At 34.9% G+C, this 115,343-nt stretch carries 97 protein-coding genes and 2 other RNA genes; 45 read left to right on the forward strand and 54 right to left on the reverse strand.

The window, feature by feature from the left end:
- Positions 1–227: 227 nt before the first annotated feature.
- The 7 genes from K8B81_RS06980 to K8B81_RS07010 all read left to right on the forward strand — a co-directional run bounded on the left by K8B81_RS06980 (position 228) and on the right by K8B81_RS07010 (position 8,423).
- Entirely contained in the window at positions 228–884 is a 657-nt protein-coding gene (locus K8B81_RS06980) for a DUF6766 family protein (protein ID WP_223680287.1), read from the forward strand.
- Between the two features lie 47 nt (positions 885–931).
- Positions 932–3,112, forward strand: coding sequence for a hypothetical protein (locus tag K8B81_RS06985; protein ID WP_223680289.1), 2,181 nt, complete (start codon positions 932–934; stop codon positions 3,110–3,112).
- A gap of 76 nt (positions 3,113–3,188) precedes the next feature.
- On the forward strand, positions 3,189–3,947 hold the full coding sequence (locus tag K8B81_RS06990) for an SDR family oxidoreductase (protein ID WP_223680291.1): 759 nt from the start codon (positions 3,189–3,191) through the stop codon (positions 3,945–3,947).
- A 199-nt stretch (positions 3,948–4,146) separates the two neighbouring features.
- The gene (locus K8B81_RS06995; protein ID WP_223680293.1) at positions 4,147–6,288 is read left to right on the forward strand and encodes a catalase; all 2,142 of its coding nucleotides are present in this window, start codon (positions 4,147–4,149) and stop codon (positions 6,286–6,288) included.
- Between the two features lie 15 nt (positions 6,289–6,303).
- Complete coding sequence (locus tag K8B81_RS07000) at positions 6,304–6,903, forward strand: YciE/YciF ferroxidase family protein (protein ID WP_223680296.1); 600 nt, start codon at positions 6,304–6,306, stop codon at positions 6,901–6,903.
- A 95-nt stretch (positions 6,904–6,998) separates the two neighbouring features.
- On the forward strand, positions 6,999–7,496 hold the full coding sequence (locus tag K8B81_RS07005) for a DNA-deoxyinosine glycosylase (RefSeq protein WP_223680298.1): 498 nt from the start codon (positions 6,999–7,001) through the stop codon (positions 7,494–7,496).
- Positions 7,497–7,619: 123 nt separating this feature from the next.
- A complete protein-coding gene (locus K8B81_RS07010; RefSeq protein ID WP_223680300.1) occupies positions 7,620–8,423 on the forward strand; it encodes a mechanosensitive ion channel family protein in 804 nt (267 codons plus the stop codon).
- Between the two features lie 79 nt (positions 8,424–8,502).
- Here K8B81_RS07010 and K8B81_RS07015 read toward each other — a convergent pair whose 3' ends face one another.
- On the reverse strand, positions 8,503–9,672 hold the full coding sequence (locus K8B81_RS07015) for a zinc-dependent alcohol dehydrogenase (protein WP_223680302.1): 1,170 nt from the start codon (positions 9,670–9,672) through the stop codon (positions 8,503–8,505).
- 219 nt (positions 9,673–9,891) lie between these two features.
- Between K8B81_RS07015 and K8B81_RS07020 the strand changes: the two genes are divergently transcribed.
- From K8B81_RS07020 to K8B81_RS07065, 10 genes are all read left to right on the forward strand, one after another.
- Positions 9,892–11,472: an FAD-dependent oxidoreductase gene (locus K8B81_RS07020; protein WP_223680304.1), complete on the forward strand. Its 1,581-nt coding sequence runs from the start codon at positions 9,892–9,894 to the stop codon at positions 11,470–11,472.
- Between the two features lie 5 nt (positions 11,473–11,477).
- A complete protein-coding gene (locus K8B81_RS07025; RefSeq protein WP_223680306.1) occupies positions 11,478–12,053 on the forward strand; it encodes a flavodoxin family protein in 576 nt (191 codons plus the stop codon).
- Between the two features lie 164 nt (positions 12,054–12,217).
- Positions 12,218–12,658, forward strand: a complete 441-nt coding sequence (locus K8B81_RS07030) for an adenylyltransferase/cytidyltransferase family protein (RefSeq protein ID WP_223680308.1) — start codon at positions 12,218–12,220, stop codon at positions 12,656–12,658.
- A 101-nt stretch (positions 12,659–12,759) separates the two neighbouring features.
- Positions 12,760–13,242 (forward strand): CinA family protein, encoded by a 483-nt coding sequence (locus K8B81_RS07035; RefSeq protein WP_223680310.1) that lies wholly within the window; start codon positions 12,760–12,762, stop codon positions 13,240–13,242.
- 421 nt (positions 13,243–13,663) lie between these two features.
- Entirely contained in the window at positions 13,664–14,071 is a 408-nt protein-coding gene (locus K8B81_RS07040; RefSeq protein ID WP_223680312.1) for a YidH family protein, read from the forward strand.
- Positions 14,072–14,175: 104 nt separating this feature from the next.
- Positions 14,176–14,559, forward strand: coding sequence for a hypothetical protein (locus tag K8B81_RS07045; RefSeq protein ID WP_223680314.1), 384 nt, complete (start codon positions 14,176–14,178; stop codon positions 14,557–14,559).
- A gap of 203 nt (positions 14,560–14,762) precedes the next feature.
- On the forward strand, positions 14,763–15,443 hold the full coding sequence (locus K8B81_RS07050) for an SRPBCC family protein (protein ID WP_223680316.1): 681 nt from the start codon (positions 14,763–14,765) through the stop codon (positions 15,441–15,443).
- 189 nt (positions 15,444–15,632) lie between these two features.
- On the forward strand, positions 15,633–15,788 hold the full coding sequence (locus K8B81_RS07055) for a hypothetical protein (protein ID WP_223680318.1): 156 nt from the start codon (positions 15,633–15,635) through the stop codon (positions 15,786–15,788).
- A gap of 145 nt (positions 15,789–15,933) precedes the next feature.
- A complete protein-coding gene (locus K8B81_RS07060; RefSeq protein ID WP_223680320.1) occupies positions 15,934–16,326 on the forward strand; it encodes a response regulator in 393 nt (130 codons plus the stop codon).
- A gap of 122 nt (positions 16,327–16,448) precedes the next feature.
- A complete protein-coding gene (locus tag K8B81_RS07065; protein WP_223680322.1) occupies positions 16,449–19,718 on the forward strand; it encodes a CheR family methyltransferase in 3,270 nt (1,089 codons plus the stop codon).
- A gap of 39 nt (positions 19,719–19,757) precedes the next feature.
- Here the strand turns inward: K8B81_RS07065 and K8B81_RS07070 are convergent, their stop codons facing one another.
- Positions 19,758–20,204 (reverse strand): response regulator, encoded by a 447-nt coding sequence (locus tag K8B81_RS07070; protein ID WP_223680324.1) that lies wholly within the window; start codon positions 20,202–20,204, stop codon positions 19,758–19,760.
- A 264-nt stretch (positions 20,205–20,468) separates the two neighbouring features.
- Here K8B81_RS07070 and K8B81_RS07075 point away from each other — a divergent pair, with 264 nt between their 5' ends.
- Entirely contained in the window at positions 20,469–20,876 is a 408-nt protein-coding gene (locus tag K8B81_RS07075) for a hypothetical protein (RefSeq protein ID WP_223680325.1), read from the forward strand.
- Between the two features lie 64 nt (positions 20,877–20,940).
- Here K8B81_RS07075 and K8B81_RS07080 read toward each other — a convergent pair whose 3' ends face one another.
- The 4 genes from K8B81_RS07080 to K8B81_RS07095 form a co-directional block, all read right to left on the reverse strand.
- The gene (locus K8B81_RS07080) at positions 20,941–22,164 is read right to left on the reverse strand and encodes a sensor histidine kinase (RefSeq protein WP_223680327.1); all 1,224 of its coding nucleotides are present in this window, start codon (positions 22,162–22,164) and stop codon (positions 20,941–20,943) included.
- Positions 22,165–22,191: 27 nt separating this feature from the next.
- A complete protein-coding gene (locus tag K8B81_RS07085; protein ID WP_223680329.1) occupies positions 22,192–28,548 on the reverse strand; it encodes a HAMP domain-containing protein in 6,357 nt (2,118 codons plus the stop codon).
- Positions 28,549–28,651: 103 nt separating this feature from the next.
- Positions 28,652–29,083 carry a response regulator gene (locus tag K8B81_RS07090; RefSeq protein WP_223680331.1) on the reverse strand — a complete coding sequence of 144 codons (432 nt, stop codon included), beginning with the start codon at positions 29,081–29,083 and terminating at the stop codon, positions 28,652–28,654.
- A 57-nt stretch (positions 29,084–29,140) separates the two neighbouring features.
- The gene (locus tag K8B81_RS07095; RefSeq protein WP_223680333.1) at positions 29,141–30,586 is read right to left on the reverse strand and encodes an ATP-binding protein; all 1,446 of its coding nucleotides are present in this window, start codon (positions 30,584–30,586) and stop codon (positions 29,141–29,143) included.
- Positions 30,587–30,724: 138 nt separating this feature from the next.
- On the opposite strand from K8B81_RS07095, the gene K8B81_RS07100 reads away from it, so the two are divergent.
- From K8B81_RS07100 to K8B81_RS07115, 4 genes are all read left to right on the forward strand, one after another.
- Positions 30,725–31,618 (forward strand): dienelactone hydrolase family protein, encoded by an 894-nt coding sequence (locus K8B81_RS07100; protein WP_223680335.1) that lies wholly within the window; start codon positions 30,725–30,727, stop codon positions 31,616–31,618.
- 232 nt (positions 31,619–31,850) lie between these two features.
- Positions 31,851–32,579, forward strand: coding sequence for an LOG family protein (locus K8B81_RS07105; protein ID WP_223680337.1), 729 nt, complete (start codon positions 31,851–31,853; stop codon positions 32,577–32,579).
- 298 nt (positions 32,580–32,877) lie between these two features.
- On the forward strand, positions 32,878–35,628 hold the full coding sequence (locus K8B81_RS07110) for a gluzincin family metallopeptidase (RefSeq protein WP_223680626.1): 2,751 nt from the start codon (positions 32,878–32,880) through the stop codon (positions 35,626–35,628).
- Positions 35,629–35,816: 188 nt separating this feature from the next.
- Positions 35,817–38,228 (forward strand): alpha-ketoacid dehydrogenase subunit alpha/beta, encoded by a 2,412-nt coding sequence (locus K8B81_RS07115; RefSeq protein WP_223680339.1) that lies wholly within the window; start codon positions 35,817–35,819, stop codon positions 38,226–38,228.
- A 218-nt stretch (positions 38,229–38,446) separates the two neighbouring features.
- On the opposite strand, the gene kdsB is transcribed toward K8B81_RS07115, so the two are convergent.
- The 4 genes from kdsB to K8B81_RS07135 form a co-directional block, all read right to left on the reverse strand.
- Positions 38,447–39,181 carry a 3-deoxy-manno-octulosonate cytidylyltransferase gene (kdsB, locus tag K8B81_RS07120; protein WP_223680341.1) on the reverse strand — a complete coding sequence of 245 codons (735 nt, stop codon included), beginning with the start codon at positions 39,179–39,181 and terminating at the stop codon, positions 38,447–38,449.
- Between the two features lie 153 nt (positions 39,182–39,334).
- Positions 39,335–40,165 carry a 4,5-DOPA-extradiol-dioxygenase gene (ygiD, locus tag K8B81_RS07125; RefSeq protein WP_223680343.1) on the reverse strand — a complete coding sequence of 277 codons (831 nt, stop codon included), beginning with the start codon at positions 40,163–40,165 and terminating at the stop codon, positions 39,335–39,337.
- The gene (locus K8B81_RS07130) at positions 40,162–40,701 is read right to left on the reverse strand and encodes a hypothetical protein (RefSeq protein WP_223680345.1); all 540 of its coding nucleotides are present in this window, start codon (positions 40,699–40,701) and stop codon (positions 40,162–40,164) included. The genes ygiD and K8B81_RS07130 overlap by 4 nt, the downstream gene beginning before the upstream one ends.
- Before the next feature lie 40 nt (positions 40,702–40,741).
- Positions 40,742–42,151, reverse strand: coding sequence for an ATP-dependent DNA helicase (locus K8B81_RS07135; protein ID WP_223680347.1), 1,410 nt, complete (start codon positions 42,149–42,151; stop codon positions 40,742–40,744).
- 363 nt (positions 42,152–42,514) lie between these two features.
- Here K8B81_RS07135 and K8B81_RS07140 point away from each other — a divergent pair, with 363 nt between their 5' ends.
- The 3 genes from K8B81_RS07140 to K8B81_RS07150 all read left to right on the forward strand — a co-directional run bounded on the left by K8B81_RS07140 (position 42,515) and on the right by K8B81_RS07150 (position 44,355).
- Entirely contained in the window at positions 42,515–43,336 is an 822-nt protein-coding gene (locus tag K8B81_RS07140) for a DUF3822 family protein (RefSeq protein ID WP_223680349.1), read from the forward strand.
- Positions 43,333–43,938 (forward strand): RsmD family RNA methyltransferase, encoded by a 606-nt coding sequence (locus tag K8B81_RS07145; protein ID WP_223680350.1) that lies wholly within the window; start codon positions 43,333–43,335, stop codon positions 43,936–43,938. The genes K8B81_RS07140 and K8B81_RS07145 overlap by 4 nt, the downstream gene beginning before the upstream one ends.
- A gap of 222 nt (positions 43,939–44,160) precedes the next feature.
- Positions 44,161–44,355, forward strand: a complete 195-nt coding sequence (locus K8B81_RS07150) for a hypothetical protein (protein ID WP_223680352.1) — start codon at positions 44,161–44,163, stop codon at positions 44,353–44,355.
- A gap of 102 nt (positions 44,356–44,457) precedes the next feature.
- Here the strand turns inward: K8B81_RS07150 and K8B81_RS07155 are convergent, their stop codons facing one another.
- Positions 44,458–45,708, reverse strand: a complete 1,251-nt coding sequence (locus K8B81_RS07155; RefSeq protein WP_223680354.1) for a cation:dicarboxylate symporter family transporter — start codon at positions 45,706–45,708, stop codon at positions 44,458–44,460.
- A gap of 30 nt (positions 45,709–45,738) precedes the next feature.
- An RNA gene (rnpB, locus tag K8B81_RS07160) (RNase P RNA component class A) lies at positions 45,739–46,066 on the reverse strand.
- Positions 46,067–46,190: 124 nt separating this feature from the next.
- On the opposite strand from rnpB, the gene K8B81_RS07165 reads away from it, so the two are divergent.
- The gene (locus tag K8B81_RS07165; protein WP_223680356.1) at positions 46,191–46,484 is read left to right on the forward strand and encodes an SH3 domain-containing protein; all 294 of its coding nucleotides are present in this window, start codon (positions 46,191–46,193) and stop codon (positions 46,482–46,484) included.
- A 105-nt stretch (positions 46,485–46,589) separates the two neighbouring features.
- On the opposite strand, the gene K8B81_RS07170 is transcribed toward K8B81_RS07165, so the two are convergent.
- Positions 46,590–46,961 carry a LysM peptidoglycan-binding domain-containing protein gene (locus K8B81_RS07170; protein ID WP_223680358.1) on the reverse strand — a complete coding sequence of 124 codons (372 nt, stop codon included), beginning with the start codon at positions 46,959–46,961 and terminating at the stop codon, positions 46,590–46,592.
- Positions 46,962–46,967: 6 nt separating this feature from the next.
- Entirely contained in the window at positions 46,968–47,447 is a 480-nt protein-coding gene (locus K8B81_RS07175; RefSeq protein ID WP_223680360.1) for a BON domain-containing protein, read from the reverse strand.
- A gap of 218 nt (positions 47,448–47,665) precedes the next feature.
- On the opposite strand from K8B81_RS07175, the gene K8B81_RS07180 reads away from it, so the two are divergent.
- Positions 47,666–47,896, forward strand: coding sequence for a hypothetical protein (locus K8B81_RS07180; protein WP_223680362.1), 231 nt, complete (start codon positions 47,666–47,668; stop codon positions 47,894–47,896).
- A 203-nt stretch (positions 47,897–48,099) separates the two neighbouring features.
- On the opposite strand, the gene K8B81_RS07185 is transcribed toward K8B81_RS07180, so the two are convergent.
- Complete coding sequence (locus tag K8B81_RS07185) at positions 48,100–48,579, reverse strand: hypothetical protein (protein ID WP_223680364.1); 480 nt, start codon at positions 48,577–48,579, stop codon at positions 48,100–48,102.
- A 112-nt stretch (positions 48,580–48,691) separates the two neighbouring features.
- Between K8B81_RS07185 and K8B81_RS07190 the strand changes: the two genes are divergently transcribed.
- The 3 genes from K8B81_RS07190 (at position 48,692) to K8B81_RS07200 (ending at position 51,174) form a co-directional block, all read left to right on the forward strand.
- Positions 48,692–49,369: a hypothetical protein gene (locus K8B81_RS07190; protein ID WP_223680366.1), complete on the forward strand. Its 678-nt coding sequence runs from the start codon at positions 48,692–48,694 to the stop codon at positions 49,367–49,369.
- Between the two features lie 45 nt (positions 49,370–49,414).
- On the forward strand, positions 49,415–50,500 hold the full coding sequence (gene dnaX / locus K8B81_RS07195) for a DNA polymerase III subunit gamma/tau (protein WP_223680368.1): 1,086 nt from the start codon (positions 49,415–49,417) through the stop codon (positions 50,498–50,500).
- A gap of 332 nt (positions 50,501–50,832) precedes the next feature.
- A complete protein-coding gene (locus K8B81_RS07200) occupies positions 50,833–51,174 on the forward strand; it encodes a DNA polymerase III (RefSeq protein ID WP_223680370.1) in 342 nt (113 codons plus the stop codon).
- 52 nt (positions 51,175–51,226) lie between these two features.
- Here the strand turns inward: K8B81_RS07200 and K8B81_RS07205 are convergent, their stop codons facing one another.
- The 6 genes from K8B81_RS07205 to K8B81_RS07230 all read right to left on the reverse strand — a co-directional run bounded on the left by K8B81_RS07205 (position 51,227) and on the right by K8B81_RS07230 (position 56,742).
- Positions 51,227–51,805, reverse strand: coding sequence for an NAD(P)H-dependent oxidoreductase (locus K8B81_RS07205; protein ID WP_223680372.1), 579 nt, complete (start codon positions 51,803–51,805; stop codon positions 51,227–51,229).
- Positions 51,806–52,080: 275 nt separating this feature from the next.
- Entirely contained in the window at positions 52,081–52,641 is a 561-nt protein-coding gene (locus K8B81_RS07210; protein WP_223680374.1) for a Crp/Fnr family transcriptional regulator, read from the reverse strand.
- 6 nt (positions 52,642–52,647) lie between these two features.
- Entirely contained in the window at positions 52,648–53,229 is a 582-nt protein-coding gene (locus K8B81_RS07215; RefSeq protein ID WP_223680377.1) for a TMEM175 family protein, read from the reverse strand.
- Between the two features lie 14 nt (positions 53,230–53,243).
- The gene (locus K8B81_RS07220) at positions 53,244–54,134 is read right to left on the reverse strand and encodes a Ppx/GppA phosphatase family protein (RefSeq protein ID WP_223680379.1); all 891 of its coding nucleotides are present in this window, start codon (positions 54,132–54,134) and stop codon (positions 53,244–53,246) included.
- Positions 54,135–54,172: 38 nt separating this feature from the next.
- Complete coding sequence (gene ppk1, locus K8B81_RS07225; protein ID WP_223680381.1) at positions 54,173–56,251, reverse strand: polyphosphate kinase 1; 2,079 nt, start codon at positions 56,249–56,251, stop codon at positions 54,173–54,175.
- 5 nt (positions 56,252–56,256) lie between these two features.
- Complete coding sequence (locus K8B81_RS07230) at positions 56,257–56,742, reverse strand: SixA phosphatase family protein (RefSeq protein WP_223680383.1); 486 nt, start codon at positions 56,740–56,742, stop codon at positions 56,257–56,259.
- A 509-nt stretch (positions 56,743–57,251) separates the two neighbouring features.
- Between K8B81_RS07230 and K8B81_RS07235 the strand changes: the two genes are divergently transcribed.
- The 3 genes from K8B81_RS07235 (at position 57,252) to K8B81_RS07245 (ending at position 65,497) form a co-directional block, all read left to right on the forward strand.
- Positions 57,252–62,498, forward strand: a complete 5,247-nt coding sequence (locus K8B81_RS07235) for a gliding motility-associated C-terminal domain-containing protein (protein WP_223680385.1) — start codon at positions 57,252–57,254, stop codon at positions 62,496–62,498.
- 144 nt (positions 62,499–62,642) lie between these two features.
- Positions 62,643–63,560: a PorP/SprF family type IX secretion system membrane protein gene (locus tag K8B81_RS07240; protein ID WP_223680387.1), complete on the forward strand. Its 918-nt coding sequence runs from the start codon at positions 62,643–62,645 to the stop codon at positions 63,558–63,560.
- Between the two features lie 11 nt (positions 63,561–63,571).
- The gene (locus K8B81_RS07245) at positions 63,572–65,497 is read left to right on the forward strand and encodes an OmpA family protein (protein WP_223680389.1); all 1,926 of its coding nucleotides are present in this window, start codon (positions 63,572–63,574) and stop codon (positions 65,495–65,497) included.
- Between the two features lie 123 nt (positions 65,498–65,620).
- On the opposite strand, the gene K8B81_RS07250 is transcribed toward K8B81_RS07245, so the two are convergent.
- The 8 genes from K8B81_RS07250 to K8B81_RS07285 all read right to left on the reverse strand — a co-directional run bounded on the left by K8B81_RS07250 (position 65,621) and on the right by K8B81_RS07285 (position 72,007).
- Positions 65,621–66,118: a CAP domain-containing protein gene (locus K8B81_RS07250; RefSeq protein ID WP_223680391.1), complete on the reverse strand. Its 498-nt coding sequence runs from the start codon at positions 66,116–66,118 to the stop codon at positions 65,621–65,623.
- 162 nt (positions 66,119–66,280) lie between these two features.
- Complete coding sequence (gene pdxH / locus K8B81_RS07255) at positions 66,281–66,925, reverse strand: pyridoxamine 5'-phosphate oxidase (protein WP_223680393.1); 645 nt, start codon at positions 66,923–66,925, stop codon at positions 66,281–66,283.
- A 72-nt stretch (positions 66,926–66,997) separates the two neighbouring features.
- Positions 66,998–67,915 (reverse strand): ribonuclease Z, encoded by a 918-nt coding sequence (locus tag K8B81_RS07260; RefSeq protein WP_223680395.1) that lies wholly within the window; start codon positions 67,913–67,915, stop codon positions 66,998–67,000.
- Between the two features lie 132 nt (positions 67,916–68,047).
- Positions 68,048–68,380: a ribonuclease Z gene (locus K8B81_RS07265; RefSeq protein ID WP_223680397.1), complete on the reverse strand. Its 333-nt coding sequence runs from the start codon at positions 68,378–68,380 to the stop codon at positions 68,048–68,050.
- A gap of 144 nt (positions 68,381–68,524) precedes the next feature.
- Positions 68,525–69,451 (reverse strand): aspartate carbamoyltransferase catalytic subunit, encoded by a 927-nt coding sequence (locus K8B81_RS07270; protein ID WP_065449375.1) that lies wholly within the window; start codon positions 69,449–69,451, stop codon positions 68,525–68,527.
- A gap of 80 nt (positions 69,452–69,531) precedes the next feature.
- Positions 69,532–70,173, reverse strand: coding sequence for a DUF6891 domain-containing protein (locus K8B81_RS07275; protein WP_223680399.1), 642 nt, complete (start codon positions 70,171–70,173; stop codon positions 69,532–69,534).
- Between the two features lie 30 nt (positions 70,174–70,203).
- Positions 70,204–70,743, reverse strand: a complete 540-nt coding sequence (gene pyrR / locus K8B81_RS07280; protein ID WP_223680401.1) for a bifunctional pyr operon transcriptional regulator/uracil phosphoribosyltransferase PyrR — start codon at positions 70,741–70,743, stop codon at positions 70,204–70,206.
- 67 nt (positions 70,744–70,810) lie between these two features.
- Positions 70,811–72,007 (reverse strand): DUF418 domain-containing protein, encoded by a 1,197-nt coding sequence (locus tag K8B81_RS07285; protein WP_223680403.1) that lies wholly within the window; start codon positions 72,005–72,007, stop codon positions 70,811–70,813.
- A gap of 514 nt (positions 72,008–72,521) precedes the next feature.
- Here K8B81_RS07285 and K8B81_RS07290 point away from each other — a divergent pair.
- Positions 72,522–72,920, forward strand: a complete 399-nt coding sequence (locus K8B81_RS07290; protein WP_223680405.1) for a hypothetical protein — start codon at positions 72,522–72,524, stop codon at positions 72,918–72,920.
- A 553-nt stretch (positions 72,921–73,473) separates the two neighbouring features.
- On the opposite strand, the gene K8B81_RS07295 is transcribed toward K8B81_RS07290, so the two are convergent.
- The 8 genes from K8B81_RS07295 to K8B81_RS07330 all read right to left on the reverse strand — a co-directional run bounded on the left by K8B81_RS07295 (position 73,474) and on the right by K8B81_RS07330 (position 87,493).
- A complete protein-coding gene (locus K8B81_RS07295) occupies positions 73,474–75,093 on the reverse strand; it encodes an ABC-F family ATP-binding cassette domain-containing protein (RefSeq protein WP_223680407.1) in 1,620 nt (539 codons plus the stop codon).
- Positions 75,094–75,266: 173 nt separating this feature from the next.
- Positions 75,267–76,037, reverse strand: coding sequence for a TlpA family protein disulfide reductase (locus K8B81_RS07300; protein ID WP_223680409.1), 771 nt, complete (start codon positions 76,035–76,037; stop codon positions 75,267–75,269).
- A 174-nt stretch (positions 76,038–76,211) separates the two neighbouring features.
- Positions 76,212–76,880: a DUF3592 domain-containing protein gene (locus K8B81_RS07305; protein ID WP_223680411.1), complete on the reverse strand. Its 669-nt coding sequence runs from the start codon at positions 76,878–76,880 to the stop codon at positions 76,212–76,214.
- A 373-nt stretch (positions 76,881–77,253) separates the two neighbouring features.
- Positions 77,254–79,317, reverse strand: coding sequence for a beta-N-acetylhexosaminidase (locus K8B81_RS07310; protein WP_223680413.1), 2,064 nt, complete (start codon positions 79,315–79,317; stop codon positions 77,254–77,256).
- Positions 79,318–79,467: 150 nt separating this feature from the next.
- A complete protein-coding gene (nagB, locus tag K8B81_RS07315) occupies positions 79,468–81,405 on the reverse strand; it encodes a glucosamine-6-phosphate deaminase (protein WP_223680415.1) in 1,938 nt (645 codons plus the stop codon).
- A gap of 249 nt (positions 81,406–81,654) precedes the next feature.
- On the reverse strand, positions 81,655–82,680 hold the full coding sequence (locus K8B81_RS07320; RefSeq protein WP_223680417.1) for a glycosyl hydrolase family 18 protein: 1,026 nt from the start codon (positions 82,678–82,680) through the stop codon (positions 81,655–81,657).
- A 76-nt stretch (positions 82,681–82,756) separates the two neighbouring features.
- Positions 82,757–84,289, reverse strand: a complete 1,533-nt coding sequence (locus tag K8B81_RS07325) for a SusD/RagB family nutrient-binding outer membrane lipoprotein (protein ID WP_223680419.1) — start codon at positions 84,287–84,289, stop codon at positions 82,757–82,759.
- Between the two features lie 12 nt (positions 84,290–84,301).
- The gene (locus K8B81_RS07330; RefSeq protein WP_223680421.1) at positions 84,302–87,493 is read right to left on the reverse strand and encodes a SusC/RagA family TonB-linked outer membrane protein; all 3,192 of its coding nucleotides are present in this window, start codon (positions 87,491–87,493) and stop codon (positions 84,302–84,304) included.
- Between the two features lie 262 nt (positions 87,494–87,755).
- On the opposite strand from K8B81_RS07330, the gene K8B81_RS07335 reads away from it, so the two are divergent.
- The 3 genes from K8B81_RS07335 (at position 87,756) to K8B81_RS07345 (ending at position 91,139) form a co-directional block, all read left to right on the forward strand.
- Positions 87,756–88,808, forward strand: coding sequence for a sensor histidine kinase (locus tag K8B81_RS07335; RefSeq protein ID WP_223680423.1), 1,053 nt, complete (start codon positions 87,756–87,758; stop codon positions 88,806–88,808).
- Positions 88,798–89,499 (forward strand): LytR/AlgR family response regulator transcription factor, encoded by a 702-nt coding sequence (locus K8B81_RS07340; protein ID WP_223680425.1) that lies wholly within the window; start codon positions 88,798–88,800, stop codon positions 89,497–89,499. Before K8B81_RS07335 ends, K8B81_RS07340 begins: the two co-directional genes overlap by 11 nt.
- 170 nt (positions 89,500–89,669) lie before the next feature.
- The gene (locus K8B81_RS07345; protein ID WP_223680427.1) at positions 89,670–91,139 is read left to right on the forward strand and encodes an MFS transporter; all 1,470 of its coding nucleotides are present in this window, start codon (positions 89,670–89,672) and stop codon (positions 91,137–91,139) included.
- A gap of 145 nt (positions 91,140–91,284) precedes the next feature.
- On the opposite strand, the gene fsa is transcribed toward K8B81_RS07345, so the two are convergent.
- The 4 genes from fsa to ffs form a co-directional block, all read right to left on the reverse strand.
- Entirely contained in the window at positions 91,285–91,941 is a 657-nt protein-coding gene (gene fsa / locus K8B81_RS07350) for a fructose-6-phosphate aldolase (RefSeq protein ID WP_223680429.1), read from the reverse strand.
- A 190-nt stretch (positions 91,942–92,131) separates the two neighbouring features.
- A complete protein-coding gene (locus K8B81_RS07355; protein ID WP_223680431.1) occupies positions 92,132–92,332 on the reverse strand; it encodes a hypothetical protein in 201 nt (66 codons plus the stop codon).
- Positions 92,333–92,336: 4 nt separating this feature from the next.
- Positions 92,337–93,140, reverse strand: coding sequence for an SDR family oxidoreductase (locus K8B81_RS07360; RefSeq protein ID WP_223680433.1), 804 nt, complete (start codon positions 93,138–93,140; stop codon positions 92,337–92,339).
- Positions 93,141–93,309: 169 nt separating this feature from the next.
- An RNA gene (gene ffs / locus K8B81_RS07365) (signal recognition particle sRNA small type) lies at positions 93,310–93,407 on the reverse strand.
- Between the two features lie 88 nt (positions 93,408–93,495).
- Here ffs and K8B81_RS07370 point away from each other — a divergent pair.
- Together K8B81_RS07370 and hutI are read left to right on the forward strand one after the other, a co-directional pair.
- Positions 93,496–94,548 carry a glutaminyl-peptide cyclotransferase gene (locus tag K8B81_RS07370; RefSeq protein WP_223680435.1) on the forward strand — a complete coding sequence of 351 codons (1,053 nt, stop codon included), beginning with the start codon at positions 93,496–93,498 and terminating at the stop codon, positions 94,546–94,548.
- A 101-nt stretch (positions 94,549–94,649) separates the two neighbouring features.
- A complete protein-coding gene (gene hutI, locus K8B81_RS07375; RefSeq protein WP_223680437.1) occupies positions 94,650–95,888 on the forward strand; it encodes an imidazolonepropionase in 1,239 nt (412 codons plus the stop codon).
- 48 nt (positions 95,889–95,936) lie between these two features.
- Here hutI and K8B81_RS07380 read toward each other — a convergent pair whose 3' ends face one another.
- On the reverse strand, positions 95,937–96,815 hold the full coding sequence (locus tag K8B81_RS07380; RefSeq protein ID WP_223680439.1) for a hypothetical protein: 879 nt from the start codon (positions 96,813–96,815) through the stop codon (positions 95,937–95,939).
- Between the two features lie 96 nt (positions 96,816–96,911).
- Between K8B81_RS07380 and K8B81_RS07385 the strand changes: the two genes are divergently transcribed.
- Both K8B81_RS07385 and K8B81_RS07390 read left to right on the forward strand, forming a co-directional pair.
- Positions 96,912–97,949, forward strand: coding sequence for a formimidoylglutamase (locus tag K8B81_RS07385; RefSeq protein ID WP_223680441.1), 1,038 nt, complete (start codon positions 96,912–96,914; stop codon positions 97,947–97,949).
- Between the two features lie 134 nt (positions 97,950–98,083).
- Complete coding sequence (locus K8B81_RS07390; RefSeq protein WP_223680443.1) at positions 98,084–99,334, forward strand: DEAD/DEAH box helicase; 1,251 nt, start codon at positions 98,084–98,086, stop codon at positions 99,332–99,334.
- A gap of 43 nt (positions 99,335–99,377) precedes the next feature.
- Here the strand turns inward: K8B81_RS07390 and K8B81_RS07395 are convergent, their stop codons facing one another.
- Both K8B81_RS07395 and aroC read right to left on the reverse strand, forming a co-directional pair.
- Complete coding sequence (locus K8B81_RS07395) at positions 99,378–100,658, reverse strand: dicarboxylate/amino acid:cation symporter (RefSeq protein WP_223680445.1); 1,281 nt, start codon at positions 100,656–100,658, stop codon at positions 99,378–99,380.
- Between the two features lie 49 nt (positions 100,659–100,707).
- Positions 100,708–101,766 carry a chorismate synthase gene (aroC, locus tag K8B81_RS07400; RefSeq protein WP_223680447.1) on the reverse strand — a complete coding sequence of 353 codons (1,059 nt, stop codon included), beginning with the start codon at positions 101,764–101,766 and terminating at the stop codon, positions 100,708–100,710.
- Between the two features lie 186 nt (positions 101,767–101,952).
- Here aroC and K8B81_RS07405 point away from each other — a divergent pair, with 186 nt between their 5' ends.
- Both K8B81_RS07405 and K8B81_RS07410 read left to right on the forward strand, forming a co-directional pair.
- Positions 101,953–102,741 carry a UDP-2,3-diacylglucosamine diphosphatase gene (locus tag K8B81_RS07405; RefSeq protein ID WP_223680449.1) on the forward strand — a complete coding sequence of 263 codons (789 nt, stop codon included), beginning with the start codon at positions 101,953–101,955 and terminating at the stop codon, positions 102,739–102,741.
- 186 nt (positions 102,742–102,927) lie between these two features.
- Entirely contained in the window at positions 102,928–103,425 is a 498-nt protein-coding gene (locus K8B81_RS07410) for a hypothetical protein (protein WP_223680451.1), read from the forward strand.
- A 50-nt stretch (positions 103,426–103,475) separates the two neighbouring features.
- Here K8B81_RS07410 and K8B81_RS07415 read toward each other — a convergent pair whose 3' ends face one another.
- From K8B81_RS07415 to K8B81_RS07450, 8 genes are all read right to left on the reverse strand, one after another.
- Positions 103,476–103,901, reverse strand: coding sequence for a protease complex subunit PrcB family protein (locus K8B81_RS07415; protein ID WP_223680453.1), 426 nt, complete (start codon positions 103,899–103,901; stop codon positions 103,476–103,478).
- 21 nt (positions 103,902–103,922) lie between these two features.
- Positions 103,923–105,059 carry an N-acetyl-alpha-D-glucosaminyl L-malate synthase BshA gene (gene bshA / locus K8B81_RS07420; protein WP_223680455.1) on the reverse strand — a complete coding sequence of 379 codons (1,137 nt, stop codon included), beginning with the start codon at positions 105,057–105,059 and terminating at the stop codon, positions 103,923–103,925.
- Positions 105,060–105,431: 372 nt separating this feature from the next.
- Entirely contained in the window at positions 105,432–105,914 is a 483-nt protein-coding gene (locus tag K8B81_RS07425) for an ABC transporter ATPase (RefSeq protein WP_223680457.1), read from the reverse strand.
- A gap of 45 nt (positions 105,915–105,959) precedes the next feature.
- Positions 105,960–106,562 (reverse strand): hypothetical protein, encoded by a 603-nt coding sequence (locus tag K8B81_RS07430; RefSeq protein WP_223680459.1) that lies wholly within the window; start codon positions 106,560–106,562, stop codon positions 105,960–105,962.
- Positions 106,563–106,567: 5 nt separating this feature from the next.
- Complete coding sequence (locus K8B81_RS07435; protein WP_223680461.1) at positions 106,568–107,359, reverse strand: (Fe-S)-binding protein; 792 nt, start codon at positions 107,357–107,359, stop codon at positions 106,568–106,570.
- A 73-nt stretch (positions 107,360–107,432) separates the two neighbouring features.
- Positions 107,433–108,764 carry a (Fe-S)-binding protein gene (locus tag K8B81_RS07440; RefSeq protein WP_223680462.1) on the reverse strand — a complete coding sequence of 444 codons (1,332 nt, stop codon included), beginning with the start codon at positions 108,762–108,764 and terminating at the stop codon, positions 107,433–107,435.
- A gap of 5 nt (positions 108,765–108,769) precedes the next feature.
- Positions 108,770–109,735: an MlaD family protein gene (locus tag K8B81_RS07445; protein WP_223680464.1), complete on the reverse strand. Its 966-nt coding sequence runs from the start codon at positions 109,733–109,735 to the stop codon at positions 108,770–108,772.
- Between the two features lie 51 nt (positions 109,736–109,786).
- The gene (locus tag K8B81_RS07450; RefSeq protein WP_223680466.1) at positions 109,787–110,917 is read right to left on the reverse strand and encodes an N-acetylmuramoyl-L-alanine amidase family protein; all 1,131 of its coding nucleotides are present in this window, start codon (positions 110,915–110,917) and stop codon (positions 109,787–109,789) included.
- An 81-nt stretch (positions 110,918–110,998) separates the two neighbouring features.
- Here K8B81_RS07450 and K8B81_RS07455 point away from each other — a divergent pair, with 81 nt between their 5' ends.
- Entirely contained in the window at positions 110,999–113,713 is a 2,715-nt protein-coding gene (locus K8B81_RS07455; protein WP_223680468.1) for a putative LPS assembly protein LptD, read from the forward strand.
- 29 nt (positions 113,714–113,742) lie between these two features.
- Positions 113,743–114,123, forward strand: coding sequence for a RidA family protein (locus K8B81_RS07460; protein ID WP_223680470.1), 381 nt, complete (start codon positions 113,743–113,745; stop codon positions 114,121–114,123).
- Here the strand turns inward: K8B81_RS07460 and K8B81_RS07465 are convergent.
- Entirely contained in the window at positions 114,104–114,478 is a 375-nt protein-coding gene (locus tag K8B81_RS07465) for a methylglyoxal synthase (RefSeq protein WP_223680472.1), read from the reverse strand. The genes K8B81_RS07460 and K8B81_RS07465 overlap by 20 nt on opposite strands.
- Positions 114,479–114,487: 9 nt before the next feature.
- Positions 114,488–115,339 carry an N-acetylglucosamine kinase gene (locus K8B81_RS07470; RefSeq protein WP_223680474.1) on the reverse strand — a complete coding sequence of 284 codons (852 nt, stop codon included), beginning with the start codon at positions 115,337–115,339 and terminating at the stop codon, positions 114,488–114,490.
- Positions 115,340–115,343 lie beyond the last annotated feature (4 nt).

A 115,343-nucleotide genomic window follows, 5' to 3' on the forward strand; every position in this document is an offset into this window, starting at 1 on the left:
CCTAAAAATCAGTCAAAAAAAGGAAAATCATCTTTAAAGCCGAATTCCGAAAACCGAATTAATTTTTTATAGCTATCTTAATTTTTTATAAACGAAAAGAAGCTGTCCTTTTGAGACAGCCTCTTTTTTATTTCTTGGCATATATTTTATAATTCTGTAAGTCCTGTAAGAAATTATATAAAGAGAAGTCTTTTTTAGTTTGTCAATTTGTAAAAACAAATGACATTATGAAAACTTTTTTACGCAATAATGGTTTAGGTATCTGCTTTTTAGCATTATTTATTGTAGCATTACTTGGGCAGATAATTTTTGGTTTTAAAGAACATAATAAAGAACTTATAGAAGAAGGGAGTACAGCCATTGAATTTTCGGCTTATCTTGTTTCCGGCCACTTTATCCAGTCTACATTTGAAAATTGGGAAAGCGAATTTCTGCAAATGGCCTTATTTGTTGTATTTACCATTTTTCTAATGCAGAAAGGTTCTTCTGAATCTAAAGATTTTGATAAGGAAGAAGAAGTAGACAGAGAACCATCACCTATCCGAAAAAACGCACCATGGCCTGTAAAAAAAGGAGGATTGGTTTTAAGCCTTTACAAACATTCACTTACCATTGTTTTATTTTTATTGTTTATAGCGTCATTTATAGCTCATTTTTACGGAAGTCTTAAAGACGAGAACGAACAGCTATCACTCAAAGGGTTGCCTGTAGAATCTGCATCAGATTATATTGGGGATTCGAGGTTCTGGTTTGAATCTTTTCAGAACTGGCAAAGCGAATTTCTCTCTGTATTTGCAATTGTAATACTTTCCGTTTATCTGCGGCAGATTGGATCATCACAATCTAAGCCAGTAGATGCACCACATATGGAAACAGGCGAATAATACCTTAAATTTTAAAAAGGGATTTTATCAATTAAAAACTTATCATTATGCACACAGTTACACCCTGGAGCGCAACTGCCCAGGCAGATATTGAAAATAGTGACATCCTTTTGGAAAGGAAATTGCTTAATTATACCTGTCAATTTTACAATACAGGCGATTCGCTCTGGATTGTAGTGCTCATGCCTGAAAATGGAAAAATAGCCTTTCGTGCAGCATTTGGTATGAATAGCTGTTTTGAAATTATCAATCTTTTTGATGACAGAGACACGATTGTCATTGTGCTAAATTCAAGACTTGGAGAGTATGAAGTCCGGGTTAATTTTCCGAATCTGACAATACCTTTACTGCATTATACAACTACTTTCAAGGGAAATACGGCCTTGATGATTCCGTTTTCGCCACGAGACATACTTCCGCTTACCCAAAATGGAAATGTCGAAAATACAAGTGGAAGAATTCATATGGAGCAATTTGGATCCAGATCAGGATTATTATTTGCTAGCATTACAAAACCACGGACAGGGTCTTTTTTTTATTTTCAAAATCTTACTTCGTTGTCTGAATATTGTGAAGCAACTAAAACGGAATCAAAAAATACTGTTGGAGGAAACTGGCCTGAAATTGGATTTCAGCTTCCTCCTACTGACGAATTACCACTTCCTTCAGGAAAAGCTTTTACTATTTCAGATGCTTATATAGTGTTTGATACTGAAATATTTGAAGAAACATCTGATATCTGTGAACATTTTTTAAATAATCTTGTTAAGATTTATAAAGTGCTGCAACAGCCTAGAATTGAATATCATAACTGGCCTGAAATTGCTCAAAAGGCAGCAACAGATTTAACTAATAACAAAGGTGCATGGACACAAAAAAACGGAATTCTGTATTTGAGTGCCTACTTATGCGATTATGAAACACCTCCTGAAAGCATGGTTCAGCTTGCTGTACTTACTCCTTTTAAAGAATATGAAGAATGGATCTCTGAAAAACAACCTATTTGTGATGATTTGATTAAAGGTCTGTCCGCTTTTTACGACCCAAAAATAAATTGTATTAATCGCTGGCTTCCTTCAATGGTTGATAAACTGGACCAGTCTGAGGAACACAAGAAGGAAATGGTGATGGATTCGTGGTATCTGCATCATCCTTTAATGAATTTGGCAAGGCTGGCTTTGGCAGGTGACAAAACTTCAGAGAAACTGGTATTGGATTCTATAGAATATGTTATAAAAGTTGCTCATCATTTTGAATATGAATGGCCCGTATTTTATAATATGGAAACCCTTGAAATAATCAAAGAAGAAACGGAACCAGGTGCTGGCGGAGAAAATGATGTTCCGGGGTCTTACGCGCATTTAATGATGCTGGTTTTTAAACTAACCAAAGAAGAACGCTATTTAAAGGAAGCAAAAAAAGCAGCAAAAAAATTAGCAGATTTGGGGCTAAACATTTTATATCAGGCTAATAATACCGCTTTTGCAGCAGGTGCATTATTAGAATTGTACAAAATTACCAATGAAAAAATATACCTGGATTTAAGCTATACCTGCCTTACAGGATTGTTTAAAAATATTCAGCTGTATGATTGCAGATACGGGTTTGGTAAAAATTACAGTAATTTCTTTTCAATTTTCCCTCTAAATAATGCGCCTTATACTGCTGCCTATGAAGAATTAGAAGTATATGCTGCATTATCAGAATATATGATTCAGGCGAAAAATGTTGAAATTTTACCGGCATTAAAAACGCTGCTTCCTGAATTCATTAAATATGCTGTTGGCAGGATTGCTTATTATTACCCTACGATGTTGCCTAAAGAAATGCTCTCTGAAGAAGTTAAAACGGGGGAAATTCAGGCTGATCTGTGGATTCCGCTGGAAGATTTATACAACGGCTGGGAAAAAAGCGGGCAGGTTGGTCAGGAAGTATATGGAGCGGGAATGGCATTTGGCGTTGTTCCTAGACAATACATCAAAATCGAGGAAGATTTTCTTCTTTTTATCGATTATCCTGCTCAATTTCATAAAAGAGGAAAAGCTGTCACCATACAACTTGATGGAGATAAGGACCTGTGCTACAATTTAAAAATTATAAAACTTAATCATCACAAGATTCAGACAAAAGTATTTCAAAATAATGAAATTCTTAAACCATTCAATAAAAGTGCGGAAAGGCATGAATATGAAATTTCGGGTCTGGGTGTAATTAAAGTAAAATGGTGATATAACAAACCTAATAAGCCTCATTTTAAATAACAACAATCAGACAAATTTTAATCAAACTCTTTATAAAACAAATATGGAAAATTTAACGAACTACTTTGGACAAAATATAAAAGATAAAAGAATTGTGATTACTGGCGGTACAACCGGAATTGGAAAAGCAATAGCCGATTTATTGATATCACTCGGCGGACGCGTGCTTATTTTTGGAAGAAACCACGAAGATTTTAAAAGTGCATTTGATGACATCAAACAAAAATTTCCTGACTGTGAGCTTTATGGCACTCCGGCCGATGTAACTAAAAAAGAAGATGTGCAAAAAATAATGGAAATAGCGGAAAACGATCTTGGAGGAATTGACATCCTTATCAACAATGCCGCTTTACCAGCTGACGGCCTTACAGGGAGCGCTTTCGAAGATTATAAATATGTGATTGATACTAATATTACAGGATATTTAGCTTTTGCCGAAGAAGCTGTTTCGAGGATGAAAAACCAAAAATCAGGGTATATTATAAACATTGGATCTATGAGTGCAGAAACAAAGTCGCCTGAAAGTACTATTTATGTTGCCACGAAGCAGGCAATAAGAGGTTTCAGTACTTCTTTGCGTAAGGAAGTCAATGCTTTTGGAATCAAAGTTTCTCTTATTGAGCCCGGAGCGGTAACAAGTGACATGCAGCCCGGTACAAAAGATGAGCACAACGAAAAAATAGATAAAATGGAAATGCTGAAAGCAGAAGACATTGCCATGAGTGTTTTATTTTGTTTGTCCCAGCCTCAAAGATGTGATATTGTAACTATGCAAATACGTCCACATCTGCAGATTATTTAGACAGTTTACGAAGAAATGGTAATTGTGAAATATACTTAAGCAATTGTATAAAATAGCCGTTTTTATATCATTTAAATTTGAAAAAAGAGGAGAACTCTTAAAGTATAACTCCCTGTTAATCTGCATCTATAAATAACAGATTTCTAAAAAAAGATCCTCCACGTTTTAATTTTAACTATGTAAAAATTCATTAATCAGTATGAAAAATTTTCAAGACGACAAACAGCGAGATTTGTCTATAAACAAATCAGACGGAACCAACAAATTCCTCACTACCGATCAGGGTGTCCGAATTAATGATGATAATAATTCTCTTAAAGCGGGCGAAAGAGGCCCTTCCTTATTAGAGGATTTCATTTTAAGGGAAAAAATCACCCATTTTGACCATGAACGTATTCCGGAAAGAGTAGTTCACGCACGTGGTTCAGGAGCACATGGCTTTTTTGAAGTAACCAATCCAATTCCAGAATTGACAAAAGCTGGTTTTTTAAAAGAAGCCGGAATTAAGACTCCCGTTTTTGCAAGATTTTCTACCGTTGCCGGTTCTCGCGGATCTACTGACCTTGCAAGGGATGTTAGAGGATTTGCTGTTAAATTTTACACACAGGAAGGTGTTTATGACCTCGTTGGAAACAATATTCCCGTATTTTTTATTCAGGACGCATCAAAATTCCCTGATCTCGTTCATGCAGTAAAACCTGAGCCTCACAACGAAATGCCTCAAGCTGCCTCTGCACATGACACATTTTGGGATTTTATATCTTTAATGCCCGAATCAATGCATATGATTATGTGGGCGATGTCTGATCGGGCGATTCCAAGAAGCTATCGAATGATGGAAGGTTTTGGAGTCCATACTTTCAGATTAATCAATGAAGCCGGAGAATCTACCTTTGTAAAATTTCATTGGAAACCAAAATTAGGAACCCACGCCGTAGCCTGGGATGAAGCACAAAAAATTTCTGGTAAGAATCCGGATTTTCACAGAGAAGATTTATGGCAGGCTATAGAAATGGGCAATTTTCCTGAATGGGAACTAGGTGTTCAGGTAATTCCATCAGAAGATGAAAACAAATATGAATTTGATTTACTCGACCCAACAAAAATTGTTCCCGAAGAAATAGTTCCGGTTACTATTGTTGGAAGAATGGTACTGAATAAAAATCCGGATAATTTCTTTGCAGAAACAGAACAGATTGCTTTTCACCCCGGACATGTTGTACCCGGAATTGATTTCTCTAATGACCCGTTGTTACAAGGAAGATTATTCTCATATACAGATACACAGCTTACCAGATTAGGCGGGCCGAATTTCCATGAAATTCCAATTAACAGAAGCGTTGCCCCCGTTCACAATAATCAGCGTGATGGGTTTATGCGTCAGGAAGTTAACAAAGGCCGAGTAAGTTATCATCCAAATTCACTAGGCGGCGGATGTCCGTATCAGGCTCAAATTGCCGAAGGTGGGTTCTCTAGTTTTAACGAACGTATTGAAGCACATAAGGTGAGAGAAAGAAGCGAGAGTTTTGCAGATCACTTCGGTCAGGCAAAATTATTCTTTAACAGCCAGACCCCTGAAGAAAAAAGCCATATTGTAAAAGCGCTTCGTTTTGAACTTGGTAAAGTAGAAACTACTGCTATCAGAGTAAGAATGCTAGGACTTCTTTCGCAAGTGGATGCACAATTAGCTGAAAAAGTGGCATTAGGTTTAGGAGCTTCTGTACCTCCAATACCTGAATTTCCTGCTAATAAAGGAGTTTCTCCGGAAAACGAAGGCGGAAATCAGGAACCTAAAACGGTTGAATCCTCTGTTAGTGTATCAGAAGCATTAAGTATGGTTAAAAATCCAACGAACTCACCTACAATCGAATCCCGAAAAGTTGCCATACTTTGCTCGGACGGAGTTTCTGAGGCAGCAGTAATGAATATCAAAAGTGCCCTTAAAAAACAAGGTGCAAAAGGATGTGTAATTGCCCCACATTTAGGATCTGTTCTTACAGATGCTGATGGAGCACTTGCTGCTGAATTTAGTTTTCTTACAGCATCCTCGGTTTTATTTGATGCAGTGTATGTGCCTCACGGAATTGGACTTAATGTTTTAGCAGAAAATGATGATGCCCTGGAATATCTTAATGATGCATACAAACATTGTAAAGTTATAGGAGCTGACGGAGAAGCATCTGAAGTATTGAGCGGAACTGCTTTTGCTTCAAAACTAACAAATGATGATCCTGGAATTATTATTACCAGCGAAGTAGGATCTGAAGCATTTGCGCAGGAATTTATCGACGCAATGGCCATGCACCGTTTCTGGGATCGTGAACCAAACTTATATATTTAATTAAAAAAAATAACCATGAAAAATTCAGAAAAACAAGGTCAGACAAATGCGACCCAAGGAAAAGCAACTGAAACAAAAGCTATAAAAAGTAATGACAAAGCAAATATTGTAGCGCCAGCCGCTGATGCTGCAACCGAATTAAAAGAACTTTTTGTTAACAGTCTGAAAGATATTTACTGGGCAGAGAACGCACTTGTGGGCGAATTGCCAAAAATGGCTGCTAATGCGAGCTCTCCGGGACTTGGAAGCGCAATCTTAGAACATCTTGACATAACTCAGCTTCAGGTAGAAAGGCTGAAACAAGTTTTCGACCTTTTAGGCGAAAAAGCCGAAGGAAAAAAATGCGAAGCTATGGCTGGATTACTCAAAGAAGGCGACAGTATTCTTGAAGAAACAACCCCAGGACCTGTTAGGGATGCTGGTATTATTGCTGCTTCCCAAAAAATTGAACATTATGAAATAGCTACATACGGAACGTTGGTTGCTTTTGCAAAAACACTCGGAGAAAATGATGCTGCAAAACTATTAACACAAACACTTGCAGAAGAAAAAGAGGCAGATTGCATACTTAACGATGTTGCTTTAAATGTCGTAAATATGGTAGCAGCTGAATAATACTATTTTTTTTAAATATATTTTCTTCCATTTTATTAGAAAACATCTGTTATACGACAGATGTTTTTTGTATTATCATATAATTTGATTTTCTTATGTATAAAACTGCTTTAGATCCTCTGATAGATAGTTCCAGCAAAATATTGATTCTCGGAACAATGCCGGGCGATCAGTCTATCGCTAAACAGCAATTTTACGGGAATAAGGGAAATCATTTCTGGAAAATCATATTTACTATTTTTAATGAAGATTATATCCAATCTTATGAGGACCGCAAAATCTTTCTTAAAAAATATAAAATTGCCCTCTGGAATGTCTTAGCCTCCTGTATCAGAGAAGGAAGCAGCGATTCTAAAATAACCAACGAAACAGTAAATGATTTTGTCAATTTTCATAAACAATATCCAAACATTCAGTATGTGTTTTTTGAAAGTAAATCGGCAGCTAAATTTTTCTATAAATATTCAACTCCACAAGCAGGTATATCTTATCACACCCTTCCCTCAACCAGTGGCTTACATGCAGGAATCTCTTTCAATCAAAAAGTCGAAATGTGGAAAATTATAGCAGAAACAGCAAATGATTTAAGCTAAATTAAATTGAAATTTTATCAAAAAGTAGTCATCTAATTATATAAATAAATTGTTTAATAGTGTAAAAATTCTCATTTGTGTCTTTATTATTTTTAATCATAATGAAATAATTTAATGTGAATTATGGAAGAGTTTTTCAGAGATATTGTAAATCATATAAAGGGATATTATAACAATATTGTTGACCTTATGCCAAAATTACTACTGGCTGTTGCTGTCATTTTAATTTCATGGTTTATAGCATCACGTGTCAGGGGATTTGCAGACAGAAGATTAAAAATCAGAATGCATGACCCGTTATTGGCAACTTTTATTGCAAATCTTCTTAAAGCTGTCCTTATAATAATTGGCTTCCTGTTTATGTTTCGTGTTATCGGACTTACGGGAGTAGCACAAAGTATTCTTGCCGGAGCCGGCATATCAGCTTTTATCATTGGATTTGCGCTTAGGGATATTGGTGAAAATTTTTTAGCCGGAATTTTGCTGGCATTCAAAAGACCGTTTTCTGTCGGAGATATTATTGAAACCAATGGTGTAAAGGGAAAAGTAGTAGCCCTTAATTTACGCGACACTCAAATAAAAAGCGCCAGCAAAAACATTTATGTGCCGAATGCCCTTTTAATAAAAAATACTCTCATTAATTTTAATAGCGATGGATATTTACTGCAGGATTTTACCATTGGACTTGAATATGGTTCTGATTATAGAAAAGCACTGGATTTGATTACCGAAGTATTGAAAAAAGACAGTGAAATTGTAGACAAAGATTATTTCAATTCAGCGGTAGTTTCCGGCATTACTGGAAATACCATTCAGATCAACGTAAGATACTGGGTAAAAACAGATCTTTCTATAAGTGAGCATCTTTCTGAAATGATTATAAAAGTCACTGAAATGCTGAAGGAAAACGGATTTACTATCAAATAAATGTACGTTAACATATAAAAATAAAATCCTAATTCTCTAATTCATCTTAGGGAATTAGGATTTTGTTTTTGACTAAAAACTACTGCCATGGATCTAATACAACTTTCACACAGCCATCTTCTCTTTTCTTAAAAATATCATAAGCATGAGAAATTTCAGATAAGGGCAATCGGTGTGTAATGATATCATCTAGTTTCACCTTGCCCTGAACTACATATTCTAAAAGCTTATCAATATGTTTATGAGCCGGAGCCTGACCTCCTTTAAGAACTATTCCTTTATCAAAAAACTGCCCAATAGGAAAATTATCATAATTTACCCCATAAACACCTAATACGGAAACAATGCCACTACGTCTCACAGCACTCATACAGGCTTCAAGAACTTTAGTAGATCCTTTTTCAAAATTTACTGTAGCTTTTACACGATCAGCAAAACTACGATCCGGCTCAAAACCTACTGCATCAATACATACGTCTGCTCCGCGACCTTGTGTAAGAGCCCGAATCTGCTCAATTACATCTTTTGCGCCATCTTCCCAAAGTATTGTTGTAGCTCCTGTTGTTGCTTTTGCTTTGTCCAGTCGAAATTGTAACGTGTCTACAATAATGACCTGATCAGCCCCGCGAAGCCAGGCACTTTTGGCAGCCATTAAACCCACAGGACCAGAACCAAATATCGCCACGGTTTCACCCCCTTTTACTTCTCCCCAATCCACTCCTGTATATCCGGTTGGGAAAATATCCGTCAGGAAAAGCACTTCTTCGTCAGTTAAATTCTCAGGAACAATTCTGGGACCATAGTTCGCATAAGGTACGCGTACATATTGTGCCTGACCTCCATCGTACCCGCCATATAAATCGGTATAGCCAAAAAGTGCACCTCCTTTTTCTGTTAATATCCCTCCTTCTGGTCCATAATTCTCAGGGTTGCTATGCTCACAATTTCCAGGCACATCATGATTACAGAAAAAACAATTTCCGCATGCAATTGGAAAAGGGACAACAACCCGGTCTCCTCTTTTAAGATGGGTAACGGCAGAACCCGTTTCTTCTACTATCCCCATAAATTCATGTCCCAGAACCATTGGTCTTGGCTGCGGAAAACCTCCTGAATAAATATGCAAATCAGATCCGCAAATTGCAGTTGAAGTTACCTTTAAAATAATATCATCTTTTTCTTTTAGCTTAGGATCATCTACTGTATCGTATTTAATCGATCCCGGTCCGTGTATGACTGCTGCTTTCATAGTATATTTTTTTTAAATTAAGAATTGTAAGTAACTACTATTAAGCAGCTTAGTTTTACATTATTTAGCCTAAGTCTTACATAAATACACAACTGGCAATCCTATAAAATTTAAAAATAAAATTGTAAGAATTGAATATTGATCGATAGTAGCTTTGAAACATTTCGCTTACTATACTTTACATCGCTATTAATTGATTTTTTATTTAAAAAATATCTTATGGATTCAGAAAATATATTAAAAAACTCCAGCATAACTTCAGGTGAAAATGTTTCATTTTGGATTGATTCTTCTCCTATCATTTCAGGCGATAAGCCAAATCAGGATATTGACACAGAAGTACTTATTATTGGAGGCGGAATTGCCGGGCTAACCACAGCTTATAAATTGCTCAAAGCAGGTAAAAAAGTTGTAATTGTTGAAGACGGTTTTATTGGAAGCGGCGAAACGGGACGTACTACAGCCCATTTAACCTGCGCCTTAGATGACAGATACTATTTCCTTGAAAATACCTTTGGAGAAGAAGCAGCAAAACTAGCTGCTGAAAGTCATGCAGCAGCAATAGATGAAATTGAAAAAATTGTAGATGATTTAAATATTGAGTGTTCTTTTAAAAGAGCAAATGGATATTTATTTCTTCATCCTACTGACAAAGAAAAAAACTTAGAAAAGGAATTTAACGCTACACAAAGAGCTGGATTAAAAACTGCTTTATTAAAAGGAATTCCTGGATTAGCAAATTGTGAACAACAATCGTGCGTTGCTTTTAGCAATCAGGCGCAGTTTCATGTCTTACATTATTTAAAAGGGCTCGCTGACGCTGTTATTTCGCTTGGCGGAATTATCTATACCGAAGCCCATGCAGAAAATATAACGAAAAAGGGAGCTAAAGTAAATGGTTTTACTTTTTCAGCAAATCATATTGTTGTAGCCACAAATACCCCGATTAATGATGTTGTGACCATGCATACGAAACAGCATGCGTACAGAACGTATGTAATTGCCGGCAAGGTTCGAAAAGGAACACTTCCCTACTCGCTTTGGTGGGACACGGGCGATCAGGAATCAAAATGGGTTTCGCAGCCTTATCACTATGTGCGTTTGGAAAGTTTTGATGATCATTATGACTTGCTGATATCAGGAGGAGAAGATCATAAAACAGGTCAGGCAGATGAAGAAAACATTCCTGAATCTGCTCGCTATGACAGACTAGAAGCATGGACAAGAAATTATTTTCCGATGTTAGAAGATGATCTTACTTACAGATGGTCAGGTCAGGTAATGGAACCGGTGGATTCATTAGGATTTATGGGGAAAAATCCCGGCGACGATAATATCTATATTATTACCGGGGATTCCGGAAATGGCATGACGCATACTACAATTGGTGCTATGATTATTTGCGACAGCATAATGGGCATTAAAAACAAATGGGAAGATTTATATAATCCGTCAAGAATTACTTTGAAAACCACAGGTGATTTTATCAAAGAAGCGGGCAATATGGCTTCACAATACCTGGACTGGATAAGTGGGTCCGATTTGGATAACACAGCCGATTTGCCACCCGGTGAAGGTGCAATAATTAACTCCGGATTAAAGAAAATCGCAGTGTATCGTGATTATGATAATGCTTTAAAAGCATTTTCTGCAGTTTGTCCTCATCTTGGGTGTGTGGTACAATGGAACAATGATGAAAAATCTTTCGACTGCCCGTGCCACGGTTCCCGATTTGATTCGGAAGGAACCGTAATTAATGGTCCGGCACAAGGGGATTTATCCAAAATTCATATTAAATAAAAAACATGAAAGCTATTATACTTTTGGCTACCTTAAAAAATAAAGGACGCTCGAATACCGAAACGCTCGTTGAATTTCTTGGAGAATATCTGAGCAAACAAAGCATTGAGTATGAAGTTATAAAACTAGCCAGCCATACGATTCTCCCAGGAACATTTATACACTTGGATACAGAAGATGACTGGCCTGAAATTTATAATAAAATTCTTGAAGCTGAAATTATACTATTTGCAACTCCAATCTGGTGGAACAATCATTCTTCTGAACTTCAAAAATGCATTGAGCGCCTTGATGAAGTTTACGATATCATTCTGTCAGGAGAGGATTCTCCACTTGACGGAAAAATTGGGGGTGTAATTGTAACTGGAGACTCTGATGGTGTCGAACATATTACAGGAAATATTGCTAATTTTTTCTGCAGCATCGGAGTTACGTTGCCTCCTTATTCCTCACTTGGTGTCATATGGGAAGGCCACGCTAAAAATTCAAAGAAAACAAAAGCACAACTGCTCAAATATTATAAAGATAATTATGCTGAAGATGCAAAAGCAATGGCTCAATCATTAAAAAAGGCAATCTAAACTGAATACATAATTTCTACATCCAAGCCAATTAGAAAAATGTAAATTATATAATTCTTAAAAGTCGTTTTGTAAGAAATAGTTAGCGTTTAGATTTATTTTTGTGGGATTCATGTACAAATAAACCACTTAACGATTTGAAATAAACGTAATAAAAAAGTAAAATGAAATTAAATAAAACAACAACCGGAATTACATTTAGTGCATTTGATTTATTACATGCAGGCCATGTGAGAATGCTTGAAGAAGCAAAACAGCATTGTGACTATTTAATTGTAGGATTACAAACTGATCCAACGCTGGACAGACCAGAAAAAAATAAACCTACGCAATCTGTTGTTGAGCGCTATATACAGCTTAAAGGCTGCAAATTCGTTGATGAAATTATTCCATACGCCACCGAACAGGATCTTCTGGATATATTGCAGGCGCTTCCTGTCGATGTAAGGATTCTGGGAGAAGAATATAGAAATAAAAATTTTACAGGCCGTGAATATTGCGAAAAAATGGAAATAAAACTTGTTTTCAATAAACGTAATCATCGCTTCTCAAGCAGCGGACTCAGAAAAGAAGTATATGAACGTGAATGCTTAAAATTAGTCTGATTATGATACATCCGGATATTGCAATACGCTTTATAAAAAAAGAAAAAGGTAAAAAAATACTCCTTAGCAGCGAGCATTAATAATTTATAAACTAAAATCTTATGCCTTCAGATATTGTGATGAAATGCAGTAAAGCAATTGCAGCAAAAGGATGCAATATTGCTTTTGCAGAAAGCGCTACTGCCGGCAGAATGAGCGCAGAATTTTCAATGACTTCTTATTCAGGAGAAATTTTGCGTGGCGGTATTGTTTGCTATGATGTATTTGTAAAGGAACAGATTTTAAATGTTCCCCACATAACTATTGAAAAATACACTCCGGAGTCAGCAGAAGTCACGCAGTTACTGGCACAGCAGGCAGCCAAAATATTCAATTCAAAAATAACTGTCGGGATTACCGGATTAACAGGTCCCGGAGGCAGTGAGACTGAAGAAAAGCCTGTAGGTACGATTTTCTTTTACATCATAACTCCTACTGAAAAAATAAGCCATAGAGAAGTTTTTCAGGGAACTCCGGAAGAAATAGTATTAAAAACAATTGACAAAACGGCAAAACTTATTTTGGACAGTATCGCTAGTTTATAACTTCAATAAAAAGCTGTAATCCTGATTCAATATAAAAGTTTACAGCTTTTTATTTTAAATTCTGCACCTATAGACGAAGTGACTAAAATGATGATACAACCGTCATTGCACCGGCTATTGAAAAACTGGTACGGTAAATTGATTGGATCAACTTTTTGTTTCTGATTGATACCGGGATTAAAAAATTTACCACTGCTGGGTGCCTTGATTGAAGATGCTATAATTGGCCCTGAAAATTTAGAAAAATAAAATAAAGCTCCAATCGCAACAGATTCTGATAACGCGTCATCTCTTTCACAAATAAGTTCAGTTATATCGCCCCCGGAGAATTTCGCGGCTATAAAAAAGAATTCTTTAATGAAGCATTAAACTGGGTTCAGGGGAACGAAACAAAAAATACAACTAATTAAAATAGTCGATAGTGGACAACAAACAAAATAAAAAAATGATCAATGAACAGATGTCAAATGAGAGAACTTTTTTGTCATGGATTCGCACGGGCATTGGAATCATGGTATTCGGTTTCGTGATTGTAAAATTTTCATTGTTTGTAAACCAGTTGCCAGCCATATTTTTTAAAGACGCCACCATTCCTAAAAACGGATTTACAATATTTATCGGTATTGCATTAGTATTGACAGGAGCTTTGACTATTCTATTATCTTACTGGAAATACAAACAAACGCATAAACTGCTGCAAAAAGGTGAATATTTATATTCAACTATGTTATTGACAACATTAACTGTGATCATTTTTGTAATGAGTATTGTCATTATCGCTTATCTGATCCTGCCGGCTTATCCTCTCATATTACCTATCTACAACTAACAGACTAATAACCTGTAAATTATGTAATTACAACTGCATTGTGATGTAAATTTTTGATTCTTAGTACCTGTACTTTAGCTATATAACCTCAAAATTTAATTATTATGAATATAGATGAAAGAGAAAACTACGATCAAAGTGATCTGTATTTTCAAGATAAGGAACAATACAAAGATGACGATTCAGTATCAAATGTATTAGATAATTCAATTACGAATGACGAAGAACAGAATATTTACAATCAACAAGATCCGGATGAAGATTACAGAGATCCGGATGATATGGATCCGGATGAGCTCGAAGATGAAAATTTCACAGATGCAGATGAACTCGAAGAAGAGGATGATTTGTTTGAAGACAACGATGAAACTGATGACTTAGAAGAAGATGATCTGGAAACCAATAATTTTGATGAAGATGATGATGATTTAGATGAAGATGACAGCATTAGAAACAAAAGGGAATTGTATCGTGACAGAGATCTTTAATCAATTTAAAATAACCGTTCTCTCAGGGCGGTTATTTTATTTAAACATTCATTCTATCAAATCATTTAAAATACAACTTAAAGATAAGCACACAAAATTTTATAATTTATCTGTGAAATAGTATAATCCAATATTTTGCTAATCTGCATATTTTTAATGTTTAAACTAAAAAAATATAATCGAGAAATATTAAAATAAAAATTATGGAAACCAACACATTTACACCGGCACCTACACAAAAAAAATCAAAATTAAAAACCAATGTATCGACACTTGAAAGAATCGCAATGATCACCAGCGGAACATACTTGTTATACAAAGGTCTGTCACAGGAAAAGAAAAGCCCTGTACAAATTGGTACAGGAGGTACCATGCTGCTAAGAGGATTATCCGGATATTGCCCAATTTATGATGCTGTTGATCATTTAAAAAATGATAAAGCTTCAAATGTAAATATCAGGATTAACAGTACAATCAATAAGCCCATAAGTGAAGTTTATGCTTTCTGGCGTGATTTTGAAAATTTACCTAAATTCATGAATCACCTTGATTCAGTTAAGCCATTAAGTTATACCACTTCTAAATGGACTGCTAAAGGTCCGGCAGGAATTGGGAAAATTTCATGGATAGCTGAAATTGTTAAAGACGAAAAAGAAAGACTGATCAGCTGGAATTCACTTCCTGATTCATCAATCAAAAATGCTGGAAAAGTTGTTTTCAGACCTAGTGGTGAAGGCACAGAAATAATCGTAACCATCTCTTATCACGCACCACTTGGAATTGCAGGCGAAGGTGCCGCAAAACTTCTTAATCCCTATTTTGAAAAAATAGTAAAAGATGATCTTTTAAATTTTAAAACTTATTTAGAATCAAATGAGCATTAAATATAATAATGCTAAAATTATCAATCAACCCTGTAAATTATTTGGATTTGCAGGGTTATTTATTTTCAAGGCACAAAAGACTCATACCTATATGGGTATTATATAATATAATAACAGAATTATATAAATTTAATGTTAATGTGCGGAATATTTTTATAAGAATTAATTGACTTGCCAAATTTAAGCCTTATGAAAAAATCGTACCTAACCACTATTTTACTTGTCGCATTTGTGGCCATTATAAGCAGTAATTGCTCTCCTCACTGTGATGATGAAGATTACACAAGAGATCAAAAGGAAGCAGTTCTGCATCAGAAAGATTCGGTTAAAATCCTGGTCGATTAATGTAATTCCAACTATTTAAAGATTTTAAACTGTAAATTCTTATTATGATAAAAATTCTACACTTCTATATAATTTGACGGTTGAATCTGCTTTTTAAAGAATAATTTTTAAAGTAATTATTTGAAATAATTCAATCAAAACAATTATGAGATATAAAAATATTTTACAGATTGATGATGATTATGATGATTGTGATTTCTTTCTGGAAGCGCTGGAAGAAGTATCAGCCACAGCCTCCTACACTGCAATTCATAATCCTGTTCAGGCATTACAAAAGCTTGTTTGTAATGAAATACATCCAGATGTTATTTTTCTTGACATTAACATGCCTGTTATGAATGGTATGGAGCTGTTAGTTGAAATGAATAAAAAAGGACTCATAAAAGACATACCTGTAATTATACTTTCTACCTCAATACCGTTAGATTTTGCAAATAAACTTGAGGATTTGGGAGCGACTGGTTATTACATCAAACCAAGCGATTTTGGGGCTATGAAAACGATTTTACAAAATTGTCTAGGTTTTTATAACAATTAATAAACACCTGTTAATAACAATCTTGCGCTTTTAAGTGTAAATATTACATAATTCCCACTTAATACTAAAAGCGTTGGTTTTATAGTAAAACACTGGTTATATTTGTTGAAAATTTTTTTCTCATGAAAGTAACCGAAGCTGATGAAATCCGATATACAGTCAAAAAATTTCCAATTGTAGGTATTGGTGCATCTGCGGGAGGATTGGATGCTTTTAAAAAAGTAGTTTCTGCAATATTGCCAGACTCAGGAATGGCTTATATTATTGTACAGCATTTGTCACCAGATTATCCCAGCAGTCTTACAGAAATCCTATCCGAATACTCACCTATTCCAGTACATGAAATAATCAATGATATAAATCTTTTACCGAATAACATTTACGTTATTCCTGAGAATAACTTACTTGTAGTAGAAGAAGGGACGTTACGACTTAAACAGAGAACCCGGGGCGAAAGACGAAATAATACTATAGACGTTTTTTTTGAATCACTTGCTGATGTGTACAGAACCTTTGCCATTGGTGTAATACTTTCAGGAACTGGTTTTGACGGTACTGCAGGATTCAAAAAAATTAAGGAACTTGGAGGTGCTACGATAGTTCAGGATCCTGAAACTGCAGCTTACAAAGGAATGCCTCAAAGCCCTATAGATACTGATGCAGCCGATTATATTCTGGCTCCTGAAAAAATTCCGTCACAATTGATGGAAATACGAAACAGTTATATTTCGAATTATGGTTACACAGAAGAAGAACATATCCCGGGAAATGACGAGGAAATCATCTTAAAAATCATCAATCTTATTTTTTCAAGGACAGGTAATGATTTTAGACACTATAAACATCCTACGATAAGACGCCGTATAGCGCGGAGGATGGTTATAGCAGAAAAAAATACCATTGAAGATTACTATAATTTTTTAAGAAACAGTAAAAATGAGCAGGATCTCTTATTTAATGATTTCTTAATTCACGTCACCTATTTTTTCAGAGATGAGGATGCTTTTGAAAATCTTTCCAGAACCGTTTTTCCATCCTTAATCAAAAACATTACAAATAACAACTTACGAATCTGGGTAGCAGGTTGTTCTACAGGAGAAGAAGCGTACTCTTTAGCCATTTTTCTTCATGAATATTTTTTAAAAAATAACATCAACGATATTAAGGTACAGATTTTTGCTTCTGACATATCCGAAAAATGTATTTCAAAAGCCAGATCCGGCATCTATTCTTACCAGGATGTTCAGACCGTTTCAGAAGAAAGACTTCAAAACTATTTTACTAAAAGTGAGGGCAATTACCATATTAACAAAGTCATTCGCGATATGTGTATTTTTGCCGTTCATAATTTTGTAAAAGATCCTGCATTTGCAAGAATCGATTTAATTACCTGCCGCAATACACTTATCTATTTCGATCCTTACCTGCAAAATAAAGTTTTAGGTACTTTTCATTATTCTTTAAAAGAAAAGGGTATGCTATTTCTGGGAAAATCAGAATCAGTAACCCACTCTCCGGATTTATTTGAGAGCATAAAAAAACATGAAAGAATATATGCGCGTAAGTTTGTACCAGGACGATATACGACACAGTCATTTAAACCCGTTCCGGGCAATTTGCAGGTCAAACTGCATACATCTGAAATGAAAGCTTCCCCGGAAGATGATTTCAGGAAAATTACTTCAGAAATCTTACTAACGAAATATACTCCAGCCAGTGTCATTATCAATAAAAACCTTGACATTGTACATTTTCATGGTGACACAAGTCCATTTTTAGCACCTTCACCAGGAAAGCCAAATTTTAATATTTTAAAAATGGCACGTGAAGGTATTTCATTCGAATTACAGAATGCTATTTCAAAAATAAAAGAAGAAAAAGAAAACATCAGGAAAGACGACATTAAGGTCAACGGACAGCCCTATCAGATTTCTTTCGAAATATTTTTACTTCCAAATGACGATGAACACCTTATGGTTCTTTTTTATAAGATGCCACTCCCTGATTCAGATAAAAAACTGCATGATAAATCTGCGCAAAAACGTATTAATGAACTTGAGAAGGAACTGATACAGTTAAGGGAAAACATAAAAAGAATTACGGAAGAGCAACAAACTGCTTTTGAAGAATTACAAACAAGCCATGAAGAATTACTGAGCAGTGGTGAAGAACTGCAGGCGATGAATGAAGAACTTGAAACTACGACTGAAGAACTGCAATCAAATAATGAAGAATTAGTGTGTCTTAATGACGAACTTATAGATCGCCAGAAACAGCTTATATCCATGCGTAATTATTCCGAATTAATTGTTAATACCATTCGTGAGCCGCTATTAGTTACAAGTAAAGACTTTGTTATTAAAAGTGCTAACCCTGCATTTTACGATTATTTTAATACAAGGGATAAAATTACTGAGGGTCACAGTCTTTTTGAAATTGGAAATTGCCAATGGGACATTCCGGAATTTAAGGAACAATTGATTAAAGTTGATGCTGAATTCTCTATAGATAACTTAAAAGTAGATCTTGTATGTCCTGACAACAATAAAAAAACCATTATAGTAAATGCCAGCCTTATAGCTGACTCAACTCCTGAAGGCTTAATTCTTCTGGCACTGGAAGATATTACGGATTTAGTAGCCACAAATGAATTACTGACAAATAAAAACATCGAATTACAAAAGCAAAATGAGGAGCTTGAAGCTTTTACTTCTGCAGCAAGTCACGATTTACAAGAACCACTCCGAAAGATTCACATGTTCTGCAAAAGAATTTTTGAAAATGAAGAAGGTTTAAGCGAAACTGCAAAACATAATCTCGAAAGAGTACTTTTCTCAGTTACAAACATGAGTCAGTTAATTGCCGACCTTATTAATTATTCGAAAATTACCTTTGTAAAGAAAGAATATAAAAAAACAGATCTAAATGTTGTTTTAAAAAAAACAGTTGCAGATATAAGGGATTCTATTGTAGAAAAAGAAGCTATAATTACTATTTCACCCCTTCCACAATTAAACATCATATCCCATCAGATACAACAGCTTTTTACAAATTTAATTCTTAATGCTATAAAGTACACCAAAGAAAATATTATACCGGAAATTAAAATTGAAACAACGCAGCCTTTGACTGAGGAAATACTTGAAATTAACGGAAACAAAGACAGCAATTACGTAAAAATTACAGTAAGTGACAATGGTATTGGCTTTAATCAGGAATATGCAACTAAAATATTTGACCCTTTCTACAGATTACACAACAATGATCAATATCATGGAAGTGGTTTAGGGTTAACGCTTGTAAAGAAAATTGTTGACAACCACGAAGGTTTTATAAAAGTATTTAGTAAAGGAGATCAGGGAACTACTGTGCACATTTACTTACCTGAATAACAAAAGGCACCAAAAATGGTGCCTTCATTTTTAGTAAAATTACGATTTCGTCTTTATTGTTTTTTTAGGATGCTGAATGACTGACTTTGATTTTAACCAGTAGTCAATTATTGTCTTTATCATTTTTTTGAATTCAAGATAATCATAAGGCCTGGTAAAATAACTCTGAATAGGTATTGAGTAAGGATCAATTACGTAAGTCTGATTAAATGATGTTGTAAAAAACAGATAAGGACAATTAAACAATGTCCCTACATTGTCGTGGTTATTTTCTATCACTTTATGATTCATTACATTCAATAAAACAATATCCGAAAAGAAAAGAAATGGCTTGATTTTATGTCTGAGTAAATAATTACAGGCAGTTTCGGGGTTGTTAAAATAAATTATCTGATTTGGATAATTCAATTCGGAAAAAACCTCTATAAATAACTTACGATCTCCCTGTTTATTCTCAATAATTACTATGGGTCCTTTTTTGTTCATAAGTTATACATTAAAATTTGACGAAGAAATGGCTGAGTAACTTTAAAATAAAGATACTTTTCAAATATTTCAAAAAATGATCGTAAAAACTTACAAAATACCCATGTGTATTTATATAATTATCATTATTGATAAAATTCATCCTATTGACTTACAGCACTTATAATTATATAATCGCAATCCTTAATTCTATAAACAAAAAGTCTGATTTACAGTTAATTTTGATTTTATAGTTTGAGAAAGTAATAACTTAAATCATTTCAAATGACAACACAAAACAGGGAAAATTACGGTCGGGATGTTCGTAGTTTTCATCACCCGGAAGATGATATGAAACCAGTTTCAGATATAACGAACCAAGCTAATAAAAGTTATGCGGATGAATACGAAAGAGAAAATGATGATAATGATGAAGAAATTGTAAATCAGGATGATGATATTGTCAATAATGAAGATGAGGGGATAAATAATTTTTATAAAAATGGCTCAGATAATATCGATCTAAATGACATAGACGATGATCTTGAAGAAGATTATGATGAAAATGACAGGGATATAAATGATTTTGCAAAAGAAAACACTAACGAAGACCTTCTCGATCTGGATTATGATGTAGATCAGGATCTTGAAGAACCAGATCCTGTAAACCATCCCCGAAATTTCCAATATTAACCTTTATAAAAAACCATTAGCCAAAACTAATGGTTTTATTTTTGATAAACATTTTCGGAATGTATTAAGAAGGTATATATATATTGAATGTAGCTCCTTTCATGGGTTCTCCCGTCGCATTTATAAAACCATCATGGTTTTCAATTATTTTCTTAACAATGGCCAGTCCAATACCGGTTCCTTCATATATATCGCGGCTATGAAGTTTCTGAAAAACCCCAAATATTTTTTCATTATGCTCCTGCTCAAATCCTATTCCGTTATCTGCAAAGCTAATATGGCAATACTTACTTTCAGGAGAACATTGAAAGTCGAGTTCAGATCCGTTCACAAAACAGCTTTTTACTGTAATTTGCAATGGAACCTCAGCCTGTGCAAACTTAATTGCATTATGAATAAGGTTTTCCATTAGCTGAACAAACTGAAACGGAATAACCTTTACAGTATCATGAAAATCAGTCACAATTACTGCATTTTTTTCCTGTAGATTTTCATGTAATGCCGCTTTTACATCCTCAATAACAACATTAAGATCTACTGTTTCAAGCTTTCTGTCATCAAGAGTTGCGCGTGAAAAAGCAAGAAGGCTGTTTATAAGATCGCGCATTCTGTTGCATGCATAAAGAATCCTATTGAACTTGGCTTTACCGTCTTCTGATAAATTTGGATATTCGTTTGCCAGGATCAGATTCGCAAAAGTCTGTATTTTTCTGAGCGGTTCCTGAAGATCATGGCTTGATATGTATGTAAAGGCATCAAGCTCCATGTTTTTCTTTTTAAGTTCCTCTGCATGCTTTTCTATTGCTTCATATTGCGAAGCAAGCTGAGCGTTGGTCTTTAAAATAATTTCATTCAGGGCATGAGTTTCTTCTTCCTTCTTTTTTAGTTCTTGGTTTTTTCGAAACAATTCGGTAAAAACCATTACTTTGGCCTGCAAAATTTCCGGTGACAGAGGCTTTATCATATAATCAACCGCACCAGACTGATAGCCTTTAAATATATACTCATTCGTATTCATATTAGCGGTCAGAAAAATAATAGGAACATGTTTAAGCTTATCACTCTGACGTATTAATTCAGCTGTTTCAAAACCATCCATCAAGGGCATCTGCACATCCATAAGTATAATGGCGAAATCCTGATCTTTCAACAGAATCCGAAGGGCATCTTTTCCTGATGTTGCTTCAACAAACTGATAACCACGATCAGCCAGGATGACTTGTAAAGAAAGCAGGTTTTCCTTTTTGTCATCCACAGTTAAGATTTTTATTGCGTTGTTTTTTCCCATTCTGTTTTTTATTGAATACAATTCGAATTATTTAAGCCACACACGCATTAGTGTAGAGAGCTGTTCAACATTTACAGGTTTGGTCATATAATCTGAAGCTCCTGATTCTATACAGCGCTGTCTGTCTCCTTTCATCGCTTTTGCCGTTACTGCGATAATAGTAAGGTCCTTATGTTTTGTGTCTTTTCGAATACGTTTCATCGTTTCATAACCATCCATTTCAGGCATCATAATATCCATCAAAACAATATCAATATTTTTATCTTCATTAAGCAAATCAATAGCCTCCTGGCCGCTTTCTGCACTGATAACGTTTAATCCATAGCGCTCCAATGCCGTAGTGAGCGCAAACAGGTTTCGAACATCATCATCAACCAGTAATACTTTTTTGCCTGGCAGGACATCTTCTTTCAAATAAAACGACTCTATGGTTTCACGCATAGCCTCAGGGAGTTCTTTATGAACACGATGCATAAATAAGGCCGTCTGATCTACTAATTCTTCCAAAGAATTTACACTTTTAGTAATGATACTATGCGCAAATCTGTTGAGTTTTGACTTTTGTTTCTTAGTAACATCTCCTGCAGAATGTATGATAATAGCCGTTTCCTGTCCTGCAATATTGTTCTCAAGATCGGTAATTATATCGAGACCATCTGCATCAGGAAGCACTAAATCTAAAATAATACAGTCGAATGACTTTTCCTGTATGAGTTTTACTGCTTCTTTAGCCGTTTTCGCACTAAAAATCGTGATGTCATCACCATCAACTGCTTTGATAATCCTGTCTAATTCTGCCTGATTATCATCGACTACCAAAAGGTTTTTTATCTTTTTATTTTTAAAATCATGAATATCATTAAATAAATAATTCAATGAATCACTCTTAACCGGTTTTACGAAAAAATTTCTCGCACCACGTTTAAGACCTTTATTTCTCTCATCTTCTCCGGAAATAATATACACCGGAATGTGACGCAGGTTAAAATCTGTTTTTAAACGGTCCAGAATCTTCCATCCGCTCGTATCCGGCATGTTTAGGTCCATTGTTATTGCATGGGGATTAAACTGATTGATAAAATCAATAACATCATTTCCTTTTGTAGTAACAATAGCTTTAATGCCATTGCTATGCGCCTGTTCCAGCATAATTTTGGCAAATATTAAATTATCTTCTGCAATCAAAAGTACTTTATCATCGGGTTTGATATCCGTTCTGTCATCTCCTAGCTCATCAACAAAAAACAGTTCTATGTCGGATCTGTTGAATTTTTCTGATGGTAATGATTTAATCTTTCCTTTGTCATCATTGTCTTCATTTACATCAATATCTTGTACTTCGGCAATGTGGACATATTTTATAGGAAGAAATAAAGTGAATTTACTTCCTACATTAATTTCACTTTCCAATTCAATACTTCCCCCCAATAAATCGGAAAGTCCACGGCTGATAGATAATCCTAGACCTGTTCCTCCATATTTACGGCTTGTAGAACCCTCTGCTTGCTGGAAAGCTTCAAATATGATATTTTGTTTTTCTTTGGAAATACCAATTCCGGTATCCGAAATTTCAAAAGCCACTACCGCTTCAGCATTTTCAAGACTTAAATTATTAGTTTTCCAATTGTTATTGGCTTTATAAATTTTAAGTTTTACTTGTCCTTTTTCGGTAAACTTGAATGAATTTGAAAGCAGGTTCTTTAAAATCTGATTCAAACGCTGCGAATCGGTTTCCATCACTTCAGGAAGATCTTCGTCCATAATAATATCAAAACGAACATGTTTGGCTTCAGAAATCGGGTTGAAAGTAGAAGCAACAAATCGGCTGATATCGTTAAAACTGATCGGATTGTAATCGACAGAAATATATCCGGATTCGATTTTCGAAAGATCCAGAATATCATTAATCAGCTGAATAAGGTCATCACCACATGAGTTAATAGTTTTAGCAAACTGAATTTGTTTTTCGGATAAATTACCGTCACGATTCGCAATTAATTCATTGGCCAGAATCTGCAAACTGTTCAGCGGTGTTCTTAACTCATGTGACATGTTCGCTAAGAATTCCGATTTATATTTAGATGTTAAAGTCAGCTGATCGGCTTTTTCTTCCAATGCTTTTCTGGCAACCTCAACTTCCTGGTTTTTAAGCTCCACTTCTTCTTTTTGATTCGCTAACAAAATGGCTTTTTCTTCCAGCTCTTCGTTAGTATTTTTCAGTACTTCCTGCTGGCTTTTAAGCTCATTTGCCAATGATTGTGACTGAACAAGTAATTCCTCTGTTCTGGAATTCGATTCGATCGTATTTAATACAATTCCGATACTCTCCGTTAATCCTTCAAGGAAATCCAGGTGCGTTTCGCTAAAAGTATCCAAAGAAGCCAGTTCGATAACCGCTTTTAATTGTCCTTCGAATAATACCGGCAAAATAATAACGTCTTTGGGTTTTGCATCTCCAAGACCTGAATTAATTTTGATGTAATCCTTAGGAACATTACTCAAAATGATTCGTTCTTTTTCAACTGCAACCTGACCTATAAGCCCTTCACCCATTGCATACTGGGTAGGGGAATTTTTTCTTTTGATGTAAGCATAAGAAGCAATCAGGTTCAATTTTGAATTCTCGAAATTTTCATCTTCCTGCAAAATATAAAACAATCCGTGTTGTGCAGTTACTACGGTTGCAAGCTCTGATAAGATTTTCTTGGTAACCGAATGCAATTCTTTTTGCCCCTGAAGCATTTGGGTAAATTTAGCCAAATTCGATTTCAGCCAGTCCTGTTCCTGATTTCTTAAAGTGGTTGCTTTAAGGTTCGAAATCATCTGGTTAATCGTATCTTTCAAGGCCTCCACCTCGCCTTTGGCTTCAACACCAATGGTTCGGGTTAAATCCCCTTGCGTTACCGCCGATGCTACCTCCGAAATCGCACGTACCTGCGTTGTTAAGTTTGCCGCAAGCTGATTTACGTTTTCTGTTAAGTTCTTCCAGGTTCCCGAAGCTCCAGGTACATTTGCCTGCCCACCCAGTTTACCTTCTGCACCTACCTCACGCGCCACAGTTGTTACCTGATCAGAGAAGGTTGCCAAGGTGTCAATCATTTCGTTGATTGTATCGGTTAATTGTGCTACCTCACCTTTCGCATCAATTGATAACTTTTGTTTTAAGTTTCCTTTTGCGACCGAAGTTACAACCTTTGCAATTCCACGTACCTGACCTGTTAGATTCGATGCCATTACGTTAACCGAATCCGTTAAATCTTTCCACGTTCCGGCAACCCCTTTTACTTCAGACTGACCTCCCAGTTTTCCTTCGGTTCCTACTTCACGAGCCACACGGGTAACCTCAGAAGAGAATGAATTCAGCTGTTCTACCATTGTATTAAAGGTATTTTTTAAGTCCAGAATTTCCCCTTTTACGTCAACGGTAATTTGTTTCGAAAGGTCACCGTTTGCTACCGCTTTGGTTACATCTGCGATGTTTCGAACCTGTCCTGTTAAGTTGGATGCCATCTGATTCACTGAGTCCGTTAAATCTTTCCAGGTTCCCGCAACTCCCGGTACAAAAGCCTGTCCTCCCAGTTTCCCCTCAGTTCCTACCTCACGCGCCACACGGGTTACTTCCGATGCGAAAGCTCGAAGCTGATCCACCATCGTATTTACGGTTTCTTTCAATTGAAGAATCTCTCCACGTACGTCTGCAGTAATTTTTTTGGACATATCCCCATTTGCCACGGCGATGGTTACCTCAGCAATATTACGTACCTGAGTCGTTAAGTTACCCGCCATCTGATTCACCGAATCGGTCAAATCTTTCCAGGTTCCGGCAACACCCGGTACATTTGCCTGACCTCCCAGTTTTCCTTCGGTTCCTACCTCTCTTGCCACACGCGTTACCTCAGAGGCAAACTCACGAAGCTGGTCCACCATTGTATTTAAGGTTTCTTTTAATTGAAGAATCTCTCCGCGTACGTCAACCGTAATTTTTCGGGACATATCCCCATTTGCTACGGCAATCGCCACATCGGCAATATTACGTACCTGAGCGGTTAAGTTACCCGCCATCTGGTTCACCGAATCTGTTAAATCTTTCCAGGTTCCTGCAACTCCGGGTACATTCGCCTGACCTCCTAGTTTTCCTTCTGTACCTACCTCTCTGGATACCCTGGTTACTTCCGAAGCAAAGTCACGAAGCTGATCCACCATGGTATTAATGGTATTTTTAAGCTCTAAGATTTCTCCTTTGGTATCTACGGTAATCTGACGGGATAAATCCCCTTTTGCTACCGCGGTTGTTACTTCAGCAATATTACGTACCTGTGCTGTAAGGTTGCCCGCCATCTGATTTACTGAATCCGTTAAATCTTTCCAGGTTCCGCCAACACCTTCTACCTGTGCCTGTCCTCCCAACTTTCCTTCGGTTCCTACCTCACGTGCCACACGGGTTACCTCGGATGCAAACGAGTTCAGCTGCCCCACCATCGTATTAATCGTATTTTTAAGTTCCAGGATTTCTCCTTTTGTATCTACGGTAATCTGACGGGATAAATCCCCTTTTGCTACTGCAGTAGTTACTTCGGCAATATTACGCACCTGTCCGGTTAAGTTCGATGCCATCTGATTCACTGAGTCCGTTAAATCTTTCCAGGTTCCACCAACTCCTTTTACTTTTGCCTGACCTCCCAGTTTTCCTTCGGTTCCTACCTCAAGTGCCACACGGGTTACCTCGGATGAAAAGGAGTTCAGCTGGTCCACCATCGTATTAATCGTTTTCTTAAGCTCCAGAATCTCTCCTTCGGCAACGGCTGTAATTTTTTTAGAAAGGTCACCATTTGCCACCGCGGTTGTTACCTCAGCAATATTACGTACCTGACCAGTAAGATTCGATGCCATCTGGTTCACCGAATCCGTTAAATCTTTCCAGGTTCCACCAACTCCTTTTACTTTTGCCTGACCTCCCAGTTTTCCTTCTGATCCTACCTCACGTGCCACACGGGTTACCTCGGCACCAAAGGAGTTCAGCTGATCCACCATCGTATTGATGGTATTCTTAAGTTCCAGAATCTCTCCTGCAACGTTTACTGTAATTTTTTTCGAAAGGTCGCCTTTTGCCACTGCTGTTGTTACTTCGGCAATATTACGTACCTGACCAGTTAAGTTACTTGCCATTTGATTTACCGAATCGGTCAAATCTTTCCAAACCCCACCAACACCTCGTACTTTTGCCTGACCTCCCAGTTTTCCTTCCGATCCTACCTCTACCGCCACACGCGTTACCTCAGATGAAAACGAGTTCAGCTGATCTACCATCGTGTTAATGGTATTTTTAAGTTCCAGGATTTCTCCTTTTACGTCAACGGTAATTTTCTTAGATAAATCTCCTTTTGCAACCGCGGTTGTTACATCGGCAATATTACGTACCTGACCGGTTAAGTTTGATGCCATCTGGTTTACAGAGTCTGTTAAATCTTTCCAGGTTCCGCCGACACCTTTTACCTGCGCCTGTCCCCCCAATTTACCTTCTGTACCTACCTCACGCGCCACACGGGTTACCTCAGAAGAAAATGAATTCAGCTGATCCACCATCGTGTTAATCGTATTTTTAAGCTCTAAGATTTCTCCTTTTACGTCAACGGTAATTTTTTTCGAAAGGTCACCTTTTGCCACCGCCGTGGTTACATCGGCAATATTACGTACCTGACCGGTTAAGTTACTCGCCATTTTATTTACTGAGTCGGTCAAATCTTTCCAAACTCCTCCAACACCTCTTACCTTTGCCTGCCCTCCAAGTTTTCCTTCTGTACCTACTTCACGTGCCACACGCGTCACCTCCATTGAGAAAAGGTTCAGCTGTTTTACCATTCCGTTTACCTCTTTTGCAATTCTAAGGAATTCCCCCTGAAGCGGATTTCCTTCAATGGAAAGCGGCATTTCCTGTGAAAGATTTCCTTTTGCCACCGATGTAATTACGTGTGCAATTTCAATTGTCGGGTGTACCAGATCTGAAATTAGTGTGTTAACCGAATCTACGCAGGAACTCCATGAACCTCTTGCGCCGTCGAGTGCTACACGATTTGTCAGTTTTCCTTGCTTACCGATGCTTTTCCCAACTTTTTGGAATTCAAAAACCATGCGTTCATTAAGATCGATGATTTCATTTAAAGTTTCACAAATCGATCTTTTAGTACCGTTTTGATCGGTTGGAAAGCGTTGGGCAAAATTACCATTTTTAACCTTAAGCAAAATTTTCAGAAACTCCGCATCAGTTAAAATAGAATCCCCTACATCTGCTTTTTTAGTTTTAGTCTTTAGAGATTTTTCTCCGGCAACTACCGGAATTACTATCACACTTTCGGGATTTTCTGTATTATTTTTTATTTTTTTCATGTTTTCAATTCTTTATAAGAATGATTTAAAAAAATCTGCCAACCAATTTATTGCACTTTTAAATTCCAGTTATAAACCTCTAATTTAGCATTAAAAACAGGTTTTACATGTTTTCATCAAGTAATATTTTCCTTAAATAAAATTGTACAAAAGCCTCCATAGAATCCGGTCTTTTTGAATTGTCGGTATAATTCAGAGGTTTGATAATATATCCTGATATCCCTAATTTTTCTGCCTCAAATCTGTCGTCAGCTTCAGAAGAAGTTGTCATTATAAAAACTTTTAAATTCTTTAGTTTTTTATCTTCTCTTATAATTTTTAAAAACTCTATGCCGTTCATTCTGGGCATATTAATATCCAGAAGAATGACATCCGGAATTAATCCTGAATCTTTGTCCCTAAGGATTTTTAAGGCTTCAATTCCATTATAAGCGGTATGGAGCACATATTCACTATCAATTTTTTTCAATGAGCGCTCCACACTTATGATGTCAAGTTCATCATCTTCTATTAATAAGATCGTTGGTTTTTTCATCCTTATAAAATGTTTATTTTTAAGCAGGAATACGTATTTACTCCTGATATTTATATTTTAACTATTTCGCCACGTAAAAATAAATTCAGCACCCTCTCCTAATACCGATTTTACTGTGATGGATTCTTGCTGATCGTCTATTATTTTTTTTACAATTGCAAGACCTACTCCTGTACTCTCCTGCTCGTTCTGCTCACGAAGTGTCTGAAATATTTCGAATATCTTTTGATGAAATTCTTCGGCAATACCAATACCATTGTCTTTAACTGAAAATTCATAAAAGTCCGCAAATATTTTGCATTTAATCTGGATTATTCCACCTTGTTCTTTTGGTGTATATTTTACTGCATTACTGATCAAATTAGCAAAAACCTGTTCTAGCTTAATTCTTTCTGTAAATAAATCAGGCAGATCACCAATTTCAAGAGTAAAGGATCTTGGAACAATAGAATCTGCAATTTCCTGAACAAGTTCATTTGTTTTTATGCTTTCTGGCGGTGTCTTAAGGTTTAGTCGTGCATAGTCCAGCAAACCATTAATAAGCGCTTCCATACGCTGTGTTTTTTGCGGTATAATGCTCAAATATCTTTTGATTTCGGGTGAAAGCTGATCAGCATAATCTTCCTCAATCCATGAAATAACATTATGAATTCCCCTCACAGGAGCTTTCAGATCATGAGATACTACGTAAGCAAATTTATTTAACTCTGCATTTCTGTTTTTTAATTCATGAATGTTCTTATCTAACTTTTCAGACATGGTGTTTAGGGAAACAGCCAAAGCAGATAATTCGTCATTACCCGTATCTTTCACACTGGTAAAATTACCTTTCGATATATTTTCGGCAAGGCTTACCATCGAACTGATTCTTTTAGTAGTAACTATCAGAATATATGCTGTACTAAAAATCCCAACCACAATTGTTAATGTGAGGAAGATAAAAGAAAATGTATGGGCATTTTGTAAGGAAATCAACAATCTGTCCGTATGTAGTTTCCTTCTTTTATATTCTATTTTGTCAAATCTTGCAAACTTGAGATTAATGGCATCATTTATTTTTTTTCCAATGTGCCTTTTTAATGAATTATCAAAAAGATTTTGATACGAATCAGGAAACTTTTCACGCGAAATTATCAATTTAGCAGAATAATTTAGCCAACTGTTGTGCAGGCTGCTGATTGAATCTAATATTTCCCGCTGTTTATTCTGACTACCAATCCTGTATTGCTGTTCTTTTATCAGACCTGGCAAAATTTCACGTCCTTTAAAATAAGAATCCAGAAAAGTTTCGTCATTTGTCAGCAAGTATCCTCTAAAAGCACTCTGCATTTCAATAATAGCTTTATGTGTTTTATTCGAGTTTCGAATTATCTCTTCTGATCTGGCAAGAAACTGTGAATTTCGCTGTACCTTTTTAGATAACATATAATTAGTATAGGAATCAGCCACAGACAATAAAATTATCAGGGTAAATGCCAAAAGTATTTGATACGATAATTTCATTATTAAAATTTAAGCTTTTTGCGAATATGGGATTTCTAAGCTAATAAAAATAATAAAAAAAGATTCTTAAATCTATATTTTTTACTTTTATACTGCTTATAAATCTTATTTACTAAAACTACTCATAAATTAACCACTATGCAAAAATTAACCAAAGAAGATATCTCTCAGGAAGTGTTTGATTTATACGATGATTATGCCCATAATAAAATCGGAAGAAGACAATTTATAGAAAAGCTATCTGTTTTTGCTGTAGGAGCTATTACCCTCCCGTCTCTCCTAAGCTTCATGAGCCCAAATTATGCGGATAGCATTTTAATTCCTTTTAACGATCCAAAACTAAAAACGCAATACATCAGCTATGATTCGCCAAAAGGCGGAGGTACTATCAAAGGCCAACTTTCAAAACTAGCTGAGATCAAAAATAAATTACCCGGAATAATTGTCGTACATGAAAACAGGGGATTAAATCCTTACATTGAAGATGTGGGAAGAAGGGCTGCAATAGAAGGATTCATTACTTTGGCACCTGATGCTTTATCTCCATTAGGCGGATATCCGGGCAATGATGATGCCGGACGTGAACTCCAAAAAAAACGTACCCGTGAAGAAATGCTGGAGGATTTTATTGCTGCATACGAATATCTGAAATCACACAAAGATTGTAATGGTCAGGTTGGTGTTGTCGGATTTTGTTTTGGAGGATGGATTTCGAATATGATGGCAGTAAAAATACCTTCTTTATCAGCTGCTGTTCCGTATTACGGCGGACAGCCCACCAAAGAAGAAGCAGAAAAAATAAAGACTCCGCTCCTTTTGCATTATGCAGGTCTGGATACACGTGTTAACGAAGGCTGGCCTGCATTTGAGGAAGTACTTAAACAAAACAAAGTCGAACATACTGCTTATTTTTATCAGGGTGTTAATCATGGTTTCCATAACAATACAACACCAAGGTATGACGAAGCAGCCGCAAATTTATCATGGAAAAGAACCATTGATTTTTTTAAAGAAAAACTGATAAAAAAATAAATCTAAACCAGCATTTTTTGTTCATAAAACAATAATAATAAAACAGTTAATAGAAATGTTTTTTGCACGACGGAACAAAAACCACATTTTTATAACAATTTTCAAAAAAAGAGTTAATTTAGTACAACAGCTTTGTCAATGTTTTTAAACATGTCAAAGCTGTTGTTTTCTGGTATAAAACCATAAATACTTTAAACTTTTACAGCAAAATAATAAATTAATAATACACAAAATGAGATTAGAAGATTTTGATAATGATGAAGATAAAGTAATTCAGGATCGTTTGAAACAAAAAACGTGGAATGAAATCAGGACCAATGACAGTTGGGCAATTTTTAAAATCATGGCCGAATTTGTAAACGGATACGAAAGTATGGGGCGTATTGGTCCATGTGTTTCTATTTTTGGATCGGCAAGAACAAAACCAGACGACAAATATTATTTACTGGCAGAAAAAATTGCTTATAAAATTAGTAAAGCAGGTTATGGTGTTATTACAGGCGGTGGGCCAGGAATTATGGAAGCCGGAAACAAAGGCGCTCATTTAGGCGGAGGAACTTCTGTTGGTTTAAATATCGAACTGCCTTTTGAACAGCATTTCAACCCTTATATTGATCATGATAAAAACCTGAATTTCGATTACTTTTTTGTTCGAAAAGTAATGTTTGTAAAATATTCACAGGGGTTTGTAGTCATGCCTGGAGGATTTGGAACATTAGACGAAATGTTTGAAGCAATAACCCTGATCCAGACTAAAAAAATTGGAAAATTTCCTATCATACTAGTAGGTGTTGAATTTTGGTCAGGACTGATTGAATGGGTAAAAACAGTACTAGTGGAAAAAATGCATACAGTGAGTCCTGATGACTTAAACTTATTTAAAATCGTAGATACTGAAGACGAAGTAGTTGATGTGCTGGATAAATTCTACAAGAAATACGACTTAAGTCCAAACTTCTAATTTTTTAAACCATATAGTAATATAAGAAAATGTAAATTTTGACTTTTTAGAGGAAAGTTTAAATAAACATATATTACTTATATGATGAAATTTTCATAACTTTTGTAAAAAACTAAGGGCTGTATTTTAAACAGCTTTTTTTTATACTATTTTTACAACAAAACCAAAAAAGCCATAAGCCCGTAAGTACTATTATACACCTAAATGTAAGCCTGTATTGAAACCATTTTTTAAAATCTTTGTTTCCATTTTTGTTTTGATGTCCTCATTAAAACAATTCGCGCAGCACCGGTCCAAGATAGAGGTGGCGGTAAATACTGAGCTTAAAACACTGCACATAAAACAAGACATTACTTATCATAATACTGCAAACGATTCTCTAGGTTCTATTGTCTTAAATGACTGGAATAATGCGTTTTCTGACAAAAACACGCCACTGGCTTTACGTTTCTCAGATGAATTTTATAAAGGCTTTCACTTAGCCAAACCAGAAGAACGCGGAAACACAAGCATACTTGAGCTGACAGATGCCCAATTTATGGCATTGGAATGGGAAAGAACAAATGAAAATCCTGATTTTATTGTAATTAAACTGAAAAACAAATTACCTCCAGGCAGCAAAATTGATTTACATCTTACTTATATTGCTAAAATTCCGAGCGATAAATTTACACGTTACGGCTACAATCAAAATGGCGATATGAACCTGAGAAACTGGTTTTTGAGTCCTGCACGTTTTGAAAATCATGATTTTATAAAATACCACAACTATAACCTTGATGATATTGCAAATGCTGTAACTGATTACGAATTAGAAATAAAAGTCCCGAATCAATATACCATTACCACAGATCTGGATTCCGTTTCAACAGATTCTTCTTCCACTGCCTTCAGCACCTACTTTTTTTCAGGAAACAGCAGAACAGACTTTAATTTATTTATTGAAAAGCAAAATACCTTCAAGAGTTATAATAATGGTGAGCTTGAAGTTCTTACCAATTTAAAAAACAAAAGACTTGATGAGATACAAAAAGCAATAATCATCAATAAAATAATCACTTTTGCGAATGATTTTCTTGGAAAATATCCACATAAAAAAATTACGGTATCCCAGACAGATTATGACCGGAATCCTTTTTACGGGCTAAATCAGCTTCCTTCTTTTATGAGTCCGTTTCCGGATGAATTTATATTTGAAATAACATTTTTAAAAACATTTTTAAATAATTACCTACAATACAGCCTGCGCCTCGATCCCCGAAAAGACAACTGGATTTATGATGGAATCCAGATTTATGCAATGATGAAATTCATGGAAGAAAACCACATGGATCAAAAAATGCTGGGCAGGCTTTCCAAAATGAAGCTGTTTAAAAGTTATAACATTACCAATCTTACTTTTAATGAGCAATACAGCTATTATTACATGCTGATGGCCCGAAAAAACCTCGATCAGCCATTGGGCGATCCAAAAAATACACTCATTAAATTTAATGAACAGATTGCAGGCAAATATCGCGCGGGATTAAGCCTGAGTTACCTGGATGATTACTTAAATCACAATATCGTACCTGAAAGTCTTCAGGAATTTTATAACTTAAACAAGATACAACAGGTAAACCGATCTGATTTTGAAAAAATACTGACCCAGAAAAGCCCAAAAAAAATTGACTGGTTTTTTGAAACCATTATTGGCTCACGCGAAATCATCGATTATAAGTTTTCAAATGTTTCCAGAACCCAAGATTCCATCCATTTTTCGATAAAGAATAAAACAAACACATTTGTTCCGGTACCTGTTTACGGACTTAAAAAGAACAATATTGTTTTTAAACAATGGATTGAACCCCAAAAAAATGATTCTGTTTACGTTTTCGAAAGAAAAAATGCAGATAAAATTGTTTTGAATTACAATAATGAAGTTCCTGAATATAATCAGCGAAACAACTGGAAGTCATTGAAAAATCTGGTCATTACAAATCGCCCCATTAAATTTAATTTCTCCAAAGATTTAGAAGACCCTTATTACAATCAAATATTATATGTACCAACACTTACTTATAATTATTACGATGGTTTTACGCCCGGAATACGCTTACATAACAAAACCATATTAGAAAAACCATTTACATTTGATATTAACCCGGCTTATTCTATTAAAGCAGGAACAGTTTCAGGATCATCTGCTTTTTCATTAAATCATTATTACAGGGAAAGCAGATTATACAATATCCGATATTCTATCAGTCAGAATTATTTTCATTATGCCCCTGATGCTACTTATTTCAGACTAAATCCAATGGTTCAGTTTAGAATTCGTGAAGATAATTTCAGAGATAACCGAAAACAGTTTATTATCGCAAGACAGGTAATCGTAAATCGTGAAGCAACGGAATATATTACTGATAATTCTACTCCAAATTATTCTGTTTTTAATCTCCGTTATGTGAATACCAAAACAGAATTGATTAACCATTTTAGTTTCATGACAGATGCACAGTTTTCAGGGAACTTTGGAAAATTAGCAGGCGAAATTGAATACAGAAGGCTATTTGAGAATAATCGTAAATTAAATTTGAGATTATATGCCGGAAGTTTTTTATATAATTCAACCAATTCAGATTATTTCAGTTTTGGTTTAGACCGTCCAACCGATTATCTATTTGACTATAATTTCTACGGAAGATCTGAAAGTACAGGTTTTTTCAGTCAGCAGTATGTTATTGCCGAAGGAGGATTCAAATCTATTATCGAGCCTAGATATGCCAACCAATGGATGACTACTTTAAACGCCAGCTATTCGATATGGAACTGGATTGAAGCTTACGGCGACCTGGGCTTTACAAAAAACAAACATCAAAATGAACACTTTGTGTACGACAGTGGGATACGTTTAAACCTTTTACCTGACTATTTTGAGGTTTTTTTTCCTGTGTATTCGAATAACGGATGGGAAATTTCCCAGCCAAATTACAACCAAAAAATCAGATTTGTTATCACCTTGTCTCCCAAAACATTAGTCAATCTTTTCACCCGAAAGTGGCTTTAATCATTCGTATTTTAAACAAAAACATGCATAATTATTAGCTTACTATTGTTTTTGATACAAATTACTCAAAAAAAATACGTAGTTTTTTGAATTTAGCTACAAATAATTAAATTATATTTATTTTAATGAATTATGATTATTGGTAGATTTTGAGTAATTTTGCAATCTAAACATGACCCTTCCAGATTATGATTACAGAAAAAAGCAATACTATATTAACCTTTGAGGATTTTAGAACTGAAGTATTAAATGACTATAAAATTGCAGTTACAAGTCGGGAATGCAGTCTGTTAGGCCGAAAAGAAGTATTGACAGGAAAAGCCAAATTTGGAATATTTGGTGATGGAAAGGAAGTACCACAGCTGGCCATGGCAAAAGCTTTCAAAAATGGTGATTTCCGTTCAGGATACTATCGCGACCAGACCTTTATGATGGCTATTGGCGAATTTACTCCTAAACAATTTTTTGCAGGTTTATATGGTCACACCGATTTAGATTTTGATCCAATGTCGGCCGGAAGACAAATGGGCGGACACTTTGTAACACACAGTTTAAACGAAGACGGTTCCTGGAAAGACTTAACCAAACAAAAAAATTCAAGTTCAGATATATCTCCTACAGCCGCACAAATGCCAAGATTACTGGGATTGGCGCAGGCTTCAAAAATTTACAGAAACGTTGACGGAATCGAAATCAAAGACAAATTTTCTGTAAACGGAAATGAAGTGGCCTGGGGAACTATTGGAAACGCCAGTACTTCTGAAGGTTTGTTTTTTGAAACCATAAATGCTGCAGGAGTTTTACAGGTTCCGATGGTAATGAGTATCTGGGATGACGAGTACGGAATTTCTGTACACGCTAAACACCAGACTACTAAAGAAAACATCTCTGAAATCCTAAAAGGATATCAACGCGATGAAGATTCTGAAGGATATGAAATTTTAAGAGTAAAAGGCTGGGATTATGCCGAGTTGGTTTCTACTTACGAAAGAGCCGGTGCCATTGCACGTGAGCATCATATTCCGGTTTTAATTCACGTAAATGAACTTACACAGCCTCAGGGACACTCTACCTCAGGATCGCATGAGCGTTATAAAAATGGAGAAAGATTAGCCTGGGAAAAGAATTATGATTGTATCCGTCAGATGCGTCTATGGATGATTGCCACCAATATCGCATCCCCTGAAGAACTGGATGAAATTGATGCCCAATTAAAAAAAGAAGTTCTGGAAGCTAAAAAAGAAGCCTGGAATCTTTTTATCAACCCAATTATTGAAGACCAAAAAAATCTTTTGGCTTTATTGGAAGAAATTTCAGCTGCCAGTATCAATCATAAAGATAAAATCCAGAAATACATTAGCGAATTAAAAGCAATCAAAGCGCCTTTAAAAAAGGAAATGCTGGTTATTGCCCGCAAAATTTTACGCTTTATTGAAGTCCCAAACAGTAAAGTATTATTGTCTGAATGGATTAGAAATTATATCGGAATTACACAGGAAAAATTTAGCAGTAACCAGCATTCTGAATCAGCACAAAACGTTTTTTCAGTTAAAAAAGTACTTCCTGTATATGCAGAAAATGCCAAACCTGATTTAGACGGAAGAATGATACTTCGTGATAATTTTGACGCCTTATTCAGCAAATATCCTGAAGCCTTAATTTTTGGTGAAGATGTTGGAAACATTGGAGATGTAAACCAGGGACTTGAAGGCATGCAGGAAAAATACGGTGAACTTCGTGTTGCCGATGTCGGGATTCGTGAAGCTACTATTATTGGTCAGGGAATTGGTATGGCTTTGAGAGGCTTGCGCCCAATAGCCGAGATTCAGTATTTAGATTATTTATTATACGCCATTCAGATCATGAGTGATGATTTGGCTACTTTACAATACAGAACGGTTGGAAAACAAAAAGCACCATTAATCATCAGAACCCGCGGACACCGTCTGGAAGGTATCTGGCATTCAGGTTCTCCAATGGGAATGATTATTAACGCTATTCGTGGAATCCACGTTCTGGTTCCGAGAAACATGACTCAGGCAGCGGGCTTCTACAATACACTTTTAGAATGCGATGAACCTGCTCTAGTAATTGAATGCTTAAATGGTTACCGTTTAAAAGAAAAAACACCTTTAAATTTTGGTGAATTCAAAACCCCAATTGGAGTTGTAGAAAACTTAAAAGAAGGTACTGATATTACATTAGTTTCGTATGGATCAACTTTAAGGCTGGTTGAACAGGCAGCGAATGAACTTTTAGATTTAGGAATTGACTGTGAGGTGATTGACATCCAGTCATTACTTCCTTTTGATATAAATAAGGATATTGTAAAAAGTATTGCCAAAACAAACCGCTTGTTAGTAATTGACGAAGATGTTCCGGGCGGCGCTTCAGCTTTCATTTTACAGCAAATTCTGGAAGAACAGGATGCTTACAAATATCTTGACAGCAAACCGCAGACCCTTGCTGCAAAAGCACACAGACCTGCTTACGGAACTGATGGTGACTATTTCTCAAAACCTTCTGCTGAAGATATTTTTGAAAAGGTATATGATATGATGAATGAGGTTAATCCTTCTAGATTTCCAAGCTTGTATTAAGGTTTAGAATGTTTTAAATATTAAAAAATGCTCCATAATCTGGAGCTTTTTTGTATTTATAAGACTTAGTTTGTCATTTCGACGAAGGAGAAATCACATTAGAAATTCCTCAAAGAATTGTCGCTAATCTTTGTAGATTAACATGTGTGATTTCTCCCTTCGGTCGAAATGACAAGATTACGCATAAAATCTGTTTTATCAGCGTTCAATTGAATTGATTAAATATCTCTCAACATAGCTCTAGCTTTTTCCAAATCTTCTGCTGTATCAATCCCAATTCCAACATGGGTGGTTTCGACCATTTTAATTTTTTTTCCGAATTCCAAATAACGAAGCTGTTCGAGTTTTTCAGAAGCTTCAAGGGATTTCATTGGCAGGCTGTGAAAGTCTAATAAAGCCTGTTTTCTAAAAGCATAAATTCCGATATGCTGAAAATAACGCACACCAGCATCCTTATCTCTAGGATATGGAATTACAGAACGTGAAAAATATAAGGCAAACTGTGACTGGTCCACCACGACTTTTACATGATTCGGATTGTTGATTTCGTCTTCATCTGTAATTTCACGCATTAACGAAGCGAGGTCAATCTTTTTATCCGGATCATTTTTAAAAACAGACAAAACCTGTTCCAAAGGTCCGGCTTCTGTAAAAGGCTCGTCTCCCTGAACATTTACCACAATATCAACATCAAGATTCGCAACTGCTTCTGCAATTCGGTCGCTCCCTGATTCATGTTCTTTGATGCTCATAATGGCTTTCCCGCCATTTGAAACGATTTCATTGTAGATCAAATCAGAATCTGTTACAACAAATACATCATCAAACAATTTTGTGGCTACAGAGGCTTCATACGTTCTTAAAATTACCGTTTTACCTCCAAGGTCCTGCATTAATTTTGCAGGGAAACGTGTTGATGCATATCGCGCCGGAATTACAGCTATTATTTTCATTTTTTTTATTGTCATTGCGAGGAACGAAACAATTTGTCCTCATTATTAATTTATTTTTTCTTTTGCGAATCTCTGCGAAATCTTTGCGCGCCTTTGCGAAACAGTTATTCCGCAGAGATTCGCAAAGATTTCACAGAGACACACAAAAATATATTACATAATTTTTACTGATGTCATACTCAACGAACCGGCTAATAACTTGTCATTAAACAAATCCAATTCATCCGTTTTATCTTTTAATCCTAATGTATAGAGCAAAGGTAAATAATGATCCGGAGTTGGAATTGCCAACTGCACCGCTTTACTCATTTTTTCGAAATCAATTAAAGGTTGAAAATTTCCATCCAACAGATACTTATTGACCGTTTCACGCGCTTCAATAGCCCAGTCGAAACCATAATTGTCTTTATCAAAATTTCTGAAATCTACCAATCTTAAATTATGAACAATATTTCCGCTTCCGATAATCAAAACACCTTTATACCGAAGTGATTGCAGTTTCTTTGCCAGTTCAAAATGATATTGACCCGATTTGGTATAATCAATGCTCAGCTGAATTACCGGAACGTCTGCATTTGGGTATAAATGTTTGATTACGCTCCATGCGCCGTGATCCAATCCCCAGTGTTCGTCTAAATCGACCAAAACCGGATCTAATATTTTTTGGGTTTCCAGAGCCAGTTCGGGACTTCCTTTTGCAGGATACTGCACATCAAAAAGCGCCTGCGGGAAACCTCCAAAATCATGAATTGTTCTTGGCATTTGCATCGAAGTCACTTTTGTGCCTTTTGTAAACCAATGTGCCGAAATACATAAAATTGCATTCGGCTGTGGCAATGTTTTAGCCAGATTTCGAAAACCAGCTACAAACTGATTTTCTTCAATGGCATTCATGGGACTTCCGTGTCCTAAAAACAGAACCGGCATTTTATCGGTATTCGAAAATGCAGATGAAATCGAATGTAAGTCGTTTAGTGTTGTCATTGTTTTAGATCACTTAACAATTGATTATAACTCTTCAAATTAATAGAATCTTTATCATAAACTTTTATTACCAAAGTTGAATCGGCACTTATTATCGAAAATGAATCTCCTGAATGCCCTGGAAATCTTTCTTTAACTTTAGCTTCAATCATCCTTTTCATATATGAAATTAAGGATTTCTTATTCGAATCACTAAGTTTTATTGTTTTCTCAATTACTACAGTCTCAATATTTCTTCCGTTAGAATCACGTTTATCACAATCAACATTTGTTTTTCTATAATTCAAAAAATGGTCTTTATAGTTTCCTTCTTTTGAAAAAATTTTTAAATTCTCATAATTTCCGCCCCATTCTCCACATTCACTAAAAGATGCATTAATTTTCAAATTACTATCCACGCCTGAAGCTCCTAAAGTAATCGGATTAAAAAAGACAACCGTTTTATCTTTATTTGGAACTACTTTATTATGCTCATCTTCTTTGAAACAACTTAGGCTTAGGAGTAATAATAAAATAAACAATATTCCATTTTTCATAAAAATTCGTGCTAATTCGTGTAATTCGTGGCTAAAAAAACTATTCTTCAAAACTCTCGTCTTTAAATCCTATCAAATATAGCCTATTTTTAGCACGTGTCATAGCCGTATAAAGCCACCTGATGTAGTCACGATCGATTCCGTTTGGTAAATAAGGCTGTTCAATAAAAACAGTATTCCACTGCCCTCCCTGCGATTTGTGACAGGTTATCGCGTAAGAGAATTTTACCTGCAGACCATTAAAATATTCATTTTCCTTAACTTTTTGAAATCTTTTGTATTTGGTTGGTTCATCTTCGTAGTCTTTCATCACCTCTTCGTACAAACGATTGGATTCTTCATACGTTAAAGAGGGTGATTCACTTTTAATGGTATCCAGAATCAAAACCGTTTCAAAAGGTTTCTGATCCGGATAATCGACCATTCTGATTTTGACTTTCGCAAAGGTAAATCCGTATAATTCTTTAATCCCGAAGAGTTCTAAAACCTCAATAATATCTCCGTTGGCAATAAATCCGGCTTCATCGGTTTCTTTTAGCCAGAAGTAATTGTTCTTTACCACCATCAGAAAATCCCCAACCGAAAGCTCGCTTTCTTTAAACAATATTCGGGTTCGGATTTGCTCATTATACTGGTTTGCTCTTTTGTTTGAACGCACAATAAAAGCAGTATCTTCAATACTGTAATTACTGTACGCAGTATTAATTGCATCCTGAATATCGTAACCATCGGTCAGACGAACAATATCTTTAAACTTCTTTACATTAAACCTAAATTCGGTTATAAACGATTCTTTCAATAGTTCACGCAGTTCGGTAGCGTTAAACAAAATCCCAGAACTTTCTTCCTGACGCATTACTTCATCGAGTTCGATATGTTCAATTTCTTTATCGTAATGAATGCCTAAAGTCTGAATATCAAGTGCCGGGCTAATATCTAAATTCACCGGAGGCAGCTGAGCCGTGTCACCCAAAAGAATCATTTTACAATTCGTACCTGAATACACATAATGAATCAAATCGTCTAAAAGAGAACCACTATCCAGTGTACTGTCTGAAATCATCGAAGCTTCATCGACTATGAAAATGGTGTTTTTATGCTTATTGACCTGTCTGGTAAAAGCGATTCCCCCGCCCGATGATTTTTTAGGAAAATATATTTTTTTATGAATCGTAAATGCCGGATTATTGGAATAATTAGCAATCACTTTTGCCGCACGACCGGTTGGCGCCAGCAGAACATATTTTTTATTGATATCCCCAAGATTATTTACAATGGTCGAAATCACGGTTGTTTTACCCGTTCCTGCATACCCTTTTAATACAAAAATGGTATCGTTTTGGGGCTCGGTTAAAAAAACAGCAATTTTCTGAAAAAAAATATCCTGTTTGTAAGTTGGTGCAAAAGGAAATCTTTTTTGCAGGACGCCATAAAATAATGCTGAATTCATAGGGTAAAATTGAGGAACAAAGTTATCAATTGAAATGACAAAATTCAATTTCAATAACAATTTCAAGACAAAAAAATTAATGACAATTTCAATGTGTTTATTAAATGAATTTTGTAAAAACTATTTGCGAATTTAATTTTAAATACCGTCACGATTGAATTTTATCGGCATTTAATATTCCTAATTTGGTTTTTTTTACATTATCATTGATTTTTGAAATTGATATTGTAATTGATATTGTAATTGATATTGTAATTGATATTGTCATTGATTTTTGAAATTGATATTGAAATTATTATTTGTAAGTTTGTGATCGAATTAAATTCTTTCCTTAAACTACTGTAAAGGATTATAAATCAAATTATGGCATTTCAGAACACCAATATTACATCCAAACTTTATAAAAAACTTTCTATTCAGGTTTCACTGACCGGATTTTCTTTCTGCTGTTTCGATACCCTGAACGACAGGATTACTTCATTCAGCGAAATTAAATTTGACGCTTCAAAAAAAACAACCAAAATAGAAGATCATTTCGCTGAAGCTTTCAAAAAACATCCGGAATTAAAAGATACGTATGATGACATTATGGTTATTCATAATAACAATCTTTCAACTTTTGTTCCCTCGGCACTTTTTGATGAAAATTATCTGGGCAGCTATTTGCAATACACCACAAAAGTTTTTGAAACTGATTTTTTCACCTACGACGAAATTTCCAATTATCAAATGAATGCTGTTTATATTCCGTATATAAACATCAATAACTTCCTGATTGACAATGTAGGATCTTTTGATTACAAACATGTGAACAGCATTTTAGTCGAAAAATTACTTGAGGCTTCAAAAAATAATGACGACAAAAAAATGATTGTCAACTTTAATCCGGAACATTTTGAAATTATTGTAGTTGAAAATCAAAAATTGCTGTTATTCAATTCTTTTGAATATCAAACCCCGGAAGATTTCATCTATTATTTACTTTTTACAGCCGAACAACTGAGTTTAAATCCGGAAATTTTCCCACTCGAATTATTAGGCACTATCAATAAAAATGATCCTTATTATGCGATTGCATATAAATACATCCGCAATGTATCTTTTTTGGATGTAAGCACTTTACAGCAAAAAAACAACTTCTCAACTGCCGAAAATCAAAAACATTATATCTTATTTCAATCATGAGAATCATTTCTGGAAAATACAAAGGACGCCGCATTTTTCCGCCAAAAAACCTTCCGGTAAGACCTACGACTGACATGAGCAAAGAAGCATTATTTAATGTTTTGAACAATCATTTTAGTTTTGACGGATTGAAAGTTTTAGATTTATTTTCAGGAACCGGAAACATCAGTTATGAATTTGCTTCACGCGGAAGTGCCCCAATTACGGCTGTTGATGGCGATTTTGGGTGTGTAAAATTCATCAAACAAGTAGCATCAGAATATGATTTTGATATTGCTGCCACCAAAAGTGATGTTTATAAATTTCTGGAGAATTGCAAAACTTCTTATAATATTATATTTGCTGATCCGCCTTACGGATTAGATCAGGCTGCATTTGAAGAAATTGTTCTAACCGTTTTCGAAAGAGAATTGCTTCATGAAGACGGAATGATGATTATTGAACATTCTAAATACACTAAAATGGATCATTTGAGTAATTTTTCTTTTCAGAAAAGTTATGGAGGATCCTTCTTTAGTTTCTTCGAATTGAACTCAACTGATGAGGATGAAGAACTTCCTGAGGATTCATCCGTAAAGTCAACAGAAGAGGACGAAGAATAATTCTCTTTTTAATTATAAAACTCCATTAAAAAGTAATTAAGGGAGTTTTTATTTTTTATCCTTAAATAAGCCAAAATAATATCAAATAATACAAAATTTAAAACAATCTCATTTTCATACATTTTTATTTTCTTCAAATCATATAATCTTTGTAAATAATTGTATAACAGTTTAGAAGATTTTATAGGATAAATTTGAATTGAACATTAAAATCAAGAAATCATGAACCTAAAAAGATTTTTCGGAGGATTATTGACAATTCTCGGAATAGTTGGACTTATTTATACTGCAGTAATTTTTGCAGACACTTCTGGAGGAACACGTGATATTAAATCGCTTATTATTTACGGAATACTTGGAATCGTTTTTTTTACATCGGGAATCAGTTTAGTACGCACAACCAAAGACGAATCCTAGATTTTAAATACCACACTTTAGATACCACGGCTAAAGTCACAAAGCGCTTAAGCAGATGTTAAAAATATCAAAGCTTAGCGCTTTGTGTATTTATAATAAGATTTATTCTTCACTAACAGGATTGAGATTCAGCTCTGTAAAATCCCTTTCTGTTTTCGAAATTATTATGGTTGCGACTGTATTTCCAATCAAATTGGTTATCGCTCTGGCTTCGCTCATAAATTTATCAACACCTAATAAAAAGGCCAGTCCCTCAACCGGAATTTTATGCAGTGCTGTTAAAGTCGAAGCTAACACAATGAATCCGCTTCCGGTTACGCCAGCCGCACCTTTTGAAGTAATCATCAAAATTCCGATAACGGTCAAAATTTCAAAAAAACTCAAATGAACATCATATAACTGAGCGATAAAAATCACAGACATTGACAAGTAAATCGAAGTTCCGTCGAGATTAAATGAATAGCCTGTTGGAATCACTAATCCTACAACCGATTTGCTGCAGCCCATTTGCTCCAGTTTCACCATTATACCTGGCAAAGCGGCCTCAGAAGAAGACGTTCCAAGAACCAGTAAAAGTTCTTGTTTAATGTATTTCAAAATCGACAGCATATTGATTTTGTAATATTTCAAAAGACTGCCTAGAATCAAAAACACAAATAAAGCCATTGTCAGATACACGCACAACATCAGTTTTCCAAGCGGAATCAAAGTCTCCAGTCCAAATTTTCCAATTGTGTAAGCCATTCCTCCAAAAGCCCCAAGCGGAGCGAAATACATCACATATTTTAATCCGGTAAAAACAACTTTTGAAAAGCATTCTAAAACTAAAATAGTCTGCTCTCTCTTTTGATAAAAATTCAAAGTGATACCACAGACAATTGCAGCCAGAAGAACCTGCAGCGTAAAATTCGAAAAGAAAAACTGAAGCCACGAAAAGTTTTCTGCCGCATGATTGGTGTACTTGCTCGCATCTTGTAAAGCCAATCCCGATTTATCAATTTTTCCGGGCTGAAATAAATAAGCTACTGCCACACCAATTGCTAAAGCAATAGTGGAAACCACTTCAAAATAAGCCAAAGACTTTACCTCTATTCGTCCCACTTTCTTCAGGTTTCCCATTCCGGAAATCCCCAAAACAATCGTCAGGAAAATAATCGGACCAATAAATAACTTGATAATATCGACAAATGTATCACCAACAATTTTCATTTTCACACCATTTTCAGGAGAAAAATGTCCGAGCACAACACCTGCAATAATCGAAATTAAAACCCAGAAAGTAAGATTGGTTACTACTGAACGAAAAAGTGTTTTCTTAATTTTCGAAGAAAAATTGGGAGAATTTACATTCATGAAAATGAGTTAGCGCTTTCACAAATATATAAAAAATGCAGACCTGTAAGCCGGATTCTGTTCTTGTCCCGCCGAAACGAAACAATACCTTATCATTTATCTAGATTCCGAATTGCTCCGGAACTCAAGCTACCTACCCTTCAGCAACGAACGAGAAGCCCTTAAATGCTGATATACTTGGTATTTCACCGCATAGAGTTTACCTGGTTTCACTACAGCATTACCTGTACATACTTTCTGTTGCACTTGTCCTTGCCTTATTGCTAAGACCGACGGGTGTTACCCGCTATGCTTCTCTGTGGTGTCCGGACTTTCCTCCCTCCCGATGAATCGGAACGACGATAAGGCGGTCTGCGGTGCAAAAGTAACACTTTATCACCGAAGAAGCTAAAATATAAATTTCAGATTTCCTTACAATTTCTTAACCCATTAATTTCAAATTGGTTATCTTTAAGATTCTATAATTTTAAATACAGTTTATTATGAAAAGAATGTATCATTACGCAACTGTTTCAAAGGCTTTAGATCAATTGCATGAAAAAGGGTTTACGTGCGATTTCAATCGAAATGCAGACGTGATTAAAAAAAATCCTGAGAAATTTGAAATTGTTCATGTGTATCGATACGAAGGGGAATCAGACCCGGGCGATGAGGCAGTTGTATACGGAATTAAATCGACCACAGGCAAAAAAGGGGTTTATGTAGCTGGTTTTTCTGCTGATTCAGATCAGGAAACGGCTAAATTTTTATTTGATTTAAGCATTAGGGGAAGGTAAATTTTAAATTCCAGTTGTTAAACTTAGTCAAAATAAAAATCCAAATTCCAATGTTACATTGTACTATTGGAATTTGGATTTTTTAAAATTGAATTTTTCTCAATTTTATAGTGTTGGTATTTTCAGTTTCCATCCCGGCTGTATCAGGTCCGGATTTGAAATAATATCTTTATTGGCTTCAAAAATATCCTGCCATGAAACGCCGTATGATTTTGCAATCTTCGAAAGAGAATCGCCGTTTTCAACAGTATATTCCCTTGAAACTCCCTGCGTAACTTCGATGTTCATTACCACATCTGCCGATCTGTAATCGGGATCTATTTTATTATAAGTATCCCAAAGTTTGTCTTTATCAGCTGCTGACTTAGCGTTTCCATCAATATACAAAACGCTATTTTGTTCTCTTACCTGTAAGTTCTCTACTCCTAAATCGGCAGCCAGATTAATTAATTCGCTGTATTTGTCCTGTAAGCCCATAACAATTTATTTAATGATTAATTTGTTATCGACTTTTTGAGGCTTCAATTCCTGTATGCCTTGAATCAAAGACTGCAATTGGCTTCGTTTAATTTCTCCGGAAAGCGTAACGACACCACCCACAACTGTCGCACTAACACCTTCATAAGATTTAATGAGCTTACCAACCGATTTATCTAAATCAGCATCCGAATTAATAATAACAGCCGCAGCGGCAGGTTCTTCATTTGGAACCGGAAACTGGCAATTGTTCACCACCGATTTTACTCCTTTAACAGCCTTCACAGAACGTTCAATATTTTTCTTAAAAGCATCATCGTCACACGTTCCTACAATGGTTGCAACACCTTCATGAACCGTAACCTGCACTTCCGGTGTATCTGCTAATTTTTCATTAATTTCTTTTTGAATATCTGCATCTTTAGGCGTACAAGCCAGTAAAGCAAGAGCAAGACTTATTCCCAATGCAATTGATTTGAATTTCATAATACTATTTTTTAATAATTATCTGTTTTAAAATTAAACAGACTAATACTCAAAATTTTATATGATTATCGTTAAAGATTTATATGGTTTTCAGTAGATCCGTCTTTTGAAACTCTGAAAATCAAAAGCATGCACCATTAATTCTGTAAAGCATTTGAATAATAATATAACTCCTTTATTTCTAAGTAGATGTATTTTTACAAAAAAAACTAGAAATCATGATACATCAATTAAAACCTTCAATATTAGTAGAAACACCACTAGGAACTGGCCAGGCCATTTTTCTTATCGATTACGGAATGCATCAGAATACGTGTTGGGTTGTAGCTTTGCAAGAAAATGGAGTTATCAAGCATTTTGACTGTAACGATGTAATTCTTTCTACAAATTACACATATGGCATGAATCTTAGAAAAAATAATTTTGAAGATAAAAAAGAAGTTACTTAATAAATATACTTTACAATTGTTTATTATGTTTTGAAGCAATCAAACTTGCATTAAAGAGAACGATCTACACAGCAAGAGTATTTATTCGTCGTAATAACATTTTGAATAATAACTGTTTTAAAATTAAACAAATTAACTATCAAAAACTTATATGATAGTGATGCGATTTATATGTTTTACAGTAAAACAAATTACTTAGTTACTTATATAGAATGCTGCAAAAATGAAACTAATTCTTCCAATTGTGTCATTTCTATATTCACAACTGATTCGACTTCAATTCCATCAGAAGCAATTATCAAATTTCCTTTATTATCTTCCTCATATCCTACAGGTAAAGCATAAAAATGAAGATTTGAAGTTGATGTTTCCTTTTTTCCATCTTTAAACCATCCATAATTGGCTTCGTAAATAACTCTATCTTCTAAAATCTGAATAGTTTCTTCTCCAAAAGTATTCCATAGAGCCATTCGAAGCGTATAAAAACCAATCAGAGAAAATATTCCTATTGTTATAAAATAACCAATGTGTAACCCACTTCCGTTTGCAATACCAATAATTGCTCCTAATAAGGGGAAAACAAAAAAAGAAAAAGCTAATCCGAACATCATTATCCGAACTAAGATTGGAGATTTTTTAACTTTTATCTTTAAGACATTATTTTGATAGTTGTATTGCTGCATTTTATAATTGTTTTATTTTTAAGTAACCAAAATAGAAATTTTTATTTTTTAAAATCAATAACGATAAACATTTTAGAAAATAAAACCTTTATTATTGTATAAAAAATCATCCATGAAACTAAAATACTTTTTTCTATTACTGTTTTTATATTCGTACAATTACTCTTTTTCTTGCGACTGCAAACCAATTGACCGAGAAAATAGGATCGAAAAAGGGCTAAAACAATCTGAAATTGTATTTTATGGAGAAGTTATAAAAGTGGATTCTGTGTCTAAAACTTTTACTTTTAAAATTATAGAATTATTTAAAGGCAAATACAATTCTCAATATATTAAAGGGAAAGAATTTACTAGCTGTTCTATTTTACCAATCCAAAAACAACTCTGGATTGTTTATGCTAATTTTAGAAAAGATAAAACTACGATTGACATAAGTGGTTGTGGACCCAGTACTGGATTTAAACCATATCAAAGTTATTTCAGTCCTCCACCACCAAAAGATACTCTTTTAATTTCAAAAGATTCGAAAATAGAATTGTTATCAGATTATGTTTGGAAATTGAAATCTGATAATCAAAATTTAGAAGATTGGGTTTATCATCTAGAAAGACTTAGAGCTTATAAAATCTTTCAAAATAAAAATTCAGAAAAAGAAAAAACGGAACACAAAATTGAAACCTACAATGAATACATAATCATTTCTTTGATTGTCAACATCGTATTATTTTTGGGTTTAATCTTTGTTATTTTAAAGAAAAAGAATTTAGCCAAATATATAAAACGACTTTAAACAACGAAACAAAAGTCATATATTTGCTATCGAATAAAAAATAATATGGAGCAATTTGTAGTATCGGCACGTAAATACCGCCCGCAGACATTTAAAGATGTTGTGGGGCAGAAAGCCATTACAAACACTTTGCTAAATGCCATAGAAAGCAATCACCTTGCTTCTGCCCTTTTATTCACTGGACCGCGTGGTGTTGGAAAAACAACCTGCGCGCGTATTTTGGCACGAAAAATAAATCAGCCGGGATATGACGATCCAAATGAAGATTTTGCTTTTAACGTTTTTGAGTTAGATGCGGCTTCAAACAACTCGGTTGATGATATCCGAAACCTGATTGATCAGGTTCGAATCCCGCCACAAACCGGACAATACAAAGTCTATATTATTGACGAGGTTCATATGTTGTCTTCGGCTGCTTTTAATGCTTTCCTGAAAACACTGGAAGAACCGCCAAAACATGCTATTTTTATTTTAGCGACTACAGAAAAACATAAAATCATTCCGACGATTTTATCGCGTTGTCAGATTTTTGATTTCAAAAGAATTACAGTAAAAGACGCCAAAGAGCATTTGGCTGACGTTGCACAAAGTCAGGGAATCAGTTTTGAAGATGATGCTTTGCACATTATTGCTCAAAAGGCAGATGGTGCGATGCGTGATGCTTTATCTATTTTTGACCGCGTGGTTTCATACTGCGGAACCAATTTAACGCGTCAGGCCGTAACCGAAAACCTGAATGTTTTAGATTACGAGACCTATGTTTCGATTACCGATTTACTTTTAGAAAATAAAATTCCGGAACTTTTGCTGGCATACAACGATATACTGGCAAAAGGTTTTGACGGGCATCATTTTATTGCCGGTTTAGCTTCTCATTTCAGGGATTTATTAGTCAGTAAAACGCCTGCTACTTTAAGTTTGCTTGAAGTTGGCGAACAGGCACAGCAGATGTACGGCATACAGGCCCAAAAATGTTCTCAGGACTTTCTATTGCAGGGAATAGATATTGCCAACGATTGTGATTTAAAATACAAATTAAGCCAGAATCAGCGTCTTTTGGTCGAATTATGCCTGATGCAATTAGCCTCTATCAACTTTGATGGAGAAAAAAAAAAGCTGAGCAATTTATAATTCCGCCTACATATTTTAAAAAGGGAGGGTATTCTATAGTTGAAAGTCCAAAATCCAAAGTCCAAAGTCCTTCTGCAGAAGCTGAAATCCCTACTTCTAAAGTCGAAAACTCAGAAACGATAACTGAAGATACACCTTCACAAAAAGTAGAAACAGTTGCATCTCCACAAGCACAAACTCCTGTTGTTGCTCAATCTGAAGTTAGTAGTGAACCTAAAGTTTCTGCTTTTTCCCTGGCAAGTATCCGAAAGAAAAAAGAGCTTGAAGCCAATGGTAAATCTTATGTTAAACCAACTTCCGTTCTGCTTACAGAAGAATTTACTGAAACAGACATGCTATTGTACTGGAACAAATACGCACAGCGTTTAGGCGAAAAAGGTTTCAAAATCATGGAATCGTTATTATTGATTAACGACCCAAAATTAAACGGTACTGTCATCACAATTGAATTACCGAATGAAGGTTCGAAATTAGATTTTGAAAGTCAGGTTAACGGGCTTTTAGGATATTTAAAAGGACATTTACACAATCATGATATTACGATTGAAGTACTTGTAAATGAAACAATAGAAAACAAAAGAAGTTTTAACGATCAGGACCGATACAATCGTTTGTTGGAAATCAACCCAAATATTGAACTTTTACGTTCGACATTTGGATTGGATTTGCCTTAGTGTTACTATTTTTTATTGTTTATTTTTAATTTTTTCTTCTCCGAAAATGTGCCTATTTGTTTCTCAAACCGAAATCATAAACTTTCTGTAACCATTTCTTTCTTTGCGCTTCATTAGCCGTTTTTACAATTCCGATATAACTCACTTTTACCGGGTTAATGCCACAAAATTGCAGGGTGCATTTTTTTAGCTGATTCACACTTGGTCTTCCATAAACCAATCGGTAATACCAGCCGGGCTGATCTAAAGTGGTAATAATATGAGCCGTTTTTCCTTTTAAAAGTTTGTCCCACCAAACCGAATTTTCACGGTATTGAAATGCCATTCCGGGTAAAAATAAGCGATCGATAAACCCCTTAGTAATGGCTGGCAGACCTCCCCACCAAACCGGATGAACCCAGACTAAATGATCGGCATTTTGGATTTTTTTCCAGGCTTCAGTTAAATCCGGTTCTAATTCGGTTCGTTTTTGATAACCAAACTGTAAATTCGGATTGAATTGCAATTCGGCAATGGTTATGGTTTCAACCTGAGAGCCGGAATCAAGTACTCCTTTATAGTATTCATTAGCAATAGCAAAATTGAAACTTTCAGGATTGGGATGTCCGTTTATGACTAGTATTTTTTTCATTGGATTTTTTTTCCAAAAATACTATCTGAGGCTTTTTTTCTACTGGACAAATGTCCTGAAAAATATTGATGCTATCTTATCTTAAGTTTTTTCTGGCGACTTAATCTTTCACGCAGATTTGATTAGATTCATCTTACTATTGATCTAAAAAAGATTTATGCAGATTTTTCAAAAAATAATCTCAAAAGTTTACAGTAAAAATTAATTCAAATAAATAATCTGATGAAATCTCTTCAAATCTGCGTGAAATAAAAAAATATTGAATAAAATAAAGTCTATAAAACAGCTTTTCTGATTCGGCTTAAATGTCTTGGCGTAATCCCTAAATAGGAGGCTAAATATTGCAGTGGAATTAACTGCAGGTATTTTTGGTGATTTTTATAAAGTTCTTCGTAGCGTTGTTTACCTGATAATTTTTGAAACGAAATCATTCTTTTGTTCAGGTTTACGAATTCAATTTCAGTTAGTTTTCTTCCTGTTTCATGCCAGTTGTAACCTGACTGATAGAGCTTTTCTAAACTTTTACGGCTTAAAACCTGTACTTCTGTATCGGTCAAAGCCTGGATATTTTCTTCTGCTTTTTCTTCTGTAATAAAACTGGCAAAAGAGGCCATAAATTCATTTTCGAAAGCAAAACAATTGGTAATTTCATCCCCTTTATGATTTATAAAAAAGGAACGGAGAATACCTTTTTTAATAAAAACAATTTCATTGCAGACCTCATCTTCTTTCTGCAAAAAATCACCTTTTTTGAGTTTTCGAAACGTAATTAAACTATCTAAAAGGTTTAATTCATCCTCAGTAAAATCCTGAATGGACTGAAAAACAGCTTTCATGATTAATTAATCTTTTGAACTGAAAACTTTTTCAATTCTCTTATCCGGAATAAGCCATAATAAAGCCACTGCCAGATAAGCAGCACCAGAAATCCATTCAGTATAAAAAGAAGAAACAATACCTACAACATATAAAATTGTAGAAACAATTCCTTTAAAATCGCTTCCTATCGCTTTTGCCAGTACCGAATTTTCTCCTTCATTACTAATGATAAGCCTTTGCAGGATAAAATAAGCGATTGCGGATAAAAACAAAACGACACCGTATAAAGTCATAGCTGCTGGTTCAAAATTATGTTCTCCCATCCATCCTGTGGCAACCGGAATTAAGGATAACCAAAACAGCAAATGCATATTTGCCCACAGAATTTTTCCGTTTACTTTAGACAAACCATGAAGTAAATAATGATGATTATTCCAGTAAATCCCAACATATATAAAACTAAGGATGTAACTCAGAAACTTAGGAATAAGTGGTTTTAAATCGGCAAACTCATGTCCGTGCGGCACTTTAATTTCTAAAACCATAATGGTAATAATAATCGCTAAAACGCCATCACTGAAGGCTTCAAGTCTAGTTTTGTTCATTTAATAAATCCTAATTAAATTTTACCGTAGTACATCGCTTTTACAATCCCGTCAGAAAGTCCGATTTTCGGGACATAAATCTGGCGTGCCCCGCTCCATTTCATTGCATTCAGATAAATACGTGTTGCATGGATGATTACATCGGCACGGTCGGAATTCAGACCTAATTCGGCAATTCTCTGCTCATAAGTCAACGAATTTAAAAATGCATATTGTGAATTAATATAAATATAGGAAAGCGGTTTTTCCTGCTGCTTGCCGGACATTTTAAATAACTTATTGATGTTTCCACCAGAACCGATAAGGGTAACTTCCTCATAATCTTTGGTATTGGCTTTAATCCATTTTTCAATCTCATCCCAAACCACATCATGAACCATATTATTGAGCAAACGGACTGTCCCTGCCTTGAATGATCTTGAATTGATCATTTTTCCATCTGAGAAAAGGGTAAATTCGGTACTTCCGCCGCCAACATCTACAAAAAGATAGGTTTGGTCTGTTCTCAGCAAATGATGCAAGTCTGTTGAAGCAATAATGGCCGCTTCTTTTTTTCCGTCTATAATTTCAATTTTTATGTCGGCTTTTTTCTTAATCAGGCCTACCACTTCTTTGGCATTATAAGCTTCCCGCATAGCAGAAGTCGCAAAGGCCATATAACGCTCTACTTTATGAACTTTCATTAAAAGGTTAAATGCTTTCATGGCATCAACCATTCTTTCTATATTTTCTTCCGAAATTTCACCAACCGTAAAAGCATCCTGCCCTAAACGTATTGGTACACGAACAAGTGAACTTTTATTAAACTGAGGCTCTTTGCCATCCTGTTCTACAACATTCGATATTAGTAGCCTCATGGCATTTGAACCGATATCTATTGCTGCATATTTTTTTATTTTAATCATGCTCACTTATGATTTGAAATTTAAAATTTGTGTAATTATTAATTTGTTTTCTGGACAGCTGTTTCGGCTATTTCGATTTTATTCTGATAATATTTATAGGTTTCCAATTGTGCCCTGAAAGGAGCATGATGATTTCGGGCTTTGTATTTATTGTCTAATTTATAAGAATGGTATCTCACTTTTACATTCCCTTTCCAGGCAATATTGAAATTATCTATTAATTCTTTTTTAATCGACAAATCATAAATAGGACAAGTCACTTCTACTCTTCCATCAAGATTTCGGGTCATAAAATCAGCAGAAGAAATGTACACTTCGGTTAAACCGGCATTTCCAAAAATATATACTCTCGAATGCTCTAAATAATTATCAACGATACTGATTGCTTCAATATTTTCGCTCATTCCCGGAATTCCCGGAATCAGACAACAAATCCCTCTTACCTGCAATTGAATCTTAACTCCTGCATTACTTGCTTCATATAGCTTATCGATCATTTTAAAATCAGATAAACTATTCATTTTTAGCTTAATGTGAGTTTTTCTACCTGCCAGGGCGTGCAAAATTTCACGGTCAATTAGTTTAATAAATTTGGTTCTTGTATAGTGAGGCGATACAATTAAATGTTTGTATCTGTGTATTCTGTAATTGATATCGAAGAATTCGAAAATTTTAGAAACATCTTTTAAAATTCCCTGATGACAGGTAAAAAGCGTTACGTCAGTATAAATTTTGGCTGTAGCTTCATTAAAATTTCCGGTAGAAATAAATCCGTAACGACGTGTTTTTTCGTTTTCTACTCTTTCAATAACACATATTTTACTATGGACTTTTAAGCCTTTCATTCCAAAAATAAGTTCAATTCCTTCAGTCTGCATTTGTTCTGCATATGAAATATTCGAAGCTTCATCAAATCGTGCCTGAAGTTCTATTTGAACTACTACCCTTTTACCATTTTTGGCCGCATTAATCAGCGAACTAATAATTTGTGAGTTCTTAGCCAGACGATATAAAGTAATTTTAATACTCGTTACTTTTGGATCTAAAGCTGCCTCGCGCAAAAACTTAGTCAGGTAGGAAAAAGACTGGTATGGAGCATGAACCAAATAGTCTTTTTTATTTATTTTTTCTAAAATACTTCCGTCGAGACTCAAACCCGGAACAGGCAAAGGCTCATTTGGTTTATAGAGTAAATCGTATCGTCCTAAATTTGGAAAACTCATATAATCACGGCGATTGTGGTATCTTCCGCCCGGAATAATACTATCTGTTTCTACGATTTTCATTTTCTCTAAAAAGAAATGCAGCGTATCATCTTCAATCTGGCTGTCGTAGATAAAACGAACCGGTTCCCCTATTCGGCGGTCTTTTACAGATGAAGCAATTTTTTCAAGCATACTTTTACTCAAATCGCTGTCAATATCTAATTGGGCATCACGTGTAATTTTGATCATGTGAGCCGAAACACTTTTAAAATCAAATATATTGAAGATGCTTTTTAGTTTATAGCGAATAACATCATCGATTAGAATCACATATTGTTTTTCGTCTTCTGAAGGAAGCACAACAAACCTGTTTATGTTTTTAGGAATTTCAATTAAAGCATAACGAATCTCATCATTTGCCAATTCTAAACGTACAGCCAGATAACCCAAAGTATCTTTGAGAACCGGAAAAACGGCTAGGTCATTCAAAATAATCGTCACCAGTTCCGGACTTAATTTTTGCATGTAAAAGTCCTTTAAGAAAGCTTCCTGTTTTGGGCTGATCTGATCTTCCGTTATAATAAAAATATTTTCAGTTTCAAGTTCGGCTTCTATATTCCCTAAAATACGCAAACTTTCAGATTGCTGCTGAATAACAATTTCTGTAATATCTTTAATTAACTGATGTGCAGAAATACCACCTAAATATTTCTCTCCGGAAATTCCTGAAAGGCTCAGTCTCCGTATTGCAGCATATCGAACTCTAAAAAATTCATCTAAGTTGTTTGAAAAAATTCCAACAAAACGCAGTCTGTCTAAAAGCGGAACCGTATTATCACCGGCTTCCTGAAGTACTCTTGCATTAAATGCTAACCAGCTTTTTTCTCTGTCGATATATTTCTGTTCGTGCACGTTATTTATTTTAAATCTTTGGGGAAAATAGTTTTATGGGTTTTGCCTTTATCAATCGTATCCCAGCTTTCTGAATCGAATTGCAGTGATACGAAACCTGAAGTTGGAACATTTTCTAGAAAAACATCCCCAAATTTATTAACAAAATTTGTAATAGCCTCGTTATGTCCAAAAAGAATAACGCTTTCTAAACTATTATCACATGATTTGATAACTTTTTCAAGATGTCTTTCATCAAAAGTATACAATTCGTCTTTAAATAAAATACTTTCTAAGGGATAGGATAAATTTTGGGCAAAAATTATTGCTGTTTCTGAAGCTCTGGCAGCTGTACTGCTCCAGATTGTATAGGTTTTAGGGAGAAATTCCGCAATGGCACCTGAAACGCTGTGGGCATCTAAAATACCTCTTTTCATTAAAGGTCTGTCAAAATCTTTCAGCGGAGCTTCCCAACTGGATTTTGCATGTCTTATTAAAATTAAATTTTTCATAAACAAGGATATTTTTAAGTATAGATACCAGGAATAATTCAATTCCTAATTTACAAAAGAAATTCTAAAAGCCTATGATTTTTTTATTCTGTTAACATTTAAAGGATAATTATTAACCCAAACAAAAACGCAGCACAAATTGTTTTATTAAAAAAAGCGTCGTTCACCTCTTAAAACAATCACTTAATCGATATTATCAAACAAACGAAAAAAAACACATCAATAAATTGACTTACAATACATTAACACAAATAGACGATTAAAAAACCATCATTTAATTTGTTACAATTCTATTAAAAAAAGATATTTTAAAATACTTATTTAACAAAAAATATGCAGTTAAACGTTTTTTCAGGTTAGTTACAGATAAAAAAAACATAATTAAAACAATGTATATAATTTTGATTCATAGATTTAATGTTAAAATTTTGAGATTATCATAATACCACTTTTCCGCCTTTATTAAATCTAAAACGCACTTTAACTGAATAACCCCAAAAATTCATTAAATGCAAGAAGTCCAAAAACATTTTAATCCTAACTTAATAAAATTAGAGATTATGGAAATCATTACTTATTTTTTTACATTCAAAAATATTAGAAACGTTTTCATAACGTTCATGCTAATATTTATTACAAATGGCTATTCTCAAAATACATTCGATGGAGATTATTGCCCAGGCCCCAATACAGTTGGTGATGAATATGCAACTGGCACTGTTTACAGCAAACTATTATTAGCAAGTCCTTCTTCAACGTGTCAAATTGGGACGATTCATGCAAAAGTTGACACTCAAAATCAAGTATTAAGATTAGGTATGGACATTGGTAATGGTGGTTCAGCTCTTTTTAGATTGTACTTAGATACCAATAATGATCCTTTAACCGGACTAACATCAGACTCATTTGGAGGTACCATCAGTGTAGGTGGTGCTGAATATATCTTAGAGATTAATTCTAACGGAAATGGTTTTACTTTATATACCGGAAATGGAAATATTAAAACTCAAACTAACATTATTCCTCCAGGTCTTGCTGCACAGGCTGGTAATGCAAATTGTAATTCTGGTGCTACCTTTTTAGAGTTTAATATTCCTTTTGGAAGTTTAGGAATTAATATTTGTGATCCCAATAACCCTGGTATAATCAATGTTACAAAATTAACATCTGTCAGCGGTAACTCTCCTAATTCAAGTCCATGTATTAATACCCCACTTACTTTTGGAATTCCATTAAAAGGAACAGTGGGACCAAACACGACTATTTGTTCAGGATCTAGTAGCGCTTTAACAGTAACCGGGCTCACTGCTAATTCTACTGTAATCAAGTGGCAATCCTCTGTTGCTCCATTTTCAGTGTGGACAGATATCCCTAATACTGCAGGCTTAACAGCTTATAATACAGCTAATTTAACAGCAACTACATTATTCAGAGCAATATTTTCTAATTCAGGTTTATGTTCTGGAAATGATATAGCTACAAGTCAAGCAACCGTAACGGTAAATACTCCTACTGGTTGTTCTATTACTGGTACTTCTGGTCCTGTATGTTTGTCTTCTTCTAATGTATATGTGGCTCCAGCCAATATGACTAGCTATACATGGTCTTTGCCTTCAGCCACTGCAAATGGTGCTACAATCACATCTGCTTCAAATGCACAAAGCGTAACTGTTTTAGCTGGTTCTACTTGTAATACAACGTTCAAATTATTATTAACTACTACTTTAAATGGATGCAGTTCTACTTGTGAAAAAGTAGTTACTGTTAACGACACCACTGCACCAATGTGGACAACTGCTGCAGCTTCTCTGGATGTGACTTTGCAGTGTAGTGACCTTTCCGGTTTGGCAACTGCTCAGGCAGCGGCACCAATCGCTACCGATAATTGCGGCGCAACTGTAACTTACACCAAAATAAGCGGAAGCTTTACAGCAGGTTCTTGTATCAACTCCGGAACATACACTAATACATGGGTAGCCAAAGATGTATGTCTAAATACTTCAACCCTGTTTACACAGACCATCACCATTCAGGATACCACTGCTCCTGTATGGACAACAACTGCAGCTTCTCTGGATGCGACTTTGCAGTGCAGCGACGTTTCCGGTTTAGCAACTGCTCAGGCAACGGCTCCAATCGCAACCGATAATTGCGGCGCAACTGTAACTTACACCAAAACAAGCGGAAGCTTTGTAGCGGGTTCTTGTATCAACTCCGGGACTTACACTAACACCTGGGAAGCCAAAGATGTATGTCTGAATACTTCAACCATATTTACACAAACCATCACTATTCAGGATACCACTGCGCCAATGTGGACAACTCCTGCGGGTGCTTTGAATGTAACATTGGAATGCAGCGATATTTCTGGCTTAGCAAGCGCTCAGGCAGCGGCACCAATCGCTACCGACAATTGCGGCGGAACTGTAACTTACACCAAAACAAGCGGAAGTTTTATGGCAGGTTCCTGCATCAACTCCGGGACATATACCAACACCTGGGTTGCCAAAGATGCATGTCTGAATACTTCAACAACATTTACGCAAACTATCACTATTCAGGATACCACTGCTCCTGTATGGACAACAACTGCAGCTTCTCTGGATGTGACTTTGCAGTGTAGTGACCTTTCCGGTTTAGCAACTGCTCAGGCAGCGGCACCAATCGCTACCGATAATTGCGGGGGAACTGTAACCTATACCAAAACAAGCGGAAGCTTTACAGCAGGTTCTTGTATCAACTCCGGAACATACACTAATACATGGGTAGCCAAAGATGTATGTCTAAATACTTCAACCCTGTTTACACAGACCATCACTATTCAGGATACCACTGCTCCTGTATGGACAACAACTGCAGCTTCTCTGGATGTGACTTTGCAGTGTAGTGACCTTTCCGGTTTAGCAACTGCCCAGGCAGCGGCACCAATCGCTACCGATAATTGCGGGGGAACTGTAACTTATACCAAAACAAGCGGAAGCTTTACAGCAGGTTCTTGTATCAACTCCGGGACTTACACTAACACCTGGGAAGCCAAAGATGTATGTCTGAATACTTCAACCATATTTACACAAACCATCACTATTCAGGATACTACTGCGCCAATGTGGACAACAGCTGCGGGTGCTTTAGATGTGACTTTGCAATGCAGTGATATTTCTGGCTTAGCAAGCGCTCAGGCGGCAGCTCCAATAGCTACAGATAATTGCGGAGGAACTGTAACTTATACTAAAATCAGTGGAGAATTACAAAGAGGAAACTGTGGAAGCACAGGAACTTATACAAATACATGGGAAGCTAAAGATATTTGTCAAAATACTTCAACTATTTTTACACAAATAATTACTATTGAAGATAATGCAGCGCCAACATGGATTACACCGGCAGGGACTTTAAATGTTACGCTACAATGCAGTAACACAGCAGGATTACAAACTGCTCAAAACCAGGCTCCAGTTGCTTCTGCAAATTGTACCATAGTTACTTATACTAAAACCAGCGGTGAATTTAAAGCTTCTCAGGGTTGCGTCAATGCTGGAACTTATACCAATAGCTGGATCGCAAAAGATGATTGCGGAAATGTTACAGATAGTTTTACACAAGTAATTACCATCGAAGATACAACCGCTCCTACCTGGGCTACTGAAATGGCTTCTTTGAATATGACTGTGCAATGCAGCGACACAGCAGGTCTGGCAAATGCTCAGGCTCTGTTTCCTGTGGCTTCTGATCTTTGTGATGCCGATGTGTCCAATATCGTAAAAGTGAGCGGTCAGTTAATGGCTGCTGAAGGTTGCGCAAATGCCGGAACCTACACCAATACCTGGACTGTAAAAGACGATTGCGGCAATACTTCCGAGACTTTCACTCAAGTGATTACTATCGAAGACACTACTGCCCCAACATGGGCAACTGAAATGGCTTCTTTGAATATGACGCTTCAATGCAGTGATACAGCAGGATTGGCAAATGCCCAGGCAATGTTCCCTGTGGCTTCTGATCTTTGTGATGCCGATGTATCCAATATCGTAAAATTAAGCGGTCAGTTCATGGCTTCTGAAGGCTGTGGAAATTCCGGAACTTACACCAACACATGGACTGTGAAAGACGATTGCGGAAACACTTCCGAGACTTTCACTCAGGTAATCACTATCGAAGACACCACAGCGCCTACATGGGCTACTGAAACGGCTTCTTTGAATGTGACTTTGCAATGTAGTGATACAGCTGGATTGGCAAATGCGCAAGCAATGTTCCCTGTCGCTTCTGACCTTTGTGATGCCGATGTATCCAATATCGTAAAAATAAGCGGTCAGTTCATGGCTTCTGAAGGCTGTGGAAATTCCGGAACTTACACCAACACATGGACTGTGAAAGACGATTGTGGCAATACTTCTGATGTTTTCACGCAAGTGATTAATCTGGAAGACACAACGGTGCCAATGTTTACAGGAAATCTTCCTACAGATATTACGGTTTCCTGCGATGCAGTCCCTGAACCAGCCACATTACAAGTCTCAGATAATTGTAATAGTAATTTACCCGTTGTCTTTTCTGAAACAAAAAGTAATATTCAAAATGAATGCCCAAGCAACTACACGTTAACACGTATATGGTCAACAACTGATTGCAGCGGAAATACTGTTTCACATTTTCAAATTATAACGGTAAGAGATACAACTGCACCTACAGGAACTGCACCTGTAAGTGTAGCTGGTTTACAAAGTATTGCCAATATACCCGCCGGAAGCCCACAAGATATAACAGATGCAGCAGATAATTGCAGCGAGAGCGTAAACATCTCGATAACTGATTCGAATAATGGAGGAAGCGGCTGTGATGGAAATGCTTATATCTTAACCAGAACCTATGCCTTAACAGATTGTGCAGGTAACAAAACTGAACTGGTACAAACCTTTACTGTCGAAAATAAAATTTCAGTAACGGGGACAGCTTCAAATGTTACCTGCTTTGAAGGCAGTAATGGCTCTATTTTAGTGACTAGCAGCCCGGGGTCAGTAGTTATTATCAGAAATCAAAACAATGAAGTAGTAGGCAATACTAATTTACGCGCCGGAGTCTACACTCTTACAGCAACCTCATCGGTAAGCAATAATAATCAGGTTTGTTCAGCCACAGCTACCGTGACTATCACACAACCTGAAAATGTTATTCTCAACCTTAACAGCGATGCCTGTAATGCTGACTCATCACCACTAAACCTTGCCAATTTATTGCCTGAAGGTATTTCCAGAACAGGTATCTGGACTGACACAAGTGGTACTAATGCATTACAAGGAAATATCCTTACCGTTTTTGGGCTTCCATTAGGCAGTTATACTTTCGAATATAAGACCACTAACGAAGATTGTCCAAGAAGTATCTCATTAAATTTACTTGTAAATGATGACTGTAAAGTATTAGCCTGCGAAAATGTGGTAGTACATAATGCGTTCTCTCCCAATGGTGACGGTATCAATGACTTTTTCAAAATTGACAACATTGATGAAACAACGTGCTATCCTGAAAATACTGTAGAAATCTATAATCGCTGGGGAATACTGGTATTCGAAACTACTAATTACAACAATACCACCAACGCTTTTGACGGAACTTCCAGAGGCAGAACAACAATCAAACAATCTGAAGGACTGCCTACAGGAACATACTTTTATATCATTAATTACAAGTCATTAGACGGTAATAATGCACTTCAGTCGAATAGAAAAGACGGTTTTCTTTATTTGTCTAAATAAAAACCATTTGTAATTCGGTGTAAACTTCTTATACCGAATTACAAAATAATAAAAATCCTTGTTTGAGTAAGTGAATATCAGGGCTTATTGTTAAGGATTTATTGGTAAAAATCATTAGTAATAATGGCAAAAAAAATAGCTACTATGAGAACAAAATTATTTTCCTTCGCTTTTATGTTCGTATCCATGGTAAGTTTTGCACAGCAAGATGCTCAATTTACGCAATACATGTACAACACGATAAACATCAACCCTGCCTATGCAGGTTCACGTGGAGCTTTAAGTGTTTTCGGCTTATACCGCACGCAGTGGGTTGGACTCGATGGTGCTCCCGAAACAGGCTGTTTATCAGTCAACACACCAATAAACAACAGTAATTTAGGTATAGGCGGGTCTTTGGTCAATGACAAAATTGGACCTACAAATGAAACCAACTTTTCTGTTGATATTTCTTATACCGTACAGACATCAGCTGATTTTAAATTGTCTTTTGGTATTAAAGGAACAGCAAACATGTTCAATCTGGATATTAATAAATTGAATCCGGATGTTGCTGGAGATCCCCAATTTCAGGATTTTAACAATAAATTCTCTCCTAATGTAGGTGCCGGAGTTTACTGGCATTCGGATAAAGCTTATCTGGGTTTATCCGTACCGAATTTTATCGAAACAAATCGTTTCAATGACAATGATGTTGTTATTTATAAAGATAAGATCAATTATTACTTTATGGCCGGATATGTTTTTGACCTTGATAAATACCAGTATATAAGATTTAAACCATCCTTATTAACCAAAATGGTAGAAGGAGCCCCATTACAAGTAGATCTATCAGCCAATTTTATGTTTATCGACAAATTTGTAGTGGGTGTTGCCTACAGATGGAGTGCTTCATTGAGTGCTATGATAGGATTTCAAATTACTGATGGGTTTTATCTTGGATATGGTTACGATCGTGAAACCACGAATTTAAACAATTATAATTCTGGGTCGCATGAAATATTCCTGCGTTATGAATTCTTTACTAAAAATGGTAAAATAACAACTCCTCGTTTCTTTTAAAAATAGTTATCATGAAAAAGTTTATACTACTTTGCTTCACAATAGCAAGTGTTTTTTCATTCAGATGTTACGCCCAACAATCGAAAGTAAATGCTGCTGAAAAAAAATACGATGGCTATGCCTACATCGACGCCATAAAAACCTATGAGAGATTAGCCCGGAAAGGATACAAGTCTGAAGATATGTTTAAGAAACTGGGGAATTCTTATTACTTCAATTCTGATTTTGAAGGAGCTGCAAAATGGTACGGAGAGTTGTTTGCCATGAATGCAAATCCGGAACCTGAATTTTACTACAGATATGCCCAATCACTAAAGTCAACAGGAAAAACGGATCTGGCCAATAAAATCCTCTCTGAATTTAACTCAAAATATCCAAATGACAATCGGGGCAAACTTTATAAAGAAAATGTAAATTACCTTGATAAGATTAAAGCCAACTCAGGACGCTATACTATTGAAGATGCCGGAATCAATTCACAATATTCTGACTACAGTACTTTTGTAGCCAACAATAAAATTTATTTTGCTTCGGCTCGTGACACCGGTAATTTTTCACAGCGCAAACACAAATGGACTGGTGAATATTTTACCAATTTATATGTTACAGATGTTGATTCTGTAAAAGTAAAAAAATTCAGGACTGCACTGAATACTAAATTCCACGAATCTTCTCCGGTACTTACAAAAGACGGAAAAACAATTTATTTTACACGTAATAATTATTTAGATGGAAAAAAAGGAAAAAATGAAGACAAAATTACTTTTATCAAAATTTACAAAGCCACTCTTGAAAATGGCAAATGGACTAATATTAGAGAGCTTCCCTTCAGCAGCAACAATTACAGTACTGCTCATCCTGCACTTAGCCCTGATGAAAAAACTTTATATTTTGCTTCTGATATGCCCGGAAGTATGGGGCAGTCTGATCTGTTTAAGGTTAGCATCAATGAAAAAGGTGAATACGGCAAACCTCAAAACTTAGGTAAATCAATTAATACGGAAGGCAGGGAAACTTTTCCGTATGTCAGTAATGAAAATGAAATTTATTTTGCCTCAGACGGCCATCCCGGACTTGGAGGACTGGATGTTTTTGTAGGTCAGATTGATCCCGACGGAAGTATCAGTGATATCGAAAATGTAGGTGCCGATGTCAATTCGCCTAAAGATGATTTCGCTTATACAATTGACACAGCCACAAGAGAAGGCTATTTTAGTTCCAACAAAGATGGAGGTAAGGGTTCTGATGACATTTATAAATTTCTGGAAACACGAAGATTAAAATGTACTCAGGAATTATACGGTCTTATTACGGATGAAGCTACCGGAATGATCTTACCGGGGGCAAAAATCAGTTTATATGATCGGGATTTGAATCTGAAAAGCACCATCAATGCTGATGATACCGGAAATTATAATTTTAAAGTTGAATGTAAAGAAACGTATTATGTGAGGGCAGAAAAACCGGAATATAACACCAAAGAAGTAAGCATTGAAATTCCTGATAAAACTGGCAGAACAAATCTTCCAATAGCTTTAGAAAGTGCAAAATGCAAAGTCACCATAGGCGATGATTTAGGAAAATGTTTCGGTATCAAAATGATTTATTTTGACCTGGACAAATCTAACATCAGGGAAGAAGCTGCTTTAGATTTAGAAAAAATATTAGATGTACTGAATCAAAATCCTAAAATGAAACTGGATATCCGTTCTCATACAGACAGCAGGGCAAGCCATAAATACAATGAGTCTTTGTCAGACCGAAGAGCAAAATCAACCATCGAATGGCTAATTACAAATGGTGTTGACAAAAACCGTTTAACCGGCAAGGGCTACGGCGAGACACAACTTGTAAACGAATGCTCTGATGGTGTAAAATGCAGCGAAGAAAAACATCAGGAAAACAGACGAAGCGAATTTATTATAACCGCTTTATAAAACGAAAACGGAAAAAACCAATTCACCTCAGCTACCCTTCGGGGTAGCTTCTTAAAAAAATAAGTCGTTGCAAACATCACTTTACAACGACTTAATAACTAAACCTGAATACTAACTTTCTTTTTAAATTTTTGCAAAAATATTGGTATAATATTTTTTACCTGTTTCTGCATCAATTTTAACAGCAATACCAAAGTGGGTATAATCCCCTTCGATATTTTGTTTATGGGATGGACTATCTAACCATGCTTTTAAAACACCTTCGGCGGTTTGATAATTATATGCAATATTTTCTCCAACTTTTTTAGCACCCAGGACATCAATAATATTCTCCGACCGGGCTATAAAGTCATTATGATTTACAACTTTATTTGCAATCATGTAATTATCGTGTTCTTCTGATTTAAAAGAAATATGATTGACTGTTTTTAAACTATTCAATCCTATACTTACACGATATTCGTTTATTAACTCCAACACTTTTAATTCTGAAGTATTATAAGTATATTCTGTTACAAGTTCAGAGTTAGACACATTATTGTTCTCAACTGAATCTGATGAACAAGAACCTAAAATATAGACAACAGCCAAAAGGAATATTGTCTGAAACAATTTCTTCATAAAATAATTAGGTTAAAATATAAAGCAGAATTTGGGACAATTCGTTTTAATATTTGGAAACGTTATTAATTTACACTTCAAAAAAACAAAATTATCGTTTAAACGACAAATTTAATCGATGAAATGCACTATTATTTTTTATTTATAATAAAAAACTTACAATCAAGGTGATAATCGCTGAATACTCCAACTAAAATCTGGCTGACTTTTATAACAAATTCGGTCATGCAGTCTATTAGCTCTGCCCTGCCAAAATTCAACTTCTAATGGAGTAACGATATAACCTCCCCAATGCTCGGGTCGTGATATTGATTTCCCATCAAAAGTAGTTTCCAGTTTTTTTAAATTTTCTTCTAAAAAAGATCTTGACGGAATCACCTCACTTTGATTCGAAACAACAGCTCCCAACTTACTTCCGTCAGGACGAGAATCAAAATAATTATCTGATATAATTTCAGAAGTTTTTTGAGCAATCCCTTTTATAATAACCTGACGTTCCATTTCCTGCCAGAAAAAAGAGAGACATACATGTGGATTAGCCGCAATCGCTTTCCCCTTTTCAGAATTATAATTGGTATAAAAAATAAATCCCTCTTCAGAAAATTTCTTTAATAAAACCACTCTGGATTTCGGAAAACCGTCTAATCCAATCGTAGAAACAGTCATTGCATTTACTTCTCCGCTTCCGCCAAAATCTTCTACTTCATGAAACCACCGGTTAAAAAGGTTAATTGGATCCTCAGGAATAGAATCTTCCAACAATTCACTTTTTTCGTAAGATCGCCTATAATTGCTTAAATCGTTCATTTTTATTTTTTATTACAAGTTAATTGTAAGATGTGAAATGTAAAATAATAAAACTAAAAAACATATTACATTTTACTTAAAATCATTAAACTCAAACGAAACCCCGTCATCTGCCAAAAGTACATTTGGAAAAATCGTTTCAGCTTCTTCTTTAAAACGTTGAATCGATTCGTATCTTGTTGAATAATGCCCTAAAACTAATTGCTTTGCATTCGCTTTTAAAGCAATCGTTGCGGCTTCTTTCGCTGTTGAATGTAATGTTTTTTGTGCCAAAGGAGCTTCGGATTCCAAAAATGTAGATTCATGATATAAAACATCAACATTTTCGATAATAGGAATAATCGCTTCATTATAGACGGTATCTGAACAGAAAGCATAACTTTTTGATGGATTTGGATCAAAAGTTAATTTTTCGTTTTCGATTACAGTTCCGTCATCAAGCGTAATATCGCCTCCGTTTTTTATTTTCTGATAATAAGCAACATGAATATTATAACGCTGAACTGCTTCAATATTCAATTTTCTTTCGTCCGGTTTTTCTGTAAAGAGATAACCATTGGTATAAACACGATGCTTTAACGGAATCGTCTTGACTATAACTTTCTTATCTTCAAAAATAACTTCACTTTCTTTTGATTCTAATTCATGAAAAAACAAACTGTAAGTTGTCCACGATTCCGTCAATTTCAATTGAAGAAGAATAAGTTCTTTAATTCCCTTTGGCCCATAAATATGCAAATCGGTGGTTCTTCCCAAAAGGGAAAAAGTCGAAACAGTTCCAATTAATCCGTAAAGATGGTCTCCGTGAAGATGTGAAATAAAAATGTGATTAATTTTCGAAAATTTAATCTTATTTTTCCGAAGCTGAACCTGGGTCCCTTCGCCACAGTCAATTAAAAACAATCTGTTTTTAATTTCTAAAACCTGTGAGGTAGGGTTTGTAATTGTCCTTGGAGTAGCTGCATAGCAACCTAGTATAGTTAACTTCAATTTTATATTTATTCGTTTTTAGGTAAATCTTTTAATCGCCAAGGACTAAAATTAGATAAAAAATCGATTAAACAGCTAAATAAATTTAGTCTATTAATTTATTTAAACGAATGAATAAAAATAACGGAATTCTTAAAACCCCAGATCTCTTTCTATTTCCTCCATTTCGATAATATCATGCGCTTCCAAAAGAGACGGAACAACGGTTAATTTATCAGAAATAGCATTAAAATCAAGTGCTGTTGCTACGATTACAAACGATTTTTTTACTTTTTTTTGCTGTTTGGAAAGCGGTAAAAAAAGCTTCAGATCATTTTCAGTTAAATTGGAATCCGAAGTTAAATCGATAATAATATTTTGTTTTTCAAAGGTTTTAAATTGCTGCGTCACTTTTTCAAGGAAAGATTTAAAATCTCCCTGAGTATCTTTAATCGTAACGGTATGTCCTTTTTGATCTACTTTCATTTTATAATGGTGGGGCTTATATAAAAATTGATATTTCTGAAGCAAAGGTACGAAGTTTTTTCTTTGTTGTTTCAAGTTTCAGGTTTCAAGTTACGGAACGTTTTACAGAGAACCTGAAACTTGAAACCTGAAACAAAATTAATTTTATTGAATCTTAGAAGCCAAAAGATAAATAACCGCCATTCTGATCGCTACACCATTCTCTACCTGATTCAAAATAACAGAATGATCAGAATCTGCCACTTCAGAAGTAATCTCTACTCCCCTGTTGATTGGGCCCGGGTGCATGATTACAATTTCTTTATTAAGTGAATCCAAAAGTGGTTTGTCTACTCCGTATTGCTGTGCGTATTCACGTGTTGAAGGAAAGAAATTCACATCCATACGTTCGTTCTGTACACGAAGCATATTGGCTACATCACACCATTCTAAAGCTTTACGCAAATTTGGTTCAACTGTAACTCCCAACGATTCAATATATCTCGGAATTAATGTTTTTGGTCCGCAGACTTTTACTTCTGCACCCTGCATCTGCAAAGCGTAAATATTAGATAAAGCAACTCTTGAATGTAAAATATCACCCACAATTACCACCTTTTTTCCGGCTACATCGCCCAGTTTTTCTCTGATCGAATAACTATCTAATAAAGCCTGAGTTGGGTGTTCGTGCGCTCCGTCTCCTGCGTTTACAATACTGGCTTTGACATTTTTGGATAAAAAATAAGCCGCTCCGGGATTAGAGTGGCGCATTACAACCATATCTACTTTCATGGAAAGGATATTATTTACAGTATCAATCAGTGTCTCTCCTTTTTTAACCGAAGACTGGGCTGCAGAAAAACTGATGACATCTGCAGATAAACGTTTCTGTGCTAATTCAAAGGAAAGTTTGGTTCTGGTACTGTTTTCAAAAAAAATATTGGCAATGGTAATATCTCGTAATGAAGGAACTTTTTTAATTGGCCGGTTAATGACTTCTTTAAAATGATCTGCCGTTTCAAAAATCAGGTTTATATCATTTTCATTGATATATTTAATTCCTAATAAATGATTTACGCTTAATTCTTTCATTTTTGTTTCTTTAATATTATTTGTCAAATTCTGAACGACGAAATGTCCGGCATCCAATGCTTGTTTAAAGAGCAGCTACTCTATTGGATCATTCTGTCTACGACTTCACTATAATCCTGCAAATCCCTGTCATCTTCATCAAAAATCTTTTGCCATCTGAAACCCGGAATTTCAATTTTTGTCCTTGCCGATTCATTCCAGTTGACTTCAAAACCGTTGTTTCTTAGCACTTCCGCAACTTTCTTTCCTACAGCGATAGTAGTTGCTTCATCTGAATTATCTACTTTTTGAAAAGCGATATATAAACTGGGATCTTCAATAGAAACCGCTCTTGCTAAATCCTGTTCGTGATAAAAGCAATACCCATCAGATTCTACTTCATTTTCCTGAAGTTCTCTTTCTACCTCAACAACCTCGTATTCGCCGTCACTTGTGGTATATCCGGCATTGTGAAGCGCAATGATGTTTTCGTCTGCCAATTCATCAAACGCTTTTATCAGCTTTTCAGTATCTGTTGGCGTTTTCCAGTGTTTGCTTTCTTCCAGCAGTTTTTTGTATTCTTCGTCGATTATTTCAAAAGCCCATGCTTCTGAAATTTCGTCATCAAATTCGTTATCTTCAATTTCTTCTATAATGTTCTCTTTGATTTCATCAATAGAAAGAAATCCCATTCTCACCTGATTAAAAATTGATTCATAAATGAACGCTTCGTTTTCTGTCATGACTGTGTTTTCAATTTTTAACGACTTCTTTTAATTGGTAACCAAATGCACCACATCTTCGCCGTCATTTTCTTTCCAGCTCACTTTTACTTTTTCGCCATTAATCGCATCTACCTGACGGCCACGATAATCGGGCTGAATAGGCAAATTACGACTAAAACGTCTGTCGATTAACACCAGTAATTCGATTTCTGAAGGTCTTCCGAAAGACTGAATTGCAGTTAAGGCAGAACGAATGCTACGACCGGTAAACAAAACATCATCAATAAAAATGACTTTTTTGTTTTCGACTATAAAATTAATCTGGGTTTTATTGGCTTCAAGCGGTTTATCGGTTCTGCGGAAATCATCTCTAAAGAAAGTAATATCCAGATAACCCAGCGAAATTTCAGGTGTTTTGTATTCGTTCTCCAAAATTTGTTTCAAACGCTCCGCCAGAAAGACCCCTCTCGGCTGAATCCCGATTAAAATAGTATCTGAAAAATCAAGATGTTTTTCGATTAACTGACAAGCCAAACGATGGAGTATGATAGTAACTTCTTTTGAATTAAGTAATACTTTCTGGCTCATAATTAATTGTAATGATTGGTCGGGCAAATATACAAATTCCGATTTAGGATTTATTCATTAATACTCCTTAAAAATTATTATTTTTTTTCCAAGAAACCCATGTAGCCTTGTGCCAGATGTACTCTAAAGGACCTTGCTTATGGTTTTCAAGCCACCACTTACAGAACCACAATTGTAATAGAAACAAAACAATACCTATTAATAAACTATAAGTCGCTCCGGTATATTCTACAAGTCCTAATCCGTATCGATAGTAAATAAAGGAACCCACGATAGACTGCATTATATAATTGGTCAGACTCATTTTACCAAACGGAATTAGTCCTGAAAGAATGTTCTGCACACGCTCTTTTTGATACAATAGTACAAATGCAGCTACCATAAACATCATAAAAGCAAAATTTGACCATGAATTTATAATTACAGAAAGAGTTTTAAGCATTGGTTTGTGCTCAATAATTTGTGATGAAAAAAATTTGAAACCATATAAAGGGAGAAAAAGAAGAAAAGAAAAAAGCAATGCTCTTTTCCAAAACAAATTACTTTCTGCAGATGCGATGAACAATTTTCTGCGTCCCATTAACATTCCAAACATAAATAAAGCCGGAGCCTGAAAAAAACGTCCATTTTCCCAACACCAGAAAATTGATGCTAATCGTCCATATTTTAAATTTCCAATCGCATGATCAATAAAAGAATTACCTTTTAAGTATTCCCCCATCAATTTAAAATACGCATTTGAGATATTCGGTCCCGAAACATATTCTGGATGCAACAGCATATAAAAATACTTTAACCACTCTAAAGGCTGGAGCATTAAAATAACTGCAGTAACAAAAACAGCCTTATCATTCCATTTACTAACAGGAATCAAAACAACTCCTAAAACAGCATAAATTACTAAAATATCACCTTCATAAAAGACAGTATTAATAGCACCAAAGCCTAATAACAGCAATAATCTCCATAAAAATCTTCCTGTAAAGTCTTTCCCATTTTTTTCCTGGTTATCATTTTGAATGTAAAAACTAAAGCCAAAAAGTAAAGCAAAAATAGCATAGGATTTTCCTCCAAAAAGAAAAAACAATGTTTCCCAAATTATTTTATCTAAGGATTTTATCCATTCCGGCAAATATTCGGGTAAGTAATAATAATCAAAATGTTCAATATTATGCAAAAACATAATAGACATAATAGCAAATCCTCTTAAGGCATCCACTACTTCAATTCGTGGTGCTTTAATACTTAAAGTACTGTTTGACATAATTTATTTGATGTTTTTTTTACCAAAAATACTTTTATTTTTCAAAAATACTGATGAATACCAAACAGATACTTACTTTATATTAATTAAAAATTCAATTTTAACAAATTAGCTGCATTACTAACCAAGGAAAAACTCTCTGCTTGTTGGCAAAATATGTCCTGCATCAAATAAACAAGTTTTCCTTATATTTGAGTAAAACAAAAATACCAATATCATGAGAAAGATAATTGTCATCACCATGATTACAATCGATGACGTAATCATTCTTTTATGCTGAAAACATTTGATATTTTCAAAACCTATTGGCTAAAACATACAGAAGGCTGACCGGGAATTAATGGGGTTTCCAAAATATATTTTATCGAGAACAAGAAAAACTCAGATTAGGATTACTATTAATTATAAACGGGCTGGTGAAAGTGAAGAGTGGAATTATTCATGATTAAAAATATTTAGAAACTAATAAGGGAGTAAATAGTCGCACATAATGACTATCAGAAAATAAATGCCCATGAAAGAAAGCATTCTACATCTAATCAAAAAACCTAAAAATATATTTCTATTGGATGGTTTTGGTGCTTTACTTACTACTATATTGATTTTTTTCGTTCTTCGAACTTTCAATGACTTCTTTGGTTTATCAAAAAACACTTTAGAATATCTTGCTGCATTGGCACTGGTATTTTCAATCTATTCTGTTTCCTGTTATTTCTTAGTAAATAATAATTGGAAATCGTTTTTAAAAATTATCTGCACTGCCAATATCTTTTATTGCATTTTGACAATCGGGATCCTGTTTTACAATTACCAGAATATTTCAATATTTGGTATCGCATATTTTTTAGGAGAGATAGCAATAATAGCCGGAATTGTTTTCGTTGAAATTAAAACCTTAAAAGGACAATCGTAATTTTAAAAATTCCGTAGGCATGAATTATTTTGTAGCAACGGATTTTAATCCGTTGAAAATAGAATCCGCATATAAAGTTCCATCGGAACGATCCAAATAAAACGCATAATATGTGTCGAACCTATGGCTCTTTTTATCTCACATTGCTTTTTAAACCGGATTGAAATCCGGCTCTGCAATATTAATCGAGCCGCTGGCTCTTTTTTGAAAGGCTCTTAGAAATTTAATCTCCAAATCATAAAACTTTTTCAAAAAATTATATAAAACTTTTCTCCGTTTCTTAAAGTAATTTTATTAAGCAATTTAAAACTCAAAATCATGCAAAATAAAATTACAAGATTGTTAATGGTATTATTTATACTGTTTTCATTTACAAGCTGCGAATTAGTTGGAGACATTTTTAAAGCCGGAATGGGAGTCGGAATATTTATTGTGATTTTTATAATCGCAATAATTATCTGGATCTTTGCCAAGGTCTTCAAAAGATAAAATAAATAATCCCAAACTCCATTTTTAATTGGAATTTGGGATTTTTAATATTGTGATTTACAGATTAAAGATTGTACATCTTTTTTCTCTGTTCCTGAATCTTTTCATCATCCAGATATTCGTCAAATGTCATGTAGCGGTCGATCACTCCGTTTGGTGTCAATTCTACAATTCGGTTACCAACAGTCTGAGCAAACTCGTGGTCATGTGTTGTGAAGATTACAGAACCTTTAAAATTTTTCAATGAGTTGTTGAAAGCTGTAATCGACTCCAGATCTAAGTGGTTTGTAGGTTCGTCCAGCATTAAAACGTTAGCGCGCTCCATCATCATCCTGGAAAGCATACAACGCACTTTTTCACCTCCTGATAAAACTCTCGATGTTTTTAAAGCCTCTTCTCCGGAGAAAATCATTTTCCCTAAGAAACCTCTAATAAAAACTTCATCACGCTCTTCTTCCGTTTTAGCATACTGGCGTAACCAATCCACTAAAGTTAAATCATTTTCGAAGTATTTGTGGTTCTCAGCCGGCAAATAAGCCTGATTGGTTGTGATTCCCCAGTCAAAACTTCCTGCATCAGCTTTTTGTTCTCCGTTTAAGATTTCGTAGAAAGCAGTTGTAGCACGCGAATCTTTAGAGAAAAGCACGATTTTATCGCCTTTTGCCATATTCAAATCCACATCTTTAAATAAAACTTCTCCATCTACTGAGGCAGATAAACCTTCTACATTCAAAATCTGATCTCCGGCTTCACGGTCCTGATCGAAGATAATCGCAGGATAACGACGGCTGGAAGGCTTGATTTCGGCAATATTTAATTTTGAAATCATTTTTTTACGGGAAGTCGCTTGTTTCGATTTTGCCACGTTCGCGCTAAAACGACGAATAAATTCTTCTAATTCCTGTTTCTTTTCTTCTGCTTTTTTGTTTTGCTGTGCACGCTGTTTTGCCGCTAATTGGCTAGACTCGTACCAGAACGTATAGTTTCCTGAGTAGTGATTGATTTTTCCGAAATCAATATCCGAAATATGGGTACAAACCGCATCTAAAAAGTGACGGTCGTGAGATACCACAATTACAGTGTTTTCGTAGTTTGCCAGAAAGTTTTCTAACCAGGCGATTGTCTCAAAATCCAGGTCGTTGGTAGGCTCATCCATGATCAATACATCCGGATTTCCGAAAAGTGCCTGCGCTAAAAGCACACGTACTTTCATTTTTCCTTCCATATCAGCCATCAAAGTATAATGCTGATCTTCGTTGATCCCAAGGTTAGACAACATCGCAGCAGCATCAGAATCTGCATTCCAGCCGTTCATTTCTTCAAACTGAACCTGAAGTTCCCCGATTCTGTCTGCGTTTTTGTCGTTGTAGTCTAAATAAAGTTCATCCATTTCTTTTTTAACAGCATACAAAACTTTATTTCCCATCAAAACGGTTTCCAAAACGGTATGTTCGTCGAACATGTTGTGGTTCTGGTTTAAAACCGACATACGTTTTCCTGGTTCTAAATGAATATGTCCGGAAGTCGGGTCCATATCGCCCGAAATGATTTTTAGAAAAGTAGATTTTCCAGCACCATTGGCTCCAATAACGCCGTAAATGTTTCCGTGAGTGAAGGTTGTATTTACTTCGTCAAACAAAATTCGTTTGCCAAATTGTACTGATAAATTATTGACTGTTAGCATGAATGTCTTTTTAATTAATTTGGTGCAAAAGTACGGAAAAAGGTTCAGAGTTGCAAAGGTACTAAGGAGCTAAGTTTTTTTTGATTTTGTAAGATGTAAAATGTGAATTGTAAAATGCTTTTTCAGTACAAACAAGTAAACATCTAACATCTCACTTTTAACTTCTAACGATATTACAATTTACTTTCTTTCTCCAACGCAACTTCCAAACTTTCAAAATTAGAAACCACTTTTTTGATTAATCCTGCTTTATCCAAAATAAAATGCGTCGGAAAAGCATTCAAATCCAGTTTTTCATTCATATACACTTTCATATTTGGAATAACGGAATACGAAAGCGGTTTCCTTGCTAAAAATGTTTTCAATTGTTCCGGTGTATCTTCGGCAAGGCTTATAAAAACGATGTCTTTTCGGCCTTTGTATTTTGAAACTAATGCGTTGACCTGGGGAAATTCTTTTATGCAGGCCGCGCAATGAATGTACCAGCATTTAATCACGATGATTTTGCCTTCCATGGATTCATTTGAAACTACATTTTCGTCTAAATCTTTAAAGGCGAATTCAGGAAAAGGTTTCCCTTCCATTTCGTAATTTTTTAAGGCATCAAAAGCTTCCTGATTAATGGTTGCTTTGATACTGGTATCTGATTTTGGAAGGATTTTAAACAGCTTATAATAGTAAACGGAATCAATTGATTTTAATCGGATTGGGATGAAATTTTCGTTTGTCAGGGCATTCAAAAATACTTTTTTTGAGATTTCTTTTGACTCAGAATCAAGAGCTGTAAAATCTCTGGATAACATTATTTTTTTATTATATGTCGTCCAATCGCTGAACGTTTTCTGAATCTGAATTGGATCGACTTCCGGATTTCCGAATTTATTCTGGGCGGAACTTAGAGAAAAAATAAAAAGAAGTATTAGTAGACTGATGAATTTCTTCATGGATTTTAAAGGCAAGAATTGGAGTTTCAAAAGTACTTAAAAATTAGTGTTTCACGCATGTTCTGCAGATTTCGGCAGATTTTTTTTATTCTGACGGTACCATCCCAATTGCTCAACTTATAAATGATGCTTTTTTGATCTTTTTATAAAATCAATTTTACCCAACGCTATTAATTATTTCGGAATTGGTAAAAATGAAATATCCATATAATATCTTTCAGGATTTTTCGGATCAATCAAAACCTTAATTTCATCTGTTTTTAGATACTCAGTTGGATCAAACCAAATATCATCACTTTCAAAAAAATATTTTTTATTAGTCTTTATGTCTTCCCATTCACTGCAAATAAAATAAGGGTGACTATCGTTTACAGTTGTGCTTAAATTAAGCTGTACATCGATAAACTTTGTTGCAATTTGTTTACCACCTTGCTTTAAAAATTTTATCTTTTTTTGTTTAGTGTCATCAGACCGAAAAAATAAGAAACCTGTCAAAAAGAAAACACTTCCTATAAACCCTAAAACCGAAACTCCAAGATATAATGTATCAAAACTATTAATCTCAGCTTTATTCGGATTTTCAGGATCAAACAAAACCTCAACACTTTCTCCTTCATCATAACTTAGAAAATTATTATGAGAGTAAAATTTAATCTGCTTACCTTCTTTTGTGATAAAGGATGCAAAAGTTTTATCTGTCGAACCATCTAAAACAATACCCCGTACAACATCTGCTTTCTCTACAAAAGCCTTTTTTTCCTGATAGATAAAAAATACCTGTGTTAATATTGTCAAACCAATTACACAGAAAACATATTTCATTATAGAAATGCTATTTTTCATTTTTTCTTAAATAATTAAATTTTAATGCAAAATACTTCTAAAAGAAATTACAATTACTATCTATTCTGCTTTTTTTCATTAATAAAAAAAACCTGGCAATATAATTACCAGGTTTTATAATATCCGCATTTAAGTAAAAACCAAATAACAAATTACTTAAAATTGATACATTAATTTGAAATAAAAATTAGATTAAAAAATAAATAACCAAACTCAATTTTAACCTTCCCAATTTTTTATTTCCTTAATTTTAAAACATTCAACTTATTAATTGGGCTAAAAAATATCTCTACCGGATTTGTTCCCGGCAGAGAGATCAGGTACCAATTAACACAACTTCACTTAAACTACTTAACTTTACTAACTCAAACTTTTATATTAACTTTTTAAGACTTGCATAGACTGCCAACTCAACATCGGCATGGTCTTTTGTGTTGCATTGCTCGATTAAACTTTTTAAATCCTGTGATTTTAACGTTGATTTATTATCTAAAAACAGTAACAATTCCTGAGATGCATCGCTTAACTTTTTAGCCAGAGGCAGAATTGGCTGAACCAATGGCGCGTTGGCGCTTAAGTCGTATAATTCTTTATTCAGCGTAATCCATTTGCTGAAAAATGCGGCAACTATTGCTTTGCTTTCAGGTGTTTTGTTTGCCAAGTATTGTTTTACGGCCTCATCAAAAGCCAATGCATCTTTTGCATCCGGTGTACAGGCATCTGCAAAAAGTGTGAACGGGGAATACGTTTGATATTCTGTTCCGTCTTTATTTCGTGTATATCCTTTTAACGGTTCGCAGACATTTGAAAATTCGCTAAGTGCTTTTATATTTTGATTGTTAGCAATATTTCTTAAAATCACATCTTTGTTGCGAATGTGCGTCAATCCTAATTCCTCTAATCGGAATGAAACGGTTTCAAGACGTCTGCGCATATCGGCAACATCTGTAATATTTTCGGCTGACCAAAGCCTTTCAGCAATTGCTGCTGTTCTTGGCCAAATTCGAGAATCTATTGTTTCGGGTGTAACCAATTCTGTCCACATTGGGGCTTCACCACCTAAAATTCTTGCTTTTTCTTCTGCTGTTAGCTCGACTCCTTTCGGCATTGGATCCGTTAAATAGTGGCTTTCAATTGGGTACATCAAATCGATATAATATCCGTTTGACAATACTGTTTTATAACCTTTTTTTACTGCTTCCGCTAAAGACTGGCCCGGAAGAACGCCTTCATTTGGACCTCTCCACGAATGAACGATTGCTTCTTTTGAAAGATTTTTGGTTAAAATTTCTTCCCAGCCCATCAATTGTTTTCCGTGTTTTTTAAGCATCGGAGCCAACTGCATGGTGAAATAAGTCTGCAGTTCATGGTTTGTAGCTAACTTATTTTTCTTTTTGAATTCCTGAATTTTAGGATTTGCATCCCAGTCTTTCCCTTCATTTTCATCTCCTCCGATATGAAAATAATCTCCGGGAAACAATGGGCATACCTCATCAAAGATTTCGCTTAATAATTGATATGTTTTTGGATTTGTTGGATCTAATGTAGGCGTAAAAATACCTGCATTTCTTTCGACAGTATAGGTGGTAAATGCTGTTCCCTGAATATTTTTTTCTGCTCCGCCTTTTACTGTAATTGCTTTGCTTCCTATTTCAGGATAAGCAGTCAGTATTGCCGTTCCGTGACCCGGAACATCAATTTCCGGAACGATCAAAATACCACGCTCATCAGCATACTTTACAATATTTTTAATTTCTTCCTGAGTGTAATACATTCCATCCGAAGCCAGTTCAATTAGTTTTGGATGTTTTTTCATTTCGATTCTCCAGCCCTGATCATCCACTAAATGCCAGTGAAAAACATTCATTTTCATAGCCGCGAGTCCGTCAAGATTTCTTTTGATTACATCCACTGGCTGAAAATGTCTTGCAGCATCAATCATCAAACCTCTCCATGTAAATCTTGGAAAATCTGAAATTTGTGCATTAGGAAAATAAAATGTTTTACTATTATTTTGTAGTATCTGCAATAACGTTTCAAGTCCATGCAAAGCTCCCAGATCGCTGGTTGCATCTATTGTAATTTTGTTTTGTTTGATATCTAAATGATAACTTTCGTCTTCATACAAACCAATTTTCCCGCTTTTGGCACAATTTATCTGAAGCTCTGCTGTTGGAACTTCGTTTAGTTTTGTAACAAAATCCTGTCCGAAAAAAAGACCTGTTCTGCCATCTAAGCGACGTAAAAAACGAGTTACCCCTCCAAAGATTCTAGGATTTGGATTTCCGGTAATATTTACTTTAAAACTTTTATTCAAAGTAAAACTCCCGTCATTTAAAACAACATTTTGCGGCCAGGGCATAAGGTTTAGCTGCTCCTTTTTAATCTGAGCACTGGAAGTTAAACCTGCTAATAGAAGGACTAGTATATATTTCATTTTATGGCGCTTGAAAAATGGTTATCCTGAGACAACATTAATAAATAGATAAAAATCCAGAATGATCTCTCTATTGATCCTCACTATCAGTAAGAAATCAATCTGAATTTGGTCATTTGATTCGCTATAAATCAAATCCTAAAAATAATCTTAGTAATCAAAACGTTTGAAAGCTTCAATAGCTTCATATTCTGCCAAACCTAATTCATCGTACAGAATTGCGGTGTTTTTATTTCGGTCTTCGGCCCTAACCCAAAACTCTCTTGAATCATTACCCTGGAACATTACCCTGTCCTTTTGAGACTGGTGGTATAAAATTGCATGGCGTTTTAATAATACTTCAGATGGAGAAAGCGGAACAGCCATGTCAATTTCGTGAATATCCCATTCGTGCCAAGCTCCTCTATACAACCATAACCAGCAGTCATCCATGTATTTTTGTGGCTTTAATGCTGCCATCGCAGCAAATATTGCATTCAGACAAACTTCATGCGTCCCGTGCGGATCAGCAAGATCACCCGCGGCAAAAACCTGATGTGGCTTAATTTTGGCGATGATATCCTTAACGATCGCGATATCTTCAGGACCTAACGGATTTTTCTTTACCTGTCCGGTTTCATAAAAAGGAAGGTCTAAAAAATGTGTGTTTTCATCTTTTAATCCGATGTATCTTGTTGCTGCATACGATTCCCTTCTTCTGATCAATCCTTTTAATTTTCGAACTTCCAATGAATCTACCTGATCTTCAGATTTGTTGTTCAAAAATTCAATTACGGATTTGAAGTTAATTTTAGCATCAGCATCACCAACAAAATCGTTACATACTTCAGCAAACTTTAGTGCTTCATCATCTGTAACCGCTATATTTCCTGAGGTTTGATATACTACGTGTACATCATGTCCCTGTTTGATTAGTTTTGAAAAAGTTCCTCCCATAGAAATCACATCATCATCAGGATGCGGACTAAAAAGAATCACTCGTTTTTTTGCAGGATTGGCTCTTTCCGGGCGATGCGAATCATCTGTATTAGGCTTTCCGCCCGGCCATCCCGTGATAGTGTGCTGCAATACGTTGAACATGTTAATATTCAAATCATACGCAGAACCTTCCTGTGCCAAGAGATCAGACATTCCGTTATTGTTGTAATCACGGTCTGTTAATTTTAAAATAGACTGTTTTGTTTTTTGGCACAACCAAACAATCGCTTTGCTTTTTAATTCCTGCGTCCAGATACATTCTCCAACTAACCATGGTGTTTTGAAACGCGTTAACTCTGAAGCTGCTGACTGATCTAAAACGAAAGTTGCATTAGGATGGTTTTGTAAAAATGTGGCAGGAACTTCAGAACTGATATCACCCTGAATGGTTCTTTTGATGATATCTGCCTTGTTTTGTCCCCAGGCCATCAATACAATTCTTTTCGACCTCATAATCGTCGAAACCCCCATCGTAATAGCACGTTTCGGAACGTTGTCTATACCATTAAAGTCAGATGAAGCATCTACTCTTGTAATATGATCCAGTGTAATAATTCTTGTACCGGAGTTAATATGCGATCCCGGTTCATTGAAACCTACGTGACCTGTACGTCCGATACCTAATAATTGAAAATCAAGGCCTCCTGCTTGTTTAATATTCATTTCATAGTCGATGCAATATTGATTCAGTTCCTCAATTGCAACAGTACCATCTGGAATATTAATATTTTCAGGATCAATGTCAATATGGTTAAAAAGATGCTGATGCATGAAATAGTGATAGCTTTGATTGTTCTCTTTTGACATTGGATAATATTCATCCAGATTAAAAGTGATTACATTTCTAAAACTTAGTCCTTCTTCTCTGTGCATTCTTACTAATTCCTCATATACTTTTATAGGAGAAGACCCTGTTGCCAGACCTAATACGCAGGTTTTATTTTTTTCTTGTTTTGATCTGATTAATTGTGCGATTTCCTGTGCTACAATTACAGAAGCTTCTGCTGAACTTTTGAAGATTTCATTGTGAATTTTTTCAAATCTTGTTTCCTCAAATTTTCCTGCACTTTTATAGCTGATATCAGGTTTTATTTCTAAAGCACTTTTCATTTTTTTTCTTTTTTGATAATGTTATAACATGAAGCAGGATTTGAATGTAATCAATTAATTTACAAAACTTAACAAATAACCAATTCCAACTTACATTCTTTCTGCAAATTTATTTTTAAAGGATTCCTCAAAAAAATTATTTATACAAACTGCTCAAACTTTTAAACGAACAGCACTATTCAGTCAATAACATGTTTTTACACAATTAAAGTAACTTTGACTATTAAGAATTCGCCTGTTTTAAAAGGCTTAATTGCCACATAAGTCAGTAGTAACAAATCCGAGTTTTGTATATTTTTTATGAATCACATCCAATAAAGAATATTGATCAAATGAATCCTGCGCAATTTCCCAAATCATGATTCCGCCAGTAGTTTCTGATGCCAATTGAACTTTTTGCTCAATTGTTGGCCTTCCGTTATAATAAATTTTACCCAATTCATCCAGTTCTGCAAATTGATTCCCTACTGCAACCATTTGTCCATACGTTACGCTCGTAGCAACTGGATCTGTAAAATTGTAACCATAAAACGGAACCCCAAGTGTGAGTTTTTCTTTTGGAACATTTTGCATTTTATTCCAAAATTCTATTCCTAATTTAGCATCATTAAAAGCGCTGTGCTGACCCGGTTTATCTGGTGCCCACGGTCCTGTCATGTCATAAGCCATGATATTAATAAAGTCAAAAGCATTAAGAGCTTCATTTTTTATATTAACAAAACGTGTATTATTGGGCAAAGCCGCTGTTATAAGTTTGTTTTTGCTTTTTATGGCATTTTTTAATTCCACAACAAAACCACTGTACCCTGTAGTTACTGCATCCCATTCCAGATCAACATCAACACCATCCAATTTATGAAGCTCAACAAAATCTATTATTTTTTTGATAAAAGCAGGTCTGTTTTCCGGCTTATCGATAAGCAATGACCAATTAGCAGCCTGTTCTGCCGAGATAACTCCTCCGGCAACAGAAACACTTATTTTAATATTCGGATTTATGCCTTTTACATGTGCAATAACAGCATCAATATCACCATCAAAAATTAAATTACCTAGATTATCCGGATTTGCAAATGACAGATTAAGATGTGTGAGTTTACAAAATTGTACCGAACTCATTTTTTCAAAATTATCCGTTGATAGGTATCCTACAACTCTGGCTGTTTTAGTTTTTGAATTATCATTCTCTGTATCGTTGTCCTTAGAGCAGCTGTAAGAAGTAAAAAGCGAACCAATAAAAAAAAGGAGGCCTAACAAGGCTTTATTTTTTATCATTATTTTTAATTTAAAATTGTTTTTTAATTTACAGAATAAAAATAACACCTTATTAGGCATACTTCGGAATTATTTATTAGTTGGCATCCCACCAAACTTTATTTAGCCAGTCATTTGTTCCGCCCATTCTTTCCAATGCTTTTAAATAATTAACTTCATTTTTCTGCATTTCATCATTTGGATAGTACAAACGTTTTGGCATAACACCGCCTGTTTCAGAATCAGGGTTTGTAATTGGTAATAACTGTGGGAATCCTGATCTTCTCTGGTTGGAGTACGCCTCTATACTGTTGAATATGTACGTAATCCAAAGCTGTGTACCTATTTGCTGTTTTTCTGTTCCTGTAACCAATGGCTTAGCATCTAAGTAGGCGTCTATATCTGTCTGAGATGGCAGAGTTGCCCCATAAATCGCTAATTGTTTAATACCGGCTTCTACACCATTTCTATAATATTCAGCAGCTGATGTTCCTGTTATCCAACCTCTGTGAGCAGCCTCTGCCAATAATAATTGTGTTTCTGAATAGCTTACATGCAAGTAAGGAGTTGTTTTTTGCTTAAAATAAGACTGGATTCCTGAAGATGCAGAAGCACCACCCGGAACATCCCATTGAAAACTTCCAGGACGAACTCCCTCATACAGCTTTTCTCCTGGCTGAACAGGTTGTCCGGCTTTTCCAGGCAATGCCGATGTTGTTTTAGGAGTTGCCAGCATCGTTAATCTTGGATCTCCGTTATCTCTTAAATAATCTATTACTAATGAACTGAAATGATCGCCGTTCTCATTCCCTACAAAAGCGTATGCCAAACCGTTTCCTCTAAAATCTATAGCCGCAGGATTATCACTGAAAGTTGCATCCAGGTGTTTCATGATACAATTGTCAAGATTACTTTCGAAAACGCCATTTTGTAATGCTGCTTTTACTTGTTTTTCTGCTTCTGCAGGTTTCACCTCAGAAAGTCTCATTCCCAAACGTAACCTTAGTGTATTCGCCAGTTTTTTCCATTTTGAAATATCACCATTATAGAACAAATCTCCTTTAATTGCACCGCCACTTGCATTTAACTGGTTATAAGCTTCATCCAACTCACTGAAAAATGCCATGTAAACTTCTTCCTGTGTATCATATTTTGGTGTTACTATACCTTTTGAGAATCCTAATCCTGCCTGAGAATAAGGAATATCACCATAAAGATCCGTCAAACGATGCGCTACCATTACTTTCATGATTTTTGCCACAGCATTCATGTTTGCCATAGCCGGATTATCATTTGTCTTATCCAAAATATCTACAACATTTTTCAACTCATTAGCGTAGCCGTTTCTCCAGATAGCTGTTGCATAGTCATCATTCTTCTTGAACTTGTTGCCATATTCTGTTTGATTCCAGGCACCAGAATAGTGCTGTACAAATCCCCCTGAATAAATTAGGTTCGCTCTCCACTGGTAGTATCCATCACCAGACATACACAATTGAGTAAATGTTAGCTGTCCTGCCGGATTTGCTGACAATGCAACCGGATCTTTTTCCAGTGAATCAAAATTTTCGGTACAGCCAACTGAGATTAACAATATGGCTATGGCTAGTATTATCTTTTTAAATTTCATAATTTCTTTTTTTTAGAATGCAACTTTAATATTAAAACCATACGATCTTCTGAATGGCAGCGAACCATATTCAAATCCCTGGCCGTTGCCAGAAGTATACATAGATTCCGGATCAACGTTTGGTAAATCCTTATTAAAAGTCAATAAATTTCTTGCGAATGCAGATACATAAATTGAACTGATTTTTGCTCCGCTTAAAACACTTTTTGGTATAGTATAACCTAAACTTACCTCTCTTAATTTTACATAAGAAGCATCATAAATAAAAGGTGCAGGAGTATTGTTAAAAACAGTCGTCCAATAATCCTGAGGGTTTACAGGTTTCGTGTTTTCTACATAAACAGGATTAGTAGCTGTTCCGGTATTTACAACACCTTGCGCTACATAACCTGCAGTAGGGACCCATGTTGCCTGGCTAAAATTAGGATCATTAGCTACTGCTTGTGCTCTTGCAGCATTGTAAGCATCCCTGCCTTCTGTAGTGATATCTAAAAGTCCTTTTTGTGCTGCTAATGAATTTGTCATAGAATACACATCCATTCCAAACTTCATATTCAGTAAAAATTGAAGCGTAATTCCTTTATAAGAAAACCTATTAGTTAATCCTGCAGACCAGTCAGGAAGTCCTTTACCCAAGTTAACTTTAGAATCTGTAAACAAAGGCATTCCGTTTGCATCTACAATTTTCTCACCAGAAGAAGTTCTTAAAAAGTCTTTCCCAATGATGGTTCCATACTGACCTCCAACCTGAGCTACAATAGCAGCTCCTGCCCAACGAGCTTCAGAAATAGCATATGTATTAATATCCGGATGTAATGAAATAATTGAGTTTTTGTTTTTTGAGAAATTTAAATCAACTCCCCATTCGAAGCTGTCTGTTTTGACCGGAGTTCCTGACAAGAAAATTTCAATACCTTCATTTCTTAATTGTCCCGCATTTACAGAAAGGAATTCATATCCGGATGTGGCAGATGAAGCCAAATCAAGTGTCTGATCAGACGTATCTTCACGATAAACGGTAATATCTGCTTTTAATCTGTTTTTAAAGAATGCTGTTTCAACTCCAAATTCTACTCCTGTTTTTGACTGATAAGTCAGGTTAGCATTTGGCGCAGCAGAGTTTTTAATATTAACAACACTCTGTCCGTCATAAGATGAAAAAGTAGTGTAATTCAGTGCATTTTTATACGCTCCCGGTGCATTTGAAACCTGTGCCCATGAAGCTCTTAATTTTCCATAGCTGAATGTATCATTTTGAATCTTAAAAGCATCAGAAAATACAAAACCTAACGAAGCTGCCGGGTAAAAAGCATCTTTATTGATTACACTAAACCAGTCATTTCTTCCTGTAAACTCAGCATATAAATATCCTTTGTAATCAAATTTGGCAGAACCGTAAACTGAGTTGGTCCTGGTTCTGGTTACTACCGGGGCATTTTCAGTCTGGTTTACAAAGTTGCTAATATATTCTGTACCCGGCTCAATAATTTTAGTACCAAATCTTGAATTTTGTTCTCTTTTAAAATCTCTTCTTCCAGTACCTAAAATCCCCGAAAAAGTAAAATCGGTAGCTAATTTTATATCACTGAAAGTGGCAATAATATCTGTATTCATTTCAGAAACATTAATATTATCCAGTCCTAAATACCCTTCATCCCTTCCCGGCCATGTACTTCCAGCTTCCATAAAATCGGTTGAGCTAAAAGCGTAGCTGTCTAAACCAGTTCTAAAAGTCAATCCTACCCATTTTTTCAACTGATAAGTTCCGGTAACATTTCCTATAAAACGGTTTTTTACAGATGTGTTATGATTTTCTTGTGTGGTGAAATATGGATTTAACTGATACACATTATTATTCCACGGATAAATTTGCCCTGTTTCTTCGTTTTTATAATTTTTCAGCCATGCCTGATCGAAGCTTGGTGCTAATGAGCTTAAGGAATAACCAATGTTATTTGGTGAATCTCCCAACCCAGGTCTGTTCTGTGTATTTTCAACCATGTAATTTACGTTTGCAGTCAAAGTAAATTTATCTGATTTTATCGTTCCGTTTAAACTTGCATCATTTCTTTCTAAACCAGATTCCGGAATAACATCCTCATTTTTAAGATTGTTATATCCGAAACGAACAAAAGCATTGTCGCTTCCTGCTGATAATGAAATTCCATTTGAAAGTGTTACCCCGGTTTTGAAAAAATCCTGAATATTATTTTTTACTCTCGCATACGGTTTCATAGAACCATCAAATATTTTTATCTGCTGCCCAACACTTTCAGAAAACTTAGGTCCCCACGCATTTGTAGTATAACTATATATTTCAGTAGGCGCTTTTGTTGGATCCGGTAAAACACCATTTGATCCTGATCCGTATTCATCCTGATAGTCTTCATACTTAGCATTTACTCTGTCAAAACTTACTCCGCTTGTAAGCTCAACCTGTAATTTGCCTTTGCTTCCTTTTTTTGTGGTAATCAAAATAACCCCATTTAAAGCCCTTGAACCGTACAATGCGGCTGCAGCTGCACCTTTAAGTACAGTTAAGCTTTCAATATTATTCGGATTAATACTTGAAATTCCGTCTCCGTTATCTCTTCCGTCAAACCATTTACTGTTAGCAGCAGTATCATTGTTCAAACCTGAGTTATCAATAGGAACTCCATCTACAATGTAAAGTGGCTGGTTACTTTCACCAATACTGGAGATCCCTCTGATAATAACCCTAGTTGACCCTCCTATTCCCGTGGCCGGAATAGAAACATCAACACCTGCAACTTTACCGGAAAGTGCAGTAGCAACATTCGTAGTAATAACTTTGTTTAATTGGTCTCCTTTAAGATCCTGAACCGCATATCCCAGTTCTTTCTTTTGTCTTTTAATACCTAATGCCGTAACCACAACTTCATTTAAAGAATTAGAAGCTGCCAGTTTCATTTTGACATTAATAGAAGCGGCATCTGTAACAACAATCTTTTGTGTTTCAAGACCTACATAACTAAAAATTAGTGTTTGTCCTCTTTGTACATCAATTGAGTATAGACCGTCAAAATCAGTAGTAGTACCTTTTTGACCACCTTCTACAGAGACAGATGCGCCTGGTAACGGCATCCCATCAGAATCTGTAATCAAACCTTTGACATTTTTTACCTGAGCAAGTGAAACCTGCGCTGTAAAAACAATCATAAAGATTAATAAAAATTTTTTCATGTTTATTTATTTTGTTAGTTATGGTGTAAATTTATTCTTAAGGGATTGTTAAAAAAAATAATTTAAACCAACTGCTAAAAACTTTAAACCAACGACATAAAACAATCAATAATGCGTTTTACGAAAACGTTATCTTAACAAAATAATATACGATTTCTATAATTTTATAAAATTTTATTTAAAAAAATTGCGTTTCATGAAAGAATTGTTTAAAGTTGCATGATAATTAAACTAACCATAACCGACCTAATCCATCACAACATTGAGTGAAATTCAAAAATTAAATTTTGATATTAAACTTCAAAATCATGTCTGGTTCTGGGGAAGTTATTTTACTCTTAATTTTGTAAGATGGGGTGCTTATTTTAATGATTACGATTATTCATTTAAATCAAACCTGATTGAATTTTCGCTGCATATACCATTAGTCTATTTCAATCTTTTTGTTTTGGTACCCAATTATGTTTTAAAACAGAAATATTTTAAATATACCATCGCGTTATTAATTAGTCTTTTTGCTGTTTATTTACTCAAAACTGCGTTGACCTATTATATTATTTCAGAAAATATCTGGCCGGAAGCTAATCGTGAATATAAGCCTTTTGATATCAATCATATTTTTGCAGTTTGTATTGGCGAACTGTATGTTTTGGCAATGGCATCTTCTATTTATCTGACGTTAACGTGGCTGCGGGAGAGAGAAAGAAACAGGTCGTTGAGGGAAAATCAATTTAAAATAAAACTTAAATACCTCGAAAATCAGATTCAGCCTCATTTTTTCTTTAATACATTAAATAATTTGTATGCATTATCATTAGAATCCTCTGATAAAGTTCCTGATGTAATTATTAAATTATCAAATCTAATGGAATATGTTTTATATGATATAAAAGGAACCAAATCTGTATTACTAATAAAAGAAATAGATTACATTCAGAATTATGTCGAAATTGAAAAGCTTCGTTTTAAAAATGTTGAAGTCGCCATTAACCTTGAATCCGATATTGAAGATATAAAAGTGCCGCCTTTAATCTTCATTTCGTTGGTTGAAAATGCCTTTAAACACGGAGGATTAAACAATCACAATCTAAAAATTAAGATAAACTTCAAAATTGTTGACAATAAAATGCTTCATTTTGAAATACTTAATAATTTTGTAATTTCACAAAAAAATAATCCTAAAGGCGGTATTGGTTTAGTAAATACCAAGAAACGATTGAAGTTAATTTACAGGAATAATTTTAGCCTGCAGTACAAAACAAAGCTGAATTACTATATAATAAGTTTGCAAATACCTATTCATAATGAAGATTAAATGCTTATTAATCGACGATGAACCTTTAGCAATTAAAGTTTTACAAAATTATTTCACCAATTTTCCTGACTTTGAGGTTATAGGTACGTTCAATAATTCTTTAGAAGCACTGGATTTTATAAACAGTACACCTGTCGATGCTGTTTTCCTTGATATTAATATGCCCATGATGACAGGTTTTGAACTAATTAGCTTAATCGAAAATAAAACTAAAGTAATTATTACAACGGCTTTTAGGGAATTTGCAGCCGAAAGCTATGACCTTGACGTTTTAGATTATCTCGTAAAACCTATTCCGCTGCCAAGATTTATCAAGTGCATTAACAAAATCACTACCGAATACAATTTAAAAAACAATATCAAAACCGAAATTCCTAAGGTAGATTCGCATATTTTTATCAAAGTAGATAAAAAAATGATGAAAATTAATATCGAAGAAATTTTATTTGTTGAAGGAATGAAAGAGTACATAAAAATTGTTACTTCTGATAAAACTTACATTACTCACAAATCTATTACTGCCCAATCAGAAGAACTGCCTGGCGATAAATTTATACGCATTCATAAATCCTATGTAATTGCGATTAATAAAGTTAAGTCAATTGAAGGAAACAGGATTCAAATCATGTCACATACAATTCCGATAGGCCGAAACTACAGTAAGGATGTAAAAGCCAAAATTTTGGAATAATCACTAAATCGATATCGCTAATCTCAAAATAATAACACATTGTTGAATAAATTATGTTGTTTGTATAATTTCTTCATTATTTATGCTTTTTTATTTTTTTTTAAAAGTTGTAACAAATATATTTACCACTTTAAAAACCACTAAAAAAACTAAAAAAACTTAATTACATTATGAATTCAGAAAATGTACAAACCAAATGGGGGCAATTTATTTCACTGATAATTGTCTTTTTCTTTTGGGGTTTTGTTGGTTCTGCCAATGATATCCTGATCCCAGTCTTCAAAAAAGTATTTACTTTATCCCAGGTACAATCTCAATTAGTTGCATGGGCGTTCTATGCTGCTTATTTTGTGGGATCTATAATTTTCTTTTTAGTGTCTCTAAAATCAGATGTTTTACAAAAATTTGGATATAAAAAAACACTTGCTGCAGGTTTACTGCTATCTGCTGTTGGTTCATTTTTATTTGTTCCTGCTGCTACAATGGAAAGTTTTCCATTCTTTTTAACTGCACTCTTTACAGTTGGATTAGGATTTTCTATTCAGCAAATTGTCGCTAATCCTTTAGCCATTAAAATGGGAAGCCCTGAAACCGGAGCACACCGTTTAACATTGGCCGGAGGTATAAATTCCTTCGGAACAACAATTGGGGCAATCTTATTAGGAATTGCCTTATTTGGAATGGGAGATAACAAAAAAACAAACCTTTCCCTTGAAGACATTAAATTGCCTTTTATCATCTTGGGTGCTGCCTTTATATTGGTAGCCATTTTCATGTACTTTTCTAAAATTGAAGATCCGGCTAAAATAGAAGAAGCTAAAATAGAGAACAAACATACTAATTTTAATATTCTTGACTACCCTCAGCTGTATTTGGGAATGTTAGGAATCTTTATTTATGTTGGAACAGAGGTTACAATCATCAGTAACTTGCCTGCATTACTTCACACAGCTGAATTCGGAAATGTATTGGAAGATGCCATTGCGCCATTCATCGCATTATATTGGGGAAGTTTAATGATAGGACGCTGGAATGGCGGTGTGAACGTTTTCAACACCTCAAACCTTGTAAATACAGCACTTAAATTTATAGTACCGGCCCTTGCTTTTGGAGTAATTATTGGAGCCAATATTTTTGCTGCACATGATGTTTCCGCATTTTACATTTATCCAATCTGGATTTTACTATTTATAGCAGTAAGTTTTGTTGGAGGTAAAAATGCCGGAAAAACTTTAATGCTTTTCGGAATTTCAGGTTTATTAATGATGGTGTTTGGATTATTTTGGCCAAATCCTGAAATTGCTAAATTCTTCTTTATTTCCGGAGGACTGTTCTTGTCTATCATGTGGCCTTCAATTTTCGATTTAGCTATCGCAGGATTAGGAAAAAACACAGGAAAAGCTTCTTCATTCTTAATCATGATGATTCTTGGAGGAGGAGTTATCCCATTGGTTCAGGGAAGTATCTGCGATTTAGACGCCACACATCCGGAAGGAATATTAGGGATAACTTATACACATTTTTCATATATCGTGCCTCTTCTTGGTTTTGCCTATCTTGCATTTTACGGCTTCTACTGCCCTAAAATATTAAAGAAACAAGGTGTTAGTCACGTAATAAGCGAAGGCGGAGGACATTAAAATTCAGTTCTCCTAATACATAAAAAAATCCGTTTTACTTCAACAAAAAGTAAAACGGATTTTTTATTCCTTTAAAAGTTATCAAATAAAAAATCGCCATTTTCCATTAGAATATGACGATTTTAACTATTTATTTTAAAGTAAACTATTTGTTCCCTTTCTCAAAATCAGCTACAAACTGAGCCAATCCAATATCAGTTAACGGGTGTTTCAACAATCCTGCAATAGCAGACAATGGTCCTGTCATCACATCTGCACCAATTTTAGCGCAATTTACAATATGCATGGTGTGACGCACAGAAGCTGCTAAGATTTGAGTCTCATAACCATAGTTATCGTAGATTTCTCTAATTTCCTGAATCAAATTCAGACCATCAGTAGAAACATCGTCCAAACGGCCAATAAAAGGCGAAACATAGGTTGCTCCCGCTTTCGCAGCCAATAAAGCCTGACCTGCTGAAAATACAAGTGTCACGTTAGTTTTAATTCCTTTATCAGAAAAGTATTTTGCAGCCATAACCCCTTCTTTTGTCATTGGCAATTTTACCACGATCTGATCATGCAATTCAGCTAATTCCTCACCTTCTTTCACCATTCCTTCAAAATCAAGCGCATTTACTTCAGCACTTACATCTCCTTCAACAAGATTACAGATGTCAACATAATGTTTCAAAATGTTGTTTTTACCTGTAATTCCTTCTTTTGCCATCAAAGACGGGTTTGTTGTTACACCATCCAAAACACCTAATGCCTGTGCTTCCTTAATTTGAGCTAAATTAGCTGTATCAATAAAAAATTTCATAATTATATTTATTTAATTGTGTTCATAATTTGGGCGTGACCACAAGGGTCGGGCTTTCGGCTTTATCTTTTGTTCCGTTACTCTTCACAAAAGGATATTACCTCAAATATATTCACTGAACTCCTATAACTAATAAAAGTTAGTGAATTAATCCCTCACGCAAAATCAGGTGCAAAATTACGATTTAAAATTACTTAGAAGAATTGTTTTTGTTTAATTCTCTCAATTCATCTCTGATTTCTTCCAGAACTCTTAAAGTATCCTCTTTATAAACTTCTGAATTATTAACTTTATCACTTATTGAGCTCAGTATTCTTCGAATGATAAACCAAACAAAAATTAAAAATACAATACCTGCGATACCCGGGTAAAATTCATTAATACTATCCATGATTCTATAATTTATAATGATTCATTAACATCTTCTCATAAACCTTATCCGGAAGCGCACGTTTTAAAACGATAGAAAACTTCTGCATAAAAACGCCAACTTTATAATGTACTTTTGGAGTTTTCTCCTGCATGATTTTATAAACCGCTTCGGCCATTTCGTTCGGATTGCTTCCTGCATCTACATGTTCATTCATAGTAGCAAGTGTATCGCCATAAACTTTTTCATAAGCTGATCCTTTAATAACCGGGGCATGATAACGTCCTGAGGCAATATTGGTAGCAAAATCACCAGGTGCGACATTCGTAATTTGTATTCCAAATTGTTTTACCTCCATTCGCAGAGCTTCTGTAATGAGCTCCAAAGCTCCTTTTGATGCCGAATAAACGCTGCGATATGGCAATCCCATATAAGCTGCAATGGACGTAATATTGATAATCAGACCTGATTTTTGTTCACGCATCTGTGGCAAAACCGCTTTCATCACTTCAATCGGACCGAAAAAATTCGTCTCAAAATTATTTTTGATTTCCTCCATCGGAATTTCTTCCAAAGGACCGGTAATCCCAACACCGGCATTATTTATTACAACATCTAACCTTCCTGAAGTCTCAATAATAGTAGCAACAGCAGTTTTTATGGATTCAGCATTTCGAACATCAAGAGCAACAAGCGGAAAAACAGAATTCAGTACTTTCTCCGGGTTTCTACTCGTTCCGTAAACTACGAAACCTTTTTTATTCAAAAATTCTCCAATTGATTTTCCAATTCCTGATGATCCTCCGGTAATTAAAACGACTTTGCTCATTTTAAGTTAGATGTTAAATGTTATAAGTTAATATTGACTGTCTAGGTGTAGAATTTGATGTAGACTAAAACTTTTAACCTTTTACATGTAACTTCTAACTTCCGACAGGGGTAAAAATAAAAAAATCCTCCCGAAGGAAGACTACTTTTGCATAAATTCTAAAAATAAAAAATGGCAAGCGACCTACATCGCACCGCTCAACCACGTACCCTTGCTATGTTCCCATCCTGGGGGAGTCTGCAGGAGCTGGTCGTGTAGGACTTGCCGGTGCAAATATACAATCTTTTTATATTTTTGCAAGAGGTTTGTTGCTATAAAAATATCATCGTATATTGGACTATTCAAATTTTAAACTATGAAAAAACATAACTTCCTAACTGCCATTTTATTAGGAATCACATTAATTGGCTGTGGAGATAAAAATAAAGGTGAAAATTCTTTATTTACTATAGACGATTCTGCTTTTCCTGCACATTTTCTGCCTCAGGAAGCTGTTTCAATTGCTGTTTTAAATCCAAAATCGAAAGAAATTGACAGCATTGCCTACTTTGTAAACGATAAAAAAGTGGGAAGTACAAAAGGTTCTGAAAAATTCAAATTCGAATTAAAAAACCAAAAATTAGGATACCAATACCTAAAAGCAACTGTTTATTTTGGCAGTGATTCATCTGATGCTACAAAAAGAGTAGAATTAGTTTCAAATGTGAATCCTAAATTATTAAAATATAAAATCGTAAATACTTATCCTCATGACAAAAAGGATTTTACCGAAGGATTGGAGTTTTACAATGATACTTTATACGAAAGTACCGGTCAGGAAGGAGCTTCATTTATAAAAAAATATGATTATAAAACTGGCAACGTTTTCAAAAAAATTGATTTAGATTCAAAATACTTTGGAGAAGGCATTACTTTCCTAAACGGTAAATTATTTCAATTGACCTATAAAAACAAAAAAGGGTTTATTTATGATGCCAAAACATTAAAACTTGAAAAAACTTTTGATTACGAGAAAGATATTGAAGGTTGGGGAATGACAAATGATGGCAAACAAATTTATCAAACCGATGGAACTGAAAAAATCTGGAAAGTAGATCCTTCTACGCAAAAAATGATAGATTATATTAACGTTTATTCCGGAACTTCTAAAATTAAAGCTGTTAATGAGTTGGAATGGATTAACGGAAAAATTTATGCTAATATTTGGTTTAAAGATGCTATTGCAGTTGTAAATCCTAATTCTGGAGCAGTTGAAGGAATTCTAGATTTGTCTGGTTTAAGAAAAGTAATGACTGACATTACAAAAGATGATGTCTTAAACGGAATTGCTTACAATCCTAAAACCAAAACTATTTTTGTTACCGGTAAAAACTGGAGTAAAATGTTCGAAATAACCTTTTCAGAATAAACCAGACAAAAAAATAACCTAAAACACGAATTTCACAGATTTCACTAATTACAAAGTGAGGTTTGCGAAATTCGTGTTTTTAATTTTATTAATTTTATACCATGACAACTCTTATTACCAACATAAAAGAACTGCTACAAGTTCGTGAAACCTCTGTTGCGAAAGTTTCAGGAGCCGAAATGGCAATTCTTCCCACCATAAAAAATGCTTTTTTAATTATAAGAGACAATCTCATTGCTGATTTCGGGTCAATGGAAATTCTTCCTGAAGTTACGGCTGATAAAATTATCGACGCAAGCGGAAGAATTGTACTTCCATGTTGGTGCGACAGTCATACACACATTGTTTATGCAGGAAATCGCGAGCAGGAATTTGTTGACAGAATTAATGGATTTACTTATGAGCAAATTGCAAATCGTGGCGGTGGAATTTTAAATTCTGCTAAAAAATTAAACGAAACTTCAGAAGAAGAAATCTACGAGCAGTCGAGGTTACGTTTAGAAGAAGTGATGAATTTAGGAACCGGAGCTGTCGAAATAAAATCAGGTTATGGATTAACCGTTGAAGGTGAATTAAAAATGCTTCGGGTCATTAAAAAACTTGCCGACAATTATCCAATTTCCATAAAAGCGACTTTTTTGGGTGCTCATGCTTTCCCATTGCATTACAAAGAAAATAAAGAAGGTTACATTGAGGAAATAATAAGTAAAATGCTTCCTGAAATTACAAAAAATAAACTGGCAGAGTATATTGATGTATTTTGTGAAAGTGGTTATTTCTCAGTAGAAGAAACCGAAAAAATAATAGAAGCCGGAATCCGGTTTGGGTTGACCCCAAAAATCCATGTAAACCAGTTTAAATCACTTGGAGGTGTAAAAGCAGGTGTCAAACACAATGCCCTTTCTGTAGATCACCTTGAAATCATGAACAGAGAAGATATTGAAGCACTAAAAGATTCCGAAACTATGCCGGTAGCTTTACCATCATGCTCTTATTTTTTAAGCATTCCTTACACTCCTGCCCGTGAAATGATCAATGCAGGTTTACCAATTGCTTTAGCAACAGATTTCAACCCCGGATCTACTCCATCCGGTAATATGAATTTTGTCGTAGCAACCGCCTGTATTAAAATGAAAATGACTCCCGAAGAAGCCATTAATGCAGCTACAATAAATGGCGCATATGCAATGGGACTTTCAGAAACGCATGGAAGTATCACAAAAGGCAAAAGAGCTAATTTGATTATCACAAAACCTGTTTCCTCATTTTACCAGATCCCTTATGCTTTTGGAAGCAACCTGATTGAAAGTGTCATTATTGAAGGTAAATTTTTAGCATAAAAAAAGAGGAGATAAAACTCCTCTTTTTTATATGTTGATTCTAATATATTATCTTAAAGAAAAGCTTGTTTTAGAAACTAAATCTCCACCATCAAAAATATTAATAAAATAAGTTCCTTTTGCAAAATCCTTCCCTGGTAAATCTTCTGAAACATTTACCGTTTTATTTTCGTATTGTACTGTTGTTTTAAAACTATAGGTTAATGAATTATCTCCAAAGCTTTCTGTTTTCTTATCACCTAAAACATTGTTCTTGCTATCAATTACCTGTACATAATATGTTTTATCTCCAGACTTTGCAATTTGGTTTTCAGCAATAGTAAAACTAACTTTTAAAACATCAGCACGACTTGCTTTATCTGTTTCAATTTGCTTACCTGAACTTTTCAATTTGTAAGCGGCAGTTTTTGTATTTAAAACAGATAATTTAGAACCTTTTTCAACTGTTTTAGACAATGCTTCGTTTTGCCCCACTAACACTTCATTGAATTTTTTCGACTCTCCCAAAACTACAATTGTACTGTCTCTCTGAACTGTTAAAACACCATTTTGTTTTTTTAATTCATCGTTTTCAGCAACCAACGTTTTCATTTTAGTCTGCAATCCCTGAACTTGTGATCTGAATTTAGAAACATCACCTTTTGACTTGTTCAAATCATCCATTAAAGCTACAACTTTATCTCTTTCCTGAATTAATTCATCTGACATCGATGTATTTTCAGCAATAGCAGCATCATATGTTGCTTTCAATTCCTGAAGATCCTTCATTACAGATTCTTTTTCTGTCAATGTAGATGTTAGCTCTGTTTTTACAACATCTGAATCAGAAGAAAGTTTAAAAATGTACACTAAACTACCAATTAGTAGGACTGCTAAAACAGCGATTACCGCCTTTAGACTTGAGTTGTTTTTGTTTGGGTTTTCCATATTTAATAATTTTCTTAAAAACAAATTTAAATAATTAATATAACGTAATAACGTAACTTGCCACAATTATATTATTTTTGGATAATAATTTTTTTTATGGACAAATTAATCCCTTTTACTGTTAGTGATTTAGCAAAAGTCACCAATCACCGCAGCGGTGAAATAAAATTTGGAGAAAAAATGATTACTATTCCGAAAGGAGTGGATATACATGAGTTTATAAAAGAGAGTGAAGCTAAATATGTTATTTTGGGGATTCCTGAAGATATAGGCGTACGCGCTAATTACGGCAGACCGGGAGCAGCTTCTGCCTGGGAATCTGCTATAAAAAGTATTGCAAACATCCAGCATAATCGTTTTTGCAAAGGCAGTCAGATTATTGTTTTAGGCAATATAAATGTTTCTGAGCTAATGCGCGAGGTTGAAAATCTTGATTTCAATGATATAGATGATCGCTCAAAGTTAAGTCAGCTGGTTGAAAAAATTGACAAAGAAGTATCACATGTTATTTTCACTATAATTAAGGCCGGAAAGACACCTATTATAATTGGAGGTGGTCATAACAATGCTTATGGCAATATAAAAGGCACGGCTTTGGCCAAAGGCAAATCAATAAACGCAATCAATTTTGATGCTCATTCCGATTTCAGAATTCTTGAAGGACGACATAGCGGAAATGGTTTTTCTTATGCTTATGAAGAAGGTTTTCTTAAAAAATACTTCATTTTTGGTTTGCACGAAAACTACACTTCAAAAAGTGTTCTGGATATTATAAAAAAACTTGAAGACCGCGTACGTTATAACACATATGATAGTATAAGCATACGTGAAGAAAAAGATTTTACAAACGAAATGATTTCAGCCCTTGAATTTATAAAAACAGATTCGTTTGGAATTGAGATTGACCTGGATGCGATCCCGAATATTGCCAGCAGTGCCATGACAATCAGTGGTTTTTCAATTGAACAGTTGCGACAATTTGTTTCTTACTTTGGACAACACAAAAATGCAGCTTATCTGCATATTTGTGAAGGAGCTCCTGATTTAGATAATTCTCCTAACAATCATTTAATAGGCAAATTAATTGGTTATCTTGTAACTGATTTTATTAAAGCAAATCACGAAAAAGTTTAAAATCGGAGTACTATTAACAATTTGTAATTATCACATTTGCCAAATAAACCTAAATTCAATTAAACCATTGCCTGAATAAAACTATCTTTGCAACGAATTTTAGTACTTAAAACTAAGTTCTTAATACCTAAGATATGTTATTCGAAGATTTATCACTTTCAAAAAGTATACAAAAAGCCGTATTTGAAGAAGGCTACTTAAACCCTACACCTATCCAGGAACAAGCTATTCCGATTGTTTTGGCCGGCAGGGATTTAATTGGCTGTGCACAGACCGGTACCGGAAAAACAGCTGCATTTGCTATTCCGATCATACATCAGTTACACCGAATTGTAGGCTCATCAAAAAAAGCCAAACAAATCCGTGCCCTTATAGTTACCCCAACCCGTGAATTGGCAGTACAAATTGGACAAAGTTTTGACACTTATGCCAAATACACAAACCTGACCCAATTGACAATTTTTGGCGGTGTTTCCCAAAATCCGCAGGTTGATACCTTAAAAAAAGGTGTTGATATTTTAGTAGCCACACCCGGAAGACTTTTAGATTTACAAAAACAAGGTTTTCTGGATTTAGATCATTTACATGTTTTAGTGCTTGACGAAGCAGATCAAATGCTGGATATGGGATTTGTAAACGATGTGAAAAAAATCGTAAAGCTAACTCCTAAAAACAGACAAACACTATTTTTTTCGGCAACTATGCCAATAGCAATACGTGAACTGGCTGAAATGTTTTTGACAGATCCGGAAACAGTAACTGTATCTCCGGTTTCTTCAACTGCTGAAAATGTGGAGCAGCGTGTTTATTTTGTGGATAAAACTGAAAAAAGAAATTTATTATATCACTTAATAAAAACAGAAGGATTATCTAACGTATTGGTTTTTGCAAGAACCAAACATGGGGCTGACAATGTTGTTAAAGCATTACGCAAAAAGGATATCCCTTCTGAGGCAATTCACGGAGACAAATCTCAAAATGCAAGACAGCGCGTTTTAGATGCTTTTAAAAACAAAGAAGTGGGCGTATTGGTTGCAACCGACATTGCAGCGAGAGGAATCGATATCGACCAGCTACCGTTTGTAATTAATTTTGATTTGCCTAATATACCAGAAACCTATGTGCACAGAATTGGACGAACAGGACGTGCAGGAAATGGCGGTATTGCGATATCGTTCTGCGGTAAAGATGAACATCCATATTGGAAAGACATTCAGAAATTAATAAAAGTGGATGTAAAAATAATTAGCGATCATCCGTATCAATGGCATGCCGGAAGTCCTGAGGCAACTGCTGAAAAGCCTAAAAATTCAAACAGAAGCGGCGGTGCTCATAAATCACGAAAATCAAATGCTTCTAAGCAAAATAAGAAACGCTGGTATTAACCAGCGTTTTGTTTTATTTAATATCGTTAAATAATATATTTTACTAATTTTCTGTACCCGATCCTAAATCATTATTACCTTCCCATTGTCCAACTACTGAAGTTGCCAAAGCATTCCCTAAAACATTGGTTGCACTTCTGAACATATCACAAAAATGATCAATTGGCAAAATTAAAGCAATACCTTCAACAGGAATATCAAACATACCGCAAGTTGCCGCAACCACTACCAAACTTGCCCTCGGAACACCTGCAATTCCTTTACTGGTTAACATCAAAACCAAAAGCATTGCCATCTGAGTTCCTAAATCTAAATGTACATTATAAAACTGAGCAATAAAAATACTGGCAAAAGTCATATACATCATACTTCCGTCAAGATTGAAAGAATAACCCAGTGGAAGCATAAAAGAAACAATCTTGTCTTTTACTCCAAAACTCTCTAATTCTTCTGTTAACTTAGGAAAAACTGCTTCACTGCTTGTAGTACCAAAAGCAATAGCTAATGGGCCGGTAATACGTTTCAATAACTCTGTCATCCTTCCTTTCAGAAAAATATACCCTACCGCAATTAACAAAACCCATAATGTGCTTATTCCGATTAAAAAAGACCCAAAAAATTTAAAATACGTAATAACCAATTCCTCTGCATCTCTTACCGCAAATACTGCTGCAATAGCACCAAAAACACCTATCGGGGCAAAATTCATCACATAATTCACCATCTTTAGAACGATGTGTGACAATTTATCAAAAGCACCTATAATAGGCTTAACAGTCGAGCCTAACGATGCCGCTGCCAATCCAAAGAAAATAGAAAAAACTACAATCTGAAGGATTTCATTGGTTGCCATTGCCTCGATTATGCTTTTAGGTACAATGTGTTCAACAAAATTTTCAAAAGAAAGATTTTGGGTTTTGCCTGTAACTTCAGAAGCAGCTGCCATATCAACATTATCTAGTTTCAGACCTATACCTGGCTGTAAAATATTTACATAAAACAATCCAATTAACAAAGATATAAAGGAAGCCGTAAAAAACCATCCTAGCGCTTTTCCTCCTATTCTTCCAACAGTTTTAATATCTCCCAGCTTTGCAATTCCTACTACCAAAGTGGTAAAAACTAAAGGAGAAATAATCATTTGTACCAATCGAATAAAAATAGTAGCAAGCATTTTTATCTTTGTACTAAATGATTGGGCAGCTTCAGGTGAAATCATATTGTGCAATATAATTCCTAAAGTAGCTCCAAGAACCATTGCTATTAAAATTTGACCTGTAAGTCCGGAAAAAAAAGATTTCTTTTGGTTTTGGATTTTATCCATTATTTTTTGAATTTAAATTAAAAAAAGACCCTCACTGCCTGCTTTTAAATTAATAGGTCTTGTTGATTAAATAAAAATCAGCTAAAACAATAGCTGCCATAGCCTCAACAATAGGCACGGCTCTTGGTACCACACACGGGTCATGACGTCCTTTTCCAGTCATTGGCGTAATGTTACCTTTATTATCTAATGAATCCTGGGTCTGCATGATAGTCGCTACAGGTTTGAAAGCTACCCTGAAATAAATATCCATTCCATTGCTGATTCCTCCCTGAATTCCACCGGAAAGATTCGTTTTTGTAGTCCCGTCTGTATTATATAAGTCGTTATGCTCGCTTCCTTTCATTTCTGAGCCAGAAAAACCGCTTCCGTATTCAAACCCCTTTACGGCATTAATTGAAAGCATTGCTTTACCTAATTCTGCATGCAGTTTATCAAAAACTGGTTCTCCTAAACCAACAGGAACGTTCTGAATTACACATGAAACTACTCCACCAACAGTATCACCCTGTTTACGGATATCACGAATGTATTCTTCCATAACTGCAGCTGATTTTTCATCGGGACAACGTACAGGATTACTTTCAATTTTAGAGAAATCCAATTCCTGATAAGGTGTTTCTAAATGAATTGGCCCTACAGATGAAACGTAAGCGTTAATTTTAATTTCCGGCAGCATTTGTTTTGCAATCGCTCCCGCCACTACCCTGCTGGCTGTTTCACGTGCAGAACTTCTTCCGCCTCCGCGATAATCCCTGAAACCATATTTCTGATCATACACATAATCTGCATGACTTGGTCTGTAGTTGTCTTTTATATGTGAATAATCATCTGATTTTTGATTGGTATTCGGAATAATAAACCCAATTGGAGTTCCGGTAGTTTTTCCTTCAAAAATACCCGATAAAAACTGAACCGCATCCGGTTCTTTTCTTTGTGTAACAATTGCTGATTGTCCTGGTTTTCTTCTCGCCATATCCAACTCAATTGCCTCAAAATCAAGCTGAATTCCTGATGGACAACCGTCGATGATTCCGCCTAAAGCTTCCCCATGAGATTCTCCAAATGTGGTAACTTTATATAGTGTGCCGTAGCTATTTCCTGCCATTATAATTAGTTTTGAGCAAATGTAAGTTTTATGAATTAAATTAAAAAATTTAAAATGAGTATTGACCACAATAGCACTCTTTTAAAAAATCATAATTTATTAAAACTAAAACCCAATCGATAACGTTTTGATAAAATAAAACCTATTTTGATTTACTTAATTTGCTAAACTTCAAATTGAGAAAAATTGAAAAAAAGAAATGTCGAATTAGTCATCATTTCCGATGTGCATTTAGGAACTTACGGCAGCCATGCCAAGGAGTTAAATAACTACCTTTCAAGTATTAAACCCAAAACATTAGTTTTAAACGGAGATATTATCGATGCCTGGCAATTTAGAAAATCATACTTTCCAAAATCACATCTAAAAGTTATTCAGCGCATTATAGGAATGGCTTCAAAAGGCACAAAAGTGTTTTATATCACCGGAAATCATGATGAAATCCTGAGAAAATTCAGCGATATGAATATGGGTAATTTTTCTTTGTTAGATAAATTAGTTTTAGAATTGGACGACAAAAAAGCATGGATTTTTCATGGAGACGTTTTTGATGCATCTGTACAACACTCAAAATGGATTGCAAAACTAGGTGGCCTTGGTTATGACTATTTGATTTTGTGTAATCGATTTGTAAACTGGTGTTTAGCCAAAATAGGTAGAGAACCTTATTCATTTTCTAAAAAAATAAAAGCGAGTGTAAAAAAAGCCGTTAAATTTATTTCTGATTTCGAAACTACTGCAACTGATCTGGCAATTGAAAAAAAATACGATTATGTAATCTGCGGACATATTCATGAGCCTAAAATTATTGAAAAGGAAAACAAATATGGATCAACTCTATATTTAAATTCAGGGGACTGGATCGAAAATTTAACAGCTTTAGAATATCACAAAAAACGCTGGAAATTATTCTCCTATTCCAATGCTGACTTTGCCGAAGCTGAAGAAAATCTCTTTGAAATGGAAGACATTTAACTTCAGAATTATTCACTTCAATAACCAAAAAAGTAACTTTTTAACAATCAACAACTTACTAAAAGCTTAGCATAAAGATATATATATTTTGATGAAAAATGGGAATTACATAACAATTTTAAACAATTTTATACGTTTGAGTTGAACAATAATTATAATTTTGAACAAAAATTAATAACCATTTTTATGAAAAAAATCATTTTATCTGCTATTACGCTATTAGGTATAGCGTTTACTGCGCAATCACAAGAAATTTCTAAGCACGCATTAGGATTACGTCTGGGAGACAATAACGGTTTTGGAGGAGAAATCTCATACCAATTAGGCTTAAATCAAAAAAACAGACTAGAATTCGATTTAGGATGGAGAGATCACAGATATGTTGACGCTATAAAAGGTGTAGCTCTTTATCAGTGGGTCTGGAACATTGAAGGAGGTTTTAACTGGTACGCTGGTGTTGGGGGTGGTATTGCAGCCTGGGATTACAATTATGATGGACCTGGAAATAATTTTGATGACAGTGGAACTTATGTTTTTGCAGCCGGAGATATTGGTATAGAATACAGATTTAAAGAATTTCCTCTTACTTTATCAATAGATGCAAGACCTGAAATTGGATCAGGATATTATGATGATGACAACTTTGGTTTTGATGTAGGTTTAGGAGCAAGATTCAGATTCTAATAAAAACTTACTTTATAAAAAAACCTGTCGTTTAAAAGCGACAGGTTTTTTTACTTAATAATAATTTCTTTTTTAGAATGTATTTTAACAACTGTATAGGGATAACTGACTATCTGCATTAACATAGCGTCTTTCGCAGGAGCATTCTCTTTGACAGTAATAATAATATTTTTGTCCGTTTCTTCTACCTTTTCAACTCCTATTGAATATCCTCCGGTATTTTTTTCACCCATATTCAAAATCACATAATTAGAAGTAGCAATATCATCGTGTTTCATTTTATCTTTTAAAATAGGATCATTATGAAGCATCATGATTTCATTTGGTTCAGTCAAAATTTCAAAAAACTTGATATTTCCGCCTCCGTTAGACTGTTCTGTCAGGATTTCATATAATGGAATATTTGAATTTGATGTTTTTTTTGCCCCACAGGAAATCAAAATAAAAACCGCTAAAACCGAAACTACTTTTTTCATTCACCGCTTATTTTAAGTTATCTATTCTTTATAATCGTCTATTGCTTTTTGATATAACGCTTCATATTTAGGTAATATGTTTTTAATATCGAATTTTTTAGCAACTTCTAAAGCATTGTTTTTAAATTCTTTCAAAACCTTATCGTCTTTAAGAATTTTAATGGCATTTGCGGCCATTTCTTCAACATTTCCTACATCGCTCAAATATCCTGAAACACCGTCGAAATTTACTTCAGGCAAACCTCCTGAATTACTCGAAATTACCGGAACTCCACAAGCCATTGCTTCTAAAGCCGCCAGACCAAAACTTTCTGTTTCTGATGGCAGCAAAAACAAGTCGGTCAAAAGTAAAATTTTATCGATTTCATTACTGTTGCCAAAGAAAATCACCTTATCCAGAATTCCCAGTTCCTGACATAACAGTTCTGCATTTTCTTTTTCGGGACCATCGCCAACCATCATAAGTTTCGCCGGCATTTCTTTTTGAATATGATAGAAAATTTTAATAATGTCCGGAATTCGTTTTACTTTTCTGAAGTTACTGATATGGGTAATAATACGTTCATTTTCATTTGCCATAACACTACGATGACATGGTCCCTGCGGATCCTTAACAACCTTCTCCAGTTCAATAAAATTCGGAATTACCTTAATTTTATTCTTAATTTTGAATAATTTCAGTGTATCATCCTTCAGACTTTGTGAAACCGAAGTCACATAATCCGATTTATTGATACTAAAAGTTACAGCAGGTTTATAAAAAGGATGGTTTCCAACGAGCGTAATATCGGTTCCGTGAAGGGTTGTAACCATTGGAAGATTAATCCCTTCGTTTTTCAGCATTTGCTTTGCCATATAGCCCGCATAAGCATGCGGAATAGCATAATGTACATGCAGGAGTTCAATTTTGTATAATTTCACCATATCAACCAGTTTGCTAGACAAGGCCAGTTCATAGGGTTGATAATGAAAAAGAGGATATTCAGGAACGTTTACTTCGTGATAATGGACATTTGGATTTAAAAGCGCCAATCGTACAGGCTGGCTATACGTAATAAAATGGATTTCGTGCCCGCGTCTGGCTAATTCAAGACCTAATTCAGTGGCTACTACCCCACTTCCGCCAAAGGTCGGATAACAAACTATTGCTATTTTCATGTACTAAATTTAATTCTACGAAAATACTCAAAAATAGCATTTAATTTGCCCTTTGATTTGTTAGATTTTTGTGAATTTTAGAGAGATCAGATTATTAGACAGTTAGATTTTTGATTCTAATTTTAATCAGAAGCAGATAAATTTATTTTCAAAAGAAAAACTTGTCCCGCTGTTCGCTGTATCTTTTGTGCCGAACCCGGCCCAAAAGGATGCCGCTTCCATCTGGGCTAGATTTGACATATTTACTTCATAATGACTTCATATATCTTAATCTACTCAACAAAAAAAAATAACCAATTAAAAATCAGAAAACTGCATAAAAAAAGGCACAAAACCTAAATTTCATGCCTTAAAATATTCTTTAAGTTTCTATTAAAAAAAACGACTGTGCCAACTGTCAGCAGCAGGAACTTCCCAGGATTCGTTGAATTCTTCAATATTGTTTACCAGATTATTGAAAACAATTGTGTTCTCAGAAACCGATTTGTCTTTAACCATTTTCTTGAAATCAATCAATGGTTTGTGCGCAATATGCTCTCCAAGCTTAAAAGTAACATTCATTTTATCAAGCAGATCAACGTTATATTTCTTCTCTAAACTTTGAATGAATTCTACAGAGCTGTCAATTGAACATCCTGTAGCTGCCTGTACTTCCTGATTAACTGCTAATATAATAAAACGATTGTATTTAAGCAAAAAAGAAGCTTCAAGACTAGTTCCGTGAGCTGCCCAGCCTTCTATAAATATTTTTAAGTCAGTCTCTATTTCCGAAAATTCCTCCTCAGAAAATTTTCTATTCGATTGATAAATCCAAACTCTGGATTCACCAGGCAAATTTTCAAAAGGTATATACATTTTAATTTTTCTTAATTTGTTTCTTTCAGTTCCAATAACAGAACCTTATTGTTGTTTCTCTAATTTAGTAAGGATTTTATAATATCGAAATTCTTTTGCTTTCACATCAAACAATTCAATTTCTGAATAACTTGCTTTAAGTTTATCCTTTTTTTTAATTTCATTATTAGTCAATAATGATGCGGTATCAAAATAATCAAGCAAAAGAAAACTATAACTTCTTCCGTTTTTATCTTTTAGCTGCAGAGTCAAAAACTGTTCTGATTTGATATCGGTTACTTCCCCGGTAACAGAAGCATCTTCTGCTTCAGCTTCTACATCACTTTTAGATTCCTTTCCTAATTCCATAATCATATTAGGACAAGTTTCGAGCATTTTCACAGCAACATCCTCACCTAATTTGGTCATTCCTCCTTCATCCCCAAACTTCACTTTTTCATCACCTTTAAACTCAGACATATGATCAGAATAACTCCTAATCATACACAATCCTACAGCTGTTTTTAATTCATCTCCCGTAAAATTATCCGATTTACTTTTTTTAGCGTCCAGACATTCACATGTTTCTTTAGCTATAACACTTAAAACATCTTGTGAATACGAAACAACATTAAAAAGAACCGCCAATAAAAATAGTATTCTCTTCATTTATTTTACAAATCTTGTGCATTCGCAATTAACTCAGCAATATCCATCACTTTTACCTGTCCTTCTTTTTCTTTGTTCTTAATACCGTCCGTTAACATGGTATTACAGAACGGACAACCTGCTGCAATAATATCCGGCTGGGTTTCAAGTGCATCTTCGGTTCTTTCGATATTCACTTCCTTATTACCTGGTTCAGCATCTTTAAACATTTGTGCCCCACCTGCTCCACAACACAATCCATTAGCTTTTGAACGCTTCATTTCAACCAGTTCAACATCCAGTTTCTGAATCAAATCTCTTGGAGCTTCATAAATTTTATTCGCTCTTCCTAAATAACAAGGATCGTGAAAAGTTATTTTTTTTCCTTTAAATTGCCCGCCTTCAACAGTAAGTCTTCCTTGATCTATTAATGATTTCAAAAACTCGGTATGGTGAATAACTTCGTAATTTCCTCCTAATTCAGGATATTCATTTTTCAAAGTATTAAAACAGTGCGGACATGCTGTAACTATTTTTTTAGCTTCGTATGCATTTAAAACCTCGATATTCATCATAGCCTGCATCTGAAACAAAAATTCATTTCCGGCTCTTTTTGCCGGGTCACCGGTACAGCTTTCCTCAGTACCAAGTACTGCAAAAGAAACGTTTGTACGATTTAGAATTCGCACAAAAGCTTTTGTGATTTTTTTTGCCCTATCATCAAAACTTCCTGCACAACCAACCCAAAACAACACTTCAGGCTGTTTTCCTTCGGCCAGCATTTCTGCCATTGTTGGTACTACTAAACTTTCTGACATCTTCTTTTGTTGATTTATTAATCGATATTTTAAATTCGGTTAAATCCGTAAAAGCAACCTACTAACTATAATTTTAATTCTCGTTTTTCCAGTTCAATCGATCCTGCTGGCTGTATTGCCAAGGGGCACCATTGTTTTCTATATTAGTCATCATTGCATTTAACGACATTGGTGCAGCACTTTGCTCCATTACTAAATAACGACGCATATCCATAATGATAGATAATGGACTAATATTCACCGGACATTCTTCTACACAGGCATTACAAGATGTACAAGCCCACAACTCTTCAGGTGTAATGTAGTCATTTAATAACGTTTTATTATCAGGAACAAAAACTCCTTTGTTGGCATCGATATTTTTCCCTACTTCCTGCAAACGATCCCTTGTATCCATAATGATTTTACGAGGAGACAATTTTTTACCGGTTTGGTTAGCCGGACAAGCCGATGTACAACGCCCGCATTCTGTACAAGTGTAAGCATTTAATAACTGTATCCAGTTTAAATCCTGAACATCACTAGCGCCAAATTTTGAAGGTACTGCATTTTCATCTACTGGTGCTGCTGCGAACGGATCAGCATTTGGATCCATCATCAATTTCACTTCTTTAGTAACAGATGCCAGATTATCAAATTGTCCTTTTGGCTTCAAATCGGCAAAATAAGTATTTGGAAATGCCAAAAGAATATGCAGGTGTTTTGAAAAATACAAATAGTTCATAAAACACAAAATGCCTACAATATGCAGCCACCAGAACACTTCAAATAAAACCACAACCAGTTCATTTGACATTCCGTTAAAAATTGGTGCTATAAACTGACTAACCGGAAAACTTCCTGCTTTATGAAAAACTCCTCCCGGAACATTTTGTAAATGCAGATCTGAAGCGTTCATCAATAAAAACAAAATCATCAGAACCGTTTCAAAGTATAGGATGTAATTAGCATCATTTTTAGGAAACCCTCTTAAATCCGAATGTATAAAACGTTTCAGCCGAATCAGATTTCTTCTGATCCAAAAAACGGTTACAGCAAAAATTACAAGTATGGCTAATATTTCAAAAGAAGCTATCAAAACATCATAAACACCACCTAAATAAGGTGCAAAAATTCTATGCGTTCCGAATAAACCATCAATTATAATTTCGAGTAATTCAATATTGATAATTATAAATCCAACATACACAAAAATATGAAGCACTCCTGCTATAGGACGTTTGACCATTTTAGATTGTCCGAGTGCAATCATGGCCATGTTTGTCCAGCGTGCTTTAGGATTATCGCTTCTGTCTACGTCAATACCTAAATTGATATTTCTGATGATTTTTTTTACTCCGGAAGCAAAAAAAGCAAAACCTGCTATCAGAACTATAGCAAACAAAATATTATCTAGATAGCTCATCTCTCTTATTTATTATTCGTCGGATTTTCCTCTTCTTTAGGAGCTACATAAGGTTTGTTTTTCTTTCCAAAAACAGAAACATTTACGTAACGTGTTGGATTAAGACGCACATCCTGTAGCAACAATTCTAATTCTTTTGAAGTTTTAGACAAATTATTATACAATGCATCATCATTTAGTAATTTACCCGCAGTTCCTTTACCTGAGTTCAAATTACTCATAATACCATCAACTTTTGCCAATGTCTGGTTTAAGTTCCTAACCGTTTTACCTAAACCAGCCTTGTTTAAAGAATCCGATATCTTATTGAAATTACCTGACATTTTATTAAAATTTGTCACAATTCCGTTAATCTGCCCTTTATTAGTATCCAAAATAGTATTAAGGCTTCCCGAAGCTCTATGAAACTGTTCCATAGTCTCACTCAATTCTGACAATGACTTTTTTAAATCTTCCTGCCCTTTTTTATCCAAAACATTGTTTAAGCCGGAAACCAGCGTATTGATGTTAGCAAGCATTAAATCCAGTTTTTGTTGAATTGGTTCAATTTTACCTCCTAAAGACTCCGTTAATCCTAACTCAACTGTTGACTCAAGGGTCTGTCCATCTTCTGCAGGAATTTTATCAGCTAAATTTGGAATAATTTTAATTTGTTTTCCTCCAATCAAACTCGGCGAATACAGTGACGCTTTACTGGTTTTAGAAATTGGAAAATCAGTTTTTAACTGAAGTTCCACCAATAACTTCCCTGTTGTTTCATTGATTGTAATTTTATTTACTTTACCAATTGCAAGTCCGTTTAAAGTTACGGGAGCTGATTGTGCTAAATCCTCAACATTATCGTATTCTACGTATAATGTTTTGTAATTAGTAAAAAGATCCCTGCCTTTTAAAAAACTATATCCCCAGATAAATAATAGAATTGACGCGATGACTAATATAGCCGTTTTAATTTCTCTTGTTAGTTTCAAAATTGTAAGTGTTTAATACAAAAATAATATAAATATTCGAACTTATCAGTATTATTTGATAGCGTCCTGAATATTGATTTTTTCCCCATTTCTCGTTGCTACTAAAAATGAAGCACCATATCCTTTACTCTTAGCTTCTTGCAGGTATTTTTTAGCCATTTCGTAATCTGAAGTTTCCTGATAGAAATATTTATAAATATTATTTTCATAAATCATGGTTATGTTTTTCAGACCTTTGAAGTTTTTAGGCTCTAATGGCGTTTTTTTTATACTTGCAATAAGCTGCACTTTAAAGAAAGTTCCTTTAGGGGCATCTTTAACAACCTTTGGAGTGGCTTCAACTGTCTTTGGCTTTGCAGGAACAGAAGTATCTTTTGCAGGTTTAACTTCATTTATTTCCGGGGCTCCTGTTCCAAAATATTCCTTTTTATAACTTAAAATTGCCTGGGCAATAGCTTCTGCAATATCGTTTTGACCAGCTTCTGAATTTAAAATATCTCCTTCAGTAGGATTAGACACAAAACCAGTTTCAACTAAAACCCTTGGCATATAAGCTTTATGCAGCACCATAAAAGGAGCTTGCTTTACACCTCCATGACGAAGTTTTTTTCCTAATTTTTCAAAATTATCCTCAATTTTGCTGGCTAATGAAATACTATTGTCAAGATATTCTTCCTGCATAAGCATCATTGCAGTCATCGATTCAGGGGAATTAGGATCAAAGCCCTCATACTTACGTTTATAATCTTTTTCTAAAGTAATAACCGAGTTCTCTTTTTTCGCAGCTTCAAGATTAGATGCCAGTTTAGTCAAACCCATCACATAAGTTTCTGTTCCATCAGCAGCCGTATTTTTATTTGCATTACAATGTATGGAAACAAAAATATTAGAGTTGGCTCTGTTTGCAATATTTGCCCTTTCAACCAAATCTATAAAAACATCTGTTTTTCGGGTATAAATAACCTGAACATTTGGACTAGCTTCTAATATTTTTCCAACTTTAAGCACAATAGCCAAAGCAATATTTTTTTCAATACGACCACTATAAACGGCCCCGAAATCGTGATCTCCGTGTCCTGCATCAAGGGTTACTTTAAAAACATTGGACTGAGAATAAGCACAAAAAGACGTTATCGTTAGAAAATAAATAAATAGTAGTTTAGTTTTGTTAAAAACATTCATAAATCCAAAAGTTAATTTTAATAAAATGCAAAGCTATAATTTTTACAATTGATTATTTTTGCCAAAAAATTATATGTAAGTTTGACATGTCAAAAAACAAGCCATACTTTTACAAAAATAGCATTTAAACCTTTGCACACAAACTTATTTAATATCGTTTTATTATCATTTTTCCTAAGTGTAGGATGTGGTGATTTATATTCACAAGAAAAAAAGACTAAAAAATCCCCGGTACCTTCTGCAAGACAAACAGATAAGACTAAAAAAGCTGTCACAGACACTACAAAAACGGCTACGGATACAATTAAAACAGACAGCATTAAACCGAAAAAAGCTTTTTTAGACGGAATAGTGAAACGTACTGCAAAAGGCTATCAGAAAATCGATCAGAAAAACAAAACACTTACACTCTACGATGAAGCTGAATTGTATTATAAAGATATAGAACTAAAATCGGGTATTATTGTCCTTAACTATGATAAAGATGAAGTATATGCCGGAAGAATAAAAGATTCTTCAGGTGTTTTAATACAATATCCGAATTTCAAACAGGGTTCTAATGAGGTTCAGCCAGATTCAATTCGTTTTAATTTCAAAACTAAAAAAGCTTTAATTTATAATTCAAGAACAGAACAGGGAGAATTTAAAATAAAAGCACAAATAACCAAGAAAGAAAACGACTCTGTTTATTTTTTAAAAGGAGCACGTTTTACTACCTCTACAGATGTTGACAACCCTGAATATTATTTTAGAACCAGCAGAGTAAAATTTGTTCCCGGAAAAAAAGTAGTGGTCGGATTGACTAATATGGTAATTGCAGATGTACCTACTCCTATTGCATTGCCTTATGCTTATTTTCCGATGAGCCAGGAAAAAAGTGTTTCAGGAGTCATCATACCAAGTTATAACGATTCTAATACAAGGGGATTTTCGCTGCAAAATGGAGGTTATTACTTTGCATTGAGTGACAATTACGACTTAACTGTTTTAGGGGATTATTACACAAACGGAAGTTATGCCATGCGTTTTGAATCTTCTTATGCCAAAAGATACAAATATAGAGGAAACGTCAATTTTAGGTTTGAAAATTTAATTTCAAGTGAGAGAGGCTATCCTGATTATTCCAAACAAAACATCTACAACTTACAGTGGTCACATTCAAAAGACTCAAAATCTAATCCAAATTCAAGTTTTTCTGCCTCCGTTAATATGGGAAGCAGTAAATATTTTAAGCAATCTATTAATCAGGCCAATATTGGTTCAAACTTAAACAACACCCTTAGTTCTTCTATTTCCTGGAATAAAACTTTTAATACAATTCCGCAAGCACGTATTGCTTTAACGGCAACACATTCCCAAAACACACAAACAGAACAAATCAATATGACATTGCCATCTTTACAAGGAAGCATTGATCGTATATATCCTTTTGTTGGAAAAGATGGTGCAAAAAAAGGGTTAATCAAAAATATCAATTTACAATACAATCTGAGCGGTAAAAATAGTTTCGTAACTACTGATTCATTATTTTTCAAACCACAAATGTTTAGGGATGCACAAATCGGAATGCAGCACAGTATCCCGCTTAGTACCAATTTTAAAATATTCAAGTATTTTAGTGCCAGTGCCTCTACCAATTATCAGGAAACCTGGGTAACAAAAACAATTAAAAAATCTTACGATGAGGATTTAAATAAGGTTGTTGACCAAACAGTTAATGGTTTTGATGCTTTTAGAACTTATAACTTCAGTTCAAGCTTAGGTACTACAATTTATGGTACTTTCAAATTTGGTGACACAAAGAAAATACAAGCTATACGCCATGTTATGCGTCCGTCATTTTCTTATTCCTACACACCAAGTTTTGAAAAATATTATGACACTTATGCAATAGACGCCACTGGTAAAACTTACAAGGATTACACCCGATTTGAAAATGGAGTTTACGGACAGCCTGGTAAATCAAATTCCAACATAATCGGTTTTGATTTAAGTAATACTTTTGAAGCTAAAGTAACAGACAAAGACAGCACTAAAACAGAACCTAAAAAGGTCATGCTTTTAAATAATCTGAATTTCAGCACCAGCTATAATTTCAATGCTGACGGAAAGACAACATTTGCCCTCGAACCTATACGTGTGAGCGGAGGAACCCAACTTTTTGAAAACAAGATGAATGTCAATTTTGCCGCGACTTTAAATCCGTATGCAATCGATAATTCAGGGCAACAAATTAATGTATTCAACATTAACAATGGAGGAAGTTTATTTCGAATGACCAGCGCCAATATGACACTTAATTATTCGTTCTCAAACAAAAATGACAAAAAAGAAGAAAACAAACAAAGCGAGCGAAACGGAGGACGTAGTGACGATTTATTTGGTACAAACACGGATTTGAATGACACAAGAAAAAGTCAATTTTCTGAAGAAGAATCTGAGAATGTAATTACCGAATTCTTTAATTCAAAACTTCCCTGGGACATGACTATGGCTTATTCTTTAACTTATTCAAATACTCAAAGAGAAAATAAGATTACAGGAAATTCCATCATGGTTTCTGCAAATATGGATATTACACCTAAATGGAAAGGCGGAATCTCAAGTGGTTATGATTTTGTACAAAAAGGGGTTACTTTTACCCAATTGCGCTTTGAAAGAGATTTGCTAAGCTGGAGAATGTCTTTTAACTGGACACCTCTTGGGGCATATTCAAACTGGAATTTCTTTATTGGAATAAAATCAGGAATGCTTAGTGACATCAAATGGAACAAACGAAGTACTTTAAACCGATAATCTTCAATAAAAAACTTAATATTTTTGATATGAAAAAAGTAATTTTTACGGAAAAGGCACCAGCTCCAATCGGACCATATAACCAGGCTATATTATCAGGAAATACTTTGTATGCTTCAGGTCAAATAGCTTTAAATCCTACTACAGGAGAACTTGTTACTGCAAACATCCATGATGAAACCCATCAGGTTATGCAAAATATTGCTGCTATTTTAGAAGCTGCAGAAATGACTTTTGAAAATGTTGTAAAAGCCACTATTTTCATAATGGATATGAATAATTTTGCAATAATCAATTCTGTTTACGGATCTTATTTCAATGAAAAAACCGCTCCAGCACGTGAAACGGTTCAGGTGGCTTGTTTGCCAAAAAATGTAAATGTTGAGATTTCTATAATTGCAGTGCAATAGCATCCAATAATAATTGTGCCGTTGCTTCATTAGTTGCCAGCGGCACATTATGCACATCGCAAACCCTAATTAGCATATTAATATCTGCCTCATGTGGATGGCTAGACAAAGGATCCTTAAAAAAGAAAACCATATGCGTTAGGCCTTCTGCTACTCTTCCAGCAATTTGCGCATCACCGCCCAAAGGCCCAGAGAGCATTCGTCTTGTTTTAAAACCTGCTGCTTCCGCTTTTCCTCCGGTTGTGCCGGTACCAATTAAACTTATATTATCCTTTTGCAGAACCTCGGTATTTTTAATCAAAAAATTAATTAAATCTGCTTTTTTACCGTCATGCGCAATAATTGCAATTTCCATTCTAATTCTTTATTTATTAGCAACGTGATATGCAATAAGCCCGTCGATTGGACGTCTTAAAACATTTCCTAATTTAAGTTCGTATTTATTAAATATCTCCTGCAGCTCATCCTTCAAATAAAAAGCTATAGATCCAACAAAATGAACGGGAACTTCCTGGCAATTATCATATTGTTTGATGTAATTTTTAACGAAAGATTTCATTCCTTTAAAAATGATTTTTCTGCAAAAATCGGAATCTTTATGCTGAATAAGAAATTTAGCAAAAGTTGCTAAATAGGCATTTGGGTTTGGTTCTTTATATAATTTATTTTTAATAAAATCAGGATCCACATCATATTCTTTTTCAAACTCAACAGCCAGTTCTTTAGGCATTTTATTGAAATAATACTTTCTGATGAGTTCTTTTCCAAAAACATTTCCACTGCAATCATCCATTACAATATAACCTAATGATTGTACCTTTTGATGCAACACTTTTCCATCAAAATAACTGCAATTAGATCCTGTACCTAAAATGCTGACAATTGCTTCTTCTCCCTTAGGTGTAGTAGCATATACCGCTGCATAAGTATCTTCCTGAACTTCTACAATAGCGTTTTCAAAATATCCCTGAAATACCTGTGACAAAGACAGTTTCATTCTGTCAGTGCCGCAGCCTGCACCATAAAAAAACAAATGAGTAGCTTCTTTTCTGTTCTGTGAAATATCAAAACGATCATTTACTCTTTCAATTATCTCCGGACCATCAAGGATCTCAGGATTTAGTCCTAAAGTTTGTGTTGTGAATAACACTTTTCCACTATCATCAATTGCAATCCAATCAGCTTTCGTAGATCCACTATCAACTATTAATTTCATGTTA

Origin of the sequence: Flavobacterium hibisci (assembly GCF_020026925.1) — a bacterium.
GTDB lineage: Bacteria > Bacteroidota > Bacteroidia > Flavobacteriales > Flavobacteriaceae > Flavobacterium > Flavobacterium hibisci.

What these genes read in the sequence shown, in the direction of transcription:
- K8B81_RS06980 (WP_223680287.1), top strand. Translation starts at nt 228, where the DNA reads ATGAAAACTTTTTTACGCAATAATGGTTTAGGTATCTGCTTTTTAGCA.
- K8B81_RS06985 (WP_223680289.1), top strand. Translation starts at nt 932, where the DNA reads ATGCACACAGTTACACCCTGGAGCGCAACTGCCCAGGCAGATATTGAA.
- K8B81_RS06990 (WP_223680291.1), top strand. Translation starts at nt 3,189, where the DNA reads ATGGAAAATTTAACGAACTACTTTGGACAAAATATAAAAGATAAAAGA.
- K8B81_RS06995 (WP_223680293.1), top strand. Translation starts at nt 4,147, where the DNA reads ATGAAAAATTTTCAAGACGACAAACAGCGAGATTTGTCTATAAACAAA.
- K8B81_RS07000 (WP_223680296.1), top strand. Translation starts at nt 6,304, where the DNA reads ATGAAAAATTCAGAAAAACAAGGTCAGACAAATGCGACCCAAGGAAAA.
- K8B81_RS07005 (WP_223680298.1), top strand. Translation starts at nt 6,999, where the DNA reads ATGTATAAAACTGCTTTAGATCCTCTGATAGATAGTTCCAGCAAAATA.
- K8B81_RS07010 (WP_223680300.1), top strand. Translation starts at nt 7,620, where the DNA reads ATGGAAGAGTTTTTCAGAGATATTGTAAATCATATAAAGGGATATTAT.
- K8B81_RS07015 (WP_223680302.1), bottom strand. Translation starts at nt 9,672, where the DNA reads ATGAAAGCAGCAGTCATACACGGACCGGGATCGATTAAATACGATACA.
- K8B81_RS07020 (WP_223680304.1), top strand. Translation starts at nt 9,892, where the DNA reads ATGGATTCAGAAAATATATTAAAAAACTCCAGCATAACTTCAGGTGAA.
- K8B81_RS07025 (WP_223680306.1), top strand. Translation starts at nt 11,478, where the DNA reads ATGAAAGCTATTATACTTTTGGCTACCTTAAAAAATAAAGGACGCTCG.
- K8B81_RS07030 (WP_223680308.1), top strand. Translation starts at nt 12,218, where the DNA reads ATGAAATTAAATAAAACAACAACCGGAATTACATTTAGTGCATTTGAT.
- K8B81_RS07035 (WP_223680310.1), top strand. Translation starts at nt 12,760, where the DNA reads ATGCCTTCAGATATTGTGATGAAATGCAGTAAAGCAATTGCAGCAAAA.
- K8B81_RS07045 (WP_223680314.1), top strand. Translation starts at nt 14,176, where the DNA reads ATGAATATAGATGAAAGAGAAAACTACGATCAAAGTGATCTGTATTTT.
- K8B81_RS07050 (WP_223680316.1), top strand. Translation starts at nt 14,763, where the DNA reads ATGGAAACCAACACATTTACACCGGCACCTACACAAAAAAAATCAAAA.
- K8B81_RS07055 (WP_223680318.1), top strand. Translation starts at nt 15,633, where the DNA reads ATGAAAAAATCGTACCTAACCACTATTTTACTTGTCGCATTTGTGGCC.
- K8B81_RS07060 (WP_223680320.1), top strand. Translation starts at nt 15,934, where the DNA reads ATGAGATATAAAAATATTTTACAGATTGATGATGATTATGATGATTGT.
- K8B81_RS07065 (WP_223680322.1), top strand. Translation starts at nt 16,449, where the DNA reads ATGAAAGTAACCGAAGCTGATGAAATCCGATATACAGTCAAAAAATTT.
- K8B81_RS07070 (WP_223680324.1), bottom strand. Translation starts at nt 20,204, where the DNA reads ATGAACAAAAAAGGACCCATAGTAATTATTGAGAATAAACAGGGAGAT.
- K8B81_RS07075 (WP_223680325.1), top strand. Translation starts at nt 20,469, where the DNA reads ATGACAACACAAAACAGGGAAAATTACGGTCGGGATGTTCGTAGTTTT.
- K8B81_RS07080 (WP_223680327.1), bottom strand. Translation starts at nt 22,164, where the DNA reads ATGGGAAAAAACAACGCAATAAAAATCTTAACTGTGGATGACAAAAAG.
- K8B81_RS07085 (WP_223680329.1), bottom strand. Translation starts at nt 28,548, where the DNA reads ATGAAAAAAATAAAAAATAATACAGAAAATCCCGAAAGTGTGATAGTA.
- K8B81_RS07090 (WP_223680331.1), bottom strand. Translation starts at nt 29,083, where the DNA reads ATGAAAAAACCAACGATCTTATTAATAGAAGATGATGAACTTGACATC.
- K8B81_RS07095 (WP_223680333.1), bottom strand. Translation starts at nt 30,586, where the DNA reads ATGAAATTATCGTATCAAATACTTTTGGCATTTACCCTGATAATTTTA.
- K8B81_RS07100 (WP_223680335.1), top strand. Translation starts at nt 30,725, where the DNA reads ATGCAAAAATTAACCAAAGAAGATATCTCTCAGGAAGTGTTTGATTTA.
- K8B81_RS07105 (WP_223680337.1), top strand. Translation starts at nt 31,851, where the DNA reads ATGAGATTAGAAGATTTTGATAATGATGAAGATAAAGTAATTCAGGAT.
- K8B81_RS07115 (WP_223680339.1), top strand. Translation starts at nt 35,817, where the DNA reads ATGATTACAGAAAAAAGCAATACTATATTAACCTTTGAGGATTTTAGA.
- kdsB (WP_223680341.1), bottom strand. Translation starts at nt 39,181, where the DNA reads ATGAAAATAATAGCTGTAATTCCGGCGCGATATGCATCAACACGTTTC.
- ygiD (WP_223680343.1), bottom strand. Translation starts at nt 40,165, where the DNA reads ATGACAACACTAAACGACTTACATTCGATTTCATCTGCATTTTCGAAT.
- K8B81_RS07130 (WP_223680345.1), bottom strand. Translation starts at nt 40,701, where the DNA reads ATGAAAAATGGAATATTGTTTATTTTATTATTACTCCTAAGCCTAAGT.
- K8B81_RS07135 (WP_223680347.1), bottom strand. Translation starts at nt 42,151, where the DNA reads ATGAATTCAGCATTATTTTATGGCGTCCTGCAAAAAAGATTTCCTTTT.
- K8B81_RS07140 (WP_223680349.1), top strand. Translation starts at nt 42,515, where the DNA reads ATGGCATTTCAGAACACCAATATTACATCCAAACTTTATAAAAAACTT.
- K8B81_RS07145 (WP_223680350.1), top strand. Translation starts at nt 43,333, where the DNA reads ATGAGAATCATTTCTGGAAAATACAAAGGACGCCGCATTTTTCCGCCA.
- K8B81_RS07150 (WP_223680352.1), top strand. Translation starts at nt 44,161, where the DNA reads ATGAACCTAAAAAGATTTTTCGGAGGATTATTGACAATTCTCGGAATA.
- K8B81_RS07155 (WP_223680354.1), bottom strand. Translation starts at nt 45,708, where the DNA reads ATGAATGTAAATTCTCCCAATTTTTCTTCGAAAATTAAGAAAACACTT.
- K8B81_RS07165 (WP_223680356.1), top strand. Translation starts at nt 46,191, where the DNA reads ATGAAAAGAATGTATCATTACGCAACTGTTTCAAAGGCTTTAGATCAA.
- K8B81_RS07170 (WP_223680358.1), bottom strand. Translation starts at nt 46,961, where the DNA reads ATGGGCTTACAGGACAAATACAGCGAATTAATTAATCTGGCTGCCGAT.
- K8B81_RS07175 (WP_223680360.1), bottom strand. Translation starts at nt 47,447, where the DNA reads ATGAAATTCAAATCAATTGCATTGGGAATAAGTCTTGCTCTTGCTTTA.
- K8B81_RS07180 (WP_223680362.1), top strand. Translation starts at nt 47,666, where the DNA reads ATGATACATCAATTAAAACCTTCAATATTAGTAGAAACACCACTAGGA.
- K8B81_RS07185 (WP_223680364.1), bottom strand. Translation starts at nt 48,579, where the DNA reads ATGCAGCAATACAACTATCAAAATAATGTCTTAAAGATAAAAGTTAAA.
- K8B81_RS07190 (WP_223680366.1), top strand. Translation starts at nt 48,692, where the DNA reads ATGAAACTAAAATACTTTTTTCTATTACTGTTTTTATATTCGTACAAT.
- dnaX (WP_223680368.1), top strand. Translation starts at nt 49,415, where the DNA reads ATGGAGCAATTTGTAGTATCGGCACGTAAATACCGCCCGCAGACATTT.
- K8B81_RS07200 (WP_223680370.1), top strand. Translation starts at nt 50,833, where the DNA reads ATGCTATTGTACTGGAACAAATACGCACAGCGTTTAGGCGAAAAAGGT.
- K8B81_RS07205 (WP_223680372.1), bottom strand. Translation starts at nt 51,805, where the DNA reads ATGAAAAAAATACTAGTCATAAACGGACATCCCAATCCTGAAAGTTTC.
- K8B81_RS07210 (WP_223680374.1), bottom strand. Translation starts at nt 52,641, where the DNA reads ATGAAAGCTGTTTTTCAGTCCATTCAGGATTTTACTGAGGATGAATTA.
- K8B81_RS07215 (WP_223680377.1), bottom strand. Translation starts at nt 53,229, where the DNA reads ATGAACAAAACTAGACTTGAAGCCTTCAGTGATGGCGTTTTAGCGATT.
- K8B81_RS07220 (WP_223680379.1), bottom strand. Translation starts at nt 54,134, where the DNA reads ATGATTAAAATAAAAAAATATGCAGCAATAGATATCGGTTCAAATGCC.
- K8B81_RS07230 (WP_223680383.1), bottom strand. Translation starts at nt 56,742, where the DNA reads ATGAAAAATTTAATTTTAATAAGACATGCAAAATCCAGTTGGGAAGCT.
- K8B81_RS07235 (WP_223680385.1), top strand. Translation starts at nt 57,252, where the DNA reads ATGCAAGAAGTCCAAAAACATTTTAATCCTAACTTAATAAAATTAGAG.
- K8B81_RS07240 (WP_223680387.1), top strand. Translation starts at nt 62,643, where the DNA reads ATGAGAACAAAATTATTTTCCTTCGCTTTTATGTTCGTATCCATGGTA.
- K8B81_RS07245 (WP_223680389.1), top strand. Translation starts at nt 63,572, where the DNA reads ATGAAAAAGTTTATACTACTTTGCTTCACAATAGCAAGTGTTTTTTCA.
- K8B81_RS07250 (WP_223680391.1), bottom strand. Translation starts at nt 66,118, where the DNA reads ATGAAGAAATTGTTTCAGACAATATTCCTTTTGGCTGTTGTCTATATT.
- pdxH (WP_223680393.1), bottom strand. Translation starts at nt 66,925, where the DNA reads ATGAACGATTTAAGCAATTATAGGCGATCTTACGAAAAAAGTGAATTG.
- K8B81_RS07265 (WP_223680397.1), bottom strand. Translation starts at nt 68,380, where the DNA reads ATGAAAGTAGATCAAAAAGGACATACCGTTACGATTAAAGATACTCAG.
- K8B81_RS07270 (WP_065449375.1), bottom strand. Translation starts at nt 69,451, where the DNA reads ATGAAAGAATTAAGCGTAAATCATTTATTAGGAATTAAATATATCAAT.
- K8B81_RS07275 (WP_223680399.1), bottom strand. Translation starts at nt 70,173, where the DNA reads ATGACAGAAAACGAAGCGTTCATTTATGAATCAATTTTTAATCAGGTG.
- pyrR (WP_223680401.1), bottom strand. Translation starts at nt 70,743, where the DNA reads ATGAGCCAGAAAGTATTACTTAATTCAAAAGAAGTTACTATCATACTC.
- K8B81_RS07285 (WP_223680403.1), bottom strand. Translation starts at nt 72,007, where the DNA reads ATGTCAAACAGTACTTTAAGTATTAAAGCACCACGAATTGAAGTAGTG.
- K8B81_RS07290 (WP_223680405.1), top strand. Translation starts at nt 72,522, where the DNA reads ATGAAAGAAAGCATTCTACATCTAATCAAAAAACCTAAAAATATATTT.
- K8B81_RS07295 (WP_223680407.1), bottom strand. Translation starts at nt 75,093, where the DNA reads ATGCTAACAGTCAATAATTTATCAGTACAATTTGGCAAACGAATTTTG.
- K8B81_RS07300 (WP_223680409.1), bottom strand. Translation starts at nt 76,037, where the DNA reads ATGAAGAAATTCATCAGTCTACTAATACTTCTTTTTATTTTTTCTCTA.
- K8B81_RS07305 (WP_223680411.1), bottom strand. Translation starts at nt 76,880, where the DNA reads ATGAAAAATAGCATTTCTATAATGAAATATGTTTTCTGTGTAATTGGT.
- K8B81_RS07310 (WP_223680413.1), bottom strand. Translation starts at nt 79,317, where the DNA reads ATGAAATATATACTAGTCCTTCTATTAGCAGGTTTAACTTCCAGTGCT.
- nagB (WP_223680415.1), bottom strand. Translation starts at nt 81,405, where the DNA reads ATGAAAAGTGCTTTAGAAATAAAACCTGATATCAGCTATAAAAGTGCA.
- K8B81_RS07320 (WP_223680417.1), bottom strand. Translation starts at nt 82,680, where the DNA reads ATGATAAAAAATAAAGCCTTGTTAGGCCTCCTTTTTTTTATTGGTTCG.
- K8B81_RS07325 (WP_223680419.1), bottom strand. Translation starts at nt 84,289, where the DNA reads ATGAAATTTAAAAAGATAATACTAGCCATAGCCATATTGTTAATCTCA.
- K8B81_RS07330 (WP_223680421.1), bottom strand. Translation starts at nt 87,493, where the DNA reads ATGAAAAAATTTTTATTAATCTTTATGATTGTTTTTACAGCGCAGGTT.
- K8B81_RS07340 (WP_223680425.1), top strand. Translation starts at nt 88,798, where the DNA reads ATGAAGATTAAATGCTTATTAATCGACGATGAACCTTTAGCAATTAAA.
- K8B81_RS07345 (WP_223680427.1), top strand. Translation starts at nt 89,670, where the DNA reads ATGAATTCAGAAAATGTACAAACCAAATGGGGGCAATTTATTTCACTG.
- fsa (WP_223680429.1), bottom strand. Translation starts at nt 91,941, where the DNA reads ATGAAATTTTTTATTGATACAGCTAATTTAGCTCAAATTAAGGAAGCA.
- K8B81_RS07355 (WP_223680431.1), bottom strand. Translation starts at nt 92,332, where the DNA reads ATGGATAGTATTAATGAATTTTACCCGGGTATCGCAGGTATTGTATTT.
- K8B81_RS07360 (WP_223680433.1), bottom strand. Translation starts at nt 93,140, where the DNA reads ATGAGCAAAGTCGTTTTAATTACCGGAGGATCATCAGGAATTGGAAAA.
- K8B81_RS07370 (WP_223680435.1), top strand. Translation starts at nt 93,496, where the DNA reads ATGAAAAAACATAACTTCCTAACTGCCATTTTATTAGGAATCACATTA.
- hutI (WP_223680437.1), top strand. Translation starts at nt 94,650, where the DNA reads ATGACAACTCTTATTACCAACATAAAAGAACTGCTACAAGTTCGTGAA.
- K8B81_RS07380 (WP_223680439.1), bottom strand. Translation starts at nt 96,815, where the DNA reads ATGGAAAACCCAAACAAAAACAACTCAAGTCTAAAGGCGGTAATCGCT.
- K8B81_RS07385 (WP_223680441.1), top strand. Translation starts at nt 96,912, where the DNA reads ATGGACAAATTAATCCCTTTTACTGTTAGTGATTTAGCAAAAGTCACC.
- K8B81_RS07390 (WP_223680443.1), top strand. Translation starts at nt 98,084, where the DNA reads ATGTTATTCGAAGATTTATCACTTTCAAAAAGTATACAAAAAGCCGTA.
- K8B81_RS07395 (WP_223680445.1), bottom strand. Translation starts at nt 100,658, where the DNA reads ATGGATAAAATCCAAAACCAAAAGAAATCTTTTTTTTCCGGACTTACA.
- aroC (WP_223680447.1), bottom strand. Translation starts at nt 101,766, where the DNA reads ATGGCAGGAAATAGCTACGGCACACTATATAAAGTTACCACATTTGGA.
- K8B81_RS07410 (WP_223680451.1), top strand. Translation starts at nt 102,928, where the DNA reads ATGAAAAAAATCATTTTATCTGCTATTACGCTATTAGGTATAGCGTTT.
- K8B81_RS07415 (WP_223680453.1), bottom strand. Translation starts at nt 103,901, where the DNA reads ATGAAAAAAGTAGTTTCGGTTTTAGCGGTTTTTATTTTGATTTCCTGT.
- bshA (WP_223680455.1), bottom strand. Translation starts at nt 105,059, where the DNA reads ATGAAAATAGCAATAGTTTGTTATCCGACCTTTGGCGGAAGTGGGGTA.
- K8B81_RS07425 (WP_223680457.1), bottom strand. Translation starts at nt 105,914, where the DNA reads ATGTATATACCTTTTGAAAATTTGCCTGGTGAATCCAGAGTTTGGATT.
- K8B81_RS07430 (WP_223680459.1), bottom strand. Translation starts at nt 106,562, where the DNA reads ATGAAGAGAATACTATTTTTATTGGCGGTTCTTTTTAATGTTGTTTCG.
- K8B81_RS07435 (WP_223680461.1), bottom strand. Translation starts at nt 107,359, where the DNA reads ATGTCAGAAAGTTTAGTAGTACCAACAATGGCAGAAATGCTGGCCGAA.
- K8B81_RS07440 (WP_223680462.1), bottom strand. Translation starts at nt 108,764, where the DNA reads ATGAGCTATCTAGATAATATTTTGTTTGCTATAGTTCTGATAGCAGGT.
- K8B81_RS07450 (WP_223680466.1), bottom strand. Translation starts at nt 110,917, where the DNA reads ATGAATGTTTTTAACAAAACTAAACTACTATTTATTTATTTTCTAACG.
- K8B81_RS07460 (WP_223680470.1), top strand. Translation starts at nt 113,743, where the DNA reads ATGAAAAAAGTAATTTTTACGGAAAAGGCACCAGCTCCAATCGGACCA.
- K8B81_RS07465 (WP_223680472.1), bottom strand. Translation starts at nt 114,478, where the DNA reads ATGGAAATTGCAATTATTGCGCATGACGGTAAAAAAGCAGATTTAATT.
- K8B81_RS07470 (WP_223680474.1), bottom strand. Translation starts at nt 115,339, where the DNA reads ATGAAATTAATAGTTGATAGTGGATCTACGAAAGCTGATTGGATTGCA.